This window comes from Olsenella porci, assembly GCF_009695875.1.
GTDB classification, from domain to species: Bacteria; Actinomycetota; Coriobacteriia; order Coriobacteriales; family Atopobiaceae; genus Olsenella_H; species Olsenella_H porci.
In genome coordinates this window covers 288357-403699 of the sequence record NZ_VUNC01000002.1, presented here as the reverse complement: position 1 = coordinate 403699, position 115343 = coordinate 288357, and the positions used below count along the sequence as shown (strand labels likewise).

The 115343-nt window shown below is 64.6% G+C and carries 88 protein-coding genes, 1 tRNA gene, 1 pseudogene and 2 CRISPR repeat arrays (2 of these 92 cut by a window edge); of the genes and pseudogenes, 75 read left to right on the top strand and 15 right to left on the bottom strand.

The features are described 5' to 3' along the window. The 8 genes from hypB to FYJ68_RS04355 all read left to right on the top strand — a co-directional run. Window positions 1-169 carry the 3' portion of a hydrogenase nickel incorporation protein HypB gene (gene hypB, locus FYJ68_RS04390; RefSeq protein WP_154434316.1) on the top strand. Its footprint begins 503 nt before the window's first position, so the window shows 169 of its 672 coding nt (coding positions 504-672); the start codon falls outside the window, past its left edge; the stop codon is at window positions 167-169. 3 nt (window positions 170-172) lie between these two features. Continuing rightward, window positions 173-3061, top strand: coding sequence for an FAD-dependent oxidoreductase (locus tag FYJ68_RS04385; RefSeq protein ID WP_154434315.1), 2889 nt, complete (start codon window positions 173-175; stop codon window positions 3059-3061). Beyond that, on the top strand, window positions 3054-3398 hold the full coding sequence (locus tag FYJ68_RS04380; protein ID WP_154434314.1) for a hydrogenase maturation nickel metallochaperone HypA/HybF: 345 nt from the start codon (window positions 3054-3056) through the stop codon (window positions 3396-3398). The genes FYJ68_RS04385 and FYJ68_RS04380 overlap by 8 nt, the downstream gene beginning before the upstream one ends. Window positions 3399-3990: 592 nt before the next feature. Then, window positions 3991-5280 (top strand): O-acetylhomoserine aminocarboxypropyltransferase/cysteine synthase family protein, encoded by a 1290-nt coding sequence (locus tag FYJ68_RS04375; RefSeq protein ID WP_154434313.1) that lies wholly within the window; start codon window positions 3991-3993, stop codon window positions 5278-5280. 204 nt (window positions 5281-5484) lie between these two features. Further along, window positions 5485-5952: a methionyl-tRNA formyltransferase gene (locus FYJ68_RS04370; RefSeq protein ID WP_268233755.1), complete on the top strand. Its 468-nt coding sequence runs from the start codon at window positions 5485-5487 to the stop codon at window positions 5950-5952. 321 nt (window positions 5953-6273) lie between these two features. After that, window positions 6274-9003 (top strand): ribonucleoside-diphosphate reductase subunit alpha, encoded by a 2730-nt coding sequence (locus FYJ68_RS04365; protein WP_154434312.1) that lies wholly within the window; start codon window positions 6274-6276, stop codon window positions 9001-9003. A gap of 103 nt (window positions 9004-9106) precedes the next feature. Beyond that, window positions 9107-10165 carry a ribonucleotide-diphosphate reductase subunit beta gene (locus FYJ68_RS04360; RefSeq protein WP_154434311.1) on the top strand — a complete coding sequence of 353 codons (1059 nt, stop codon included), beginning with the start codon at window positions 9107-9109 and terminating at the stop codon, window positions 10163-10165. A gap of 132 nt (window positions 10166-10297) precedes the next feature. Then, window positions 10298-10600 (top strand): DUF1805 domain-containing protein, encoded by a 303-nt coding sequence (locus FYJ68_RS04355; protein ID WP_229771997.1) that lies wholly within the window; start codon window positions 10298-10300, stop codon window positions 10598-10600. A gap of 508 nt (window positions 10601-11108) precedes the next feature. Here FYJ68_RS04355 and FYJ68_RS04350 read toward each other — a convergent pair. Both FYJ68_RS04350 and FYJ68_RS04345 read right to left on the bottom strand, forming a co-directional pair. Continuing rightward, a tRNA-Val gene (locus FYJ68_RS04350) sits at window positions 11109-11183 on the bottom strand. Between the two features lie 245 nt (window positions 11184-11428). Continuing rightward, window positions 11429-12133, bottom strand: coding sequence for an HAD family hydrolase (locus tag FYJ68_RS04345; protein WP_195837710.1), 705 nt, complete (start codon window positions 12131-12133; stop codon window positions 11429-11431). Window positions 12134-12365: 232 nt separating this feature from the next. Between FYJ68_RS04345 and FYJ68_RS04340 the strand changes: the two genes are divergently transcribed. The 23 genes from FYJ68_RS04340 to FYJ68_RS04230 all read left to right on the top strand — a co-directional run bounded on the left by FYJ68_RS04340 (window position 12366) and on the right by FYJ68_RS04230 (window position 39412). Further along, window positions 12366-14258 carry a peptidoglycan amidohydrolase family protein gene (locus FYJ68_RS04340; RefSeq protein ID WP_154434307.1) on the top strand — a complete coding sequence of 631 codons (1893 nt, stop codon included), beginning with the start codon at window positions 12366-12368 and terminating at the stop codon, window positions 14256-14258. Window positions 14259-14714: 456 nt separating this feature from the next. Then, window positions 14715-16499 carry a sensor histidine kinase gene (locus FYJ68_RS04335; RefSeq protein WP_154434305.1) on the top strand — a complete coding sequence of 595 codons (1785 nt, stop codon included), beginning with the start codon at window positions 14715-14717 and terminating at the stop codon, window positions 16497-16499. Next, the gene (locus FYJ68_RS04330) at window positions 16483-17298 is read left to right on the top strand and encodes a response regulator (RefSeq protein WP_154434303.1); all 816 of its coding nucleotides are present in this window, start codon (window positions 16483-16485) and stop codon (window positions 17296-17298) included. Before FYJ68_RS04335 ends, FYJ68_RS04330 begins: the two co-directional genes overlap by 17 nt. 421 nt (window positions 17299-17719) lie before the next feature. Further along, entirely contained in the window at window positions 17720-20584 is a 2865-nt protein-coding gene (locus FYJ68_RS10350; RefSeq protein WP_268233754.1) for a cation-translocating P-type ATPase, read from the top strand. A gap of 6 nt (window positions 20585-20590) precedes the next feature. Beyond that, window positions 20591-21244: a potassium channel family protein gene (locus FYJ68_RS04320; RefSeq protein WP_154434301.1), complete on the top strand. Its 654-nt coding sequence runs from the start codon at window positions 20591-20593 to the stop codon at window positions 21242-21244. 9 nt (window positions 21245-21253) lie between these two features. Next, window positions 21254-21913 carry a potassium channel family protein gene (locus FYJ68_RS04315; protein WP_154434299.1) on the top strand — a complete coding sequence of 220 codons (660 nt, stop codon included), beginning with the start codon at window positions 21254-21256 and terminating at the stop codon, window positions 21911-21913. 300 nt (window positions 21914-22213) lie between these two features. After that, entirely contained in the window at window positions 22214-22876 is a 663-nt protein-coding gene (locus tag FYJ68_RS04310) for a YveK family protein (RefSeq protein ID WP_154434297.1), read from the top strand. 3 nt (window positions 22877-22879) lie between these two features. Beyond that, complete coding sequence (locus tag FYJ68_RS10345) at window positions 22880-23887, top strand: CpsD/CapB family tyrosine-protein kinase (protein WP_154434295.1); 1008 nt, start codon at window positions 22880-22882, stop codon at window positions 23885-23887. A gap of 6 nt (window positions 23888-23893) precedes the next feature. Further along, window positions 23894-24535, top strand: coding sequence for a tyrosine-protein phosphatase (locus FYJ68_RS04300; RefSeq protein ID WP_154434293.1), 642 nt, complete (start codon window positions 23894-23896; stop codon window positions 24533-24535). 333 nt (window positions 24536-24868) lie between these two features. Next, window positions 24869-25570: a sugar transferase gene (locus FYJ68_RS04295; RefSeq protein ID WP_154434453.1), complete on the top strand. Its 702-nt coding sequence runs from the start codon at window positions 24869-24871 to the stop codon at window positions 25568-25570. Between the two features lie 36 nt (window positions 25571-25606). Next, a complete protein-coding gene (gene cps2T, locus FYJ68_RS04290; protein ID WP_154434291.1) occupies window positions 25607-26782 on the top strand; it encodes a beta 1-4 rhamnosyltransferase Cps2T in 1176 nt (391 codons plus the stop codon). A gap of 58 nt (window positions 26783-26840) precedes the next feature. After that, window positions 26841-27743, top strand: coding sequence for a glucose-1-phosphate thymidylyltransferase RfbA (rfbA, locus tag FYJ68_RS04285; protein WP_154434289.1), 903 nt, complete (start codon window positions 26841-26843; stop codon window positions 27741-27743). Window positions 27744-27748: 5 nt separating this feature from the next. Continuing rightward, the gene (rfbB, locus tag FYJ68_RS04280) at window positions 27749-28768 is read left to right on the top strand and encodes a dTDP-glucose 4,6-dehydratase (protein ID WP_154434287.1); all 1020 of its coding nucleotides are present in this window, start codon (window positions 27749-27751) and stop codon (window positions 28766-28768) included. A 9-nt stretch (window positions 28769-28777) separates the two neighbouring features. Continuing rightward, on the top strand, window positions 28778-30247 hold the full coding sequence (locus tag FYJ68_RS10465) for a sugar nucleotide-binding protein (protein ID WP_326832221.1): 1470 nt from the start codon (window positions 28778-28780) through the stop codon (window positions 30245-30247). Between the two features lie 6 nt (window positions 30248-30253). Beyond that, window positions 30254-31213, top strand: a complete 960-nt coding sequence (locus FYJ68_RS04270; RefSeq protein WP_154434285.1) for a capsular polysaccharide synthesis protein — start codon at window positions 30254-30256, stop codon at window positions 31211-31213. Beyond that, complete coding sequence (locus tag FYJ68_RS04265) at window positions 31210-32226, top strand: glycosyltransferase family 4 protein (protein ID WP_154434283.1); 1017 nt, start codon at window positions 31210-31212, stop codon at window positions 32224-32226. Before FYJ68_RS04270 ends, FYJ68_RS04265 begins: the two co-directional genes overlap by 4 nt. Then, window positions 32223-33116 (top strand): glycosyltransferase family 2 protein, encoded by an 894-nt coding sequence (locus tag FYJ68_RS04260; protein WP_154434281.1) that lies wholly within the window; start codon window positions 32223-32225, stop codon window positions 33114-33116. Before FYJ68_RS04265 ends, FYJ68_RS04260 begins: the two co-directional genes overlap by 4 nt. Continuing rightward, entirely contained in the window at window positions 33116-34027 is a 912-nt protein-coding gene (locus FYJ68_RS04255) for a glycosyltransferase family A protein (RefSeq protein WP_154434279.1), read from the top strand. The genes FYJ68_RS04260 and FYJ68_RS04255 overlap by 1 nt, the downstream gene beginning before the upstream one ends. A 39-nt stretch (window positions 34028-34066) precedes the next feature. Continuing rightward, the gene (locus tag FYJ68_RS04250; protein WP_154434277.1) at window positions 34067-35347 is read left to right on the top strand and encodes a hypothetical protein; all 1281 of its coding nucleotides are present in this window, start codon (window positions 34067-34069) and stop codon (window positions 35345-35347) included. Continuing rightward, a complete protein-coding gene (locus FYJ68_RS04245) occupies window positions 35340-36794 on the top strand; it encodes a lipopolysaccharide biosynthesis protein (protein ID WP_154434275.1) in 1455 nt (484 codons plus the stop codon). Before FYJ68_RS04250 ends, FYJ68_RS04245 begins: the two co-directional genes overlap by 8 nt. Before the next feature lie 8 nt (window positions 36795-36802). Beyond that, window positions 36803-37942 carry a glycosyltransferase family 4 protein gene (locus FYJ68_RS04240; RefSeq protein WP_154434273.1) on the top strand — a complete coding sequence of 380 codons (1140 nt, stop codon included), beginning with the start codon at window positions 36803-36805 and terminating at the stop codon, window positions 37940-37942. Window positions 37943-38170: 228 nt separating this feature from the next. Next, the gene (locus FYJ68_RS04235; protein ID WP_154434271.1) at window positions 38171-38452 is read left to right on the top strand and encodes an LbetaH domain-containing protein; all 282 of its coding nucleotides are present in this window, start codon (window positions 38171-38173) and stop codon (window positions 38450-38452) included. Between the two features lie 111 nt (window positions 38453-38563). Continuing rightward, on the top strand, window positions 38564-39412 hold the full coding sequence (locus tag FYJ68_RS04230) for a LicD family protein (protein WP_154434269.1): 849 nt from the start codon (window positions 38564-38566) through the stop codon (window positions 39410-39412). Here FYJ68_RS04230 and FYJ68_RS04225 read toward each other — a convergent pair. Further along, window positions 39409-40488: an acyltransferase family protein gene (locus tag FYJ68_RS04225; protein ID WP_154434267.1), complete on the bottom strand. Its 1080-nt coding sequence runs from the start codon at window positions 40486-40488 to the stop codon at window positions 39409-39411. The genes FYJ68_RS04230 and FYJ68_RS04225 overlap by 4 nt on opposite strands. Window positions 40489-41168: 680 nt before the next feature. Here FYJ68_RS04225 and FYJ68_RS04220 point away from each other — a divergent pair. The 3 genes from FYJ68_RS04220 to FYJ68_RS10115 all read left to right on the top strand — a co-directional run bounded on the left by FYJ68_RS04220 (window position 41169) and on the right by FYJ68_RS10115 (window position 44874). Further along, window positions 41169-42950 carry a phosphotransferase gene (locus FYJ68_RS04220; RefSeq protein WP_326832220.1) on the top strand — a complete coding sequence of 594 codons (1782 nt, stop codon included), beginning with the start codon at window positions 41169-41171 and terminating at the stop codon, window positions 42948-42950. Window positions 42951-43051: 101 nt separating this feature from the next. Beyond that, window positions 43052-44464, top strand: coding sequence for a DMT family transporter (locus FYJ68_RS04215; RefSeq protein WP_229771996.1), 1413 nt, complete (start codon window positions 43052-43054; stop codon window positions 44462-44464). Between the two features lie 206 nt (window positions 44465-44670). Beyond that, window positions 44671-44874, top strand: coding sequence for a hypothetical protein (locus FYJ68_RS10115; RefSeq protein WP_229772029.1), 204 nt, complete (start codon window positions 44671-44673; stop codon window positions 44872-44874). A 188-nt stretch (window positions 44875-45062) separates the two neighbouring features. Here the strand turns inward: FYJ68_RS10115 and FYJ68_RS10460 are convergent. From FYJ68_RS10460 to FYJ68_RS04200, 3 genes and pseudogenes are all read right to left on the bottom strand, one after another. After that, a pseudogene (locus tag FYJ68_RS10460) lies at window positions 45063-45302 on the bottom strand (transposase); the annotation flags it as partial. A 698-nt stretch (window positions 45303-46000) separates the two neighbouring features. After that, window positions 46001-46978 carry a DUF2806 domain-containing protein gene (locus FYJ68_RS04205; protein WP_154434263.1) on the bottom strand — a complete coding sequence of 326 codons (978 nt, stop codon included), beginning with the start codon at window positions 46976-46978 and terminating at the stop codon, window positions 46001-46003. A 668-nt stretch (window positions 46979-47646) separates the two neighbouring features. Next, window positions 47647-48573, bottom strand: coding sequence for a helix-turn-helix domain-containing protein (locus FYJ68_RS04200; protein ID WP_154434261.1), 927 nt, complete (start codon window positions 48571-48573; stop codon window positions 47647-47649). Between the two features lie 968 nt (window positions 48574-49541). On the opposite strand from FYJ68_RS04200, the gene FYJ68_RS04195 reads away from it, so the two are divergent. Next, a complete protein-coding gene (locus FYJ68_RS04195) occupies window positions 49542-50231 on the top strand; it encodes a DUF3800 domain-containing protein (RefSeq protein ID WP_154434259.1) in 690 nt (229 codons plus the stop codon). A 3-nt stretch (window positions 50232-50234) separates the two neighbouring features. Continuing rightward, window positions 50235-50738, top strand: coding sequence for a hypothetical protein (locus FYJ68_RS04190; RefSeq protein ID WP_154434257.1), 504 nt, complete (start codon window positions 50235-50237; stop codon window positions 50736-50738). A 1080-nt stretch (window positions 50739-51818) separates the two neighbouring features. Here the strand turns inward: FYJ68_RS04190 and FYJ68_RS04185 are convergent. Together FYJ68_RS04185 and FYJ68_RS04180 are read right to left on the bottom strand one after the other, a co-directional pair. Next, window positions 51819-52250: a PIN domain-containing protein gene (locus FYJ68_RS04185; protein WP_154434255.1), complete on the bottom strand. Its 432-nt coding sequence runs from the start codon at window positions 52248-52250 to the stop codon at window positions 51819-51821. Window positions 52251-52254: 4 nt separating this feature from the next. Continuing rightward, complete coding sequence (locus FYJ68_RS04180; RefSeq protein WP_154434253.1) at window positions 52255-52566, bottom strand: hypothetical protein; 312 nt, start codon at window positions 52564-52566, stop codon at window positions 52255-52257. 579 nt (window positions 52567-53145) lie between these two features. Between FYJ68_RS04180 and FYJ68_RS04175 the strand changes: the two genes are divergently transcribed. Next, window positions 53146-54462 (top strand): hypothetical protein, encoded by a 1317-nt coding sequence (locus FYJ68_RS04175; protein WP_154434251.1) that lies wholly within the window; start codon window positions 53146-53148, stop codon window positions 54460-54462. Between the two features lie 161 nt (window positions 54463-54623). Here FYJ68_RS04175 and FYJ68_RS04170 read toward each other — a convergent pair whose 3' ends face one another. From FYJ68_RS04170 to FYJ68_RS04160, 3 genes are all read right to left on the bottom strand, one after another. Next, window positions 54624-54818, bottom strand: a complete 195-nt coding sequence (locus FYJ68_RS04170; protein ID WP_154434249.1) for a PIN domain-containing protein — start codon at window positions 54816-54818, stop codon at window positions 54624-54626. Window positions 54819-54836: 18 nt separating this feature from the next. Continuing rightward, complete coding sequence (locus FYJ68_RS10105) at window positions 54837-54983, bottom strand: PIN domain-containing protein (RefSeq protein ID WP_154434247.1); 147 nt, start codon at window positions 54981-54983, stop codon at window positions 54837-54839. Between the two features lie 106 nt (window positions 54984-55089). Beyond that, window positions 55090-55422, bottom strand: coding sequence for a hypothetical protein (locus tag FYJ68_RS04160; RefSeq protein WP_229771995.1), 333 nt, complete (start codon window positions 55420-55422; stop codon window positions 55090-55092). 17 nt (window positions 55423-55439) lie between these two features. Between FYJ68_RS04160 and FYJ68_RS04155 the strand changes: the two genes are divergently transcribed. The 16 genes from FYJ68_RS04155 to FYJ68_RS04080 all read left to right on the top strand — a co-directional run bounded on the left by FYJ68_RS04155 (window position 55440) and on the right by FYJ68_RS04080 (window position 78103). Then, window positions 55440-55682 (top strand): FCD domain-containing protein, encoded by a 243-nt coding sequence (locus FYJ68_RS04155; protein ID WP_154434243.1) that lies wholly within the window; start codon window positions 55440-55442, stop codon window positions 55680-55682. A gap of 98 nt (window positions 55683-55780) precedes the next feature. Further along, window positions 55781-57010, top strand: a complete 1230-nt coding sequence (locus FYJ68_RS04150; protein ID WP_154434241.1) for a helix-turn-helix domain-containing protein — start codon at window positions 55781-55783, stop codon at window positions 57008-57010. Between the two features lie 403 nt (window positions 57011-57413). After that, window positions 57414-58430, top strand: a complete 1017-nt coding sequence (gene argF / locus FYJ68_RS04145; protein ID WP_154434239.1) for an ornithine carbamoyltransferase — start codon at window positions 57414-57416, stop codon at window positions 58428-58430. A gap of 21 nt (window positions 58431-58451) precedes the next feature. Further along, entirely contained in the window at window positions 58452-59987 is a 1536-nt protein-coding gene (locus FYJ68_RS04140) for a YfcC family protein (RefSeq protein WP_154434237.1), read from the top strand. Between the two features lie 112 nt (window positions 59988-60099). Continuing rightward, the gene (locus FYJ68_RS04135; RefSeq protein WP_154434235.1) at window positions 60100-60960 is read left to right on the top strand and encodes a dimethylarginine dimethylaminohydrolase family protein; all 861 of its coding nucleotides are present in this window, start codon (window positions 60100-60102) and stop codon (window positions 60958-60960) included. A 106-nt stretch (window positions 60961-61066) separates the two neighbouring features. Continuing rightward, window positions 61067-62077 carry an NAD(P)-dependent oxidoreductase gene (locus FYJ68_RS04130; protein ID WP_154434233.1) on the top strand — a complete coding sequence of 337 codons (1011 nt, stop codon included), beginning with the start codon at window positions 61067-61069 and terminating at the stop codon, window positions 62075-62077. Window positions 62078-62441: 364 nt separating this feature from the next. After that, entirely contained in the window at window positions 62442-65537 is a 3096-nt protein-coding gene (gene cas3, locus FYJ68_RS04125) for a CRISPR-associated helicase Cas3' (RefSeq protein WP_326832219.1), read from the top strand. A 157-nt stretch (window positions 65538-65694) separates the two neighbouring features. Next, on the top strand, window positions 65695-67455 hold the full coding sequence (gene casA, locus FYJ68_RS04120; protein ID WP_154434229.1) for a type I-E CRISPR-associated protein Cse1/CasA: 1761 nt from the start codon (window positions 65695-65697) through the stop codon (window positions 67453-67455). Beyond that, complete coding sequence (casB, locus tag FYJ68_RS04115; RefSeq protein ID WP_154434227.1) at window positions 67455-68102, top strand: type I-E CRISPR-associated protein Cse2/CasB; 648 nt, start codon at window positions 67455-67457, stop codon at window positions 68100-68102. The genes casA and casB overlap by 1 nt, the downstream gene beginning before the upstream one ends. 17 nt (window positions 68103-68119) lie before the next feature. Then, window positions 68120-69259: a type I-E CRISPR-associated protein Cas7/Cse4/CasC gene (cas7e, locus tag FYJ68_RS04110; protein WP_154434225.1), complete on the top strand. Its 1140-nt coding sequence runs from the start codon at window positions 68120-68122 to the stop codon at window positions 69257-69259. Next, a complete protein-coding gene (gene cas5e, locus FYJ68_RS04105) occupies window positions 69256-69987 on the top strand; it encodes a type I-E CRISPR-associated protein Cas5/CasD (protein WP_154434223.1) in 732 nt (243 codons plus the stop codon). The genes cas7e and cas5e overlap by 4 nt, the downstream gene beginning before the upstream one ends. A gap of 16 nt (window positions 69988-70003) precedes the next feature. Continuing rightward, window positions 70004-70693, top strand: coding sequence for a type I-E CRISPR-associated protein Cas6/Cse3/CasE (cas6e, locus tag FYJ68_RS04100; protein WP_326832218.1), 690 nt, complete (start codon window positions 70004-70006; stop codon window positions 70691-70693). Window positions 70694-70733: 40 nt separating this feature from the next. Next, on the top strand, window positions 70734-71705 hold the full coding sequence (gene cas1e, locus FYJ68_RS04095) for a type I-E CRISPR-associated endonuclease Cas1e (RefSeq protein WP_154434221.1): 972 nt from the start codon (window positions 70734-70736) through the stop codon (window positions 71703-71705). A gap of 24 nt (window positions 71706-71729) precedes the next feature. After that, window positions 71730-72089 (top strand): type I-E CRISPR-associated endoribonuclease Cas2e, encoded by a 360-nt coding sequence (gene cas2e, locus FYJ68_RS04090; RefSeq protein WP_154434219.1) that lies wholly within the window; start codon window positions 71730-71732, stop codon window positions 72087-72089. A 69-nt stretch (window positions 72090-72158) separates the two neighbouring features. Then, window positions 72159-74871: a CRISPR direct-repeat array (repeat unit 29 nt; unit sequence GTGCTCCCCGCATACGCGGGGATGATCCC). A gap of 93 nt (window positions 74872-74964) precedes the next feature. Then, a CRISPR array of direct repeats spans window positions 74965-76763; the repeat unit is 29 nt; unit sequence GTGCTCCCCGCATACGCGGGGATGATCCC. A 250-nt stretch (window positions 76764-77013) separates the two neighbouring features. Then, window positions 77014-77607, top strand: a complete 594-nt coding sequence (locus FYJ68_RS04085; protein WP_154434217.1) for a 3'-5' exonuclease — start codon at window positions 77014-77016, stop codon at window positions 77605-77607. Between the two features lie 145 nt (window positions 77608-77752). Continuing rightward, the gene (locus FYJ68_RS04080) at window positions 77753-78103 is read left to right on the top strand and encodes a DUF2200 domain-containing protein (RefSeq protein ID WP_154434215.1); all 351 of its coding nucleotides are present in this window, start codon (window positions 77753-77755) and stop codon (window positions 78101-78103) included. 409 nt (window positions 78104-78512) lie between these two features. On the opposite strand, the gene tatA is transcribed toward FYJ68_RS04080, so the two are convergent. Further along, window positions 78513-78734, bottom strand: a complete 222-nt coding sequence (gene tatA, locus FYJ68_RS04075; protein WP_154434213.1) for a twin-arginine translocase TatA/TatE family subunit — start codon at window positions 78732-78734, stop codon at window positions 78513-78515. A 346-nt stretch (window positions 78735-79080) separates the two neighbouring features. Here tatA and FYJ68_RS04070 point away from each other — a divergent pair, with 346 nt between their 5' ends. Beyond that, window positions 79081-80163 (top strand): nucleoid-associated protein, encoded by a 1083-nt coding sequence (locus FYJ68_RS04070; RefSeq protein ID WP_154434211.1) that lies wholly within the window; start codon window positions 79081-79083, stop codon window positions 80161-80163. Between the two features lie 129 nt (window positions 80164-80292). Here FYJ68_RS04070 and FYJ68_RS04065 read toward each other — a convergent pair whose 3' ends face one another. Then, window positions 80293-81186: an adenine nucleotide alpha-hydrolase family protein gene (locus tag FYJ68_RS04065; RefSeq protein WP_154434209.1), complete on the bottom strand. Its 894-nt coding sequence runs from the start codon at window positions 81184-81186 to the stop codon at window positions 80293-80295. A 249-nt stretch (window positions 81187-81435) separates the two neighbouring features. Between FYJ68_RS04065 and FYJ68_RS04060 the strand changes: the two genes are divergently transcribed. Next, window positions 81436-82644: a coiled-coil domain-containing protein gene (locus FYJ68_RS04060; RefSeq protein ID WP_326832217.1), complete on the top strand. Its 1209-nt coding sequence runs from the start codon at window positions 81436-81438 to the stop codon at window positions 82642-82644. A gap of 126 nt (window positions 82645-82770) precedes the next feature. Here the strand turns inward: FYJ68_RS04060 and FYJ68_RS04055 are convergent, their stop codons facing one another. Then, entirely contained in the window at window positions 82771-84285 is a 1515-nt protein-coding gene (locus tag FYJ68_RS04055) for a C69 family dipeptidase (protein ID WP_154434207.1), read from the bottom strand. Between the two features lie 202 nt (window positions 84286-84487). Here FYJ68_RS04055 and FYJ68_RS04050 point away from each other — a divergent pair, with 202 nt between their 5' ends. From FYJ68_RS04050 to FYJ68_RS04030, 6 genes are all read left to right on the top strand, one after another. Beyond that, entirely contained in the window at window positions 84488-85522 is a 1035-nt protein-coding gene (locus FYJ68_RS04050; protein WP_154434205.1) for a 3-deoxy-7-phosphoheptulonate synthase, read from the top strand. A 137-nt stretch (window positions 85523-85659) separates the two neighbouring features. Beyond that, complete coding sequence (locus tag FYJ68_RS04045; protein WP_154434203.1) at window positions 85660-86034, top strand: peptide chain release factor family protein; 375 nt, start codon at window positions 85660-85662, stop codon at window positions 86032-86034. A 70-nt stretch (window positions 86035-86104) separates the two neighbouring features. Next, the gene (locus FYJ68_RS04040; RefSeq protein ID WP_154434201.1) at window positions 86105-86686 is read left to right on the top strand and encodes a DJ-1 family glyoxalase III; all 582 of its coding nucleotides are present in this window, start codon (window positions 86105-86107) and stop codon (window positions 86684-86686) included. Between the two features lie 6 nt (window positions 86687-86692). Then, on the top strand, window positions 86693-88042 hold the full coding sequence (locus tag FYJ68_RS04035) for a Y-family DNA polymerase (protein WP_326832216.1): 1350 nt from the start codon (window positions 86693-86695) through the stop codon (window positions 88040-88042). After that, window positions 88032-88532, top strand: a complete 501-nt coding sequence (locus FYJ68_RS09980; RefSeq protein WP_195837709.1) for a hypothetical protein — start codon at window positions 88032-88034, stop codon at window positions 88530-88532. The genes FYJ68_RS04035 and FYJ68_RS09980 overlap by 11 nt, the downstream gene beginning before the upstream one ends. Before the next feature lie 37 nt (window positions 88533-88569). After that, complete coding sequence (locus tag FYJ68_RS04030) at window positions 88570-90111, top strand: Mbeg1-like protein (protein ID WP_195837708.1); 1542 nt, start codon at window positions 88570-88572, stop codon at window positions 90109-90111. A 115-nt stretch (window positions 90112-90226) separates the two neighbouring features. Here FYJ68_RS04030 and FYJ68_RS04025 read toward each other — a convergent pair whose 3' ends face one another. Next, the gene (locus FYJ68_RS04025) at window positions 90227-90583 is read right to left on the bottom strand and encodes a phage holin family protein (RefSeq protein WP_154434198.1); all 357 of its coding nucleotides are present in this window, start codon (window positions 90581-90583) and stop codon (window positions 90227-90229) included. 171 nt (window positions 90584-90754) lie between these two features. Here FYJ68_RS04025 and FYJ68_RS04020 point away from each other — a divergent pair, with 171 nt between their 5' ends. The 14 genes from FYJ68_RS04020 to FYJ68_RS03955 all read left to right on the top strand — a co-directional run. Next, window positions 90755-91075 carry a YerC/YecD family TrpR-related protein gene (locus FYJ68_RS04020; RefSeq protein ID WP_154434196.1) on the top strand — a complete coding sequence of 107 codons (321 nt, stop codon included), beginning with the start codon at window positions 90755-90757 and terminating at the stop codon, window positions 91073-91075. Between the two features lie 250 nt (window positions 91076-91325). Further along, window positions 91326-94586, top strand: a complete 3261-nt coding sequence (locus FYJ68_RS04015) for a PD-(D/E)XK nuclease family protein (RefSeq protein WP_154434194.1) — start codon at window positions 91326-91328, stop codon at window positions 94584-94586. Further along, entirely contained in the window at window positions 94583-98104 is a 3522-nt protein-coding gene (locus FYJ68_RS04010; protein WP_154434192.1) for a UvrD-helicase domain-containing protein, read from the top strand. Before FYJ68_RS04015 ends, FYJ68_RS04010 begins: the two co-directional genes overlap by 4 nt. 264 nt (window positions 98105-98368) lie before the next feature. After that, window positions 98369-102277 (top strand): DNA polymerase III subunit alpha, encoded by a 3909-nt coding sequence (gene dnaE / locus FYJ68_RS04005; RefSeq protein WP_154434190.1) that lies wholly within the window; start codon window positions 98369-98371, stop codon window positions 102275-102277. Between the two features lie 170 nt (window positions 102278-102447). Further along, window positions 102448-102828, top strand: coding sequence for a desulfoferrodoxin family protein (locus tag FYJ68_RS04000; protein WP_154434188.1), 381 nt, complete (start codon window positions 102448-102450; stop codon window positions 102826-102828). Window positions 102829-102972: 144 nt separating this feature from the next. Continuing rightward, window positions 102973-104889, top strand: a complete 1917-nt coding sequence (locus tag FYJ68_RS03995) for a hypothetical protein (protein ID WP_195837707.1) — start codon at window positions 102973-102975, stop codon at window positions 104887-104889. Between the two features lie 97 nt (window positions 104890-104986). Next, complete coding sequence (ruvC, locus tag FYJ68_RS03990; protein WP_326832215.1) at window positions 104987-105643, top strand: crossover junction endodeoxyribonuclease RuvC; 657 nt, start codon at window positions 104987-104989, stop codon at window positions 105641-105643. Then, on the top strand, window positions 105640-106281 hold the full coding sequence (gene ruvA, locus FYJ68_RS03985) for a Holliday junction branch migration protein RuvA (RefSeq protein WP_326832214.1): 642 nt from the start codon (window positions 105640-105642) through the stop codon (window positions 106279-106281). Before ruvC ends, ruvA begins: the two co-directional genes overlap by 4 nt. After that, entirely contained in the window at window positions 106281-107339 is a 1059-nt protein-coding gene (gene ruvB / locus FYJ68_RS03980; protein WP_154434182.1) for a Holliday junction branch migration DNA helicase RuvB, read from the top strand. Before ruvA ends, ruvB begins: the two co-directional genes overlap by 1 nt. Window positions 107340-107411: 72 nt before the next feature. Continuing rightward, window positions 107412-107816, top strand: a complete 405-nt coding sequence (locus FYJ68_RS03975; RefSeq protein WP_154434180.1) for a hypothetical protein — start codon at window positions 107412-107414, stop codon at window positions 107814-107816. A gap of 218 nt (window positions 107817-108034) precedes the next feature. Continuing rightward, entirely contained in the window at window positions 108035-109840 is a 1806-nt protein-coding gene (locus FYJ68_RS10330) for a GH25 family lysozyme (protein ID WP_154434178.1), read from the top strand. Between the two features lie 182 nt (window positions 109841-110022). Next, entirely contained in the window at window positions 110023-111513 is a 1491-nt protein-coding gene (locus tag FYJ68_RS03965) for an endolysin-like domain-containing protein (protein ID WP_154434177.1), read from the top strand. 173 nt (window positions 111514-111686) lie between these two features. After that, window positions 111687-113687: a glycosyltransferase gene (locus FYJ68_RS03960; protein WP_195837706.1), complete on the top strand. Its 2001-nt coding sequence runs from the start codon at window positions 111687-111689 to the stop codon at window positions 113685-113687. Window positions 113688-113705: 18 nt separating this feature from the next. Next, window positions 113706-115343, top strand: partial view of a glycosyltransferase family 2 protein gene (locus FYJ68_RS03955; protein ID WP_154434173.1) — the 5' portion only. 810 nt of this gene lie beyond the right edge of the window; the window shows 1638 of its 2448 coding nt (coding positions 1-1638); the start codon lies at window positions 113706-113708; the stop codon falls past the right edge of the window.

Sequence of the window (115343 nt, the reverse complement as noted above, 5' to 3'; positions counted from 1 at the left end):
CAAGATCGACGTCCTGCCGTACTTCGACTTTGACGAAGACAAGTTCGAGACGTACCTGCGCCGGCGCAACGCCTCCTGCGACGTGGTGAAGGTCTCCGCAAAGACGGGCGAGGGCATCGACGTGCTTGCCAACTGGGTGCGCCGCCGCGTCGAGGCTTGGAGGGGATAGAGCATGTCAGAGCAGTTTGGGGAGCCTCGCTCCATCTACCAGAACGAGGCCGAGCGCAACGCCGCCGTGGCAAAGCTCGCGCGCAAGATCACCGACGCGGTACCGCACAAGATCCGCGGCATCAGGACGGACGACCCGGAGTACTGGGGCCTCAAGGAGGTCCTCACCGACGAGATGGTGGACCTCGCCAACCGCATGAAGCTGCGCAAGTTCTACACCCTTGAGCAGATGATCTCCCTCGCGCCGCAGATCGAGCCCGCCCACCTGCAGGAGCTCCTTGACCAGATGAGCGTGATTGGCATCCTGGAGTACGACTACGGCGACAACTACGACCACGACGGCGAGCTCAAGGACCGACCGCGCACCAAGCGGTGGCGCCTGCCGTTCTTCGTCCCCGGCTCGGCGGAGCTGTTCAACTCCACCAAGGACCGAATCGACCGCAACCCCGCCGTGGCGTCGTTCTTCGAGCGCATGACCTTTGTCCCCCTCGCCGGCATCACGCAGATGGTCCCGCCCGGAGGCGACGGCATCGGCATGCACGTGATTCCCGTGGAGAAGGCCGTCGACTTCCAGAACGAGGCCGTTGACCTGGAGCGCATCTCGTACTGGCTCAAGAAGTACGAGGGTCACATCTCGGCTGGCATGTGCTCGTGCCGCTACTCTCGCACCAAGCTGGGCGAGGGCTGCGCGGACGACCCCGACGACTGGTGCATCCAGGTGGGTGACATGGCCGATTACACCGTTGAGACGCACCGTGCCCACTACATCACCTCGGAGGAGGCGCTCGACATCATCAAGCGCGCCGAGGACAACGGCTTTGTGCACCAGATCACCAACATAGACGGTCAGGACAAGATCTTCGACATCTGCAACTGTGACGTGAAGATCTGCAACGCACTCCGCACGAGCCTGCTGTTCAACACGCCCAACCTCTCGCGCAGCTCGTACACGGCCAAGGTCACGCCGGAGAAGTGCGTGGCCTGCGGGCTGTGCGTGGAGTCCTGCCCGGCCGGCGCGGTCAAGCTGGGGCAGAAGCTCTGCCGTGCCGACGGGTCGCAACCCAACTACCCGCGCGCGATTCTCCCCGACGCCATCCGCTGGGGCAAGTACGCGTGGGACGAGAACTACCGCGACACCGCCCGCATGCACAACACCTGGCCAACGGGCTCTGCCCCCTGCAAGGCGGCATGCCCCGCGCACGTGCCGGTGCAGGCGTACCTTAAGAAGGCGCGCGAGGGCGACTACCGGGGCGCCCTGGCGCTGATCAAGACCATGAACCCGTTCCCGGCGGTGTGCGGACGCGTGTGCAACAAGCGCTGCGAGGACGCCTGCACGCGCGGCACCGTGGACCAACCCGTGAGCATCGACGCCGTGAAGAAGTTCGTGGCCGACCTGGACCTGGCGTCTGGCTCGCACTACGTTCCCACGCCGGCCGTCCCGTCGGTTCATGGTAAGTTCGACGAGAAGATCGCGATCATCGGCGCCGGTCCCGCGGGCCTCTCGTGCGCCTACTACCTGGCGCTTCTGGGCTACGCCCCCACGGTGTTCGAGAAGCACGAGCAGCCTGGCGGCATGATGATGTACGGCATCCCCACCTACAAGCTCGAGAAGGACGTGCTGCAGGCCGAGATAGACGTGATCCGCGAGCTGGGCGTACAGATTCGGTGCGGCGTCGAGGTGGGGCGCGATGTGACGCTGGGCCAGCTGAGGGAACAGGGCTACCAGGCGTTCTACGTTGCCATCGGCTGCCAGGGCGGACGTCGCCCGGGCGTGCCGGGGGACGATGTGGAGGGCACCGACGTGGCGGTCCACTACCTGCAGGATTCCATGGAGAGGGGCAACCCCCCGATTGGCGGGAGCGTGGTCGTGGTGGGCGGCGGAAACGTCGCCGTTGACTGCGCGCGCAACGCGGCAAGGCGCGGTGCCAAGCAGGTGACGATGGTCTCGCTCGAGGGTCGCGACGAGATGCCCGCGACCAACGCCGAGGTTGCCGAGACGCTGGCAGACGGCGTCGCGGTCGAGAACGGCTGGGGTCCCAAGGAGGTCCTCACCACCCCCGACGGCCGGGTGCGCGGCATTGTCCTCAAGCGCTGCACGCAGGTCACCGACCCCAAGACCGGGCGCTTCTCTCCCCTGTACGACGAGGGCGAGACCCGCACGGTCGAGTGCGACCGCATCGTGTTCGCCATTGGCCAGGCGATCGAGTGGGGCGGCCTGCTGGACGGGCGCTCCGTCGAGTTCCATCACGGCACCTACCCCAAGGCCGACGCGCTCACGTACCAGACGGACGACCCGGAGGTCTTTGTGGGTGGCGACGTGCTCACGGGCCCGCGCTTTGTGATCGATGCCATCGCCGCCGGCCACTACGCGGCGGAGTCGCTGCACCGCTTTGTGCACGAGAACGCATCGATGACCATTGGTCGCGACCGGCACGACTACCGGGAGTTTGACAAGGACGACCTGACCATCGGCTCGTACGACACGGCCGGCCGCCAGGAGGAGGGGAGCGACCCGGAGGGCAGCGACCGCTTCCGCGACGTGCACCGCACCCTCACCGAGGACCAGGTGCGCGTGGAGACCTCCCGCTGCCTCAGCTGCGGCGCGTCAGTGGTGGACCCCAACAAGTGCATTGGCTGCGGCATCTGCACCACGCGCTGCAAGTTCGACGCCATCCACCTGTACCGCGACCACCCCGAGATGACCAACATGCGAGCCGCCGAGGACAAGGTGGGCGGTCTCGTCGCCTACCAGGCCAAGCGTGCGCTCAAGATCGTGGCGAACGCGGGCTCGCCGGAGGCCAAGGCAATGCGCGAGAAGCGCCGCGAGTACGAGCGCGATCACAAGGAGTTCAACCGCACGCATCCCAACATGGGGAACTCGGAAGATGCATGAGCTTGGCATCGTCGTGCGCGTGATTGACATGGTTGAGCAGGCCGCGCGAGAGAACGGAGTCAGCAAGGTCGTGGGGCTCGACCTGGAGGTCGGCGAGGTCAGCACCGTAGTCCCCGACTACTTTCGCGACTGCTTCGAGTGGGCGATCAAGCGCACGGACTACATGCGGGAGTGCGAGCTCAACCTGGTCGTGGTGCAGGGGACGTCGTACTGCCGCGACTGCAAGAGGACCTACCGCACCACCGAGTACGGCAAGTCGTGCCCGTACTGTGGAGGATACAACACGTACCTGGTGACCGGGCGGGACGTGACCGTGAGGGACATCCGCGTGGTTTAGGGGAGAGGGGCGCTGACTTCCGGGTCGCGCCCCTCTCCGCTGGCGCGTGCGGGAGACTTCGGACGATCATGCGAGTGGGGGCGAAATGACTCCGATGGCGCCGTCCTGCCCCTCTTAGGAATCCCCTTTCGCGGGCGGCGGCGCGTCAAGACCCGAATCATGGCGGCGAAGGCTCCGCGCGAGCACCCCGCGGTCGTATCGCCGCTATGGTTGCAGGTTTGATTTGCTATCGACGGGGGAGACGTGGGGTTGAGGGATGGGGAAGGGCCACCCCTGCTGAGAAATCTCGAGTTGTGGCAATCTGAAGGCCGATTCCGCCGAGGAAAGCGGAGCATTGGCGGCCCAGGGTCCGTCCCAGGGCCCCGTTCCGGTTCCACAACCCCGCCCAAGCCCGTCACTTAGCGTGCATTAGAACGCCCCGATTGCCACAACTCGCATTTCCTCAGCACCCCTGCCGTCGGGATGCCTACGGAACTCCCCGGTGCACCCCCGGCGCCCGATTGCGGGCCATTCCCTTCCCAGATACCGACGAAACCGATAGCTAGGTGCTACCGTTGGTGAGTCAGCCCCGATCAAAGGAGAAGGAGTCTCCATGGCACACGACGAGAATGGCATCGGCACCACCTGCGTGCAGGGCGGCTACGTCCCCGGCAACGGCGACCCGCGGCAGGTGCCCATCGTGCAATCCACCACGTTCAAGTACGACACCTCAAACGCGATGGGACGCCTCTTCGACCTGGAGGACACCGGCTACTTCTACACCCGTCTGCAGAATCCCACCAACGACGCCGTCGCGGCAAAGATCGCGCAGCTCGAGGGCGGCACTGCGGGCATGCTCACCAGCTCGGGACAGGCTGCCAACTTCTTCGCGTGCTTCAACATTGCCGAGGCGGGCAGTCACATCGTCGCAAGCTCTGCCATCTACGGTGGCACGTTCAACCTGCTCGCGCACACCATGGCCAAGATGGGGGTCCAGACCACCTTCGTTTCGCCGCTGTGCTCGGACGAGGAGCTCGAGGCGGCATTTCGCCCCAACACCAAGGCGGTCTTTGGCGAGACGATCGCCAACCCGGCGCTCGCGGTCCTCGACATCGAGCGCTTCGCGCGGGCGGCGCACGCGCATGGCGTCCCGCTGATTGTGGACAACACGTTCCCCACGCCCGTGAACTGCCGTCCCATCGAGTGGGGCGCAGACATCGTCACCCACTCCACCACCAAGTACATGGACGGCCACGCGGTGCACGTGGGCGGCGCGATCGTGGACTCGGGCAACTTCGACTGGATGGCGCACGCGGATAAGTTCCCCGGCCTCACGACGCCCGATGAGTCGTACCACGGCATCGTGTACGCACAGAAGTTTGGCAACGCCGGCGCGTTCATCACCAAGGCCACGAGCCAGCTCATGCGCGACTTTGGCTCCATCCAGAGCCCGCAGAACGCGTTCTACCTCAACATGGGGCTCGAGAGCCTGCACGTGCGCATGCCGCGCCACTGCTCCAACGGCCAGGCGGCGGCGGAGTTCCTGAGCGGGCACCCCAAGGTCGCGGGCGTGCGGTACCCCGGCCTCCCCGGGGACCCCTACCACGAGCTGGCGGAGAAGTACCTGCCCAACGGGAGCTGCGGCGTGGTGAGCTTTGACGTGGCGGGCGGACGTGCCGCGGCAGAGAGGTTCATGTCGGCGCTCAGGATCTGCAACATCGAGACGCACGTGGCAGACTCGCACACCTGCTGCCTGCATCCCGCAAGCTCCACGCACCGCCAGATGACCGACGACGAGCTCGTTGCGGCGGGCATCAGCCCCTCGATGGTCCGCCTGTCCTGCGGCCTGGAGGACGCGGACGACATCATCGCCGACCTCGACCAGGCGCTGGCGACGCTGTAGCCCCTTGGGTCGCGTGCGGCTTGCGCCGGCGTGGGGGAGAGGGGCGCCCGTCCGGCTCGTGACGCCTTCCCATTGGGTGGGGCGCACACGCCGCAGGAGTGGCGCCAGCGCGGGGCTCGGCGTCCCTCTCGTCCATGGCATCACGCCGCAACGGTAGAATTGCCCCGAGGAAACGACCCATACCAGAGAGGATGCGTGTCTCCCATGGCAGACGAACAGATGGCAGCGCAGGCGGCGGACACCGAGGCGGCTCCCGAGGCGGCTGCGGCCGGGGGAGTGTCGGAGGAGGCCCCCCAGGTGGACCCCAGCGCCCCCACGATCGAGCCCGTTGCCGATCAGATCGACTTCGACACGTTCTCGAAGTCGGACATGCGCGTGTGCAAGATCCTGGAGTGCTCCGCGGTCAAGAAGAGCAAGAAGCTGCTGCAGTTCACGCTGGACGACGGCTCGGGCACCAACCGGACCATCCTCTCGGGCATCCACATGTACTACGAGCCCGAGGAGCTGGTGGGCAAGACCGTGCTGGCGATCGTGAACATCCCGCCGCGCAAGATGATGGGCATCGACTCGTGCGGCATGCTGCTCTCGGCGGTGTACGAGGTCGCCGGTGAGGAGCGCCTGCACCTGGTGATGCTGGACGACGCCATTCCCGCGGGCGCCAAGCTGTACTAGTGGCGTGGGGTCGGGTGGCTGCGACGCAGGTGCCGGCCTCCCGACCCGTTCTTCCATGTGAACGAAGAAGGGGCCCGTCGGGGACGCTGACCCGGCGGGCTCCACATGTTGTGACTGCGTTCCGTCAGACGTGCGACAGGAACGGCACGCTCCTCTCCCCAAAATACACAATATGCTGTATGTGGCTCTTCAGTAGACACAACAAGTGGACACCAATGCTACTAATCTGATAGCATATCAACCCAAGCAGGACCTACGGTCCGCACCACGAAGCCATCCGCCGCGCGCACTAGCGGCGTCACCTACCAGAACGGGGACCACATGCAGGTAATCAAGCGAGACGGCCACGCCGAGGACTACGACGGCAACAAGATCGTCCGAGCCATGGGTCGGGCGCTCGATGAGGTCGGCGACCCCGCGGGTCAGGATGATGCAGCCCTTCGGGCGCTTCTCGCCCAGGTGGAGGACGCCCGCCGCCAGGTCGGGGCAACCGAGGTCGAGCAGATCCAGGACCTGGTTGAGCGCACGCTCATGCAGGCGGGCCACTTTGACGCGGCAAAGGCCTACATCCTGTATCGCCACCGTCGCGCCGAGCTGCGCCTGGCCCGCCGCTCCATCTGCGCCCTGGTTACCGGGGCGCCCCTGGGGGAGAGCCACATCCCCACGGGTGAAGCGCGCGCGTCCCTGGGGGAGGCGCCCGCGACCCCGTCGCCCGCGGCATCGATCTCTGGGCACACGGCCGAGAGTCCCCTCTCCTCCGGCGGAGACGGTGCCACCGCGCACGCCACGCCCCTCTCGCCCGAGCGCGCCACCGCGGCAACGGAGGGCCCGGAGGCCGCCCGCCGCCTGGACGAGGAGCTGCTGCGCATCACGCGCGACTTCTCACAGGAGACCTATCCGCTTGCCGCGCTCGCCGCAAAGTTCCAGGGGTTCGCGAAGCCCTCGATGCCGGCGGATGAGCGGGCGGACGCCCTGGTGCGCGCCGCCGTCGAGCTGACCACGCCCGAGGCGCCGGACTGGGAGCGCGTGGCTGGTCGCCTCCTCTCGCTCGTGGCGGGGCTCAGGCTCTCGCGCCAGGAGCGTGCCCGCGGCATCGGTGGCTTCTACGACAAGCTGCGCTACCTCACCGACCAGGGCCTGTACGGTGCCTACATTCTCGAGGGCTACACGCGGCAAGAGATCGACCAGGCAGCCGCATGGATTGACCCCCGCCGCGACGACCTCCTGGACTACCCGGGGCTCGACCTTCTCCTCAAGCGCTACGTGGTGTGCAGCCACGACCACATCCCCCTGGAGTCCCCGCAGGAGATGTTCATGGGCATCGCGCTGCACCTTGCCCTGAGGGAGAGGCGCGAGTCGCGCATGGGCTGGGTGCGGAGCTTCTATGACATGCTCAGCAGGCTCGAGGTCACCATGGCCACCCCCACGCTCTCCAACGCGCGCAAGCCGCACCACCAGCTCTCCAGCTGCTTCATCGACACCGTGCCCGACAGCCTCGAGGGCATCTATCGCAGCGTCGACAACTTTGCGATGGTGTCCAAGTTTGGCGGCGGCATGGGCATGTACCTGGGCAAGGTTCGCGCCAAGGGAGGGAGCATCCGCGGCTTTGAGGGGGCAGCGGGCGGCGTGGTCCGCTGGATCCGCGTGATAAACGACACCGCCGTCGCCGTGGACCAGCTGGGGGTCCGCGCGGGTGCAGTTGCCGTCTACCTCGACGCCTGGCATCGCGACCTGCCCGAGTTTCTGCAGCTCCGCACCAACAACGGGGACGACCGCATGAAGGCGCACGACGTCTTCCCGGCGGTGTGCTACCCGGACCTCTTCTGGCGCATGGCAGAGGAGGACCTAAACCAGCCGTGGCACCTCATGTGCCCGCACGACATCCTCACGGTGAGGGGCTACTCGCTGGAGGACTACTTTGGCGACGAGTGGGAGAGGCGCTACCGCGAGTGCGTCGCCGACCCCCGCATCCCCAAGCGCACCGTCACCGTAAAGGACGTTGTGCGCCTGGTGCTGCGCAGCGCGGTGGAGACGGGCACGCCCTTCGCGTTCATGCGGGACACCGTCAACCGCGCCAACCCCAACCCCCACGCCGGGGTGATCTACTGCTCAAACCTCTGCACCGAGATCGCCCAGAACACCAGTGAGGTCACGAGCGTCTCGCAGGAGGTCGTGACCAGGGACGGGGACACGGTGGTGGTCACCACCACGAGGCCGGGCGACTTCGTGGTGTGCAACCTCGCCAGCCTCTCGCTGGGACACCTGCCCGTGGAGGACGACGCGCGTCTCGCCCGCACCGTGAGGACGGCCGTGCGCGCGCTGGACAACGTGATCGACCTCAACTTCTACGCGCTGCCCTACGCCAAGGTCACCAACCGGCGCTACCGCTCCATCGGGCTGGGCGTCTCGGGGTACCACCACATGCTTGCCAAGCGCGGAATCAGGTGGGAGGGGGAGGAGCACCTGCGCTTTGCCGACGACGTGTTCGAGCGCATCAACCGCCACGCCATCGAGGCGTCGTGCGACCTCGCCCGCGAGCGCGGGGCATACGAGAGGTTCGAGGGCTCGGACTGGCAGACGGGCGCCTATTTCGAGAAGCGCGGGTACGTCTCGCCGGAGTGGCGGGAGCTGGCCGCCCGCGTGGCGAGCCAGGGCATGCGCAACGCGTACCTTCTCGCCATTGCCCCCACCAGCTCCACCTCGATTATCGCCGGCACCACGGCTGGCCTTGACCCGGTCATGCGCAGGTTCTTCCTGGAGGAGAAGAAGGGCTCCATGCTTCCGAGGGTGGCGCCGGAGCTCTCGCCCAAAACCTGGTGGTACTACAAGCCCGCCCACCTCGTCGACCAGACCTGGAGCATGAGGGCCGCGGGCGTGCGCCAGCGGCACATAGACCAGGCGCAGTCTGTGAACCTCTACATCACCAACGAGTACACCATGCGGCAGGTGCTCGACCTCTACCTCGAGGCGTGGCGCGACGGCGTCAAGACCGTCTACTACGTGCGCAGCAAGTCGCTTGAGGTGGAGGAGTGCGAGAGCTGCGCGAGCTAGCGCCAGCCGCCAACCGCGGTGGCGCATCGCCCGCCGTGGGGCAACCGTCTGCGGACGTGACCGCTCGGGCGGCTTCGTCCGCCAACCAATCGAAGGGAAGACCATGCAAGCACGGACCGAGGGGCGTCTCTCGCCCAAGGCGCTCTTTAACCCAGATGGCGAGACCGACGTTCGCCGGCGGCGCCTGATCGGGGGAGACACCACCAACCTCAACGACTTCAACAACCTCAAGTACGCCTGGGTATCGGACTGGTACCGCCAGGCCATGAACAACTTCTGGATCCCGGAGGAGATCAGTCTCTCGCAGGACGTGAAGGACTACCCGCGCCTGCTGCCTGCGGAGCGTACCGCCTACGACAAGATCCTCTCGTTCCTGGTGTTCCTGGACTCGCTCCAGACCGCGAACCTTCCCAACGTGGGGGAGTACATCACCGCCAACGAGGTCAACCTCTGCCTGCACATCCAGACCTTTCAGGAGTGCGTGCACTCGCAGAGCTACTCGTACATGCTCGACACCATCTGCAGCCCCGAACAGCGCAACGACATCCTGTACCAGTGGAGGACCGACGAGCGGCTGCTTGCCCGCAACACGTTCATCGGCAACCTCTACAACGAGTTCCAGGAGCGCCAGGACGCCCCCGCGCTCCTTCGCGTGATGATGGCCAACTTCATCCTGGAGGGGGTGTACTTCTACTCCGGCTTCATGTTCTTCTATAACCTGGCGCGCAACGGCAAGATGCCCGGCAGCGCGCAGGAGATCCGCTACATCAACCGGGACGAGAACACGCACCTGTGGCTGTTCCGCAACATGATCCTTGAGCTGCAGCGCGAGGAGCCCCAGCTGTTCTCCCCCCAGGCGGTGGACGAGCTGAGGGAGATGCTCCGGGAGGGGGTCCGGCAGGAGGTCGCGTGGGGCCGCTACGTCATTGGGGACGACATCCCCGGGCTCACGAGCCAGCAGGTGAGCGACTACATCCACTACCTGGGGAACCTTCGCTGGGCCTCGCTCGGCTTTGGGCAGCTGTACCCTGACCACGCGGAGGAGCCACCGGACATGGCCTGGGTGGCCCAGTACAGCGACGCCAACATGGTGAAGACCGACTTCTTCGAGGCGCGCTCAACGGCGTATGCCAAGTCGACCGCCCTCGTGGACGACCTGTAGGGGGAGAGGGGCGGTCCACCGCGCGACCTCTGCACCTCTCCCAACGAGGATTTGACACGCCCGCCGGCGATGGCAAGAATGGGCGGGAACCTCCCCTGTGAGGCAGACCTTTCTTCGACGATGGGAGCAGCGATGGTGGTTTCCGACACGCTCACGATAGGCTCGACCAAGGCGGAGGGGCTCATGGTGCCCCAGCTCGCGGGCGAGGGTCACGCATCCCTGATCGTGATTCGCTGCGCCAAGGGGTTCCTGATGTGCGGGTACCTCAGCTTGGAGAAGGCGGAGCAGCTGGGCGACGCCGCGGTGCGCGTTGCGGGCGGCAGCTTTGAGGAGGTCCTGGCCAACAAGGTCACGGGCGTCAGTCCCAAGGCGGCGGAGCTGGGCGTCACGCCCGACATGACCGGTGCCCAAGCGGCCGAGGTCCTCAACCGCTAGCGTTTGGGTCGGACGGCCGGGCGCCGCATGTCTGCGGCGCCCCTTGGTCGACTGGCCGAGTCACCCTCGGCCTGGACCCCTCTTCCGTTTGGTGGGGGAGTCCCGGCAGGGCGCGCCGGTCGAGGCGCTGGGAGGGCGCTGCCGCGTGAAAGCCCGGGGCTTGCGGCTGCGGAACCCCGCTCGTGCTGAGGAATTGCGACTTTTCTTGCCTGGTAAGAGGATGCCACCCCCTCCGCACCTGGTGACCCGCGTCTCAGCGACCTGTCGCCAGGTGGTCCTGTGCTCGCCCATCACCGCCAGCGTCGAGCGATCGACCAGGTAGAAGCCCACAAGGTTGGCGTGAAGCGGGCTCCGTGAAACGGCGGCTTCCCGGTGACGTACGGGAGAAGATCCGCCGACCGAAGTAATATCCAATCCGTAAGACCAGAACAATGTGGGCCAAAGGCGTGGACCAAACGTGGACCAAAAGAAAGCAGCTCAGAGACATGGTCTCTGAGCTGCGAGTTTATGGTGGGCGTTAGAAGATTTGAACTTCTGACCTCTTCCGTGTCAGGGAAGCGCTCTCCCCCTGAGCTAAACGCCCGAATGTGAAACGCGGTGCGTGGGGTCGCACAGCGCGGTAGCTACTATAAAGGAAGGAACCGCTCCGCGCAACTGGAAAATGGGGGATTTTTCTGGCGAGCATGATCAGTCCGTGCCAGTCCCCATGGAATCCCGGTTTCACGAGATGGCGCGCGGGGCGGTGCATCGACTGTCTGTCCCCGTTCGATGCCGGGGGCGGAGCCTCTCGGGGTGCCCGCCCCTGGCCCGCCCTGCGCCCGCGAACCCCTACGCCAGTACCAGCTCCAGCGACGAAACCACCTCGTCCGCCGCCCCAACGTCTTGCGGCGTCGAGTTCCCGGTGAACCCATACACGTAGCATCCCGCCGCAAGCCCTGAGGCCACACCGGACGGGGAGTCCTCCACCACCACGGTCCGCGCCGCCAGCCCGTCCGTGCCAACCCCCAGCTCGCGGGCACCAAGCTCGATGCCCCGCAGGTACGGCATGGGGTTGGGCTTGTGCGCGCTCACGTCGTCGCCCCCAACCACAAAGGCAAAGCTCCCCGCAAGGCCGATCCTCCGCAGCGCCGTCTCTACCAGGTCGTGCCGGGTCGTCGACACCACGCCGCACACAACGCCGTGCGTCGCAAGCCGACCCAGCAGCTCCCGCGCCCCGGTCATCGGCACCAGAGGCATCCGCTCGTAGATCACGTCGCTGGGCTCCCGACGCGCATAGAACTCGTCCGCCGACACATCCATCCCGTACCGCGCGAACAGAGCCGGGATCGACTCCTCGCCATCCGTCCCGCACAGCGAGCGCATCTCCTCCTCCGTGGGGTTGATGCCAAACGACGCGTACACCGGCCGATCCAGCCCAATCCCCAGGATCTCCGTGTCACACAGGGTCCCGTCAAAGTCGAACAGGGCGAGAAGCGCCTCCCCTCGCCAGCGACCCTTCCCGTTGGCCCCGACGTTCCCAGCATCCCGACCCATGCGCTCCCCCTCGCTCGAAAACCTCGTCGAGCGTAGCGTGGGCGTCCCTGCCGCGCAACGCCCGTCCGCGCTCATAGCCTCGCGAGCCCCTGGCCTCCGTTCGGTCACCCGACGACCCCCGCGGGACACCCTGTGAACAACTCGTGCCAAAACCTGGCATGTTACGGCTGTATTTGCGAGCCAACCCGTATCATTAGAGCGTTTCTTGGTTCGCATTCAGGAGGGTAGTCACATGTCGGGAAAGTTCGACCACAGGTGCGCCGCAATCAGCGCCGGACTCGCATTCTCACTGATGGCGGTTGCGACCCCGCAGCTAGCGCTCGCGGAGGACGCCCCCAAGGCAACGATCGCTGCCCCAGCGCAGGACGCGACGGCCGCCCAGGCTGCAGCCCCCGACCAGCCCGCGTCAGCGGCGGGGGAGAGGGACGCCGCCACCAACGCCAAAACCCCATCCGCTGGCTCCGACCAGTTCCCGGTCCCCGCCGTCGACGCCCCGGCGGCCCCCGCGGGTGATGTCAGCTCCACGAGTCCGGACGCGACGCCATCCGACCCGGACCCGGTGGCCCCCACGGATCTCGCCGCGAGCTCCACCGAGCCCGCCACCCCGTCGACCTCCGACCCGGCGACACCCACGGCCCCCAGCGCCGGCTCCAACTCAACGACGCCCGCCGCCCCGACCGACCCCTCGTCCACCGTCGCTCCCTCCGACCCAGCCGCGGACGCCACGAACCCCGCGCCCGCCGCGGACCCCGCTGCCACCGACGCGCCCGCCGCGGACCCCGCGCCCCGCGCTGCCGACCCCGATCCCGCCGCAGCCACCACCCCCGCCCCCGCGGTCCAGAACATGTATCGCCTCTACAACCCCAACACGGGCGAGCACTTCTACACCGCAAGCCTCGGCGAGGCCAAGCACATCGCCGAGGCCGGCTGGCGCTGGGAGGGCATCGGCTGGGTCGCGCCCGCAAGCTCCGGCACCCCCGTCTACCGGCTCTACAACCCCAACGCGGGGGACCACCACTACACCACCAGCGCCGCGGAGAAGGACTCGCTGGTCAAGGCTGGCTGGAGGTACGAGGGCATCGGCTGGTACTCGGACGCCAACGACGCCCTGCCCGTCTACCGCCAGTACAACCCCAACGCCAAGTCCGGCGCCCACAACTTCACCCAGAACGGCTACGAGGACCAGGCGCTCGCCCGCGCCGGCTGGAGGTCCGAGGGCATCGGCTGGTACGCCAGCACCCGCTCCGCCAACGCCATCCAGGGCTTCTGGCTGGTCTGCCGCTCGTGGGGCTCACTCAACCGCTACTGGGTGGGGTCCAACGCGACCATCGCCAAGTCCCGCATGGTCACGCCCGACGAGGGCGCCGGCTACTACGCCTACGCCACGCAAAGCGGGGCGGTCCTCGATGCCGTCACCAACCTGGGCGACGGCAGGATCGCCCTCGCCCGCTCCAACGGCGAGGTCGAGAGGCGCTCGGGCTGGATTGTCGACGACTACGGCTCTGGCCTGCAGCGCTACTACCTCTACCGCGACCCCGCCGGCTACTCCTACGCCAGGGAGGGCTACTCGGCTGATGGGTACGCGCACTACTCCTACCTGGGCGTGGGCTACGTCGCGCGCGACCGCCAGCTCCACTGCAACAACCGCTGGTACCAGGCCGACAACGACGGCAGGCTCACCGAGTACTCCAACGCCCGCACCCGCCGCGTGGACTCCTATGTCAACTGGGCGCTCGGCATCGCCGCCGACGGCAGGCACGGCTACGACCAGTACGACCGTTGGGGGCCCAACTACGACTGCTCGAGCCTGGTGATTTCGGCGCTGCGCGCCGCCGGCATCTCCACGGGGGGCGCCACCTACACGGGCAACATGGTGGGCAACCTGAGCGGCTTCAAGGTGGTCAAGGTCTCGCATGACCAGCTTGGCCTGCTCAGGGGCGACATCCTCCTCAACTCAACGCACCACACCGGCATCTACATCGGAGAGGGCATGATGGTCGCCGCCCGCGAGAGCGAGAACGGTGGCATCACTGGCAGGTCGGGGGACCAGACCGGGCACGAGATCGAGACCCAGGCCGTCTACGACTTCCCGTGGAACTACATCCTCCGCTACGTGGGGGAGTAGGGTCCCAAGCCCCGTGGGGCGCCGAGCTGCAGCTCCCCAGTGCACGCGAGTCGAATCAGGCTCCCAAGCGGTCGGGGTGCTGAGGAGTTGCGAGTCATGGCAATCTGAAAGCCAAATCCGCTGAGGAAAGGGGAGTATTGGCGGTCGGAGGCGCCCATTCCCTGCCAAAGGCCGCAATTTCCCGGCGGTTGGGCTTCTGGTGCGCCCCTCGGATTGCCACAACTCGACTTTCCTCAGCACCCAAGTCGCCGCACCCCGCATCCGGTCCTCGCCAGGCGCCCCCATGCCCGCGTCCTTGCCATGCCATCCCTCCCGCCCCCACCCACACAAGGCGGTCGGGAGTATCATGTGCCACTGAAAGCGCGGCCGCGATGTGGCATGACGCGAGGCACGGCATGACCGGCGGTCCTTCCTCCGCCGCGCCGCCCGCGCCAAGGTCTGCGATGGGGTGGGGGCATGGACGCCAACGTCAGTGGGGAACGCGGCAAACCGGGCGCACCTCCGTCGAGCGGGGGCGAGCGCCCCTCGCTCTCCACCCGCGCGTTCTCCATCCTCGCCGCCTGGCCCGAGGTCCCCACCGCGCACCGCACCGCGCTCGAGGCTGCGCTCACACTCGCCTCGCTCCTCGCCGCGACCCTCCTCGGCTTCTGGTTCGACTCCCTCGACATGGGCGAGGCTCCCATCGTTATCATCTACGTGCTCTCCGTCCAGGTGGTCGCCTTGGTCACCACGCGCCGCCTCCACTGCGTCATCGCGACCGCTGCCTCGGTCCTGCTCTTCAACTACCTCTTCATCGACCCCCGCCTCTCCCTCCACGCGTGGGGCCCGCAGTACCCCGGCGCGTTCGCGGTCATGGGCATCGTCGCCCTGTTCTCGAGCACCCTCGCCATGAGCCTGCGCCACCACGCGCACCTGGCCCAGGAGAACTCCCGCCTCATGGCGTTCCTTCTCCAGACCGACCACCTGCTCCAGGACTGCGCCTCCGCGGACCAGATCGTGGATGCCGCCGGCAGGCAGCTCGCGGCGCTGCTCCGCCGGGATGTCGTGTGGTACGAGGCGACCGACGGGGGCCTAACTCCGGTTCGCTTTTTCAGCCCGGCCGCGGGCGAGGGGACGGTGGGGGAGAAGCCCGGACCATCCGGCTGTGGCGGGGACCGCATGGGTTCGGGAGGTGCCCATCCCACCGCGGTCGCGCCACGGGCTCCGGTCCCTGCCCCAGCGCACCCGACCCAGGCGAGCCTCCCGCCGGACGTCCCCCTCGAGCTCCCCGTCGCCATGCGCGCGCTGGAGAACGGCGTCCCCGCCGGCAGGGGCACGGACGGCTTCTCGGCCGCCTCCGGCCTGTACGCCCCCGTCGGCGATCCCCACCACCCCGACGGCGTCATGGGGATCATCGTGGGGGACCACGACCTCACCCCCGGCCAGCGCGACGTCGCCATGGCGGTCCTAGGCGAGACGGGCCTCGCGCTCGGTCGCGAGCGGGCCACCCGCGAGCGTCAACGCGCCGAGCTGCGCGCCCGCAACGAGCAGCTGCGCGCGGACCTCCTGCGAGGCATCTCGCACGACATCCGCACCCCGCTCACCTCGATCAGCGGCAGCGCCGACGTACTCCTCTCGAGTGGCGACCGGCTCGCTCCCAGCGAGCGCGACCGCCTGCTGAGGGGGATTCGCGACGACGCCACGTGGCTGGTCGCGACCGTCCAGAACCTCCTCGCCATCACGCGGCTCCAGAGCGGCGGCATCCGCCCCAACCTCGACCTCGAGCTCATGGACGACGTCGTGGAGGAGGCCCTGCGTCACATCGACCCGCGTGTCGCCCGCCACCGGCTCACGGTGGAGCCGTCCCGCGGGGTGTGCCTCGTAAGGGTGGATGCCAGCCTCATGGTGCAGGTGGTGGTCAACCTGGTGAACAATGCCGTCAAGCACACGCCCGACGGCTCCTCGATTGTCATCTCCCTGCGCCGCGAGGGGGACTCCGTGGTCACGAACGTGTGCGACGACGGGCCCGGCATCCCCGCCGCCGACCGCGAGCGCGTGTTCGACTCGTTCTATACTGTCGGTCGCGAGCGCGCCGACGCCGGGAGGGGCTTCGGCCTCGGGCTCTCGCTCTGCAGGTCGATCGTGACGGCGCACGGGGGGACCATCGGCGTCGGGGCGCGCCAGCCGCACGGCAGCGCGTTCTGGTTCCGCCTCCCCGCGTGCGAGCTTCCGGGAGGTGACGGCGATGAGCCAAGGGGATAGCCTGGGGGAGAGGGGCGCCGCCGCGCCTGCCGCCCGTCCCGCCGGCACCGGCCGACCCGACGCCCCCGCTCCTGCCGCCGCGCCCACCCTGCTGGTCGTTGAGGACGACCCCGAGGTCCGCAACCTGGTGTCGACCGCGCTCGATGCCAACGGGTACCGGCACCTCTGCGCCTCCACCGGCCGCGAGGCCATCGCCAGCGCAGCAACCAACTCCCCGGACGTCGTGCTCCTGGACCTCGGCCTCCCCGACATGGACGGCGTCGAGGTCGTCCGCGCCATACGTGGCTGGTCCAAGACCCCCATCATCGTGGTGAGCGCCCGCTCCGAGGACTCGGACAAGATCGCGGCGCTGGACGCAGGCGCGGACGACTACGTCACCAAGCCCTTCTCGGTCGGCGAGCTCCTCGCGCGCGTCAGGGCGACGCTCCGCCACCTGAGCTACCTCGACGAAGCGGTCTCGTCCCCTCGCCAGGCGTCTGCGCAGTCGCGCTTCGAGGACGGCGACCTGCGCATCGACTACGATGCGGGCGTGGTCACGCTCTCTGGGAGCGAGGTCCACCTCACCCCCACGGAGTACCGCCTGCTGTGCCTGCTCTCCCACAACGTCGGCAAGGTGCTCACCCACCAGCTGATCCTCCGCGAGGTGTGGGGCGACCAGTCCGGCGCCGAGCTCGCGTCGCTCCGCGTGACCATGGGGTCGCTCCGCAAGAAGATCGAGGCTGATACCGCCCACCCCCGCTACATCCAGACCCACGTGGGCGTGGGCTACCGCATGCTCGAGGTGGGGGAGAGGGGCTGACCCCCGTCCCCCGCGCCCGTCCCGCCGGGTGCCAACGTGCCGGCCCTCAGGTGGGCGTGTCGCGCGGCTCGTGCCTGACCGCGTGTCCCTGCCCGGGGCCCTGCCGTGGCGGCGCGCAAGCTCCGGCCCAACGTCCTCCCCCTTGCCAGCCCCCATCGCGGTGGCGTCGGCGTGCCACGCGCGCTGGGCGAAGGACCGCACAAATGTCACCCAACGCCCTCACCTGTGGCTTTTATACCATCCTTATGCCGCGCTAATGACCCCCTTATGCTGGGCGTATGCCAAATCGCGCCACCTCCGTGCCATCGCGTTCTAACGGTTCGAAAGCGGATAGCCTTTCCTTCGAAAGGCGGCGGCTGCCGCCAGTGTGCACCGCTTAACCGCAACGGTGGGGCGGCGATAGACGAAAGGAGGGCCTTCGTTGGAAGCCTCAGAAGGGGCGACGTCCTCGCCAATCGAGGGGATAGCCCGGCTGACGCCCGATAAGGTCTTCTCGGCGATGGGGACGGCACGGGCGGGTCTCACCGCCGGCGAGGCGTCCGCGCGCCAGGGGCGCTATGGAAAGAACGTCATCCAGTCCGCGAAGAAGAAGTCGCAAGTGCTGGTGTTCCTGTCGAACTTCACGCACCTCATGGCGATCCTGCTGTGGGTCGCCGGCATCATCGCCTTCGCGGCGGGGATGCCCGAGCTGGGTGTGGCCGTGTGGCTCGTCAACGTCATCAACGGCTGCTTCAGCTACTGGCAGGAGCACCAGGCCGACAAGGCGACCGAGGCGCTTAAGAAGATGCTCCCCTCGTACGTCAGCGTCATCCGCGACGGGAGCGAGCAGAAGATCCTGGTCGAGGACCTGGTCCCCGGCGACGTGATGCTGCTCGAGGAGGGGGACAAGGTCTCGGCCGACGGCCGCGTGGTCCGCGCCAACGGCCTGCAGATTGACCAGTCCACGCTCACGGGCGAGTCCAACCCCGTGCGCAAGACCTCCGACGCCGTGCTGGAGGAGGGCCTGACCCACGCGGAGACGCCCAACCTGGTGTTCGAGGGCACCTCGGTGTCCGAGGGCAACGGCCGCGTGGTGGTCACCAACATCGGCATGTCCACCGAGTTCGGCAAGATCGCCAGCCTGACCCAGAACATGGAGGAGAAGGAGAGCCCGCTCCAGAGGCAGCTCGACCACCTCACCAAGCAGATCACGGTGTTCGCGCTGTGCATGGGCGTCGCGTTCTTCGCGCTGGACGTTGCCTTCGTGCACAACGGCCTGGCAGCGTCGTTCATCTTCGCCCTCGGCATGGTCGTCGCATTCATTCCCGAGGGGCTGCTGCCTACCGTCACGCTGTCGCTCGCCATGGCCGTGCAGCGCATGAGCAAGCGCAACGCACTGGTAAAGTCGCTCTCGTCGGTGGAGGCGCTGGGTTCCACGAGCGTCATCTGCACCGACAAGACGGGCACCCTCACGCAGAACGAGATGACCGTCAACCATCTGTGGACCCCCGCAAGGGAGTACGAGGTCACGGGGGTGGGCTACGCCCCCAGGGGAGAGATCCGCGCCGACGGGCGCAGCTACCAGGCTGCCGACGACGATGACCTCCGCATCCTCCTCACGGGCTCCGCCCTGTGCTCCAACGCGCGCCTGATCGCGCCGGAGAAGGAGGGCGGCCGCTACACCGTGCTGGGTGACCCCACCGAGGCCTGCCTGCTGGTCTCCGCCCAGAAGGGCGGCCTCGACCTGCAGGAGGAGCAGCGCCGCATCCCGCGCGTCCGCGAGCTGCCCTTCGAGAGCCGCCGCAAGCGCATGTCCACCATCCACCAGCTCGAGCGCCCGCTCGACGGCGCCACCCGGGTGGCCTTCGTGAAGGGTGCCCCCAACGAGGTCGTGCGCCTCTCCACCAAGGTGCGCGTGAACGGCGAGGTCGTCCCCATGAGCGACTCGCTCCGCAGCCGCATCATGAACGCCAACGACGGCTACGCCGAGGACGGCCTGCGCGTGCTCGCGCTCGCCTACCGCCCGATCCACCGCGACGAGGGCGGCGTGCCCGCCTCCGTGAGCGAGTACGACCCCCAGACGATCGAGCGAGACCTCACCTTCGTGGGGCTCGAGGTCATGCAGGATCCCCCGAGGCCCGAGGTCGCCGCTGCCGTGGAGGAGTGCCGCCGCGCCGGCATCCGCGTGGTCATGATCACGGGCGACTACGGCCTGACCGCCGTCTCCATCGCCCGCAAGATCGGCATCGTGAGGGGTAGCCACCCGCGCGTGTTCTCCGGGCCGGAGCTCGAGCGGACCTCCGACGAGGAGCTGCGCCGCGCGCTCAGGGGCGAGGTCGTGTTCGCTCGCATGGCGCCAGAGCAGAAGCTCCGCGTGGTCGAGAACCTCCAGGCGATGGGGGAGGTCGTCGCCGTAACGGGCGACGGCGTCAACGACTCTCCCGCGCTCAAGAAGGCCGACATCGGCGTCGCCATGGGCATCACGGGGACCGACGTGGCCAAGGAGGCCGCGGACATGATCCTCACCGACGACAACTTCGCCTCCATCGTGAGCGCGGTGGAGGAGGGGCGTGCGGTCTACGCCAACATCCGCAAGTTCATGCTCTACATCCTCAACTCCAACGTGCCCGAGGCCGTGCCCTCCGCGGTGTACCTGCTCTCCGGTGGCGCCGTGCCTCTGCCCCTCACCACCATGCAGATCCTGACCATCGACCTGGGCACCGACATGCTGCCCGCCCTCGGCCTGGGATCCGAGCCGCCCGAGGCGGACGTCATGAGCCGCCCGCCGCGCGACCCCAACGAGCACCTGCTCAACGCGCGGGTGATGCGCAAGGCCTTCCTGTGGTACGGCCTGCTCGGGGCGGTCTCGTCGCTCGGCGCGTTCTTCTTCGCGCAGGCTGCGGCGGGCTGGGTTCCCGGCGCCAGGATGTTCGGCGTGGGCGCCGACCTGGACCCCGTCTACGTGCGCTCCACCACCATGGCGCTCGCTGCCATCGTGTTCTCGCAGATCGGCGAGGTCATGAACTGCCGCACGGAGGTCTCGTCGGTGTTCTCCGTGGGCCTGCTCTCCAACAGGCAGGTTGACAAGGGGATACTGTTCGAGGTGGCGCTCATCGTGCTCATCACGCTGCTCCCGCCCCTCCAGGGCGTGTTCCACACCTGCCCGCTCACCGCACAGGACTACCTGTTCCTGGTGCTGCTCCCGCCCGCCGTCCTCCTTCTGGAGGAGGGGCGCAAGGCAATCGTGCGCAGGCACGGGCACTACGACCGCAATGGCGTCAGGGCTGACGCCGCAAGTGAAAGGTAGGACGCCATGAACGTTATCGTCGTCGGCCTCGGCCGCATGGGCACGGGCCTGGCGAGGAAGCTCGACCGCCAGGGCCACAACGTCTGCGCCGTGGACCAGGACCCCGAGCGCCTGGAGGAGCTGGGGGAGGGCTACACCGGCAGGAAGGTGGTCGGCGTCGGCTTCGACCGCGACGTGCTCGCCAAGGCGGGCATCGACCGGGCAAGCGCGGTCGTCTCGTGCACCACGTCAGACGAAGCCAACATCATCATCGCCCGCATCGCACGCGACGCGTACCGGGTGCCGCGCGTGATCGCGCGCATGTACGACGTCACCAAGGCCGAGACGTACCGACGCCTGGGCATCCAGACCATCTCGACCACCGACTGGGGCGTGCGCCGCGCCTGCGAACTGCTCACCTACAACCAGCAGGAGAGCGTGTTCCAGGTGGGCACGGGGGAGGTCCAGATCGTGCGGGCGGACGTGCCCGCGCTGCTCGAGGGCCATCCCGTAAGGGAGCTCACCGCCGTGGGCGAGGTCAAGGTCGTCGCGGTCTCGCACAACAGCGAGACGTTCATCCCCACCCAGGGCACGGTGCTCGGCCACGGCGACGTGGTCTACGCCGCGGTCGCGTCGAGCGCCGCGGGGAAGTTCGCCCGCATGCTCGGCAAGAGCGAGTAGGAGGCAGAGATGCAGATCATCATCGTGGGCGGCGGCAAGACCGGGTCGTACCTGGCCCCCATCCTCAAGGGCGACGGCTCGTCCGTCGTCGTGGTCGAGAACCGCCGCAGGGTCGCGGAGAAGTTCCAGGCAAACCTGCCCGACCAGCGCGTCATCGTGGGGAACGGCACCAGCCCCGAGGTGCTCGAGCGTGCCGGGGTCATGGGCGCGGACGTCGTGATCGCCGCCACCGGAAGCGACGAGGTCAACCTCGTGGTCTCGACCCTCGCCAAGGTCGAGTACCAGGTGCCGCGCGTCGTCGCACGCGTCAACAACCCCAGGAACTCGTGGATGTTCAACGAGTCCATGGGCGTGGACGTGGGAATCAACCAGGCGGACCTCATCGCGCGGTCGGTGCAGGAGGGTCTCGACATGGAGGACGTCTTCACCATCATGCGGCTGGGAAAGGACGACCACGCGCTGGTGCAGGTGGAGGTGCGTCCCGGCTCGGGTGCCGTGGGCCGTCGCGTGAGCGACCTCTCGCTTCCCGACCAGACGGTCATCATCGCCATCGACCGCGCGGGCGACATAATCGTCCCCAACGGCGACACCGGCCTCTGCGAGGGGGACAACGTGCTCGCCTTCACCAGCGAGGGCGCACGGCAGGAGCTGCGCCGCGCGCTGGCGTAGCGCCACTCCGCAGCAGGGCGCGGAAAGCGGCCCCGTCGTCATCCCGACGGCGGGGCCGTCCCATGTCTAAACCTCTGGCGCGTCGCGCGCCCGCATCCCATGCCCTTGGGACCGCTCCGCCCGATCCCAGCGTCCCGACCCGTCGTACCCCCTCGCGCAAAGCTGTGGCAATTGCACGTAGATGCCAACTTTGGGCTATATTGAGGTGCGATTGCGACGGCTCGCCCATGGCCCGCGCGCCGCAGCCCCAAAGGGGCAACAGTCAGGACAAGCACACAACATATAGGAAGGGCTCGCCCGATGACCCTAGCCGAACTGTTCAGCCTGCTGAGGAAGCACCTCCGCTTCGTGCTGCTCCTCCCCATCGTCATGGGAGTGGTCGTTGCAATCGCGGCGTTCCTCATGCCCAACGAGTACACGGCGTCCACCACCATGTACGTCCTGTCGCGCAACGACACAACGGAGGGCACCAGCTCGGGCTCCCAGTACAGCGACCTCTCCGCCGCCCAGATGATGACCCAGGACGTGGCGACCATCGCCGAGTCCGACCGAGTCAAGCAGGACGTGAGCAAGCAGCTTGGCATCAGCAGCCTATCCGGCTACGACGTCGATGTCACCAGCGCCACCACCACGCGCGTGCTCACGATTTCCGTCACCGGCAAGGACGCCAAGCGCGCGGCCGACATCGCGAACGCATACGCGAGCGACCTCCAGAGCGTCACCCAGTCCGTCATCGGCACCCAGTCGGTCAACGTGATCGACCAGGCGTCCACCCCCGAGATCCCGTCCGGCCCCAAGCGCCCCCTCTACATTGCGGTCGGCCTGCTCGCGGGCCTCTTCGCCGCCATCGCGATCGTGGTGGTCCAGGACATGATGGACACCCGCGTCAAGAGCTCCGAGGACGTGGAGCAGCTGCTCAACGTCCCCGTGGTCGGTCACTTCCCCAAGCTGGAGAGGATGTAGGCAATGGCAATCTTCAACAACAGGGGCAACGAGGCCGAGGACGCCCAGCGCTCGGTCGGCAACGCGGCAAAGACCCTCCTCGCCAACATCCGCTTCATGGGGGTCGACAACCCCATCCGAACCATCGCCATCACGTCGTCCGTGCCCAACGAGGGCAAGACCTTCGTCACGCGCAACCTGGCCATGGCAATCGCCACCTCCGGCAAGAGCGTGCTGCTCGTGGAGTGCGACCTCCGCCGCCGCTCCATGGCCAACTCTCTTGGCGTGCATGGCCGCAACGGCATCTACTCCGTCATCTCCGGCCAGGTGCCCCTTGCGGACGCCGTGGTAAAGACGCAGGTGCGCGGCTTCTTCTTCCTGGACGCCGAGCCCCACATCCCCAACCCGTCCGACGTCCTCGGCTCCCGTCACTTCGCCAACTTCGTGCGCGAGGCGAGCGAGGCGTACGACTACGTCCTGTTCGACACCCCTCCCGTTGGCACCTTCGTGGACGCCGCCGTGCTGGGCGCCCAGGTCGACGCCGTGTACATGGTGGTGCGCGAGCACTTCGTGCGCAAGGCGGAGGTCGCGGCGGCGGCGGAGCAGCTCCGCCACTCCAACTGCAACCTCGCCGGCGTAATCATGAACTGCTGCGAGACCAAGCACAACGACTACTACTACCGCTACTACAAGGACGAGGACAAGGCGGAGGGTCCCAAGCTGCAGGTTGCGGCTCCCGAGCAGCGCCCGGCTCGCCCCGAGCGTCCGGCACGCCGTCCCCAGCCCGCTGATGCTCCCAACCCGCCCGAGCGCCCCGCCCGTCCGAAGAAGCCGGCGCCCAAGGCCCAGAAGCCCGAGGACACCTCCGCGTTCCTCAACATGGCGCGCGCGTCCCGCGAGGCAGCGGGGCGTGTCGCCAAGGCCGTGCCCGCCCGTCCCGCCGTCGCGCAGGCCCAGCAGGGGAGGAGGGGCTCCAAGCAGGCAGCCCAGGGCGGCGTCTACATCCCCAAGTCCTACGACGACGAGGCGTAGCTCAGCATGAGGGACCTCCACTGCCACATCCTCCCCGGCGTCGACGACGGGGCGGCAGACCTGGACGAGTCGCTTCGCATGCTCCAGGCCGCAAAGGCAGCCGGCGTCACGTCCATGGTGTGCACCCCGCACTGCCGCAAGCCGTACTTCGACTTCAAGGCCATGTGGTACGCGTTCTACGAGTTCGAGGACGCGGCGGATGGCTTTCCCGTCAAGATGGGCTTTGAGGTCAACTACGAGAAGCTTATGGAGCTGGGCATGCAGTGGGCCCAGTCCCTGGCGTTCGACAACGAGCCGACCTTCCTCCTCGAGCTTTCGGTGGGCGCCAGCCCCAGCCGCTTCGGCGACTACGAGCGCACCATCTTCGAGCTCCAGGGCATGGGCTACCAGGTGATCATCGCCCACCCCGAGCGCTACATGGCCATCCAGAGGGACGTGTCGCTGGCGCAGGAGCTCGTGGACATGGGCTGCGAGCTCCAGGCGTCCGCCGACTTCATCGCCGGCGGCAGGCTGGGGGCCGAGAAGCGCCCTGCCATCAAGATGCTAAAAAGCGGTCTGTATAGCTATATCGCCAGCGATGCGCACTGCCCGGAGCATTACCGGCTTCTCGCGAAGGCCATACATAAATATGGCTCTTACCTGCGATAAGTTACCATTCGGCAAGTAAAAGCGTTTAATATACCGTCGTGTGGGAAACGGGAGAAGATGCGACTTTCGGTTGTTATACCCGGGGTCAAAAAGTAGACTTTTCAGGGTGCTGGGAAGAGCACAAACAAACAACTTGCATCTATAGGTTCGATCCCGTGGGATTGTGGGCCTGCATTGGTCCATGCTGCTGACATGGGAAGAGAGGCCTCCCCAAAATATGCCGGGGGGGGGTTCGTGGGAATGGTGACGCAGCAAGCAACAGCTACGGGTGACGCGGCGGAATCGGGGTTACAAAACAGCAAGTCCTGGGAGTCCGCATCCGCGCATGTGGTGATGCCCGAGTCGAGCTTTCATAACAACGGGGGCGAGACGGAGCATAGTGATGCGCCCGATCAGGCAACCTACGAGGCGGCTGAGCGGCTTGCCCACAGGTACGGGTTCCGCTTTGTCAAGCGTCTCTTCGATGTCGCGTTTAGCCTGCTCGTGCTGGCGCTCTTCTGGTGGCTCTACCTCATCGTTGCCATCGCCATTTTCGTGGATGACCACGGTCCTGTGTTCTTCAGGCAGGAGCGCGTCGGTAAGGATGGCAGGCACTTCTACATGTGGAAGTTCCGCTCCATGTACGTCGATGCCGAGGACCGCCTCGCTGAGCTCAAGGACCTCAACGAGAAGGATGGCCCCGTCTTCAAGATCAAGGACGATCCGCGCGTCACGAGGGTCGGTCACTTCATCCGCAAGACGAGCCTGGATGAGCTCCCTCAGTTCTTCAACGTCATCAAGGGGGACATGTCCATCGTCGGTCCTCGTCCGGCCATTCCAAGGGAGACGAAGCTCTACAACGAGCGTCAGAGGCAGCGACTCCTGGTGAAGCCGGGCATCACCTGCTACTGGCAGACGCGCCGCAACCGCGATGCAATCAGCTTCGACGAGTGGGTAGACCTGGATCTTCTGTACATCAAGCAGTGCAGCGCTAGGGCCGACTTCAAGCTCATCATCCAGACCATCGGTGTGGTGCTCACTGCCCAGGGGAATTAGTCTGGTTCATACGGTATTTAATGAGGGGATAGCCCTATGCAGCATGTTTTTATTATTGGTTCAAAGGGAATTCCTGCCTGTTACGGTGGGTATGAGACATTTTTGGAAAAGTTGACCGAGAATCAAAAGTCTCACGACATAAAATATCACATTGCATGCGCCGAAGACAAGGCTTCTGAAGTAGGGGAGTTTGAGTACAACGGAGCTCAGTGCTTCAAAGTGCTAAGAAAGCCTATTGGCTCTGCGCAAGCCATAACATATGATATCGATGCTTTCAAATATTGTCTGAAATATATTCAAGAGAACAATATTTCACATCCTATCGTATATGTGCTTGCCTGTCGTATTGGACCGTTCGTAGGCAGGTTTGCAAAGCGCTTGCATTCTCTCGGCGGAATATTGATGGTGAATCCGGACGGACATGAATGGATGCGTGCGAAATGGAGCCTTCCGGTACGACATTATTGGAAGGTTTCCGAGTGCGGGATGGTGAAGCATGCTGATTTGTTGGTATGCGACAGCAGAAACATTGAGCAGTACATACACGAAGAGTACGCAAGCCTTAAACCACAGACAACATTCATCGCCTATGGAGCCGACATTAAGCGTTCCACGCTTTCAGATCACGATCAGAAGTGGACGGAATGGCTGAAGGAGCATGGGCTCAGTCCTTTTAATTATTATCTGGTAGTTGGTCGTTTCGTACCTGAAAATAACTACGAAACAATGATACGCGAATTTATGCGGTCTAATACTAAACGTGAGTTTGCTCTGGTAACGAACGTTAACGAAGCCTTCTTGGAAGAACTGGAGGAGAAGACCCATTTCCAGGAGGATTCACGAATTAAGTTCGTAGGGGCGATTTATGATCAAGAGCTATTAAAGAAGGTACGTGAGAATGCCTTCGGATACTTCCATGGCCATGAAGTTGGAGGCACCAATCCGAGTCTTTTGGAAGCTCTTGCTTCCACGAGGCTAAACTTGCTTCTTGACGTGGGCTTTAATCGTGAGGTTGCCGAAAATTCGGCTCTTTACTGGACGAAGGAATCAGGAAGTCTGTCAAGCCTGATTACACACGCTGACAGGCTATCAAAGGATGATATTGAGAAGCTAGATGCCGCCTCTACCAGACGCATCGAGACAGAATACTCTTGGCCATATATCACTGATCTCTATGAGACTCTCTTCCTCACTATCAGTGGCGAGGAATGAACTTCTTCAATTGCAGAACTCCGAGGGTGTTGATCTCAGATAGGAGCTGTTCATTTTTATGAAGGGAATCATCCTCGCTGGCGGCAGCGGGACCCGCCTGTACCCGCTCACCACCGTGACGTCGAAGCAGCTGCTCCCCGTCTACGACAAGCCCATGGTCTACTACCCGCTCTCCACGCTCATGCTGGCGGGCATCAAGGACATCCTCATCATCAGCACCCCGCACGACCTCCCCAACTTCAGGAGGCTGCTGGGCGACGGCTCCGACTACGGCGTGAGCCTCTCCTACGCCGAGCAGCCCGAGCCCAACGGCCTGGCGCAGGCCTTCGTGATCGGGCGGGAGTTCGTGGCGGGCGGCCCCTGCGCCCTGGTGCTGGGCGACAACATCTTCTACGGCAACGGCCTGGGGCGCCACCTGAGGCGCGCCGCCGCCTCCGCCGAGGCGGGCCGCGCCACCGTCTTCGGCTACCGCGTGGACGACCCCGAGCGCTTCGGCGTGGTGGAGTTCGACGGCGACTACAACGCCGTCTCCATCGAGGAGAAGCCGGAGCACCCCAAGAGCAACTACGCCGTCACGGGCCTCTACTTCTACGACTCGCGCGTGAGCGAGCTCGCCGCCAGGGTCGAGCCCTCCGCGCGAGGCGAGTACGAGATCACCGACCTCAACCGCATGTACCTGGAGGACCGCACCCTCGACGTGGTGACGCTCGGGCGCGGCTACGCCTGGCTCGACACGGGCACCATGGAGTCGCTCTACGAGGCGGGCGAGTTCGTGCGCACCGTGGAGAGGGCCCAGGACCTGCCGGTCTCGGTCCCCGAGGAGATCGCCTACGAGAACGGCTGGGTCTCCCGCGAGCGCCTGCTCGCCTGCGCCGAGCGCTACGGCAAGAGCGACTACGGCAGGCACCTGCGCATGGTCGCCGAGGGCGGCATCGTGCCCAGCGGGAAGATGGGGGAGTAGTGGCAATGGATAACACCTTCGAGCCCAAGAACATCATCGTTACTGGAGGGTGCGGCTTCATCGGTAGCAACTTCGTGCGCTGGGTCGCCGAGAACCATCCAGAGACTCATATCACCGTTCTGGACAAGCTTACCTATGCAGGGAACCCAAAGAATATCGCCGGGCTCCCCGATGCTCAGGTTGAGCTCGTCGTTGGTGATATCTGTGACGGTGAGTTGCTTGACCGCATCGTTCCTGGGCATGATGCGATCGTCCACTATGCAGCAGAGTCTCATAACGACAACTCCATCCTCGACCCTGAGCCGTTCGTGCAGACGAACGTGATGGGGACGTATCGCCTCCTTCAGGCTGTCCGCAAATTCGACGTGCGCTACCACCACGTTTCTACAGACGAGGTCTATGGGGACCTCGCGCTCGGCGAGCCGAGGCGCTTCGAGCCGGGCGACCCCTACAGGTCCAGCTCGCCGTATTCCTCCACGAAGGCATCCTCCGACCTCCTGGTGCGTGCCTGGGAGAGGACCTATGGCCTCAGGGCCACGATCTCGAACTGCTCCAACAACTACGGCCCCTACCAGCATGTGGAGAAGTTCATACCGAGGCAGGTCACGAACATACTCTGCGGCATCCGCCCCAAGCTCTACGGCACGGGGGAGAACGTGCGCGACTGGATACACACCGAGGACCACTCCCGCGCCGTCTGGGACATCCTCACCAAGGGCACCATCGGCGAGACCTACCTCATAGGCGCCAACGGCGAGAGGTCCAACATCGACGTCCTGCGCGAGATCCTCTCCCTCATGGGGCAGCCCCAGGACGCCTTCGACTGGGTACGCGACAGGCCCGGCCATGACAGGCGGTATGCTATCGACCCGACGAAGCTGGAGGAGGAGCTCGGGTGGAGGCCGCTGCACAAGGACTTCTCGGAGGGCCTCGCGCAGACCATAGAGTGGTACCGCACGCACGAGTCCTGGTGGCGCCCTGCCAAGGAGGCCACCGAGGCCAAGTACGCGGCGCAGGGGCAGTAGGAGGTTAGCGTGTCCGACATCGAGTTCGAGAAGGACCTCAGGGTCGAGGAGACCGGCATCGAGGGGCTCAAGGTGGTGGAGCTCAGCGTCCACGGGGACTCCCGCGGATGGTTCAAGGAGAACTGGCAGCGGGCCAAGATGGTCTCGCTCGGCATCCCCGACCTGCGCGTGGTCCAGAACAACGTCTCCTTCAACGCGGAGAGGGGCGTCACGCGCGGCATCCACGCGGAGCCCTGGGACAAGTTCGTGTCGATTGCCACGGGCTCGGTCTTCGGGGCCTGGGTCGACCTCAGGCAGGGGAGCGAGACCTTCGGGAGGGTCTTCACGGCCACCCTCGACCCCTCCCGCGCCATCTATGTCCCCCGGGGCGTCGGCAACTCCTTCCAGGCGCTGGAGGACGGCACCGCCTACACCTACCTCGTGGACGCCCACTGGTCTGCGGAGCTCAAGCGCACCTACACCTTCGTGAGCCTGGCGGACCCGGAGCTCGGCATCCAGTGGCCGATCCCGCTCTCGGAGGCCACGCTCTCCGAGGCGGACCTGCACCATCCGATGCTTGCGGACGTTGTGCCCATGGCCCCGAGGAGGACGCTCGTCACGGGATGCAGGGGGCAGCTCGGGCGCGCCGTGAGGGCGCTCGCCGAGGAGCGTGGCATCGCGTCCTCCTTCGACTTCTGCGACATAGACACCTTCGACATGTCCGACCCCGGGGCCTACTCGCGCTACGACTGGGACCTCTACGGCACCGTGATCAACTGCGGGGCCTGGACGGCAGTGGACAAAGCCGAGACGCCGGAGGGCCGCATCTCCTGCTGGAAGGCCAACGCCCAGGGCCCGGCGCTGCTCGCACGCACGTGCGCGGAGCACGGCATCTGCCTCGTCCACGTCTCCTCGGACTACGTCTTCGACGGCACGAGGGAGGTGCACGACGAGGACGAGCCCCTCAGCCCCCTCTCCGTCTACGGGCAGTCCAAGGCGGCGGGCGACCTCGCCGTGGCGGGATGCCCGAGGCACTACGTCCTGCGCTCCAGCTGGGTCATAGGCGACGGGCGCAACTTCGTGAGGACCATGGTCGGGCTCTCGGACAGGGTCGCCGATCCGGGCGATGCCCTCGGCCATGTCACCGTGGTGGACGACCAGCTGGGGAGGCTCACCTTCACGGAGGACATGGCCCGCGCGATTCTCCACCTGCTGGACACGCATGCGGCATACGGCACCTACGACTGCACCGGCTCGGGCGCGGTCAGGAGCTGGGCCGACGTAGCACGTGCGGTCTTCGAGCAGAGGAACGGCAACGGCGCCGCCGTCCGCCCCGTCTCCACCGCGGAGTACTATGCATCTGCGAAGGGCCCCATAGCTCCCAGGCCGGTGCACTCCGCCCTCTCGCTCGCGAAGCTCGAGGCAACGGGCTTCCACATGCCCGACTGGGAGCAGAGCCTTACGAGCTATCTTTCCGAGTTGATGTCCGGGAGATGCTAGCGACTAATGAGCGACTTCAGAGCTATATGGGATAAGGTTGGCGGGGCCGACGTGGTGCACCAGGTGTTCAGTGAGCATATGGTGATCTCTACTGGGCTCGCGACCCTCGCTTGCGGGACATCCCGCAAGGGGCTCGAGATTGTGCGCGAGGTCATGAGCCTCAAGCTCTATCGGCGCATCCGGCAGAAAATGGCGAGTGACCTGCCTGAGCTCAGGGAGCGTGTGGAGCGAGAATACGCAGACTCAACCGTGTTGCACAACGATATCGTGTGGACGCTCTGGCTGCAGGGCGAGGACGAGGCGCCAGAGATTGTGCGGGTCTGTCTCGCCAGCATGCGGAAGCATCTGACAGGTAAGCGGATTGTAGTGCTGGACGAGGGAACCATGCTTGACGACGTGACCTTGCCCGAGCACGTGCTGCAGAAATATAAAGCCGGCACTATCACTCGTACACATTTCTCTGACCTGCTGCGTCTGGAGCTACTCACGACCAGAGGCGGCACGTGGGCAGATGCTACCGTGTGGCTTTCCGGTACGCCCGCTTCATACGTGACGGATTCTAACCTCTTCATGTTCCAGAGCATGAAGCCGGGGCTTGATGGTAAGAGCCTGTGTATGTCCTCCTGGCTCGTGACAGCACAGGCGCCGAGCAGGATTCTTCTTTTGGCGCGCAACCTTCTCTACCGCTACTGGGAGCGCTACGACGCCATGGACGACTACTTTCTGGTGCATTACATGCTGCAGATTGCCATAGACGAGTATCCCGAGGAGTGGAGGTGCGTCCCGCCTGCCCCCAACTCGACGCCGCACGCGCTGTTGCTAAGGTTGGGCGACCCCTTCGACCAGCATGTCTTCGATGCCGTGTGCTCGCAGACCGCCGTTCACAAGCTGACGTATAAGGGGCTTGATGGCATGTCCTGTGGGGGGACGTATCTGGGTCGGATTCTGGGTGGTGGCGAGCGATGAGAGTCCTCATACTCGGTGACGCGCAGGGCAACAGCGGACCCTCAAACGTGCATAAGGAGCTCCTGAAGCATTGGCCCAGGCAGGACGAGGTTGACTTCGTCCGCGCGCAGGACAGGGTGGGCTTCATCCGGGAGGGGCTGGCGAAGGGCCGGAAGGCCGACGTCGTTTTGTCGCCGCTACTGAACTTCGCGATGATCTGCACGCAGGACGCGCTGCGCCTCATGGGGAAGCCCGTCGTGTGCTTCAACCACGGGTACGTGGCCTTCGAGAACGAGATCAACGCGCTTGGCCACTCGCAGTGGTGGGTGAACAGATACAAGGCGGCGCTCCGTAGCGCCAACCTGGTGGTGGCGAATTCCGCCCTGCAGGAGCGGTTCGTGCTCAGCTACCAGCCCGAGCTCGAGGGCAGGATGGCCCACATCCTCCTCGGCATCGAGCGGTTCGAGCAGGAGGAGCCGTGCCCTGCGGATGGTACCCCCATCGTTTCCGTGAGCGGGGGCTCCAGGGCAATCAAAGGCAACGACGTCGTCGCCAGGGCCGTCGGCATCCTGCGTTCCCGCGGCACCGACTGCCGCCTCAGGGTTTATGGTTGCGTCGACGCGGATATGCCCTGGCTCTCAGAGCTGGAGAATGGCGATGCGTCGCGAGTGATGGGGCAGGTTGACCACGGCAGGTTTGTTGACGGCCTCAACCAGAGTAGCCTCTTCGTTATGGACTCGCGGCACGAGCCCTTCGGGCTAAGCGCTCTTGACGCCCTCAGGGCGGGCTGCTCGGTGCTCATCTCGAAGGACTGCGGAGTGCTCGAGGCGCTCAGCCCGAAGGGCTCCGACGTGATCAAGGACTGCGAGAACGCAGAGGAGGTCGCCGAAAAGATGGCCTACCTGCTGGAGCATTCCAACGCGAAACGACTCTACGAGTCCATCAACTTCGATGCGATGAGCTGGGACGTGCAGGTGGGTAAGCTGCGGGATATGTGCGTAGAAGTAGCCGCGCGGAAGGGCGGCGCGAGATGAGCCACAGCCTTGCGATCATTGTTCTAGTATACAATTCCGCCGATGACGCCCGCATTTGCGTCGACAGGCTGGTCTCGTTCGGCCGTGACTGGCATGTCGTGGTCGTGGACAACCAGTCTCCGGACGGGTCGTTCGGCATCCTCTCGGAGGCCTATGCTGGCATGCCTAACGTTGACGTGGTCCAGACAGGCGAGAACCGCGGTTACAGCGCCGGCAATAACTTCGGCATCCGCTACGCCATGCGGGAGTACGGCGTTGACACCGTCTCGATTATGAACCCAGACGTCCTCATGCCCGATGCGTTCGTACTGGACGGTCTCGTGGATCTCCTCTGGTCCCATGGCTGCTGCCTCGCCGTGGGCGGGCAACCCGTGAACCACCTTGAGGGCGACAATGCCTGGCCCTCCAGTTGGGCCCTGCCGACCGACCGGGAGGTCGTCCTCAACCATTGCCTGATCCACCATGTGGGCCGGCGTGATGATGCGGTCGAGGTTGCGCCGGAAATCTACCAGGTTGACTGCGTTGTCGGCTGCTACTTCGTGGCCAAGGCGGAGCCCTTCGCAGGGCTCGGTCTCCTGGACGAGAGCGTCTTCCTCTACAACGAGGAGAACATCCTGGGCATGAGGTGCCGCCGCGCGGGTTGGAAGCTGCTTGTTGACAAGAATCAAATCTACTACCACAACCACAGGAACGTGGCGAGAAAGAATACGCTGCGACAGAAGATAGCGACCTCCCGAGGAGGCTATCGCTCGCGGCGCTACTTCGCGAGCAGGTACTACTCTACGGCTCTGGGATTTCCTCTCTGGTGCATGGAGGTCATAAACGAGGCCGTGATTATTCTCGGCTGGCTGCGGCACGACGCGTTCCGGAAGGGTTCGGGTGACGAGTAATGATCACGGTGTTCACTCCTACGTACAACAGGGCTTACTCGCTCCCGCGTACCTTCGAGTCGCTGCAGAGGCAGACTTACCGAGACTTCGAGTGGGTTGTCGTGGACGACGGTTCGACCGATGGAACGCGGGCGCTCTGCGAGAGCTTCGCTCGGGCGTCGACTTTTCCCATGCGCTACTACTACCAGGAGAACTCCGGAAAGCATGTGGCAATAAACCTCGGCGCGAATGTTGCGGAGGGGGGGTGGTTCCTCATCCTGGATTCGGACGACTGGCTCCCGGAGAGAGGGCTCGAGGTGAGCGCTAGGTACATCACCCAGATAGAGGATGACGGGCGGTTCGCCGGCGTTGCTGGGCTTAAAGGTACCGACGAGAACACCTTGCTGTGGATTAGGGGCACCTCACCGGACGACCTTACTGCAAAGGGTCGCCGCACGTTGGAGCGGGAGTACGTCGATTCCACAAGCAAGGAGTATCGCTACAAGCTCAGGATTCCCGGCGACCGCGCGGAGGTCGTGAGGACGGCCCTCATGAGGTCGCACCCCTTCCCTGTCTTCGAGGGGAATCGGTTCATGAGCGAGGGGCTACTATGGCAGGCGCTCTCGGACGAGGGTTACCTCTTCCGGTGGTTCAACGAAATCACCTATTGCGGGGACTACCTCGATGACGGGCTCTCCAAGAACGCCGGTACAGCGTACGCCGACAGCCCGAGGGGGACTGCATACCTAAAAAACTCGATGCTCGGTTCGAAGATTCCCCTCGTGCGAAAGCCGCGCGAGGCCGTGAGCTACATCCGCTATGGCCGTGCCGCTGGCGAGAGTGTCAGGCACTTGTTCTACACATGCAAGAAGAAGTCGCTGTTCCTGCCTGCTCTACCGATAGCGCTGGCACGGCCGGTGAGAATGAAATAGGAGATTGTCTTGGCGACTAGTTTGGAAGCGAGGGGGACGATGGCGTCGAGGAAGAGTCTGCTGAGCCCCGACCCGGCAGTGAGGGCAGCCAATCTTCTCCTGCTCTGTGTCGTTCTTGCCGAAAACGTGTTCGGTCTCATCGACGCGAACGCCATCAACGTCGCGGGCGTGATTAACATCGACCTCGTTTGGCAGATTCTTCTCCTCGTCATGTCCGTCGTGCTCTACCACAGGAGCCGCCGCGTGTCTGGCACGAAGACGAGCGCCGTGCAAGGCGTCCTCTTCGCGGCGCTGATTGTGATGTGCATTTTTGCGGCTTGGCGCTGCAACGCGTTGACGGGGCAGCCGTTCGTTCGTGGCATCCTCCCGCAGCGCGGGTTCATGGTGTGCGTTCTCGCCGCGATACTTCTGCGGAGACCGTTCAAGGCAGGGCTCGTGGATGGCAAGAGACTCTTCCAGGGTCTCATTATTCTCGGATGCATAGCCTCCGCGCTCTACCTCCTTCAGGCTCTCGCGGGGTCCTCGGTCACTTTCGTCCATGCAGCATCGAACGAGAGGTACGGGGGCATTCGCCTCTACATCAAAGGCGGGCTCTCCACCGTGTCGGGAATAGTCGGCCTCTGGCTGTGCCTGAGGGATGGGGACTGGCGCTACATCATCCCAACTGTTCTTGCGCTCGCCGTCACGCTATTCGTGAGCAAGGGGCGACTCGAGCTTGTCACCTACCTAGTAACCCTGCTCGTCCTCTTCGTCTTTTCTAGGGGCTCGGCGAGCATCAAGGTCCTTGTGGTGTGCTTCGGCTTCCTTGTGCTCATCCTCTTCTCACAGACCGAGATGTTCGGCCGGTTAGCTGACAGCTTCGTCAACGGCCAGGTCGGTGGCAGCGAGGACACCTCCTCAATTCGCGACGCCGGCCGGAACTACTACGACTTCGTCCTGCAGTCTACCGGTTCAACCTTTGTCGGGGTCGGGTATCCCTCGACGCTCTATCTTCCCGCCATCTCCATGGCGGGCTTCGACTATGGGTACTATCTCGTCGACAACGGCGTTTCCGGTTTCCGCTACGTGTACGGTGACCTCGGTGTGACAATCGTCGTGGCCTGTCTCGCCTTCGCAGTCTGGTTCTCTTGGAAGAACCGGAACGGCCACATACGAGCTGTCATCCTTGCATTTCTGATGTTTCTTGCGCTGCCGGCGGTCAACCTGGCCTGGTGGTGGAACACGTCGGACTGGCAGGTCCTGACAGCCATATTTGTATCGCTCGCCTGGATTCGTTCCGGCACCTGGTGCTCGAGGCTTGGGGGTGTGGCTCGTGCCTAGGAAGTTCGACCTCAACGTCCCGTCGAGCTCCATCAAGACCGCATCCATAGCGCAGATGGGCTCCAAGATAATCAATGTCATCGTGCAACTTGTCATCACCATGGTACTGGCAAGGTTGCTCACCCCCGCCGAGTACGGGACTGTTGCCGTGCTCACGGCGTTCGCCGGAATCTTTTCGATATTGGCTGACGGAGGCATCGCCGCCGCCATCGTCCAATCCCAGGATCTCGACGAGGATGACTACAGGAGGCTCTTCTTCCTGAGCCTGCTCATAGGGATCGTCCTTACGCTCGGGTTCTGCGCCCTCTCGGTGGGGGTGGCCTGGTTCTACGGGGACGCCGTCTACGTCCCGCTCGGCTGTCTCATGAGTCTGGGCGTCCTCTTTAACTCGCTCAACATGGTGCCCAACGGTATGCTAATCAAGGAACGCAAGTACAACCTCATCGCCGTGAGGCTCGTCGTATGCACTACAGTGGTCGGTGCCGTCGCGATACTGCTCGCCTTCCTCGGCTTCGGCTGCTACGCCATCGTGATGAATACTGTTCTGACCTCCCTCTTCATCCTTCTTTGGAACCTCGCGGGAACCCGTCTCAAGATGAGCGCTGGTGACGTTCGTGGCGTGGTTCGCAAGGTGGGCAGCTTCTCTGCCTTCAACCTGGGCTCCAGCCTCATAGGCTGGTTCGCCAACAACGCGGACTCCCTCATCGTGGGCAAGCTCTTCGGCGCAGAGGAGCTCGGCTACTACAACAAGGCCTACAACCTCTATGCGTACCCCCTTAACATCCTCACCATCCCCATCACCAGCACGCTGCTTCCGTTTCTGGCGCCACTTCAGGGTGACAGGGACGCCCTGTACAGAAAATTCATGGGGATTTTTCGCCGAATCTCGTTCCTAAGTGCCCTCTGCACGGCATGGATGAGTGTGTGCGCGGCGGAGGTGATTGTTATCCTCTATGGCGAGATCTGGGTACCTGCCATACCCCTCCTCACGACCCTCTCATTTGCGGTCTACTCTCGGGGAATCAACGGCTCCTTCGGAGCATTACTCACGGCGAAGGGCAGGTCCGACCTTCTCATGCTGAGTACCGGAGTTAATACCGTTGTTACAGTCGGGATGATTGCCCTGGGTGGGGTCATGGGCTCCGTAGAGTCTCTCGCAACCTGCGTCTCCATCGCCTACAACCTCGAGATCATCGCGCCGGTCCTGCTCTGTTCCAAGAAGTGCCTCGACATGGGGTTCTGGAGGTTCTTCTCCAGGCTCGTTCCGGACATAGTCTCAGTGCTCGCAGTCATCGGGCTGTCCAGCCTCATACCCTGGGATATCCAGAACGTTTTTCTTTCCGCCATCGTGAAGACCCTCTTCGTCGGCTGTGCGATGGTGGGCATCCGAGTCCTACTGGGGGAGCTCTTCTGGCGCGAGGGCATATCGACGATACTTCCGAGATAGGAGGGGCGATGACTAGGATGATATACAGTACGCGATGGGCCAAGCCGAGGGAGAGCACCTGGAGTGGTACCACCTGGCACCTCAGGCAGGCCCTCGCGAAGCGGTTCGAGATCGAGGACTTCGAGATTCCCGAGCTTCATGGGCCTGCTCTTTTTGCGCACAGGGTTGCTACGCACATGGGGCATCGCGATCTCGACTTGGCGACGATAAGGAACGGCAACCGAGAATTCCGCAGGAGTGTGCGGACGCGACCTGGCGACGTCGTTCTCCAGTTCGACGAGTGTCCGATGCCCGAAGGCGGTCGGTGGGGGGCGCTTCACTATGTTTATCAGGACAACTGCGTCGAGTACCTCTACCGGGCTCTCGAGGAGGGTATTCAGGATGTCGAGTGGCTCGGCCTCCGAGGTACGAGGCTCGTTGACGTGCGCAGGCGCCTAGAGAGTCAGCGTGAGTTCTACGGGAGGTGCGCGGGCATACTCACAATGGGGCGGTGGCTCGCGGACTACCTAGTGGACGAGTGCGGGCTGCCGCGAGAGAAGGTGCACCACGTCGGTGGCGGCAGCAACCTGCCGCCGAATGCCAGAGAGGGGCGCCATGTCTTCGATCCCAATGTGCCGGTGTTCCTCTTCGTGGGCCGCGCATTCGAGAGGAAGGGTGGACCGGAGGTGCTCGACGCCTTTAGGCTCGTGCGAGGTGAGATACCTGATGCGAGGCTGCTCGTCGCTGGGCCCGCCTCCGACCCGCGCCGTCCGGGCGACGATGGTGTCGACTGGCTGGGGGATTGCCCCGGCGAGCGCGTGGCCGAGCTTCTGTCCGAGGCCGACGCCTTTGTCATGCCGTCCCACTTCGAGGCCTACGGAATCGTCTTCGCCGAGGCCCTGTCGCGCGGTGTCCCGTGCATCGGCAGGGACGTCTGTGAGATGCCCCACTTTATCCGCGACGGAGCCAACGGGGCTCTTGTTCAGACCGACGATTCCTGGGGGCTCTCCCGGGCTATGCTGCGCTGTGTTCTGGATAGTTCCATTCGAGTCGGCGCCGAGAGCGGCTCCGGCGCCGCGAGGCGCGAGTACAGCTGGGACGCCGTGGCAGACAGGATTGCTGAGATCGTCAGCAACGACCAGAGGCTTCTGGGTGTCATTGCGGAATAGGAAGCGAGCAAACGATGAAAGTCGGAATCCTTACCCTACAGAGCTTCAACTATGGCAACCGACTGCAGAACTATGCCCTGCAACAGGCTCTTTTGAACATGGGTCACGACGTGCAATCTATCCGCAGGGTTCCCAATGGATACAGGGAGTCGGCAAGGAATACGGTACGAGATATTGTTAAGCGAGATAGCTATGCCAAGTTTCGATTCTTCAACCATCACTACTCTAGTGAAGATTCATGACAACGTAAACGTCACGAGTGACGTTTACTTCAACACCCACTTCCTCATGCAGCGTATGTTCGGCGTGGTTCCCGATTACTACCAGATGCTCCCAGAATCCGTCAGAAAGTCGAGGGGATATCCCTATTACTCCGGGGAGATCGAGGTCTTCGACAACTGCTTCATCGGCGCCAAGACCATTGTCATATACGGCGTGAAGATTTGCCCCAACACCATCGCTGGCACGGGTAGCGTCGTTACGAAAGAAGGCCATGAGGGTGCGGCGTAGAAGGAAATCCCGCGAAGGTGATATCCACGGTCGAGAAGGTTACCAGGAAGAGAGCTGCCCTGGCAGGCCTCTGATGCCACAAATACTACTGTTCTTAGCTGAGGAAAGCCAATGAGTGATTTGATTTCAACCGAGCCGCTTAGTTTCAAGGAAGCCCAGCAAGCATCCTTTCAGACGCTCGTGCAGCTTAACGAGGTTTGCGCCAAGCACGATTGCACCTATTCTCTAGCTTACGGCACTCTTATCGGCGCCATACGCGAGCACGGTCTCATCCCCTGGGACGATGATATCGATATCATGATGCCGCGCGCCGACTATGATCGACTGCGAGAGGTTTTTCTCAAGTCCGGTAACAGGATTGGCAACCTATCCTGGGTAGACTTCTACACTACCAAAGGATATCCTCACGCCATTGCTCGTATCTCGGATAACAGATATCGCCTGGTCTTCGACAACGAGGCTGATTACGAGATCGGGGCCTTTGTCGACATCTATCCCTTCGACAACGTGGGTGACGACGATGGCGCAGCCGTGGCCCTCCTTGCCAAGACGAAGCGCCTGGCCCAGCTGTGCTTCCTCTCGGGTAGGAAGAAGTTTGGGAAGGACAACACGCGCTCTGCTGCCAAGATGGCCGTGAAGGCCCCCGCCTATGCCGTTGCCAAGGCGCTGGGGACCAAGTACTTCATCGAGCGGCTGAACAAGCTCTGCGGGAGTCTCGGCGAGCCGGGAGGGAGGTATGTCGCCTGCTCCCTTTGGCCGGCCGGAGACAGCATCCCGCTTGAGAACAAGGTGTTTCCTGCAACCCTATTCGACACCATCGATTGCGCCATTGAGGGCGAGACCTTCCCTATCCCACGCGACTATGACGACTTCCTTTCGAAGACCTATGGGGACTATATGCGTCGTCCCGACCCGAAGGACAGGACGACCAACCACATGTACTCGGTGTACCGGAGTTAGTGGGCTGCCTTCCCCAAACGCGCCTTTATGTGCCTGACCGCCCACTTGTACGTCTCGATGAAGACGATGAGCCCAGCCACCGTGAGGCATGAGGCGACCACGAAGCTCAGCCAGCCGGTTGTCCCCGCGCTGCCGAAGACGTACAGCAGATGCGCCCTCTCCACCACGCGGAAGGAGAGCATCTGCGCGAGATAGAGCTCCATGGAAATCGAGCTCAGGTAGCGCACGGGGCGGCTGGCAAGGAACTTGCTGTCGTTCCCTATGGCGTAGGAGAGCCAAAGTCCGAAAAGCACGAGGCTCTTGAGGTAGAAGAGCTCTCCCCGGCTTTGCCCGGGAATCGCGTACCAGAGGACCGTGGCTGCAAGGCAAAGCACGAGCGCCGGGATGCGACGGCCCTCGCAAACCCTCGCGATGTCGTCCCGGTAGAGGTAGACGATCCCTCCCAGGATGAACAGCGGCAACACGTACAGGAAGCTGTGCCGCGGCGTGAACGAATTCGTCACAAAATATGGCGAGAAGAAGTACTGGTCCATGCAGACGACGAGCCACAGCGAGAGTGCAAGTGATGTCCAGGCACGCTTCTTCGACTTCATGAGCACGGTGAAAGCCGGAAACAAAAGGTAGAACAGGAATACTACGCCCAGGAACCACGAGACGCCGATTACGGAGACAGCATTGTTGGGCAGGAGGCCATGCAGAAGCATCCCTTCCACGGATGCCTCGTAGATGGCGTCTGGCGTGCGCTCCATGAGGATGTCGATCACGAGGAGCAGACCGAAGAACGGCAGGATTTTGCCATAGCGCCGTTTGTAGAAGCATTCGAGGTCAATTTCGCGGTTCTGGAAGCGGCGTAGGTAGCCCGCGCACATGCCGAAGCCGCTGATCATGAAGAAGAGGTACACCAACCACGTGAGCGACGGAATGAAGGTATCCCAGGCGAAACTGCCTGCAAGGTCATAGGATGTATTGGCTTGGACATGCATCAGGATGATGCCAATACACGAGAGGGCACGCAGTCCATCTATTGAGCCATAGTGTTTAGCTCGGGAGGTACTCGCCTGGAGGTCTTTTGGCATGGTGATGATTGCTCCTTTAATCAAAGTAAATCATTGGATGGATTATTAGTTTACACAACCACCGACCGAGGGATTTGCCCTGCTGACCAACACTCTGTTGAGGGACGTGGGGCCAACTAATCGTTATGCGTGCGTGACATACTGCGTAGCGCCCGTACCAGAAGGCGCGGACACCCTCGTCTATCGTGTGCCTGTCTGAGAGACGTGTTTGACAGTCTCTCGATTGCTCAGAAGGACAGGGCATCATTTCCTCCGTGGTCGTGAGGGGCTTTCATAGATGTGCGGGGATAGCACCCCCCAAGACCTACTAATGACGTTGCACCGCTCGAACCGCTGGGGAGAGTCGGTAAGGAAGATACTGAGTATGCCGCAGGTAGAGAGGATGTGCGACTTCCTGCCTGAGATGCATACGCCTAGGAAGCGAGGAGTGGCTCGACCCCTATCTGCGCTTCGTAGTCGTGGCGCTCGAGAGAGATTTTTTAGCGCCCGCAACTCTGCCACGCCTGTTGTGGGTGTGACTACGGGTGATTTCGTCTCATGTCTCGCCAACGTAGGGGCCTAATGATTTCGGAGCGTTCGATTGTCATCATTTTATAGATAAAAACGAACGATTTCGGAAGAATGCGTTCGGTATTGATGTATGGTATGAAATAACCGAACGCAATAGGAAGGATTCAGCCGTGACACTCACGCAGAACCAGTTCGCAATAGTCAATGCGCTCTTCGAGGAGCCTGATCTCTCGCAGCGCCAGCTCGCTAATCGTACCGGTCTTGGGCTTGCCACGGTGAATGCCGCTGTGAAGGAGTGCCGTGAGACTGGGCTCGTGGAGGAGGGCCGGCTCACCGCCCACGGGATAGCGGCACTTAAGCCCTACGCGGTGGACAACGCTGTGATTATGGCCGCGGGACTCTCCTCGCGCTTTGCACCCATCTCCTACGAGCGGCCGAAGGGACTGCTTAAGGTGCGTGGCGAAGTGCTTATCGAGCGGCAGATTCGGCAGCTGCACGAGGCGGGCGTGGAGAACATTGTCGTGGTCGTTGGCTACATGAAGGAGTACTTCTACTACCTTGAAGATAAGTTTGATGTGAAAATCGTGATAAACCGACACTTCGCCGACCGCAACAACAACGAGTCCCTGTGGCTTGTGCGGGAGCTCTTGGGCAACACCTACATCTGCTCTAGCGATGACTACTTCGAGGAGAACCCCTTCGAGCGTCACGTGTGGGGTTCCTACTACGCCGCCGAGTGGAGCGAGGGACCGACTGAGGAGTGGTGCCTTACAACTGGGGCCCACGATCGTATCACTGGTGTCACGATTGGCGGCAAGCACGCGTGGTACATGATTGGCCACGCCTACTTCGACCGGGCGTTTTCTAGACGCTTCGCCGAGATTCTGGACGAGGAGCATGGGAAGTCTGAGACTGCCGACAAGCTCTGGGAGCAGCTCTACGTTGATCACATTGGCGAGCTGTCCATGCAAATCCGTCGTTATAATTCGACAACTATCTGGGAGTTCGACTCGCTCAACGAACTGCGAAGCTTCGACCCGCTCTTCCTGGAGAACCTGGACTCGGAGATCTTCGATAACATCGTGGCCGTGCTGGGCTGCGAGAAGAGCGAGGTCCATGACGTGTATCCGCTCAAACAGGGACTCACGAATCTCTCATGCCACTTTGCGACCGATGACGGCGAGTGGGTCTACCGTCACCCCGGTGTGGGGACCGAGCTCTTAGTGGACCGCACAGCCGAGAAGGCGGCACTCGAGACGGCACGGACGTTGGGCATTGACAGAACCTTCGTCTTCGAGAACCCACGCAGGGGATGGAAAATCTCGCGTTTCGTCGTGGGGGCGAAGAACCTGGACGCTCATGACGAGGGGCAGCTAAAAACGGCGATGGAGTTCGCGAGGCGCTTGCACGAAAGCGGGGCCTCCGTGGATCGGCACTTCTCCTTCTACGAGGAGGGGCTGGCCTATGAGCGTGACACGTTGGAGCGCGGGCCCATCGCCGACCCAAGCTGGGCCGGTATGCGCTCCGAGGCTGACGAGCTGAACGCGCTGCTCGTTGCTGACTGCGGGGAGCCGGTGCTGTGTCACAACGACTTTTTCGGCCTCAACTTCCTGGTCTCTCCCGACGGGACGATTGACCTCATCGACTGGGAGTACGCCGGGATGAGCGACTACGCCAACGACTTCGGGACGTTCTGTGTGTGTGAGCAGCTCACTGAGGAGGAGATGCACCGTGCGCTGACGTACTACTTTGGTCGTGAGCCCACGGCACGTGAGTGGGCGCACAACCTGGGGCAGGTCGGCATGGCCGGCTGGTGCTGGTACGCCTGGGCCCTGCTCAAGGCGGCCGAGGGAGAGGATGTGGGCGAGTGGAGCCACATCTACTGGCGCGCAGGACGGACGTATCTCAGGAAGGCGTTGGAACTCTACCGAGCGCTTCCCGAGCGCGAGTAGGGTTTGTTGGCGTGGCTGGATAGCTAGCCCGTTACTGAACTTGTCAATCAATCCTTGATTTTTTCGCCCCCGCCCTTGAGCGGGGAGGGAGGAGCTGTTCCATGTGTGTGAGTGCGGTGGAACTGAGAGCCGAACAGAGGCGGGGGTTCTTCCGTCGGGGAGTGACCTTCGCCGTAATGTCAGGCGTGTCCTACGGACTCTACACGGGCTTCCTCACTCTAGCTGAGACGCAGGGGCCGTGGGGTGTCTGGTTCGGTAACGGAGAGCTCTCCGCCTTCACGACGACCTTTGCGCTAGCAGCCCTGGCTGCGGGGCTAAATGACCTTTGGAGTGGAATCTGGTCTGTCGTCTCCTGTGCTGTGCACGGACAACTGCGAGATTTAGGCAATACCGTGAGGACACGTCCTGGGCGCATGATGATGCTCTGCGCCGTTGTGGGCGGACCCTTCGCCACAGTGTGCTACGTGGTGGGGCTCAACTCCGCAACCGCTGCGGGCGCGCCGGGGATCATTGTGCCCATAGCTGCGCTCAACTGCGCCATCGGCGCCGTGCTGGGGCGGGTGCTATACAAGCAGGAGCTTGCTCCGCATACAGTGGCCGGCATCGTGGCGTGCCTGGCGGCGGGGGCGCTGATTGGCGGGGCTTCCTTCGCCTCCATCGGGCCAGGGGCGCTCGTGGGGTGCATCTTCGCGTTCTTCGCCGCCTTCGGGTGGGGCTTCGAGGGCTGCGTGGCCGGGTTCGGGACTGTGCTCATCGACTACCGAATAGGCATTGCCATACGCCAAGTCACAGCAGGGGTGCTCGAGCTAGCGGTGGTGTTCCCAGTGCTGGCCGCCATAGGAGACGGTTGGAGCAGCGTGCCAGCGCTGTTGGGTGCTGCAGTGGACGACCCGTCAGTGCTCATTTTTGCCGTTTCCGGCCTCTTCGCGATGCCGGCCTACTCTTTCTGGTATAAGGGCAACTCCATGTGCGGCACGGCGCTCGGCATGGCCTGCAATGGCATGTACGCCTTCTGGGGCCCATTTTTCATCTGGGTGATTTTGGGCGTGTTGAACATTGGAGGCATGAGCAAGAGCTACCCCCCGCTTAGCGCCACGCAGTGGGCGGGCGCTGTCATCATGGTTCTCGGCATCTTTGTCATAGCCGTGAGCCCTGCGCGCTGGTTCGGGCGCGGACGTGAGGATGCAGACGATGTCGTTGAAGGCGGGAGACCCGAGGACGCCGGGATGGGTTCCGGTGCGGTGGATGGGTTGCTGCCACTGTACTACTCGATTCTGCGGCACTTCGAGGACGGAGCGGCCGATGACGTATCCGGAGTGTTGCGCGCGCTGGAACCGGCTTACGGGGGTTCGCGACAGCTCACCGAACCAGGCGTCTCCGAGGCGCTAGCTACGGCAAAGGAGAACGGGCTTCTGGACGAGGTCGGGTGCGACCAGGATGATGGTGGGAATCTGCGCGTGTGGTACCGCATGAATGACTTCGGGCGGGACATGGTTGCGCGCTACATCGGGTAGGCGTGATCTTTCTCGACTGGCTTGGGGATGCGTCCAATTTGGTGCGCGGATAATATTGGGACCATCTTGCATGAGGGTATGTCGTCGAGGCGTACCCGTCCCACCTCGTCAGCGCCGTCGGCTCGGCGAGCAGGTCTGCCGGGCTCTCCGTCCTCCGGGCGTCGAGCGACCACTTGTACCAGGCGAGGTAGTTGGCGAGCCTGCGGGTGGATACGCCGCGGAACCTCGCCAGCCAGTGCCTGGGGGCGGAGCACGCGGCGTTGACCCTGTTGAGGGCCGCCCTGTCCGAGGACGGGTACCGCTCGTTGGCCGCGCCCGTCCCGAGGGCCGCCGCCGGCAGGCACTGGTCGAGGTCGCTCACGAGCACGCAGCCCCTCCGGACCCCGCAGGACACGAGGAAGGCATGGTAGCCGGCCGCCGTGCCCCTCCTGCGCCCCGCCACCGCGACCCTGGTGCCGCCGCGCTCGTCGACCGCCACCGCGACGCAGACCTTGTCGCCGCCGAGCCCGCGCGCCGTCCCGTCGCGCCCGCGCCTGCGCGGCGGGCGCGGCATCTCGAAGCCCGCCGCCGAGCGGGAGTGGTTGCCCGAGAGGGAGTCGGGGACGGCAGTGACGAGCGTCACGCCGTCGACCCTGCGGGCCCTCACGCCCCTCGGGAACGCCAACCAGGAGTCGTGCGACTCGGCGTCCGCCACCGACGGGCCCAGCACGCGCCTCCAGCCGTGCTCGTCGCAGCCGATCGCGGTGACGACGGGGGAACTGGGGGGGCCAAGAGGTACCTCGACGTCAGCCTCCTCGAGGGATGGGACGTGAGGGGGTCGGCAGAGGGCTAGGAGCACAAGTTCAGGAATTATATCATCCCCAGCTCCCGTGGGGCTTTTTGCGAAAAGCTATTGACGGAACCTCCGACGGGACGAGCTACCGCATGGACCAGGCGCTCATGCTCTCTGGTAACGGAAGCTCGGGGTGCGGGCATGCCCCGAGCGAAGTGTGGGAAATCGACAGAGCGAACTGTCGACTATTACTTGATTGAATACACTGGCCGACAGGGGAGGCCCACGGACGAGGCGCTGAGGGGGGGCGGTCGGGGACCTCAAGGCCGGCACCTGGGTCGCGACCGACGCGCACCGCGGCTACGAGCGCGTGCTTCCCGCCCTCGGCATCACCGAGCACGCGACCACGGGTAGCCGCCTGCAGCGGGACGGGGAGCTCGGCATGGCGGACGCCCTGCACTAGAGGCTCCGGGCCTTCCTCGCCGACTTCTACGGCGTCTCGACAAGGTGGCTGGACCACTACCTGTCCTGGTTCGTGTGGCTCGGGCAGGCCAGGCGCTCCGATGCGGATGCGCTCCAGTCGCTCTCGGGCCAGGCCGCCGCGGGCCCCTACGAGAACACGTGGTGCCAGATGATCGAGCGTCCCCGGCCCTTCTGGGACTACAGGGGGGGGCGTAAGGGGGCTTCGTCAACAGTAGTCTAACAGAGAGTTAGACGAAGAGACCCAGTATGGACACATTATATCTTCGCCAGTGGGTAACGCTCTAGCTCGAAGTCAAAGGAGACAGAGGGGCGGAATAATAGAGCATGTCATTCTGTTTGGCGACCTCTTCAATTAAAGATGGAATCTTCGGAGAGTTTCCCAAATCACAAACTAGAGAGAGCTCTCTTCCAATGGGGGTGAACTTTGCATATCCAAAATGAAAGGTCTTCGGAGAATCTGACTGGCTCTTAAGATGAAACAGCTTTGTTGCTGAGACAACAACAAAGTCTCCACGCTCAGCAATAGTAAAAGAGATGCATCTCTCTGTCTCCACCAATCCAAGTGAAGTGATCAAGCTTAACTGATCAACGCTAAAACTACCGTGGTTATAGCTCCAACCTCCGGGGTCGATATCCGTAATAACTGGGATAGGATTATTCCTGTCGCCTTGAGATACCGCGCATGAGCAAAAAGCCTGAAATGCCTCTGCGTCCTCTCTAGACATCTCTTTTAGCGTCCCCATCGTACGTTTTGAAAAGGTACCTGGCTTATTTAGCTCACTGTTCAGAAGCTTACTCCAGAGCTCCCTGACCTCATCTCCATAGGCTTGTTTTGATCCTTGAATAAACTCATCACGAAACTGATCACTTAAAGCGTCAGGATTAGCATCAGAATCCATCAAGGCCACTGCATCAGAGAGGACCTCCGCTACATTATCCGCCTCCGAAGGAGTGGAATGGTAGCCGCTTGCAAGCAAAAAAGCCTGTCTATCGGTTAAGGAAGGTATTGTCCGCTTATATTGTTCATAGACCTGACAAACTGACATTGCCCTAGCCTGACGAGCCTTAGCGAGATTCTCTTCGTACTTGGCGGGATTCAGTGCCCTTTTGGTTATTGCGATGAAGTTTCCTGGAAAAGCATCCCTGACGCTTAGATCATTCTTCGCCCATTGCTTTGTAGAGTTTGATCCAAAAGAGATGTTATTAATCACTTTAACGCCGTTAACTTCGGCAGATGCCTTTGGAGAAAAATTGTCCATTCTAACCTCCCGCACAGCAAATAATTGTTACGCAACTAGAACAATCAAAGTAGAAGTAGATGAGAGAGTTTGAGTTCGACAAATCGGATCTCTCTCAAATTCCGCATCAATAATCTAATACCCTCATCCTAACCTACGCTACCATCGCAAGGTTCGGAAACCTCCCTGATGCAAGCAATTACCCCGCACGCCGGCGTGGCGTCTGCTACCGCGCGGGACATGGGCAACTTAGCTGGCGCCGTAGACGGGGCGGTCGACTTAAAGTAAAGTGGTAGAGAGTTTGAGACAGGTGAGCCTCGCTTCTTTCGAACCCCTGCCTGCAATCATCCGTGCATCCTAATCCACGCGGCTTCCGCTATTCCGCCGAAGTACCGCGAAGAGGGCGTCTCGTATCCCAGCGGCTGATGGGGCCATGAGGAGTTTAGTCGTCCAAAACCTCCGGATTATTACCTTGGGAGGCTTTTCATACTTCGCATCCCCCGGTACTCGCTCCCAGGCGTCTTGAGCCATCTCTCCATCAGCGAGCTGTCACTTCGCCTGGTCCTGTCGTCCTTGCGCCGAGTTACATGTTCGTTCTCCAGCTGAGACTTCCCAAACCCACTCTTTCTAGTCTCGCTCTGGAAAGGACGCGGACATGCAGGCGATGCCTCACCCGCGACCCCACCCAGTTATTGTGATCCCCTCCTTTTATGGTTATCCTGATGCTTGTCATCAGGAGACACAGCCGAGGGCGTGGCTTCAGAGGTTTGAGCCAACATTGACTCTACGGCTTTCCTCCCTTGTTCGACGGTCTCCTCGTCTATGTCGGAGAGTTTGGTGTCCCCGTAGTGAAGTATCAAATGGCGGACGGTCTCCTCGAACGTGTTGTGACGCGGGTGGAGCCTGTCGTACGCGGCCATGATTTTTTCGATTTCAGCCTCGTCCTGCTTCCGATACTCTTCCTCAAGCTCCTCGCGTATCGCCCGTAAAGAGTTCTCAATCAGCTCATCAAAGCGTGGATCATCGCAAAACACCGTCTTCCCGTCTGTGTCGATAATCGAAGCGGCGTTTAGCGTCAGCTCCTCTTCTCTTGGAGCACAATTTGCCTCGACTTTTTCGGCGCGCTTTTTTGCAGCCCGCTCAAAGAGGTATCGCTCGAAAGCGATCCTTTTCTCCTTGTCAGATCCAAAGATGACGCTGTCTCCGAGCGTCGAACCCGCGTCAAGGCTCTCCACGAAGGCTTGCTCGTAATAGCTCAGGTATGCATCGTACCTAGCTTCCTCTTTCGCCCTTGCTTCCTTCTTCTTAACGTTCTCTCGACCCTTGATTGCCGCGGCGATTACTTCGAGTAGACCTTGACTATCGGGCGAGAGCGAATCGAAGTTCTTCTGGAAATCGCCGCGCATATCGTTGACGTCTATGTGCTCGCGACCAACTACGGCGTCGATGGAGCAGTGGAGCCCGTCGGCAATCTTCCACGCGCGATCGATGGGGATCTTGAGCGGGTCCTGCTCGTAGCGCGTGTATGTGGGCGCCGGGATGCCGACCGCTTCGGCGAAGTCCTTCGCGGTTCTGAATCCGGCCTCCTTGCGGAGGTCCTGCAGTGTGCTCGACACGGGCCGTCTCCTCTCTATTTATATTCGGTCTAAGGAGAAATGAGAGGTATTCCCGTTGCATACCGCCCTCTCTTCTTTTGCTAAGAATCACATTAAAGCAATAATCAACAAATTGCAACTAAACAAATATCGCTATGCGATTATTAGTTCATATATGATTCGTGATGTGATACTGTAGCTTGCAAAGATGAGCATGATGAGAGTTGCTTACAAGGACGCAGACAATCCGCAAAAAGGAGGTGGAGATGGTCACGAGGTTCGAGGAGCTGCCGCTAATGACGCGGAAACAGCTTGCAAGCGCGACCGTCGAGCTCGTGAACTCGATTCGCCGTAGCATTTCGACGGGATGCATGCCGGTAGACAAAGTCGGCGGACGCATGGACATCTTGCGTGACCATGTGTTCCCCAACATCTGCAAGGGGTGATGGGAGATGGAACAGTGTGGGGTGCGGCAGAGGAGCGAGCCTAGGAGGCCGGAGTCGGTAGAAGCGACTGTAGCCACCCCCTGTCGAGAACCAGATTTCTTGGGACAGGAACCCTTCCCGCACGATAGCAGGTTCGCCTGACGACTGCGAGGGCACAGTCGGCACGATTGGGTTCGGTCCCGCCGAGGCAGTGGTCAGATGGATACTCTAGCGATGGTACTGGGATTAAACGTTTTGGGCGGGTCCACGAGCCCGTCTCACTCTGGGTCTGGCGAAGCTGTCATTCTCGAAGTGACGTGCAAGAGGTCGCCACTCTGTTCCGCGCCGACCTTGGTCGGTGCGCTTGACCGACTTGTGACATGCCTGATGTCGCCCCATCGCGTCCTTCAGTCGCGAGGGCTTGGGTACCCTTACGACGGAAGTTACGTGATGTCACATGCTCGCTTCATGGCTCGCCTTATGCGTCAACGTTTCCTTGTGCGTTGAGTACTTGGTATGCTTATCATCTATGAAAGTAACCATCAGGATGGGGGCTGATACGGTATGCCTCGGGACGTCAACATTTATTGCGACGAGAGTCGTTATTCGAACCCATGCGATCCCTTTCTCGTCATTGGTGCCATGAAGTGTCAGCGCGAAAAGAAGCGCGAGATTGTCCGACAACTCGATGCGCTCAAGCATGAGCATGGGATTGGGGGAGAGTTCGGTTGGAAGTCCGTCTCGAAGAACAAGGGGGACTTCTACCGGGCTGCCATCGACTGGTTTTTGGGGTGCGATGACCTCCTCTTCCGTTGCGTCGTAGCCAGGAAAGATAACCTCTGGTCACGCGACGACGAAGATGGCTTCTACGTCGTGTACCACCAGCTTCTCTATCACTGGCTTGAGGCACCAAATGCCTATCACATCTACCTTGACGAGAAGCGAAACTCAAAACAGTGGCAGGTGGACGTGCTCAAGCGAAAGACTGAGGACTACATGCCAGGAGGTTGCACGGTTGCCTGCGTCGAAGAAGTCAGCTCACGGGAGTGCACGCTCGTACAGGAGGCGGACTTTCTCATCGGCTGCGTGGGTTACGCGTGGAACTGCCATACCGACCGTGCCTGCTATCCCCATGGCAGCGAGTTCAAGCGGGAGCTTTGCTATCGTCTCGCTCGAGGACTGGGGCGACCTTCCTTATGCTTTTCCACCTGGGCAAGCGAGCGCAAGTTTAACGTCTTCCACTTTGGGGAGTAACCGATGGCGTACACGATAGGAGGAGACGGGCTACTAGACTTCTCGGGTTGCGGGAGCGAAGAGGAGATGAAGCGGCAAGCTTGGGACTACTATTACGAGCACCTCAACCAGCGGCGGATTGTTGCGTGGGACAACAAGCTCGTGCGTGGCTTCAACAAGTGGGCGTTTGACCATGTGGTAACCTCAAGCACCAACAAGTGGGACGTGACCAGGGGTCATGATGGGGGCTTCAGCGAGCGACGGGCGAGTTGCCTGCCGCTTATTCCGCGCGTTGTGCAGGGAGACCTTCAGTCCCGTTCCTACCGTGTGCTGAGACGGCGGGGAAAGCGCGACGTAATCCGCCGTGTGCTGTCCGTCATCGAGATCGAGCACGAGTACTTTATTGTCGTGCTTGAGGAGGATGGTGACAGGTACCGCTTCCGCACCGCATTTCCCTCGAACAAGGAATACTTCCAAAAGTGTGTACGCAACGATGGAACCTACTGTGGCATTTGTGGGAGAAAATGAGAAAGCCCCGGATTCCGGGCTCCGAGGCAGGCCGTGTCATAAACCTTCGGTAAATGACTATAGATATATTACCCCGCGGCCTCCCAGCATTTCAATGGTTGGAAATTCGGGCGTCGAACCTCTACTTCTCTACCGCTACTGCTAGTTTTGAGTTTGGTTCGGGTGGCGGGCTAGTTAGGATGTGATTGAAGCCAGCGTTATTCCTACGTGTCGGCTCTCTGGTACTATTTTACCGACTAGAGAATCGGGATTAATGAAGAAGAATTTTTCTTACCATCGAGATACATTATTGAATCAGAAGGGTGTTGATTCTCATGTTTGGACATGTTAGGAAAACTCGAAGCGATTGCACCGTTGGAACATATGAAAAGAAGCACGGCTTGCCGACTGGAATTATCAAAAATTTAAATGGTCGGAAGGCCCGGAAGGACAAGACCCTAAAAACGTTACGCAAAGAGACTGGAAAGGAATTCCGATAGTAATCACGTTCGGACGGGTGTCGAAGGGGCGTAACACCAATTCTCCCGTTGTAGTTCTGCTCCGAGCTACGTATCGTTCCTGTTGAAATCCCACGTGGATGGCTGCTGCTGCGATGTCAATGGAAAGCGCTATACGTTCGTGTTTGTGAGGGTCTGGCCCGTGGATGACGGAATGTCTTTACGTTCTTGGTGGACTGTTCGATTAGGCCATGCAGCACTCCTCGGACCACCCGCTGTTCTCATCTGCAAACAAAACCCCTGACGGGTAGTTCCCCCGCATCGGTGGGGGCTACGAGTCAGGGGCCGTTAATGAGTCGAGGATGGACGAGCGTTATCCTCTGAGCTCATTGTGCCGACAAGAGGGCTGGCGTTGCGCTCGCGGGTATTTAGAGTGAGTCCGAAGCAACCCGAAGCAACCATCCAGGGAATCCCGCTGATGTTCGCTCCACAGTGATTTGCGACACTAGAAAGTAACCCTAATATGTAGGGGGCGCAAATTGGAGCCACGAAATGTGAGAATAGCGAAAGCCAGCAGTTAGCGCATGGTAGGACCATCAAGATGTCTTGTCCCGCTAGTTGAAATTCCTGTAGTGATTGAAGTTCATGCAGTGTGGGTTAATCCGGGCTGCCCGTAGTAGAGCTTGGCATCTGTCGTGAGAAGTGCAGTATTGTCGTCCACCAGCGATAGTAGCGAACAGTCCGCAACCCCAAGGTATTCGTACTGGGCGAGGTCCGCTGCTTTCCGGCTGGGGACGTACTCCTCCACGCGAACCACCTCGTCTGACTGCAGGAACGCCTTGAGCCATGCCTTCTCGCGTCCATCGTCAGCATCGTGGAAGAGGTCGGAACACTCTGTTACCACGTTGGGAGTGACGACGGCTTGCCTGAAGCGTCCTACCAAATCGGTGACTAAGTCAAAGTCTTTGGGCATGTATTCGCGCACCCTGCGTCTTGAGCCCAAGGAGCTGCAGTCTACGGCGCCGTATGCCAGGACCACCAGCATGTTCGCGTCGAGGAGGATGCGCGTGGGCATTCTCCTACCTGCTCGCGCCATAGTCGAGGACCTTGCCCGTTGCGTCATCGATGGTCACGGTCTTGAAGGTGCGGTTGTCCTTCATCGAGCCAGCGAGGCCCGCAAGAGGGGAGGACGTCGCCTGGTCCCAGGGGCGGGCAAACCCGACGTCGATGCTCCAACGCTTGTTCTGCTCGTCGAAGCGGGTGCCTTCCACGGCGAATCGGATGTCACGCAGAATCTGCTCTTCTGGCGTGTCCTCGCGCTCGCTCCCAGTGAGGCCCTCGAGCTCTGCCACGTAGTGCGCGGCAGTTCTCACGGCTTCTCTCACATCCATGGTTCCGACCTCCTTAGATTTCGAAAGCTATGGCGTCGTTTAGTATACGGCCCCACGCTAGCCCTCTCCCTCCTTTCAGGATAAGGAAGAGAGGGGTGACTTTTCCCTGACTGTCGGTTCCCGTGCGTGAATCTTGCACTGGACTTGGCCTGATTGCGTTGTCAGTCAATTCTGGCGTCGCGAGCGATGCGCGTCTTGGGGCCGCGCTGCCTGATGAGGGTCGGTGGCGAGCGCTATCCTCGGGATTCGTTCTACCGACAGGAGGGTTGGCGTTGTGCTCACGGGCATGAGAGGGCGCCTATTGAGCGCGTCGCTCAGTCTAGGGAGTGTTACCGGCTAGAAAAAGGGTGGACGCTCCCATCGGGATCTCACCTGTCTAGGCTCCCCTGCGGTCACGTTCGCGTCCTTTCGGCCGTGGTGCCCCGAATGCCGGCGGGAGATGCGTGGAGAGGGTCGGGGGCACTTCTCTCCCTCGTGTAACCGCTCGCACGAGAGGCGTCGAATCAGTCCGTAGCCGTGCGTCGCAACCAGAGCGGGTGGGATAATGGCCCCACTGACGTCTGACCCGAGGGGTGTGCCATGTCGATCGCGAGCTGGTGGAGAAGCAGGAGCCATGACGACGGGCGCCACGACGATGGGGAGGGGAGCGAGCCCGCTTCTCCCGTCGATGGGCGAGACGATGGGACGGACCTCGCGGCCGCGAGCGATCCGGGCGAGGTTGTGGTGTCGTGGGCGGGTCCCGACGAGCTCGCGCGCATCGAGGGCGGACACTGCCGCTCCGTCACCATCCCCACCCCGGGGGTTGCCGCCGCGGCCCTCGATGGCCTCGTGCCTCTCGCCGCCAACGTGGGACAGGCCGTCCAGGAGCATGGCATGGCCGTGGTCAAGTTTCCGGAGGGGGTCGGTTGGGCTGACCTCTGCGTGCGCGGGGGCGACGGCTGGAACCTGCTCTCGAGCTTTGGAGAGGACGGCAGGTTCAACGCGATGGCAGGAATCAAGCAGGCGGGGCTCACCCCGGTGGGGGCGGCGAACCTCGTTTTGCAGGCGGGCGCCGTCGCCGTGGGCATGGCGTACATGAACCAGATCAGCGGGCAGCTCACGGCCCTGCAGGAGGGCGTGGGGGAGGTCCTGAGGGAGATGGGGCTCGAGCGCGACGCGGCGCTCAAGACGGCGTTCGACGACCTGCGCATGCTCGGCGAGAGGCAGCGGGAGTTTCTCGCCACGCCCGAGAGGCGCTCGCGTGCCCTCCTGATGGCCGACCGTGCCCGTCACGACGCGAACGAGGCCTGGAACTATCATCTCTCTGCCATCCGCGGCCTGGGCGAGGAGCTTGCCGGTGACAGGAGGGTGACGGACGAGGGAGCGATTCGCGGGAGGATCGACGAGCTCGCGTCCCTGGAGGCCCGCGCCGCCTGCGCGTACGGGCTCATGGGGATGGCGGAGCGCGTCTCGATGGGAATAGAGTCCGACTACTCGGGGGAGAGGATCGAGGGCGCCCGCAGGATGGCGAGGCGCCTCGACGACGAGTACGAAGCGGTGATAGGGCCCGTTGAGGAGGAGCTTCTTGGGTGCATCTCCGGGATCGGCGGGTGGCCGCTGATTCCCGCGGAGGTGGAGGACGACGGGTACGAGGCCCGCAACCCCGTGGACGGGGCGCTCCACGAGGTTGGCAGGCAGGCGGGGAGGCTGAGCCCGCGGCGCATGGCGAGGGCGGCCGAGGATGACCTTGCGGGCAGGAAGGCGGCAGCCCGTGAACGGCTACTCCGCGCGAACGAGGTCGCGCGTGCCGCGGACGCCTACGAGGGCCAGCTCGATGACCTCGACTTTGCCTTCAATCAGGCCGACACGCTTCTCGTGGGTGACGGGCAGGTCAGGGCGATTTCCACGCGGGAGTAGGGTGGGGGAGGGGGTGGCCCGGAGCTCGGCCTTGGGCGGTGGCGTCGCTGGGCAGGAGCGAAGCGTCGTCTGTATTCGACCCTGAATGGGTTAGCGACATGAGCTTGAGGGAGCCGAGAGTTATTCTCGCTCGTGCGGAGCAATGAAGATGTCTTGTCCCGCTAGTTGAAATTCCTGTAGTGATTGAAGTTCATGCAGTGTGGGTTAATCCGGGCTGCCTCGTAGTAGAGCTTGGCGTCTGTCGTGAGAAGTGCAGTATTGTCGTCCACCAGCGATAGTAGCGAACAGTCCGCAACCCCAAGGTATTCGTACTGGGCGAGGTCCGCTGCTTTCCGGCTGGGGACGTACTCCTCCACGCGAACCACCTCGTCTGACTACGGGAACGCCTTGAGCCATGCCTTCTCGCGTCCATCGTCCGCATCGTGGAAGAGGTCGGAACACTCTGTTACCACGTTGGGAGTGACGATGGCTTGCTTGAAGCGTCCAACCAAATCGGTGACTAAGTCAAAGTCTTTGGGCATGTATTCGCGCACCCTGCGTCTTGAGCCCAAGGAGCTGCGGTCTACGGCGCCGTATGTCAGGATCACCAGTATGTCCGCACCGTGGAGAACGCGCGTGGGCATTCTCCTACCTGCTCGCGCCATAGTCGAGGACCTTGCCCGTTGCGTCATCGATGGTCACGGTCTTGAAGGCGCGGTTGTCCTTCATCGAGCCAGCGAGGCCAGCAAGAGGGGAGGACGTCGCCTGGTCCCAGGGACGGGCAAACCCGACGTCGATGCTCCAACGCTTGTTCTGCTCGTCGTAGCGGGTGCCTTCCACGGCGAATCGGATGTCACGCAGAATCTGCTCGTCGGGAGCGTCCTCACGCTCGCCCCCAGTGGGGCCCTCGAGCTCTGCCACGTAGTGCGCGGCAGCTTTCACGGCTTCTCTCACATCCATGGTTCCGACCTTCGCGCGCACGTGCGGGGTCGGGGCTCTTGTTTGTTGGCAGGTGCGGAAACGAGCGGCTGCACCAGCTCTTTTCCCAGCTCAACCGTCACTTCATACGACACGACTACGCGCAGGTGAGCAGGGAAGAGGCGCAAAAGCTCGTCGGCAAGGCCAATGACGAACACAGGAAGATCGTGGAGCTCTTTGAAGAGGGGAGCGCGGATGAGTTGAGCGACTTCATCCGTGACGTTCACTGGAACCCAAGCAACGCGAAGTTCACTACCTGGTAGGACCGTCTGCCGAGAAGGCGGCAAAGCCGACGGGGCGCGATGCGACCCAGGCGCGTAGACTATCTCCTCGTGTACGCACTTGATGCGAGGAGGCCCACATGGTGACGATTGCGGACGTGCTGGCGCTTCCCGCCTTCAAGGACGTGCGCATCGTCGCGCCGTGCGAGGGGGCGGGTCGCCGCTCGGTCCGCAACGTGGGGATACTCGACTGCCCGCCAGACCTCAATGGCTACTCAAACTACTTCCCCGGCGAGCTCATCCTCACCAACCTGGGCTTCGCAAGCGGGAACGAGCGTCTCTCGGAGAGGTCGCTCATTACGCTGATAGACCGCCACGTTGCGGGCGTCGCCATCAAGACCGTGTACGACCCGATCATCACTGACGCCGTCCGCGAGGAGAGCTCCCGCGAGGGGGTCCCCGTGTTCGCCTACGATGGCGCCTATCACGAGGAGGTCGCCTACCAGGCACTCGACCTCATCCGCCGTGACAGCGAGGTTCTCGACAAGACCCAGCAGATACGGGGGTTCCTCCATCCGAGAAGCGACGAGGAGACCTGCTCGCAGGTGCTCTCGGTCTTTGGCGCGGTGGGTCCCCGCGTCTGGTTTGTTGTCGCGGAGCCGCGCGGGGGAGACTCGCTCTCGCTCCTGGCGACCATCTCGTCCCTCCAACGGTCCCTCGACGGGGTCGTGGCGTCGCTCCCCCAAGTCACGAGCGCCAACGTGGTGAGATGCGAGAGGAGACTCGTCTGCGCCGTGTCCGTGTCGCAGGCTGGCGTGCCCGGCATCGACCCCGTCGAGGCGGAGTCGGAGCGTGCGGCGCTTGCGGCGGTGCGGGACGTGTTCGTCTCGGGTGGCCAGGCGTACTGCGGGGCGGGGGAGTGCCTAGACGCCGCCCGGGGAGACCTCTGCCTCCGCGAGGCCATGGACGCATGCGAGGTCGCCGCGGGAAAGCGGGAGAGGTGGCTTGGCTGGGAGGACCTGGGCGAGGCGGCGCTGTCCGCCGCAGCCCGCGATGACGCGCTCCTCTCGCGTGCCGCCGCCATGATGTGGGCGCGAGTCGAGGCCTACGACGAGAGGAACGGGACGGAGCTCGTGGAGACCGTCAGGTCCTTCGTGGGGTGCGGGGGAGAGGTCAGCGCTACGGCTCAGGCAATGTTCCAGCACCCCAACACCATCCGCTACCGCCTGAGGAAGATCAAATCCCTGGTAGGCGATGAGGAACTGACGGACAGGCGCCTCCTCGTCATCGCGAGCTTGATGTCCCTTGGCGTCCAGGGGCACGATGGGCAGGCGGCGGGCATCGGCTTGCTGGGCGAGTCCGAGCGCTAGGTCAGCCCAGTCGGACTGGCATCTCCCCCCTGGCGGGTTGGCGTGACAGTTGCCGCCGCCGTCCCTGCGATGGGGCTGGCGCTGGGTGAGGGGCTCCCATCGCCATGGGCGTTGGTCGCACTGTTGGACTACGCCCCTCTCCGCTTAAAAGCGCACCGCTTTCCTGTCAAGTATCCTCTCCGTGACTGGCGTGGCTGCGAGTTGGTTTTCACTTTTTGACAAACGCCCCTCCCTCGGCTTGGCAGTCCAGCCATGTGAATCCTCCCGTCGCCCCCGTAGACTTCGAATCGTCAGGGATGGGGCGGCGCGCACCTCTCCCAAACCTGTCCGTCTGGAGGGGTCACCAGGGCTGGTGACGTCCGTCGGGACAAGCCTTGCAAGTACAGATTGAGAGGGGCTTTTGATGACGGATTCGGTATTTCAGGGGAGGCACCTGCTCTCCACCAGGGACTTCTCAAAGGACGAGCTCATGTGGCTCATCGGCTTTGCGGAGCACCTCAAGGACCTGAAGAGGCGTAACGTTCCCCACCACTACCTCGAGGGCAAGAACATCGCCCTCCTCTTTGAGAAGACGTCCACGCGAACGCGCGCCGCCTTCACCACGGCAGCAATCGACCTTGGTGCCCACCCCGAGTACCTGGGGAAGAACGACATCCAGCTGGGCAACAAGGAGACGGTCCTGGACACCGCGAAGGTGCTGGGCAGCATGTTCGACGGCATCGAGTTCCGTGGCTTTAAGCAGGAGCACGTCGAGCTCCTCGCCACCTACTCCGGCGTGCCCGTATGGAACGGCCTGACCGACCGGGAGCATCCCACCCAGATGCTCGCCGACTTCATGACCATCAAGGAGAACTTTGGGACGCTGGACGGCATCACGCTCGCCTATTGCGGACAGGGGAGAAACAACGTCCAGAACTCGCTGATGATCACTTCGGCAATTCTTGGCGTCAACTACGTCAATGCCACGCCCAAGGAGCTGGAGCCCGACCCGCAGATCGTCTCCCTCGCCCAGGGCCTTGCGGCGGAGAGTGGCGCGACGATCCGGGTTACCAACGACCCCATCGACGCGGTCCGCGACGCAGACGCCGTGTACACCAACGTCTGGGCTGCGATGGGCGAGGAGTCCAAGTTCGCCGAGCGCGTGCGCCAGATGAGCCCGTATCAGGTCAACGCCGAGCTCGTGAGCAACATCAAGAACAAGGACTGGATCTTCCTGCACTGCCTGCCTGCGTTCCACAACGCCGAGACAGACTACGCCGCCAAGATCAAGGAGGAGTTTGGCATCGAGGCCATGGAAGTCACGGACGACGTGTTCTTCTCCTCCCACGCGCGCCAGTTCCAGCAGGCGGAGAACCGCATGCACACCATCAAGGCGGTCATGGCGGCGACGTTGGGCGACCTCTACGTTCCGTACGTCTAGCCTCATCGGAAGGAGGTTCACATGGCTTCTGAGGCAACCAAGGATGCGGGCTCCGTCTCAAAGTCGGGACAGAGGCGAAAGAGCCCCAACACCTATGTGATTCTCTTCGTGGTGATCTGCGCCATCGCGGTTCTCACCTGGTTCGTTCCCGGTGGCGCCTACGACCTGGACGACGCCGGCCAGGCGATTGCGGGAACCTACCATGTGGTAGAGGCGAACCCCCAGGGCATCTGGGACGTCTTTCTGGCGCCGATCATCGGCATGGTGGGGTCAGAGACCACGAGCGCGGCAATCTCCATCTCGCTCACGATCATGTTCTTTGGCAGCTTCCTCGAGATGATGGACAACACGGGGGCGATCAGCGTCGCCCTCAAGGGGATAACCGCCAAGAACGCCTCCAACGCCCATCTCCTCATCACCATCCTGGTTGCGGTCATGGCGTTCTTTGGGACGGTCGAAGGTGCCTACGAGGAGGGCATCGTCTACTTCATGATGTTCGTCCCCGCCATCCTCTCGCTGGGGCTCGACACGGTGGTCGCCATCATGATCGTGGTCATCGGCACGCAGGTCGGCTGCCTGGCATCCACGGTGAACCCCTTCTCCGTGGGCGTGGCCTCGGGCATTGCGGGAATCTCCAGCGGAGATGGGCTTTTGCTCAGGGCGCTGCTGCTCGTCACCCTGGTTGCGCTGGCAAGCCTCATCATCTGCCGCTATGCGGATAGGGTACAGCGCAACCCCGAGCTCTCCGTCCAGTACTTCCGGAGGGACGAGGACATCCGCGAGTTCGGCGGGGATGCCCAGGGCGCGGGGGAGCTTGACCACTGCCAGAAGGTCTCGCTCGGCCTGTTCATCGCGGTGTTCGCCATCATGGTTCTTGCGTTCATCCCCTGGACCTCGATCAGCGAGAGCTGGACGTTCTTCTCTGACTTCCTCGGATTCCTCGCGGGCGTTCCCGTCCTCGGGATGGTGCTGGGGCAGGACATCACGCCGTTTGGCAGCTGGTACTTCAACGAGCTCAGCATGCTCGTCCTCGTCGCCACCATCGCCATCGGCTTCGTGATGGGATATGACATCGACCGAATCGTCGACATCGTCATGAAGGGTGCGGCAGGCCTTGTTCCCACCGCGTTCGTGGTCCCCATGGCGCGCGGCATCCAGGTGGTCATGGATGCGGGTGGCATCACGCCAACGATCCTCCACCTGGGGGAGACGACCCTCGCCGCCCTGCCGCCCGTGGTCTTCGTGATCGTCTCCCTCGCCTTCTACTTCGTGCTCGCCTGCTTTATCCCCAGCTCTACGGGCATGGCCGCGGCGACGATGGCGATCATGGCGTCGCTCGCAAGGTTCGCTGGCGTCAACCCCAGCCTCATGGTGACCATCATGTGCATGGCGCTCGGCATGGCGAAGATGGTGACCCCGGCCTCCGTCGTCGTGATGACCTGCACGTCCGCCGCCCACATGAGCTATGCGGACTGGGTCAGGAGGATCCTCCCCATCCTCGGGATCTTCTTCGTGACCTGCTGCGTCTTCCTGGTCGTCGGGGTCTTCGTGGGGTAACCAGCGGGATTAGTAAAGAACTCATACGCAAGTCAACTAGCAAAAATCCACCCAATCGCATGGGGACGGCCCCGTGCGGCAAGAGAACACCAACCGAAGGGATGTGCCACCTATGTCTACCGATGAGAAGGTCTACGTCAGCAACGCGACGAACGTCCTCAAGAAGGTCATGGTCTGCTCGCCCAAGTACTACACCTTCAACGGCATCAACGTGATCACCTCGGAGTGGATGCGCAAGGGCGACACCGAGAAGAACGACGTCATGGTCCGCGAGTGGGAGGCGCTCGTCCAGGCGTACCGCGACAACGGGATCGAGGTCGTTGAGGTCGAGGCAAAGCCCGAGTTCCAGGTCATGACCTTTGCCCGCGACTATGGCGCGATGGTCCGCGAGGGTGCCATCATGGGCCACTTCCGCCATCCCGTCCGCCAGGTGGAGGCCGTGGCGTACGAGCAGAAGCTCAAGGAGATGGGCGTCCCCATCATCGCGCGTTGCAACGCCGGCTGTTTTGAGGGCGGCGACTTCTGGATGGTCGACGAGCACACGCTCGCGTTTGGCATGGTCGACCGCACGGACGAGGCGGGCGTCGCAAACCTCAGGGACCAGCTCCAGAAGTACGGCTACACCGTCGTGGGCGTCCCCTGCCCGCCCTACAACCTGCACCTGGACATGGTCTTCAACATCGTCGCCCCGCAGGTCGCGCTCGCCTGTCTGGACGAGCTCCCGTACAACTTCATCCAGATGCTCAAGCGCCGCAACTTCGAGATCATCCCCGTCGCCTCCGAGGACATGTACAAGCACGGCTGCAACGTGGAGTGCATCGGTGACGGCAAGGTAGTCGCCATCGAGAAGAACAAGCACATCAACGACAAGATGCGTGCCCTGGGTCTCGAGGTCATCGACGTGCCCTTTGACCAGATCCTGCACGCCGGCGGTGGCCCGCACTGCCTGACGCAGCCCATCGAGCGCCCGTAAGAAGGCGCGACGCGGGAACTGCAACGAAACGCGAAAGTGGCTATCTGGGGCGACGGCACTCTGCTGGGCCGCCGCCCCTCTTCTGCAAGAGGGGAGCAATAGCACCATGAAGGTACTCATCTGCGACTATCCGGAGAGCATGATGCCCGACCACTCCCTCGAGGTCGAGACACTGAGGATGGGTTTGGGAGATGACCTTAAGGTTGTCGTCCACCCATATGATGACAGCGAGAGGGGGGAGTTCCTGGAGCTTCTCTCCGATGCCGATGCCCTTCTTACGGCGTTTGTCCCGATGGACGAGGAGGCGTTTGCGCACGCGCCAAACCTCAAGGTCGTCGCGATCAACGCGACTGGCTACGACAACGTTGACCTGGAGGCGGCGACCCGACACGGGGTGGGGGTGTGCCCGGTGGGGGAGTACTGCACCTGGGACGTCTCGGAGAGCGCCATCGCCTACATGTTCGCACTCAACAAGCACCTCAGGTTCTACACGAGGCAGATCGAGGACGAGCACGTGTGGGACTTTGCCGCTGCCCCTGAGTATCCCAGGATGCAGGACCAGACGCTGGGAATCGTCGGCTTTGGCAAGATCGGGAAGTGCACCGCGAGGAAGGCGTCCGGCCTGGTGAAGAGGGTCATCGCATACGACCCCTACGTCGCGGACGAGGAGTTCGAGCGCCTGGGCGTGGAGCGCGTGACCGACCGGGACGAGCTGTTCGCGAGTGCCGACATCATCGTGAGCCACATGTGCCTGACGGACAGCAACCGGTTCTTCTTCAACGCCGAAGCGTTCTCGAAGATGCGGAGGTCACCCATCCTCATCAACCTCGGAAGGGGGCTTGCGGTGGACGAGGGAGCACTCGTCAAGGCACTCGACGACGGCACCATCCGGGCATTTGGCGCCGACGTCCTCTACGACGAGACGCCGGACCTGGCGAATCACCCGCTGGTTGGGAGGGACAACGTCATCATCACCCCTCACTCGGCGTTTTACTCCACCGCGTCGATGCGCGACGTGCAGGTGATTCCGTGCCAGAACATCGTCCACTTTATCAATGGCGAGAGGGACCAGCTGTTCAAGCTTGTAAACGACGTTCCCGTCGGCATGGGGGCGTGAGAGCTGGCGTAGTTTGCGACTCGACAACCAATCGCACGAGAGGTGCCCGGGGGCAAGGGGTTCGACCTTGCCTCCGGGCTTGCTCTTGTGTGGGAAGGGTTTGGTCAACGTTAGCCCTTCGGGTGTCTTTCCGCTGGCGAACGGTCACCCTTCACCTCCCTTGCAATGCCATCTCTTTCTGGAAGCTCGAGCGGGCAGCTTCCAGCTGATGACATCTAGGTACTTGAGACACAAAACAACACCAATGGGAGAATGGTTTCTGCCGGGCGTCGAGCAGGGACCATTTTTGTCCGGGGTATGAGCGACCCTGAACGGGAGTATTAAGCGCTTCGTCGCAGTCTCTCGTCCCAAAGGGGTGGGCAAGGTGTCGCCAGTAGAGAAAGTCAAGGGCCTCTCAAAACAGGCCCGATCGATTTGGGGGAAGTCTGACTACGGGATTGGTGAGAGGTGGCTTCCGCTCTACGTCCACATGGCCGACTCTGCCTCTGTCATCTCGCACCTCTGGGACGAGTGGCTTTCCGAGTGCCTGAGGAAGGCAATTTCTCGGCCCCTGGATGGGGACCAGGGTCTTGCGAGACGCGTCTGCATCTTCCTTGGAAGCGCCCATGATATCGGCAAGGCGACCCCCATCTTCCAGGCGAAGGGCATTCGTCCTCACTTCGGCGCCAGCGGCGGGGGTCTTGTCTGGATGGTGGAGCACGCAGGTCTGCCCGTGCGGCATGATCTTGGGAGCAGAAGCAAGCCGACGCACCCCGTCGCGGGGGAGTACCTCCTCACCAAGGCACTCCAAGACTATGGATGGGAGAGGAGCGTTGCTCTCTCCTATGCCGATGTCGTTGGTGCCCACCACGGGAACTTCCAGGGTATCGTCGGCTTTGACATGGACCCCAGCAATATGGTTGCAATCGGTAGCGCGGACGATTGCGTGGACGACTGGCCCAAGGTTCAAGAGGAGCTGATTCGTTTCTGTCTCGCAATCTCGGGGCTAACCGACTCGGATCTGCAGAAGCTATCCTCCGTCCCGCTTCCTGCGGCGACGGCGTGCCTGGTTACGGGCCTCGTCACCATGTGCGACTGGATTGCGAGCGACGAGGACTTCTATCCCCTCGTCCAGCTCATGGATGCGGGGGAGAGGCGCATCGACTTTGATGACCGCGAGTCCACCGGCTGGCATCGCGTCTCCCTCACCCCCGCCTGGAGGGAGCCGATGCCGAAGGTGAAGCCATTCGACGAGTTCTTCTCCAAGCGCTTCTCGCTTCCGGCCGGCGCATCTCCCCGTCCAATTCAGAGTGCTGCAATGCATATCGCGTTGGAGACGAAGGAGCCCGGCCTGATTATCATCGAAGCTCCGATGGGAGAGGGGAAGACGGAGGGTGCCCTTGCTGCCGCGGAGGTCCTTGCCGTCCGTACCGGCGCAGCGGGCGTCTGCATTGCGCTTCCCACCATGGCGACGACGGATGCGATGTTCGCGAGGGTCGAGTACTGGCTCGAGCGTCTTCCGCAAGACCCAGGGATCCCCGAGAAGAGCATCTACCTCGCTCACGGAAAGGCTCAGCTCAACGAGAAGTTCCAAGGCATCGTCCATGCGAGCGGGGAGGATGGCTTCAATTCCGTGGCGTCTGCCGAGCGGTTGGGGAAGGCCACTGGCCTCTCCATGCAAGAGCACGTCGTCGCGTCAGACTGGATGTTCGGCCGCAAGAAAGGTATGCTCTCGAACTTCGTGGTCTGCACCGTTGACCAGGTCCTGATGGCGGCGCTTGACATGAGACACCTGCCACTCAGGCAGCTTTCCGTCGCGGGCAAGGTCGTGATCATCGACGAGTGCCATGCCTACGACCTCTACATGCGTCAGTACCTCTTCAGGGTCCTCCAGTGGCTCGGCTACTGGCATACGCCCGTCATTCTCCTCTCCGCGACGCTCCCGAGTGACCTTCGCAGGCAGATGACCGACTGGTACCTGTGCGGTTGGAAGGCGTCGGAGAGCCTTACAAACCCAAACGCTTCCGATTCGTCGAAAAGAAGGTTCGTCCCGGCGTACCTGTCTGGGTCTAGGAAGAAGTCCACTGGCGCTCCGCCTCCGACGCAGCAAGGTGTTGCGTCGCTCATTCCCGAGGCGAGATTGGATGCCTATCCCCTGATCACCTATACCGATGGCACAGCGTCGAAGACGCTTGAGACCGAGGCGTCCGGTCGTTGCGTGGACGTTGCGCTCTCGCTCATCGACGACGAACTGGACACGCTGGCGTCGCTTCTCTCCGAGAGGCTCTCCGGAGGCGGTTGCGCTGGGGTCATCTGCGATACGGTCTCGAGGGCGCAGGAGGTTGCGAAGGCGCTTTCAAACTCGTTCGGGAGGGACGTCGTCTCGCTCGACCACTCCAGGTTCATGGACCTGGACAGGATGGAGAACGAAAAGGAGCTGAGGTCTCGGCTTGGGCGAGATGCGACTCGGGAGAACGGCAGACGACCCGTGCTGTCCATCGTCGTCGGCACGCAGGTGCTCGAACAGTCGCTCGACATCGATTTCGACGTGCTGGTGACCGATGTCGCCCCCATTGACCTGCTGTTGCAGAGGTTGGGAAGGATGCACAGGCACCAAAGGGGGGAGGGGGAGTCGAGCCGTCCCGAGAAGCTCCGCTCGGCAGAGTGCTTCATTCGTGGCATCGAGGAGTGGGAGGATGGCGTCCCCAGCGTCTCCAAGAGCATCACGTTTGTATACCAGAAAGCTTCGACTCTGGAATCGCTCGCAGTTCTCGGACTCGTCGATGCCGGTTCGAGGATGGAAGTCTCCCTTCCCAACGATATCCCCCGCCTCGTGAGGACCGCCTACTCTCGCAATATCTCGGCATATATCCCCGAGCGTTGGCGTGAGGAGTACCAGAAGGGCTGTGCGGCGAGGGAGTCCAAGGAGGTGGAAAAGACGAATAGGGCGAAGACATACCTCCTCTCTGACGTTAAGGAGCTCGTTCGCGATCAGTCTCGTCTGTCATCCCTTGCTTCCCACAACCAGGTGAGAGGGGACGAGGATCGTGGCCAGCGTGCCGTTCGAGACACGCAGGAGTCTATCGAGGTCCTTCTCGTGAGGGAGTGCGACGGAGGGGGAATCTCGCTCCTGCCCTGGGTGTCGTATTCGGGGGTAGAAGCTGGGGAGGAGATCCCAACGTACGAGGAGCCTCGCCCGGCATTGGCGCGACTCATTGCCCAGTGCGCCGTCAGGCTTCCCCTCTCGGTATGTCCTGTCTCCCTCGAGGACAAGTGCATCGGGGAACTCGAGGAGAAGTGCGGGAGATACGTTTACGCCTGGCAGGACTCCCCGTGGCTTGCTGGGAGGCTCCTTCTTCCCATGAGGGAGATGGATGATGGGTCGTTCGAGGCGACCGTTCTTGGAAATGAGCTTCGATACACCCGTCGCGATGGGCTATCGACCGTTCGTAGAATACCAACCCTTTCACAACCTAATTGAAATAGAATCAAACCAAGAGAAAGGAGGTTGGTATTCCCCCGTTCCTGGTTCTGAGGAATTGATTCCGGGGGGTGACCCATAGGTGGTCAACGGGTTCGTGTGTTCCCCGCATTTGCGGGGGTTGGTTACGTCGAACGTTAATCGGGAGGGAGGAAGAATGGACGAGACGGACGCGAGGGTGGCGTTCAGCATCGCAACTGACCCATGGATACCAGTCATCTACCTAGATGGGAGCAGGGGCGAGCTCTCGATGGTCGATGTTTTCGACAGGGCTGCCAGCATTCGAAGAATCCAGGGTGATGTCCCGATGCAGGAGCTCCCCATAGTGCGGCTGCTGCTGGCGATTCTGTATCGAGCGAACTCGCCTTCGGCCGCGGATGGGGGCGTGCTGGGCAAGAAGGATGTTCTCGATCTCTGGCACAGTCTCTGGATTGCGGGCAAGTTCGACATGGATGACATCAGGAGGTACCTGGATTACTTCAGTGATCGCTTCTACCTGGACGATCCCTCGCACCCCTTCTACCAGGTTCCTGATCTTGAGTATGTGGGGAAGGAACCGGACGGTGTTGACGAGCTGGTGGCGGACGTCCCGAAGCCGGAGAAGTTCCTTTTCTCGATGAGGGCGAGAGGGACGATTTCTAGCCTCTCGCTTGCAGAGGGAGTCCGCTGGCTCATTTTCCAGCAGAGTTACGCTCCTGCTGGAATCAAGACACCGGTGGTGGGTAACAGCCACGTCAAGAGCGGGAAGGTGTATGCGCCCAAGGGTTCGGTCGGAACGGGGCTGTTGGGTGCCGAGGGAGGGGTTTTCCTGGAAGGGGAGAACCTCTTCCAGACCCTGATGCTCAACTGGGTACTCTTCGACGAGAAGCGGAAGAACGGTCACCTCATCTGTGGGAATGCCGCAGGCATTCCCTCGTGGGAGGCGGACGAGACTACGCCGGACCTCGTTCCCGCGACAACTGGCAATCCCAATGACCCCGTGAGTGCGTATACGTGGCAGAGCAGAAGGATGAGGCTCGTCTTTGACGAGACCGGGCAGCGCGTGGTTGGGGTGGTCAGCTGCTACGGGGACATCCCCTCAATCGTCAATGGCGCCGATGCCGAACCGATGACCGCCTGGAGGAAGAGCGAGGCCCAGCAGAAGAAGCTTGGCCTTCCCTCCGCCCCTCTAATGCCGAGGGCTCACGATTCCGAGCGTGCAATTTGGCGTGGCCTCTCCGCAGTCGTTTCCAAGGAGGAGGGGAGCGAGGATTGTCGCCCGGGCGTGGTGCGTTGGGCGGAGCTTCTTCAGGAGGAGGAAATCCTGCCGAGGGAGACCCTCCCCTACGTTGCCATCCACGCCCAGGGGATGAGCTACGGAACGCAGTCGAGCGTGTTCGAGGACGGGGTCGATGACATCCTGGACGTCAGCAGTGCCCTCCTGTGCCATGATTCGCGAGCGTGCTCGGGTTCCTTGAAGGTGATAGCGCAGGCCGACGAGGCAGTGGAGCTGCTCGTCAGGTTCGTTCGAAACGTTCAGAGGGCCTCGGGAGACAAGAGCGCGAAGGACAGGGCTAGGGTCAAGTCGTCCTACGTTCGGGCGCAGGCCTTCGGTGAGATCGACCACCTCTGCAGGGACAGGATTGCGCACTTCCCGGGCGACGGCGACACCGTCATCGACGAGTACTGCATCGAATGGCGTGCGGAGATCCGAAGTACGCTGCTCGCGCTCGAGGGTGAATACCTCCGCGAATGCGCGCCGTCCCTCTTCGCCGAGCGCTACGAGAAGCCCGAGGACAAGAAGTCGGACAGGGGGATGACCGTGGGCAAGGCAGACGCGATCTTCAGGGCGTCCCTTAACAAGGCCCTGAGCCCCCTGTACAAGGAGAAGGACTCCTCCAAGACGGTTGGGTCAGCGACTTTGAGTGAGGGGATGTGATGGGGATGCAAAGCATCAGCGTTGCCTCCAGAGAGGTTGGCCGGTGCGTCAACGCTAAGGTCGGGAGGCTCCAGAGCGCCTATCTCCAGGGGTTGGCACCCGCGAGGGCAACGATGGCCCGCCTGAGGAAGTTGGACGCCCCCGGCGGGGGATCTTGGATGGTCGTCGGTGAGGAGGTGTTCTCCGACCTCCCCGACCTTGGGATGGGGAGGTCGGTGGAGGACAAGGCCCTTCTCAGCATTAGGGCCTCCCTCAAGCTCTATTCGATTCACCAGCAGTCCAAGGACCATCCGATGGCGGTCTTCCCTAAAACGGGAGGGGAGCACTCGGGGCGCTTTGGCAGGGCATGCCGCCTCATCACGCTTGGCAATCAAAATGAGGATGGGGCTCCGGGGGTCAGGAGGCGCCTGGCGAGCGTCGAAGCCGCGTCGGGGGACTTCCGTGGCGTGGAGACCTGCGTGCGTGCGCTCGTGAGGCAGATGAGGGCGAAGGACGTCCAGCTCGACTACGGTGCGCTCGCCCGGGACCTGTTCCTCCTGCAGTTCGAGTCTGCTCGCGAGGGGGTCTTCCTCAACTGGGCGAGGGACTACTACGCACCCGTCAAGTCAGCGACCTCGGAGGATGGGGCCGCAAGCGTCCGCCAGTAACGAGAGTGGAGGTAATCATGTATCTTGACATCAACGTTTTGCAGGTTGTCCCGCCCAGCAACATCAACAGGGACGATACTGGATCTCCGAAGACGGCGGTCTATGGCGGGTACCAGCGCGCTCGGGTGTCGAGCCAGGCGTGGAAGCACGCGATGAGGGAGAACTTCTCCCACTTCGTGGATGCGGAGAACCTCGGGTACAGGACTAAGCACGCGGTGGGTCTGATTGGGGAGAGCATCAAGGCACAGCGCCCCGACCTCTCCGACTCTGCCGAGAGGCTGGCGATGGGCGTCCTTTCCACCACGGGCGTGAAGGTGGGGGAGTCGAAGCGCGCAGGTTCCGACAAGGGCTCGCAAGTCTCGCAGTACCTCATCTTCATCGGGAGGCGAGAGATAGACAAGCTCGCTCGCATCGCTATCGACGCCCATGAAGCTGGGGAAGACCTCTCGAAGCCGTCGAAGGACCTCAAGAAGAAGGTCTCCTCCGCCTTCCACGGGCAGCAGGCCCTCGACATCGCCCTCTTCGGTCGCATGCTCGCCGACGCCCCCGACCTCAACACGGACGCATCCGCCCAGGTGGCTCATGCAATCTCGGTGAACAAGGTGTCGCAGGAGTACGACTACTTCACGGCGGTGGACGACTGCGTCTCGTCTGACAATGCCGGAGCCGCGATGCTGGACACGCTGGGTTACAACTCGTCCACGCTGTATCGCTACGCGACGGTCAACGTGGCGTCACTGCGCGAGCAGCTTGGCGACGATGCTGCCACGGCGGAGGGTGCACGTGCGTTCGTCCGTGCGTTCGTGGAGTCCATGCCCACGGGGAAGCAGAACACCTTCGCGAACAGGACGCTTCCGTCCGCAGTGCTCGTCGCTCTGAGGGAGGAGCAGCCCATCAATGGCGTCGGTGCCTTCGAGAGCCCCGTCGCTCCGAAGGAGGGGGAGTCCATCTCGTCCCAGGCGGAGGGTCTGCTTGCTAAGCAGCTCAACAGGATGGCGGACATGTACGGGCAGCGTCCCGCAAAGGCATGGTGGTGCGCCGTCGATGGCGGTGACGAGGCGCTCGAGGAGTTTGGGCAGCAGGTTGACTGTCCCCAGCTCTACGATGCGGTCAAGGAAGCGGTTCTCGGTCTCCTCTCCGAGGGTGAGGAGGCATGAGCGTCCTGCTCCTGAGGTTCTCGGGTCCGCTCCAGTCGTGGGGCGACTCCTCCCGCTTCGTTCGCAGGGACACCCGCCAGGAGCCAACCAAGAGCGGAGTGGTTGGCATGCTCGCATCGGCACTCGGCCGCTCCCGCGAGGACGACTTGAGCGACCTGGTAGCCCTCGAGTTCGGTGTCCGCGTCGACCAGTCCGGGAGCGTCTTGTGCGACTTCCAGACGGAGCGTCCCTCAGACGGCGGAAAGGCGATGCCCCTCTCGTACCGCTATTACCTCTCCGATGCAAAGTTCCTTGTGGCCCTCGGTGGTGACGAGGCCCTGCTGGAGGAGTTGGAGCGAGCTATCAGTGCCCCGGTGTGGCCCCTGTTCCTGGGGAGGCGCTCGTGCCCTCCCGACGAGCCGGTCTGCCTCGGGCTGTCAGAGGACTACTCGGGCGTGCGAGACGCGCTCCGCCGCCACCCCTGGATTGCGGCGGACTGGTATCGGGAGCGCTCGGGACGCGTCGAGCTGGAGGCCCTCTGCGATGCGGGGGAGGGGGAGGCTGGGTTCGAGCAGCCGGATCTCCCCGTCAGCTTTGGGTACGCGTGCCGCAGGTATGCGAGCAGGCGCATCGTTAGGTTCAGGGTGCCCATCGACTCGCTGCCGGGTGCGGAACCTGCGATAGCCGCCTCCCCGCAGGCAAGCGGAGCCATCCTTCCCGGCGGGCACGATCCCATGGGATTCTTCTAACGGAGAGGAGGACGGAGTGTATATCTCTCGACTTCCACTTAACGTGGAGAGGCGTGGCGCGCTCAGGCTCGTGAGCTCCCCATACCGCATGCACGCAGCCGTCGAGGCGTCGTTTCCTCCTTGTGCCACAAGGGAGTGCGAGGAGGGGCGGATCCTCTGGCGCATCGACCAGTCCCCGAGGAGCGAGGAGGGCGTATGGCTGTACGTCGTGAGCCCGGAGAGACCGGACTTCTCCCACATCGTCGAGCAGTGCGGATGGCCGACAAACCCTGGCTGGGAGACGAAGGACTACGGTCCTCTCCTCGATCGGGTTGGTGACGGGCAGGTCTGGCGGTTCCGCCTCAAGGCGAACCCCGCCCGAAAGGTGAAGGCTGACCTTGGCAGGAGGTCAAAGAACCCAAAGGTAATCGGAAAGGTGCAGGGTCACGTCACCGTCGAGCAACAGCTCAAGTGGCTAGAGGACAGGTCGGGAAGCCACGGCTTCTCCCTGGTCGTGGACAAGGATGGATTCGTCCAAGTCAGCGTCTCGCAACGGCGCACGGAGCGCTCGAGGCGAGAGGGAAGTGACGTAACGATCTGCACGGCGGTCTACGACGGGGTTCTGCGGGTTGAGGACGCCGACGCCTTCAGGCATGCCCTGGGGTTCGGAATCGGGAGGGCGAAGGGGTTCGGCTGCGGCCTCCTGACCATCATGCCCACCCGCTAGGGCAGAACAACAGAAGTCTCTTCAAAGGAGAGGGGCAACCATGTCCGATTCAAATGGGTCTGCTAGGGGCGCATCGAGTCGGAGGGGAGCCCCTCCCCCTGACATTTCGGAGCTGGTGCGGGTGGAGGACAGGATATCGTTCCTGTACTTTGAGCATTGCAAGGTCAACCGCTCCGACAACGCAATCACGGTCACGGACGAGGAGGGAACAATTTACGTCCCGTCCGCAAGGCTGAGCGTGCTCATGCTCGGACCTGGGGCGACGGTCACCCATGATGCCATGACCGTAATAGGCGAGAGCGGTGCCTCCGTGATCTGGGTGGGGGAGAGGGGCGTGCGCATGTACGCGTTCGGCAGTCCGCTCACCCACTCAAGCGCGCTGCTGCAGCGACAGGCCAAGCTTGTCTCCAACACCAGGTCGAGGCTCGCCGTGGCGCGCAGGATGTATGCGATGAGGTTCCCCGGCGAGGACGTGAGCGGCCTCACCATGCAGCAACTGCGTGGCCGCGAGGGGGCTCGCATCCGCAAGGTTTACAAGGAGTGCTCGGAGAAGACGGGCGTCTTCTGGGACAAGAGGACGTACAACCCGGACGACTTTGACGAGGGGACCGAGATCAACCAGGCTCTTTCTGCGGCGCATGCCTGTATGTACGGCCTCGCGCATGCGGCAATTGTTGCGATGGGATGCTCCCCGGGTCTCGGGTTCGTGCACACGGGCCACGAGCGCTCCTTTGTGTATGACGTTGCCGACCTGTACAAGGCTGAGATCTCCATCCCGGTGGCATTCGAGACCGTGGCGGAGTTCCCCGTGGACGTTGGTGCGGAGACCAGGAGAAAGATGAGGGACGCGGTCTACAGCCTCGAGATCATGCCGAGGATGGTAGGTGACATCAAGTCGCTTCTCCTTGAGACGGAGGATGCAGAGTGCGTGGATCCATCCATCGATCACGTCGGGCTCTGGGACGAGAAGGTTGGAGAGGTTCCGGCAGGTAAGTCATATAGAGAGGGCTGAGGGGAAGAGGGGAGGTGACCGGCAATGGTGGTCATCGTGCTCACCGCCTGCCCTACTGGGCTGCGCGGCGACCTGACGCGCTGGCTGATGGAGATATCCCCCGGGGTGTTCGTAGGTGACGTCTCGGCTAGGGTGAGGGAGGCCCTCTGGGACCGCGTGCTCGCGCTCATCAAGACCGGGCGGGCGACGATGGCGTACTCGTATCCAAACGAGCAGCACCTTGCCTTCAAGGTGTGGCAACCGGACTGGGAGCCGATCGACTGCGAGGGGATAGAGCTTGTGAGACGCCCGAGGGGTACCGAGGATGCGACGATATTCGGCTCTCCTCCCAAGGGGTGGAGCCGCGCATCGAAGTATCGGCAGGCAAGAAAGTTCGGAAACTAGTTTTGAGGCGAACCTTGAAAACCGAATGACTTTCGTTGAAATGGGATATGATTCTGCTGGTCGTTAAGTGTGCTCCCCGCATACGCGGGGATGATCCCCATACCAGCCGCCTCGCGCGCGAGTATATATGGTGCTCCCCGCATACGCGGGGATGATCCTCCCGCCCGAAAAGCGCGTGAGGTGGGCCACCAGTGCTCCCCGCATACGCGGGGATGATCCCGGACGGAACTCGTAGTAGCCCTCCTCGACCTCGTGCTCCCCGCATACGCGGGGATGATCCCGTTGTGCATGGCCCTCGCGTGGGTGCTCTCGAGTGCTCCCCGCATACGCGGGGATGATCCCAGCCGCAACGGCGGCACATGTGAGGTATGGGAGTGCTCCCCGCATACGCGGGGATGATCCCCCATACGGCAACCTGCGACGCCATGCTGCTGAGTGCTCCCCGCATACGCGGGGATGATCCCTCCTCGCCCTGGATCTCGAGGTTGACGTAGAGGTGCTCCCCGCATACGCGGGGATGATCCCTGTCGTGCTGCTCACAGGTGCTGCAATGCGTGGTGCTCCCCGCATACGCGGGGATGATCCCCGCCAGACGGGCAAGTGCCTCGACCTCAAGGGGTGCTCCCCGCATACGCGGGGATGATCCCTCCGACCATTGCCAATGGCGTAACCACGTGGGGTGCTCCCCGCATACGCGGGGATGATCCCTGCGCAAGGTTAGTTGCTGCCGTCTCCGCGTCGTGCTCCCCGCATACGCGGGGATGATCCCGCAGAGCGGAATCGTGATTCTCACGAAGCCCGGTGCTCCCCGCATACGCGGGGATGATCCCGCACTCTCATCGGCGGCGCGCGGGCTGGCACGGTGCTCCCCGCATACGCGGGGATGATCCCGGATGGTGCCGCAGGTTCGTGGACGAGGTTCAGTGCTCCCCGCATACGCGGGGATGATCCCTACATATCCCAGCACCTGGGAGTCTCGCGGCAGTGCTCCCCGCATACGCGGGGATGATCCCCGTTTCAACGCGCCTTAACGCATGTCAGGTAAGTGCTCCCCGCATACGCGGGGATGATCCCAGGCGCGATTCGCGGAACGCGGGGCGAGACAGGTGCTCCCCGCATACGCGGGGATGATCCCGTCCGCCGTCCCTCCATGCGCAAGTCCCCAGTGTGCTCCCCGCATACGCGGGGATGATCCTGGGCCATTCGCGGATTCGGCAAATTCCACGTCGTGCTCCCCGCATACGCGGGGATGATCCCGAGTTCGTGAGCGTTGCCGAGAACCTCGTCAAGTGCTCCCCGCATACGCGGGGATGATCCCAGGGTGTCGTCGCGCTCGCCCTCCACGATCTCGTGCTCCCCGCATACGCGGGGATGATCCCGTTCCCCCGCTCACGTCCGCATACTTGCCAGTGTGCTCCCCGCATACGCGGGGATGATCCCGAGCGAGAGGACCGGCAGGCACTTTTGGCTCCGTGCTCCCCGCATACGCGGGGATGATCCCGGCGCACGGCCTGCCGCCCACCGTGGCCTGCCGTGCTCCCCGCATACGCGGGGATGATCCCTGGTCTTTTGCAGCGACTGATTCTTGTAATCGGTGCTCCCCGCATACGCGGGGATGATCCCGGCAGCGCGAACGCCTCCAAGGGCAACGTCAGGTGCTCCCCGCATACGCGGGGATGATCCCGTCCAGCATCTCGACGCGATGAAAGTCGCAACGTGCTCCCCGCATACGCGGGGATGATCCCTCCGCCGAGGTGGTAATCGGCGGGGAGATATAGTGCTCCCCGCATACGCGGGGATGATCCCAACGTCCCTTCCTTGAAAATGCCGCTTGCCCAGTGCTCCCCGCATACGCGGGGATGATCCCGCCCTCTCGCCGGAGACCACGGTCTTTGAGCCGTGCTCCCCGCATACGCGGGGATGATCCTCGACGATGAGGATACCTGGGGTGAAGGGACAAGTGCTCCCCGCATACGCGGGGATGATCCCGGTCGCACCTCCACCGTCCACATCAACACCGTGTGCTCCCCGCATACGCGGGGATGATCCTAGCCGGAGACACGGCGGAGGAGGCGTCATCGAGTGCTCCCCGCATACGCGGGGATGATCCCAGCCCCTCCGAAGAGGGGCTATAAAGGTTTCGGTGCTCCCCGCATACGCGGGGATGATCCTAAGCTGCGGGCGCGAGTCCTCGGCCGTGGTGAGTGCTCCCCGCATACGCGGGGATGATCCCGGGTAGTCAACCGCGTGCTCCCACGTGGTCTTGTGCTCCCCGCATACGCGGGGATGATCCCTCCCGAGCTTCCTCCGGGCTCGGAACCTTGAGGTGCTCCCCGCATACGCGGGGATGATCCCAGTGTGCCGACGCGCTAGGGTATGACCTCACGGTGCTCCCCGCATACGCGGGGATGATCCCTGACCGTGTGACCTGCGAAATCTCTGGCTCCCGTGCTCCCCGCATACGCGGGGATGATCCACGACTGCAGCTTGTCGTTGCTCCACCCAAGCTGTGCTCCCCGCATACGCGGGGATGATCCCGTGCAGCAGTGGACGGACAACGGCAGTCGCGCGTGCTCCCCGCATACGCGGGGATGATCCCTTCGGGGATGACATACCCACGGGACGGCTCGAGTGCTCCCCGCATACGCGGGGATGATCCTCGACGCGCTGGCGTGGCCCAGTATCGCCGAGAGTGCTCCCCGCATACGCGGGGATGATCCCGCACTGGCCGAGTACATCTCCGAGCATAGCGGGTGCTCCCCGCATACGCGGGGATGATCCCTGCGCGAGGTTTGTCGCAGCCGTCTCGGCGTCGTGCTCCCCGCATACGCGGGGGATGATCCCTCCCTCGACGTGCGTGGCTATGACGTGACCGCGTGCTCCCCGCATACGCGGGGATGATCCCCCGTCGCGGTCCGGCATCTCCCACATGTGGGAGTGCTCCCCGCATACGCGGGGATGATCCCCACCTAGACACGATTCGGAACTGGGCGCGTCGGTGCTCCCCGCATACGCGGGGATGATCCCGGAGCCGTGTAAAGCTCGCGCCCGATGCCAAGGTGCTCCCCGCATACGCGGGGATGATCCCCACGGCTCGCGCTCGTCGTACCAGCGAATCGAGTGCTCCCCGCATACGCGGGGATGATCCCGGGCTAGAGATATCGTCGTTGAGCAGGTAGTGGTGCTCCCCGCATACGCGGGGATGATCCCATTCCGCAGTACGAGCCGACTGGCGAGTGCCCGTGCTCCCCGCATACGCGGGGACGATCCCGTCTTGCCATCTGCGCTCTTGCCGACCGTGATGTGCTCCCCGCATACGCGGGGATGATCCCCGCCTGCAGTAACCGCACGTCACGTCGGTGGTGTGCTCCCCGCATACGCGGGGATGATCCCGACGCGGGATTCACCGAGTTCCTCAACTCCGGGTGCTCCCCGCATACGCGGGGATGATCCCTCCGCCTCGGGCTCCTTGGAGAAGAGCACGTGGTGCTCCCCGCATACGCGGGGATGATCCCTACCTCATCTCCGATTCTTACGTCGTGGACATGTGCTCCCCGCATACGCGGGGATGATCCCTTTACCTTGTACAGGAACTCGCCCTTGTACTTGTGCTCCCCGCATACGCGGGGATGATCCCGTAACCTGGGAGGACGCCGCCACCGAGGCCCGGTGCTCCCCGCATACGCGGGGATGATCCCGCGTGCCTTTACGAGTGGAGCGACGCACTGGAGTGCTCCCCGCATACGCGGGGATGATCCCGACACCACCGGATACCCCAAGAAGACCGCCGTGTGCTCCCCGCATACGCGGGGATGATCCCGACTGGGCGTACTCCGTGACCTCGCCGGCCCCGTGCTCCCCGCATACGCGGGGATGATCCCCGGCCTGGACGACAGCGCCATCTCAAGTTCCGGTGCTCCCCGCATACGCGGGGATGATCCCCGCAACCTCATGATTCGGGCTTTTCAAAAAAGTGCTCCCCGCATACGCGGGGATGATCCCCAGTAGCAGGCCAGCCCCGCGCCGAGGGTAGAGTGCTCCCCGCATACGCGGGGATGATCCCCCAGTCTTGCCGTAGCCGCGCCCGACGTACAGGTGCTCCCCGCATACGCGGGGATGATCCCTACAGCCACACCATGTTTTCATGACGTTCTATGTGCTCCCCGCATACGCGGGGATGATCCGAGGCCGAGGCCTGTCGCAAGAGGGACGAGGCAGTGCTCCCCGCATACGCGGGGATGATCCCCTCGTGGAGCTGAAGAACGACAAGATTACCAAGGTGCTCCCCGCATACGCGGGGATGATCCCTGCCGATGGGCTTATCCCGCACTCGTTCGCCAGTGCTCCCCGCATACGCGGGGATGATCCCTCGGCGGTTTCGTGGGTCAAGGACAAGCTCAAGTGCTCCCCGCATACGCGGGGATGATCCCATCGCTCGTGGAGCGCCGTGCTTCTCGATGAGGTGCTCCCCGCATACGCGGGGATGATCCCAGACAATCTGCCGTGGCAGGAGTGGGCCGCCCGTGCTCCCCGCATACGCGGGGATGATCCCGACACATACCTCGCGGACAGCGAGTTCGACAGGTGCTCCCCGCATACGCGGGGATGATCCTGAGCCGTGGTCTGCGGCGAGCCATCACCTCGTGTGCCCCCCGCATACGCGGGGATGATCTTGGATGAAGCCACAAGGGCGGCAATCCCAGTGGGTACAACCGGAACTTGCCGGGACGTCGGTTTTGTCGAGGTTCGGGAAGGGGTCTGCCGCGCATAGGGATGACTGGAGGCTGGCGGTGTTACCCGTGGCGGATACGCAAGGATTTGTCGCGTATGGGTATCCCCCTGGCTTTCCACTGAGCTTGGAGATTAGGCAGCCCGACTTGGGAGGGGGCAATGCCAACGGATGGGCGAGAGGAGCAAGTAAAAGATGGACATCGACGCTGTCTGCCGGTCGCTGACGGGTGTGGGGCTTGTCGACGCGGTGATTCTCGACACCGAGACCACGGGACTCCATCCCGAGTGGGATGACGAACTCTTGTCGCTCGCAATCGTGGACTCCGACGGGCGGAGGCTGTTCAACAGCCTCGTTCGACCGAGGCACCATGAGGCGTGGCCGCAGGCACAAAGGGTGAATGGCATCTCACCCGCCATGGTCTGGGACGCTCCTACCGCGGATGAGCTGAGCGACGTCGTATCATCTTTTGTGTCAGATGGGCATTTGGTCGTCGGATTCAACCTCATATTTGACCTAAAGTTTCTACTGTGCGAGGAGATCATCTCCCAGCCACCGCAAATTACCTTCGACGTAATGAGGGAGTATGCGAGGGTTCATCCGCGTCGGTCTGGCCGTGGCTCCCGCGGATGGGTGAGGCTGGAGGACGTTGCCCATCATTACGGCATTGCGTTCTCCCCGCACAATGCCCTGGAGGATGCGCGTGCGACGGCCGGATGCTTCCGCGCGCTCCTAGGAGACGAGAGTTATGTGCGCGCCGTCCAGGCGCAACGGGGGCGGGAGAGATGATCCCAGCACGTGCTCGGTAGCCGCTGCTACTGCTCGCAACGTTAACGGGGTCTCATCGGGCAAACGGGATGGGTCCGCTGTAACGTGACCAGGCTCCTCTCGCCTAGAATTGCAGCGATGCCATCCACGACCTTGGGGGGGAGAGATGGACAACCAGAAGGTCTTTGCCATGAAGCTCTCGCGTGTGTATCCGCTGCTGGTGCAGAAGGCGGAGCGCAAGGGCCGCACAAGGGACGAGGTGAATCAGGTCATCTGCTGGCTCTGCGGCTACGACGAGGCGGGGATTCGCGCACAACTGGAGCGCGACGTTGATTGCAAGACGTTCTTCGACGAGGCCCCTCGCATGAATCCGCTCGCCTCGCGGGTGACCGGCAAAGTCTGCGGCGTGCGGGTGGAGGACATAGAGGACCCCACCATGCGCGCGATCCGACAGCTGGACAAGCTTGTCGACGAGCTCGCAAAGGGCCGTCCCATGGAGCGGATTCTTCGCAGGTAGGATGGCGACGCCCCTGGCGGGCAAGTGTCGTGGCGGTTCAGTGGGGAGAGCCCAAAGTGCTGGTAGACTTGCCGACGGGGGAGAGGGACGCGGGCCACGACCGCTCGCATAACAATCGCAAGGGGTGCGGCGCGCCGTCGCGGACGGGTTGCGTCGCTCCCCCTGCGAGAGTCGCCGAGCCATGAGACGGATGCGTGCCCAGTGCCACACGCGAGCGGCTGACATCCGGCCTAATCGGGGTCTCGCGCACCACGCGGCAGGCGAGAGGGGCGGCGGGACGTCGGCGGGCGGGCCCGCCGCGCCTCCCCGATAAGAAGTGTGGGAGAGAGGGGAGAAGCTCCGCCCCGCAGCCGCACCCGGTGGGACGAGTTGAAGCCGGGTGCGTGCCGCCCCTCTCGCCTGCCGGTTGCTACTGGGCGTCGGAATCCGAGCTGGCCTCGCTGACCTTGGGATCCTGCGCGGGTGCCGCCCGGGCGGCCTTGGGGGTGTCGTCCTCCTCCATGCCCTCGCGGACGTTCTTGACCGTCTCGCCCAGGGTCTTGCCAAGCTTCGGGAGGTTCTTGGGCCCAAACAGGACCAGAACCACCAGAAGGATGACCATCAGCTCGGGCATTCCCATTCCAGCAATCATGTGATGCCTCCTCGCATTCGCGGCAAAGCCTGGGCGGGGCATCCGCCTGCGTCTGCCCGGGCTCGTTCATCGAGGATCCTAAGACGTGGTCTGCTATTTGTTAAATACATAATGCGGCGGGCATCCATACATGGCTTGTATGTTGCCTGGCTGCTGGGGGAAAGAAGAGCGCGGCCCGCGCTTTGGCGGCCCCATCCCATGGCGGGCGGAGTGCCGTTGCCGTGTGCCCTCTCGCGACCGGCACCGCCGGACTGCCGGCGGGAGGGGCCAGAACCCGGGCGCCCGTCCCCTCTCTCCTGAGCTATCCTAGGTTGCCGTTAGCCATGACCTCGGACGGAGTTTCCGCATGCTCAGGATCAGCCACTCAATCCTTCACGCCTTCGACTTCCAGAGCGGCAGCTCGTACCTCTCGCAACACGAGCTGGACCTGGAGGAGCGCCAGGTGAGGTCGTACGTCGCCCGCCGCATGCGCAACATCAGCTCCAGCCCCGAGAGCAAGCACGGCGAGTTCAGCGAGCAGAGCGCCTTCGCCGACGCCGTGCGCCAGTACGCCGTGGGCCAGCTGGGGTTTGTGGAGATCAGCCAGCAGGTGGGCGAGTACCTGTGGGAGGAGCTCCGGCGCTGCGACGACCTGGAGGAGTGCGACCTCCTGATGGCCGACTTCACGGACACGCGCGAGATGAAGGTGGACTCCAAGGAGGTCCAGGAGGACCCCGACGCCGCGGCTGCGGCAGCCTTTGATGGCAGCTCGGCTGACCGCTACCTGGCGGCCGTGCTCCTGCCGCGCAAGCAGGCCTTTGTCCACGACCTGGGCAGCGACGCGGGCGGAGCCCCGGAGAACGAGATCCTGCGCCAGGACAGCACCCTGCCCAACCCCACGCAGAAGGTCGACTCGTACGTGCTGGTGAACCTGGGGACCATGGAGATAGACTTCTTGGACAAGCCCCGCGTGGTGGGGACCGAGGAGCGCCTGGTGATCCCCGACGGCCTGCTGCAGTGCACGGCGCAGGCGTCCAGCCGCGAGGTGGTGGAGTCGGTCGAGCGCATCGTGGAGGACGTGGCGGAGCAGTACGGCGTCAACCCGGTGGAGGCCGTGGCGCAGGCCAAGGCGTACGTGGCGAGCAACGCGGACAGGGACGAGTCGTTCTCGCCCGAGGACGTGGGTCAGGCCGTGTTCGAGGACCGGCCCGACTTGCAGGAGCGCTACCAGGAAGCCACGCGCGAGGAGAGCCTGCCCGAGGAGGTCCCCATCCGTCGCGGCGTGGCAAACCGCATGGCGCGCAACCACAAGATCAAGACCGACACCGGCATCGAGATCACCTTCCCCAGCGAGTACGCGGCCGACTCCAACTACATCGAGTTCACGGCCGACGACCAGGGAAACGTCTCGATCATCATCAAGAACGTGGGAAAGATCGAGAACAAGTAGGCGGCTCGGGGCAGTCAGCGCCGGGTGGGGGAGAGGCGCGTGTCCCGTGCGCCGCGACCCATCCCGCCGGCGTCGCGCGCTCCGTCATCACGGGGGCGCGTCCGTCTCGCCCGATGCCGCCTCCCGGCGCTACGCCTGGGGCGCCTCGGTCCCGCCGTCGCCGCCCTGCGTGTCGCCTGCCGGGCCCTCGCCGAGCTCCAGCCACACGCGGCCAAAGCCCAGGCCCAGCAGCCCGTGGACAAGCTCGCAACGCAGGCTCCCCTCGGTGTGGATGCGGGCTGCGGCCTCCGTGCCCGCCTCCGAGCGGGCCGCCCGCACGAGCGCGACCTCCCCGTCCCCGCGCACCAGGTCAACGCGGACGCCCACAAGCCCCAGGGACGCCACCAGCGCGCGGGCGAACTCCACGCGAGCCAGCCGGTCGGGCGTGATGCCCACGCCCCGTTCCACCTGGGCTGCCAGGCAGATGGGCTGCGAGGGCGGCTCAGGGTCCTCTCCCATGCGCAGGGCCAGCTCCCGGACCTCCCGTGCGCCCAGCCCCACGTGCATGAGCGGGCTCTTCACATTGAGGTCGGTCGCCGCCCGGAGCAGGGTGGGCCTCGCAGCGACCTCGTCGGCGTCGGACGGCTCCGCCACGTAGCCCAGGCCGCGTGCCCGCGCGATGATCTGCAGCTCGGAGAACAGGGCATGGCGGCACAGGTCGCACCGGTTCCGGCGGTTGTCCGCAAGGCCCGGCACCTGAAGGTTGTCGAAGTCTGGCAGCAGAAGCTCGATTCCCTGCGAGTCGCACCACGCGCGGGCGGACTCCTGGGCCTCCGCGGCGATGGTCCCGCCGCAGGGCGATACCGCTATCATGCGGTCGCCCAGCACGTCGTGGCAGGTGCGGGCAAGCACGCGCGAGCCCACGCCGCCCATGAACACCATCGCGACGCTCCCCAGCGAGCGGACGTACGAGCGGAGCATGCGTTCCCGGCGCCCCAGGCTCTCTGCCCCGTCGGGCTTCCCGTCATGCGATTCCCACATCATGCGGCCACCCCTTCCCAGGTACGGCCCTGCATTAGGGAACAGTGTATCCGTGGGCGAGGGAGAAGTGATTCAAAATGGCTGGCATTTTAGGTTTCCCACGGGCCGTGCGCTGCGGTCCCGGGCGCTTAGCGTGGTGTGGAACTTGGGGAGACGGGGTGGCGCCGCCGACGCTGCAGGTAGTATGCTGGTGCATGCTCTACCACGGGCACAGATGTCACGCACGCAACTCAACCGAACAAGGGGACCTCTGTGGAATTCGATAGCATGACGCGTCGCCAGGCAATCAGGTTCCTGCTGGGCGCCACCGCCACGGCGGGGATGCTCGGGACCTTCCCCGGGCAGGCGCTCGCAGTCTCGCAGAGCGACGTGGACAAGACCAACTCGGACCTCTCCAGCGCGCAGGCGCAGCTGGACAAGGTCCAGAAGCAGCTCGACTCCATCGGGGACGAGTACCAGGCGCTCTCAGAGAAGCAGTCCGATACGCTCGACCAGATCGAGTCGGTCAACGACCAGATCGACCAGACGCAGGAGAGCATCGACGCCAAGCAGAAGGAGCTGGACGAGAAGAAGGAGCGCCTTAGCAAGCGCGTGTCCTCCGCCTACAAGTCGGGCGGGGTCGACATCCTCTCGGTCCTCCTCAACTCCAGCTCCCTGCAGGAGCTCGACTCAAACATCTACTACCTGGACAAGGTCAGCGAGGCCGACAGCCAGATGATCGCGGACGTCAAGTCCGCCAAGGCGGAGCTCGACCAGCAGAAGGCCGACCTCCAGAGTCAGAAGTCGGAGCTGGAGTCGCTCAACGAGACCCAGAAGGCTCAGCTCAAGCAGATGCAGGAGAAGCAGCAGGAGGTCCAGGACGTCATCGACGGCCTCAGCTCGCAGGTGAAGCAGCTCATGGACAAGCGCGATTCCGAGCTCGCCGCCATGGCCGAGGAGAAGGCCAAGCAGGAGGCGGCCGCAAAGGCCGCCGCGGCGGCTGCCGCCAAGTCCAAGAGCAGCTCGTCCTCCGGCTCATCACGCTCGTCAAGCGGCTCCGCAGCCAGCGGCGTGTCCGGCAGCACCAGCGACGGCACCACCACGGGCTCGCAGGCAAAGGTCATCGCCGCATGCAAGTCCACGCCCTCGCCGGGCGCGGGGCTCTGTGCCATGTGGGTGTCGCAGGTGTTCAACAACGCCGGCTACGGCTACGCCAGTGGCAACGCGTGCGACATGTACAACGCCTGGTGCACCAGCTCCAACCTGTCAAACCTCAAGCCGGGCATGATCGTGGCGGTGTCCTCCCATCCGCACACCTCTGCGGGCAGGATCTACGGGCACATCGGCATCTACGTGGGCGGCGGCAACCTGATGGACAACATCGGCTACATCCGCACCATCAACATCAACTCCTGGATCAGCTACTACGGCGCCACGGTCACCCCGCGCTGGGGCTGGCTCATGGGCATCAAGCTGTCGTAGCGTCCCTTTCACGCGGTTGCCCATCGGTTTCGCAGCGGGCATCCCCGTAATGGGCGTCTCCGCAGCGGCGGTGGGGTGCGTAGGCCTTTCCCGGCATCCCACCGCCTCGCGTGACTGCTCCCTGCCCTAGCCGTCGCTGCGGGCGAACGCGTTGCGCATGCCCTCGCTCGCGGTGTACAGCACCTCCGAGAGCACCTTGTCCGTCTCGTCGCGGAGCATCGCGGCGATGGCGTCGTTCTCCTTGGTCAGGGCATCCGTGGCGTCGACATACGAGAGGTCCCTTGCCACCATGTCGTCATCCGTCGCGTTGACCGCCGCGTGACCCTTGGACCCTACGGCCTCCTGGTAGCGCTCGATGTGCACCGCGCAGGAGTTGAAGTGCGGGTCGGCGAGCGCCGCGATGATGCGGTTTGCCCAGTAGAAGCTCTCGGTCGTTACCTTGGCGGTGGTGTTGGAGAGGTACTCGGGCGTCCTGTCCACGTTCGCGTACAGCGGCACGAGCGCGTTGAAGGCGTTGCTGCCGTACGCCATCCACTGGAGGGCGCGGCACGACTCGGGCAGGTAAGGCCTGATCTGGAGCACGGCGAGCTGACCGTTGCGGTTGATGCCGATGGGGCGGTAGCGGCCGCGGGTCGCCTCGGTTCCCTCGGAGCCATAGGGGTCGTAAGGCGTGCCCTGGTAGTGCAGGCTCAGCACGTACTTCACGTCCTCGATGGTCACCTTGCGCTCGGGGACGCGGCTCCAGGGGATGTCGTCGTCCTCGGGGCGGAAGTCGGCGTCCTGCCCGTCCCAGAAGTTGACGCGCGGGTTGAGGAAGCGCTGCATGCTCCAGGCGCGCGGGGTGTTGTACACGTGGTCGGCGTCGGAGTGCGAGCCAAACGCGTCGCGGGGGTTGAACACGCCCTCATCGCCACCGAGCGTGAGGTCCAGGTGATGGCGCTCCATGAACTCGGCGAGGTCGGGGGAGCACATGTGCTCCACCTGGTCGCCCAGGGCGTCCCTCAGGTCAAACTCGTCGATGCCAAGCTGGTTGGGCATGGTCACGTACGAGTCGTCGGGAACGCGCTTGGCGATCCAGTGGTGCCCTCCCACGGTCTCGAGCCACCAGATCTCGTCCGCATCGCTGAACGCGATGCCGTTCATCTCGTAGGTTCCGTACCGCTCGAGGTAGGAGCCGAGGAGACGCGCGCCCTCGCGGGCCGAGGTGACATAGGGGAGGGTGATGGTGACCATGTCCTCCTCGCCGATGCCGCCCACGACCTCGGGCACGTAGCCCTCCTCGCCCTCGGTGCCCTTGGCGGGGACGTACTCCACGAGCGGGTCGGCGCCCAGCACGCGCTCGTTTGTGGTGAGGGTCTCGGTCGCGGTCATCGCGACGTTCCTCTCGTTGACACCCGCCGCGGCCCAGACGCCCTGCGAGTCGTCCGCGTCGGGGACCGAGGTGTAGCGCATGGGGTTGTCCGGCAGCTCGATGCTCACGTGGCTGATCTTCGCCTGGTAGTGGCGCGGCTGCTCGCTGGGGTGGACCACCTGCATGCGCTTGGGGTTGTACACGCCGCTGGGAGAGTCCTCGTTGCGCGCGATGATGGTCGAGCCGTCGTAGCTCGCCGCCTTGCCTACCAGTATCGTGGTGCAGGCCATCGTTCCTCCTTGGTGCTCGTTACTTCTCATAACGCATCACATAATAGCGATGGCGAAGGTGTGACGGCGCCCGCCGTGCGACCGCTCCATCCAGCCACGTTGCAAAGTCGTAACCTATCTGGCCGCTTGGCTTGGGCCTTGGCATGCCATAATGCACACCACGCTTCATGCGAGGAAAACCACCATGCCAACGGAGGCATTCATGCCAGAAGCAATGCACTTCAAGCGTCGCCTGCCCATCCCCCAGGAGATCCGCGAGGCGATGCCCCTTCCCGCCGACCTCGCCGCAAGGAAGCCGGCGTTCGACGAGGCGGTCGCGTCCATCATCCGCGGCGAGAGCGACCGCCGCCTGCTCGTGATTGGCCCCTGCTCCGCCGACCGTGAGGACTCCGTGCTCGATTACGTGAGCCGCCTCGCCCGCGTGCAGGACGAGGTGCGTGACAAGCTCGTGATCGTGCCCCGCGTCTACACCAACAAGCCGCGCACGCGCGGCACAGGCTACAAGGGGCTGCTCCACAACCCCGACCCCGAGGGCGCGCCCGACCTGCTCGAGGGCGTCAAGGCCATCCGCAGGATGCACCTGCGCGTGGTTGAGGAGTCCGGCATGTTCACCGCGGACGAGATGCTGTACCCGTCCAACCACCGCTACCTCATCGACCTTCTGAGCTACGTGGCCGTGGGCGCGCGCTCCGTGGAGAACCAGGAGCACCGCCTGGTCGCCAGCGGCGTGCCCATCCCCGTGGGCATGAAGAACCCCACGGGCGGCTCCACCGACGTGATGCTCAACTCCATCTATGCGGCGCAGGCCCCGCAGTCGTTCATCTACCGCAACTGGGAGGTCGAGACCTCGGGCAACCCGCTTGCCCACGCCGTCCTTCGCGGCTACATCGGGCCCGACGGCATGAACTACCCCAACTACCACTACGAGTACCTGGAGCGCCTCGCAGCCCGCTACGTGACCAAGAAGTACGAGAACCCCGCCGTGATCATCGACTGCAACCACGACAACTCGGGCAAGAGGCCCCTGGAGCAGATCCGCATCGTGGACGAGGTGCTTGACTCCGTGCATCGGTCGCCCATGATCGCCGGCCTGTTCCGCGGCTTCATGATCGAGTCGTACATCGAGGACGGCCGCCAGGAGGTGGGCGGTGGCGTGTATGGCAAGTCCATCACCGACCCCTGCCTGGGATGGGAGAAGACCGAGCGCCTGATCCACTCCATCGCGGAGCGGCTGTAGCGGACACCGTTCCGGCACCATCGGCAAACCCCTCCTTCGCAATCGCGTCTCGGCAGCCCGGGGCGCGATTTCCGTTTGAGCCTGTCTTGCGTGTTTGTTATAGTAGAACAAACGTTCTTATTTTGGAAGAGGTGGGCATGGCACAGGGGCTGTCGCACGCGGACTACGCCCGGTATGGGCGCCAGTCCCTCGACCAGATCGCGAGGGACTGCGACGTGGAGGCGTTCCACGCCACCGGCCCGGGAGGGCAGGGCGTCAACACCGCGGACTCCGCCGTGCGCATGCGCCATCGCCCCACGGGCATCGTCGTGGTCAGCAGGGAGTCCCGCAGTCAGTATCGTAACCGGCAGCTCTGCCTGCAGAAGATACGGGACGAGCTCCGCAGGCGCGGGATCCCGCCCAAGGTTCGCCGTGCCACAAAACCCACGCGTGCCTCCGCGAGGCGTAGGCTGGAGGGCAAGCGGCGCCGCGGCCAGGTCAAGCGTCTGCGGCGCCCGCCCGAGGACGAGTAGGGTCAGCGGCTTCGTTTGCCCCCACCTCGTCAATCGGGCTCGTATCCATCTCGGTCATCGGAGGTAGCTCATGTTCCGCAAGTCAACCGACAAGCGCGTTGCGGCGTTCTTCGCAGACGGCCTGGAGGAGTGCGAGGGGCTGGTGGTCTGCGACCTCCTCTTCCGCTCCGGCATCCCGTGCGACAAGGTCTCCATCACGTCTAACCGCTCGGTGACGTCCAGCCACCAGGTCACCATCGCCTGCGACCGCTCCATTGGCGACGCAGACTTCTCGTTCGAGGACTACGACGTGCTCTTCCTCCCCGGCGGCATGCCCGGCACCAAGAACCTTCGTGCGTGCGAGAGGCTCTGTGACGCCGTCGTGGCGCACGCCCGCGCCGGCAGGGACGTCGCCGCCATCTGCGCCGCCCCCTCGATCCTTGCGGAGCTCGGCCTCCTCGAGGGCAGACGGGCCACGAGCAACCCCGGCTTCCAGGACGTCCTCGCCGAGCATGGCGCCACGGTCCTGCAGGACCCGGTCGTGGAGGACGGCAACCTGGTGACCAGCAAGGGCCTGGGCACCGCCATCGAGCTCGGCATCGCGCTCACCAGGAGGGTGCTGGGTGACGAGGCGGTGGAGGCCCTCAAGGGCAAGATCGTCTACAACGGGTAGGCCGCCGTGCCCCGCCAGTACCTGGTGATCGACCTCAAGAGCTTCTATGCCTCGGTCGAGTGCGTGGAGAGGGGGCTCGACCCCCTCGTGGCCCCCCTCGTGGTGGCTGACCTCTCCCGAAGCGACAAGACCATATGCCTCGCCGTGTCCCCCGCCCTCAAGGCGAGGGGCGTCCGCAACCGGTGCCGGATCTTCGAGATGCCGGAGGGGATCCCCTACGTCGTCGCCCCGCCCCGGATGGCGCTCTACATGCGGCGCTCGTGTGACATCTACTCCGTCTACCTCCGCTACCTCTCGGCGCAGGACATACACGTGTACTCGGTGGACGAGGCGTTCCTGGACGTCACGGGGTACCTAGACCTGTACGGATGCACGGCGAGGGAGCTGGGCGAGCGCATACGCAGCGAGGTGGTCAAGGAGACGGGCATCCCCGCCACGTGCGGGCTGGGGACCAACCTCTACCTCGCCAAGGTGGCGCTGGACATCACGGCCAAGCACAGCCCCGACTTCTTTGGCGAGCTCGACGAGCAGTCGTATCGGGACACGCTGTGGTCTCACACTCCCATCACGGACTTCTGGCGGGTGGGCCCGGGCACGCAGCGGAGGCTCGCCCAGATGGGCATCCACACCATGGGGCAGCTGGCGCTCCATCCGCGGGAGCCCATCTACGACGCGTTTGGCATCGACGCCGAGATACTCATCGACCACGCGTGGGGGAGGGAGCCCGTCACCATGGCGGACATCAAGGCGTACCGCTCCCAGAGCCACTCCCTCGCCAACGGGCAGGTGCTCTCGCACGACGTCGACTACGGGGGAGGCCTCCTCATCGCCAAGGAGATGGCGGACCAGCTGGTGATGGACCTCGTCGCCCAGGGGAAGGTCGCGCGTTCGCTCCACCTCGACCTGGGGTATCGGGCGACGCGTGAGGAGCGCGCGCTCATCGCGGACCAGGCCCGTCGTCAGGTGGACGGCAGGGCGGGCGAGCACGGGGCGAGGGTGCGCGTGGGCGAGCTGTTCGAGCGGGGGACGGCGGCGCTGCCCGCGCACTCGAGCTCGCTCGACGAGGTGTGGGGCTGCCTCGAGCGGCTGTACCGCTCCATCGCCAACCCCCGCCGCCCCCTGCACCGCATCTACATCACGCTGGGGGAGGTCCGCGACGCGGATGGGGGCGGCATCCAGATGAGCCTCTTCCAGGACGTCCCCCGTACGGAGCGCGAGCTCCGGCGCACGCAGGCGGTCAACGCGGTGCGCGACAAGTTTGGGAGCAACGCGCTGCTCAGGGCCCACGACCTTCTCCCCCAGGCGACGGCCCGCGAGCGAAACGGCCAGATTGGGGGGCACCGCAGTGGCATGTGACGAGGGGGCGCAGACGGAGGAGGATCGGCAGTTCTACCTGAGGCACCCCCGCATGCCCATGAGCGAGCGCGCCAAGATCTTCGTCCCGTTCGACGCACTACGAGGCTTCAGGGAGATGCTCGAGGAGCGCGAGCGCGAGGCGGAGGGGTCGCCCGCGGGCCTCGGCGAGGGAGTGGCAGGCGTGTCCAAGGGCTCGGGAGGGCTCCGTTCGCACGGTTGGGATGGCGACTCGGAGGGGGTGCCCGACGATGCCGAGGCATGGTCGCCCGAGGCGTTTGACGCCGATGCGGCGGACGCCTGGGATGGCTGGGACCCAGGAGACTGGGCCGGCGACGACGGGATGGGTGTCGATGCCTGGGAGCCGGGTGGCGCGGGCGTGGATGCCGATGGCTGGGAGGCCGACGGCGTGGGACCTGATGACTGTTACGGAGGCGACTTGGGAGCGGACGACGGTGGCTGCAAGTTCTCGGGGAGGTCCCGGCGGGTATAAGCAATCGCATGCGTGGGACGAGGGGAGAGGTGCGTTGATGGCAAACATGACCGACTACCTGCGGTGGCGCGGGGACCTCGCGATGGACGAGTTCCCACTGAACGACGCGGACGCGCTCGTGCTGTCGTGCCTAAGCTACATCGACCTCGCCGGCTTCGTTCCCGTCGAGCGTACCGAGGGTGCCCCGTTCGCGAGCCTGCGAGAGGCGGTGGCGGGCGGTCCGACGGTGACGGTCCGCGACGCCGTGGATGGGCTCCTCTCCCATGTGGGCGGAGACATCAGCGGCAGGCTCAGGACCCTCGCCTCGCTCGATGCGGACTGGCTTAGGGCCCTGGGAGACTCCCGTCGCTTTGGCGGGCTCCTACTGCACGACTACCAAGACGTCCTGGACGAGTCCCGGGCGCTGCAGTTTGCCGCCCTGCAGGTCGACCTGCCAGATGGTGACAGCTTCGTCTCGTTCAGGGGGACCGACCTCACGATCGTTGGCTGGCGTGAGGACTTCATGCTCAGCTTCACCCAGACGGAGTCCCAGACGCTGGCGAGGGAGTACATGGAGCGTGCGGTGCGCAGGGCCTCCCGGCGCGGGCGCCGGGTGCTCGTGGGCGGCCACTCCAAGGGAGGCAACCTCGCGGCGTTTGGCGCGGCGAGCTGCCCGGAGCCCCTGCGCGACCGCATTGGGACGGTGTGGAGCTTCGACGGCCCGGGGATGGCGCACGAGGTCATGCCTCGCAGCGCCTGCGAGTTGCTGGGGGAGAGGTACCGGCGATTTGTGCCTGCCTACAGCGTCATCGGCATGCTCTTCGACCATCCCGAGGAGCCGCGCACCTACGTGAGGAGCACGGCGGACCGGATAAACCAGCACGACCCCATGAGCTGGGAGCTCACGCCCCGCGGGCTCGTGGACGCCGGGGAGCTGCAGGGCGATGCCCGAATCATCGACGACGCGATCGAGCGCTGGTACAGCGACGTGCCGCTTGCAGAGCGCGCCGCGTTCGTGAACGAGCTCTTCGACGTCCTGGGTGCGGGTGGCGCGACGAGCTTCGACGGAATGTACGACCCCGCGAGCGTGCAGAAGGTGCTCTCCGCCGCCGCCAACGCCAGCGATGCGAGCAAGGACATCGTGGCGAAGCTTGTGAGCTCGACCGTCTCGACCACCGTGGACGCGTATCGGAGTGCCGCCAGCGAGGCGATCGACAGTGCCCGGTCGGCGGCGGCCAGCGCGTTGGCGTCGGCGGGGGAGAGCGTGGCGGAGCAGACCGCCGACCTGCTGAAGACGGTGGCGGGACGCGTGTCGAGGCATGCCGGCGAGCGCGGCTCTCGAGGGGAGGCGGACCAGGCCGACGAAGCCGACAGCTCCGAGAGAGCTCTACAAGGGGGACGCGACGGGGCCTTGGCCACGAGGGCGCATGGCGTCCTAGCGCGACGCGCGGGCTCGGGCAGGATCGTGAGGGTCGAACAGCCCGAGAGCGAGGGCGGGGACGACGCGCCCCGCAATGCGACAGGGGGCCGGGAGGGCGAGGACTCGATCGTGTTGGAGCGGGTGCTCCCGGACGGGAGCGTCCGTAGGCCGTTCGAGTAGGAGTTCGGGCCCCTCTCGCACGCGGGCGAAACCGCGGCCAACGGGGTAACGCCAGGCTTGGACGCTCAGGCCCCTCTCGCACGGGGTGAAATGCCGCGGGACCGCTGGGGACCACCTAGTCCGTAAGCCCTCCCAGAAGTGAGGACACGATGCTGATGATGATCGCACCCCAGAACGCGGCACCAAACCCGGAGAGGACGATGCCGGCATTGAAGATGTTGAGCGCCAGATAGCTGGCGAGCTCGAGCATGAGCGCGTTGAGCACGAGCGAGAACAGCCCCAGGGAGAGGATCGTGACTGGGAGGGAGAGGACGCGCATGATCGGCTTGACGGTGGAGTTGACGAGCGCGAGGGCGAGCGCTGCCATGATGGGACCGATGTACTCGCCGCCCACGACCTGGATGCCGGGAACGAAAGCGATGGCGAACATGATCGCGATGGTTGTGATGAGCCAGCGTCCTATGAAGCGCATGATCCCTCCCGTCGCCCGCGGGTGAGCGGGCCTCGTGTGATGGGACGATTCTACCCGTGGATGTTGGAGGGCATGCCAGTCTGTGGACGGGCCGTGGAACTTTATCGCACTAGTGCGCTAAAGTAGTCTTGTGGGAGCAGACGTGAACCCGTGGCATCCAGGGAGGGGCGCATGCCAGGCCAGTCCGACCGACAGAGGGAACGGCTCGAGGTGGAGGAGGATCGCCTCTTCCAGGCGCTGTGCACGCTTCGCACCCCCGAGGAGGCGCGTGCGTTCATGCTCGACGTGTGCAGCACGCGTGAGATCGAGGATCTGTCCCAGCGTCTGCAGGTTGCCACGCTGCTTCGTGGCGGCAGCTCGTACGTTGCGGTCTCGGAATCAACGGGCGCCTCGTCCACCACGGTGAGCCGTGTCTCCAAGTGCCTCAATGGGCCCGCTGGCGGCTACCGGCTGGTGCTCTCGCGCCTGGATGGACCGCAGGTGGAGGACTGATCGGGGGCGGGGTTGCCGCTGCCTTGGGATTGTGCGTTGGGGGAGACGGGCGCTCCGATCTCCCCGCGACCGACCATGCCGCCACATGGTCCCGCTCCCGCCCAGGTTGCCGCGCTCTTCTCGCCTGCCTCAGGGCAACCCCGTCGCGTCCGTGATGCCCCCTTTGTGTCCGGGGCTCGCGCTACCATGTCGTGCGTAGGTTCAAGCGTCCCCGCATGCCACGCGGGAACCGCCGATTCCGGGGAGGATCATGTCGCTCAGCATAGCCTGGACGAGGGAAGAGACAGTCGGGTGCCTTCGCACGCGGGAGGCGCTCAAGGATGGCCTGAGCCACGGTGGCCGTGCGGTGTTGCTGGTTCCCGACTTCCGCCGGCAGGTTGATGCGAGTCGCTCGCTCGCAGATGGCGGGTTTTCCCTCCTGGGCGTGACGGTCTCCACCCCGTCCGCGTGGGTGGGGGAGCGCTGGGAGGTCTGGGGCGACGGCACGAGGGTGATCGACCGCACCACGCGCGTCGCCGCGATGCAGCGCACCCTTGCGCGTGTGGACCCGGATCGCCCGGGTGGCATCGGCGACAACCCGGGTACGGTGGACGCTCTCTGCTCGCTTGCGTCGCTCGCGCTCCCGTGGCTTCCCCTGGGGGACGGGGATCCCGCCCGCTCCGAGGCGGGTCTCACGGATGCCGAGTGCGCCGCCCTCTCCCTCGTGGGGGACTACGCTCGCGCGATTCACGCCATGGGATTCGTGGAGGGCTCCGAGGCGATGGCTCGCGTGGCGGGCGCGATGGGGGAGCAGGGCGTGACGGTTCCGCCCGTGGTGTTCGACGGGTTCAGGGAGTTCCCGAGGAGCCTGCGCGAGCTTGCGCTGGGACTTGCCGCCACGTGCGACGTCACGGTTGCCGCGCACCTCCCGAACGAGTTTGCCGCAGAGGGGCTCCGGCGCGACCTGGACATGCTGCTTTCGGCGTTGGGGGACCGCGGTCTTGCCAACCGAGTGCTCAAGGTCGAAGGGGACGGGCGGTATCAAGCCGTCGAGAGGCCCCGCGAGCTGGGCGAGGTCCTCTCGTCGCTCTATGGCGCCCGCGAGCAGGGGGTGCCGGCCTCCGGTGCCGTCTCGCTCCTGCTGCCCGCCGGGCCCCTTGCCGAGGCGGAGTCCGTCGCCCGCAGCGTCCGCTCGCTTGCGGACGAGGGCTGCCGCAGCGTGGTCGTCGCCGCGGCGGACGAGGGGCGTGCCTGGAGGGAGCTCGCACCCAAGCTGGTCGCCCGCGGGGTGAGCGTTCGCGCTCAGCTCTCCGCCAGCGTCCCGTCCACCGAGGCAGGAAGGGCCTTCCTGGAGTTTGCCGAGTCGGTCGCCGCGCTCTCTGGCCTTGCGGAGGGGTGGCCGTCTGCGGAGGACGTGGACGAGGGCACGCTCGTGCACCTGGGCGACATGTCGTGGTGGCCGCCGCGTGCGCTGAGCGACTTCCTGCGCAGCGAGGTCTCCCACGTCCCCACGGCGCGAGCCCTCTCGCTCGATAGGGCCTGGAGGAGTGACCGCCTGCTCACCCCGGACGACGTGCTCGACACGCTCCTCAACCCTCGCCGTACGAGTCCCGAGGTCGCCGGTGCCACGCGCGAGCTGCTCCGCGGCAGGCTGGGGTCCGCGGCGGCGAGGCTCCTCTCGCCCTATGCCTCGGGCCAGGCGGCGGGCGAGCTGGCGGACTACGTCACCGACGACGCGGGCGAGACGCGCGAGGAGTACGTTGCCGGGGAGGACGCCCTGACGGATTCGCTCGCCATGGGGTCGCTTGCGGCCGTGATCGAGGTAGCGGGCGCCCTGAAGTCCCTGGGAGTCACGGCGGACCCCGCGGCGGAGGGGCACGTTCCCCTCTCGCGGCTGGTCTCGCTCGCACGCGACGCCCTGGGCGAGGCGAGCGTGGTTGCCCGCCCGCGCGTCGATGCCCATGGCGCGACGGCGGAAGCGACCATCCTCCCGTACCACCTTGCGGCCTCCCTGGCGCCCGGCAGCGTGGACGCGGTGGTGCTCTGCTCCCAGACCTCCGTGGAGTCCCCGGTGGGCAACGGGGACGACGTGGTCACCGCCATCCTCGACAGGCTGGGCGTGGAGCCGAAGGCCGACCCCATGCTCTCGGCGCGCGCGGACTTCGCCGCCCTGGTGGCGCTCCCGTCCCGTGCCCTGGTTGCGGAGCGCTGCTCGTTCGACCCCTTGGGGAGGGAATGCTACCCCTCGGTCATGCTTACCGAGCTCCTCGCCTGCTACGGCGTGGACTCCGGCGGCGACCCGCGCGAGGTGGGGCTTGCCGTGGCGGAGCTGGGCGAGACTGACGCAGAGGCCAACGCCGCGCCCTCGGGCGAGCCCTCCGCACGTCTGGGAGGGGAGACGCCCGCGCCGTCCGGCACGATAGGGTCGTCCAACAGGGCGCTCGTGGTGGTCCCTCCAGAGGGGAGGGCCGAGCTGCTGGATGGCAAGCCGCTGCTCTCCGCCTCGCAGATAGAGTCGTACCTGGAGTGCCCCTACAAGTGGTTCAGCCTCAGGCGCCTGAGGCTGCAGGACTCCGACGCGGGCTTCTCTCCCATGGAGACGGGGACGTTCGCGCACCGGGTCATGGAGGTGACCCACCGGGAGCTTCTGCGCCAGGCGGTCGAGGCCTCCGTCGTGCTGAGGGAGGGCTTTGACCCCGAGGAGACGCCCGCGGTGGCCATCCCCGGCTCGCGCCTCTCGGAGGGGGACGGCAAGACGCGCGAGCTTGCGCGCCGGATTCTGTCGCAGACCTTTGACGAGGAGCTGCGCCACCAGTCGATACGCGAGGGCAAGCGCTCGCGCTACCAGGCCTTCGTCCCTCACACCGCGAAGGACCGCGACCTGCTGCGTACGCTGAGGGACGACCTGCTCTCGGAGCTGGACTTTGAGTCGGGGCTGTTCCTGGGGTACGAGCCGCGCTACTTCGAGTGGAACTTTGGCGGGAGGGACGACCTGGTGGAGTACGCGGGCGCCTACCTCACGGGAACCATCGACAGGGTGGACGTGGACCGGCACGGCCAGGCAGTGGTGATCGACTACAAGCACAAGTCCCCCACGGGCTTCACCCGGGAGTACGACGTGTCGCAGCCGGACGGGTCGTCCCTCTCCCTGCCGCGGCGCGTGCAGTCGCTGATCTATGGGCAGGTGGTGCGCCGCCGGCATCCCGACCTCCGGGTCACCGCGGCAGTGTACCTGGGCACCAGGGGGGACCACGCCATCGCAGGCGCGGTGAGCGCGAATGCCCTCCAGAACGTGCTGGGCGACCACGTCCCGCACAGGGAGGAGGCGTGCAACGCCCTCACGGTGGACGACTCCGCCTCGTACGGGGTGGAGGGCGAGAGGGGCATGGACGCCTTCCTCGACGCCACCGAGGAGGCCATCCGCGAGAAGGTGGGCGAGCTTCTAGACGGCAACATCGAGGCGCGCCCCAAGGATGCCGAGGCGTGCTCGTACTGCCCGGTCATGAACTGCGACAGGAGGATCTCTCGATGAGCGGCATAGACCTCTCCACCCTCAACGACAGGCAGCTGGGCATCGTGAGGACGCTGGACCGCCCCGTGTTCGTGGAGGCTGGCGCGGGCTCGGGCAAGACCTTCACCCTCACGCGCCGCATCGCCTGGGCGCTCTCGCCGGGCTCGGGGGAGGGGGAAGCCGCCTTTTTGGACGACCTCTCGCAGGTGCTCGTGATCACCTTCACCAACGCCGCCGCGCGCGAGATCAAGGAGCGCGTACGCTCGACCCTGCGTGCTGCGGGCATGGGCGAGGCGGCGCTGCAGGTTGACTCCGCCTGGATCAGCACCATCCACGGCATGTGCTCGCGCATCCTGCGGAGGCATGCGCTCGATCTTGGGTTGGACCCGCGCTTCCGCGTTGCGTCGGGCAACGAGGCCAAGGCGCTCATGGACCAGGCGCTGGAGGAGGTGGTGGGCACCGCCGCCCGGCAGGGGGGAGACCCGCTCCTCTCGGCGGCGCTCGGCGAGTACGGCCTGGGTGGAACGGCGGCGGGAACCCCCAACGGGGTCGTGGGCATCGTCTCTTCGCTCATGGACGCCGCGCACTCGGCCCCCCGCGGGTTCGACTCGCTCGAGCTTGTGGGCAAGAGTGACCTCGACGGATGCATGGAGCGCCTTCAGGGGGCGGTGAGCGCACTCGGTGCGCAGCATGGCGTGACGGCAAAGGCGCTGGAGAAGATCGTGCCCTCGACCCGCGCGCTTGAGGCATACGTGGCGCTGGCGCCCGGCGAGCGGGGGCCCGAGGCGGCTCTCGAGGCGCTGGGGTGCGTGAGCCTTCCCCGCAGCAGCAAGGCGATAGCGGAGCTGCTCCCCGACGCCAAGGAGGCGCTCACCCTCGCCAAGGCGGAGGCGGCGCTCGCCAGCGTGCGGCCCCTCGCGGGGAGGCTCGTCTCCCTTGCCCGCCAGGTGGACGATCGCTTCATGGAGCTCAAGCGCTCCCAGTCGCTGCTGGACAACGACGACCTGGTCGCCCTCGCGCTCGCCGCGGTGCGGGACGACCCGGCGGTCGCCGTCGACTACGCGGGGCGCTTCCGCCTGGTGATGGTTGACGAGTTCCAGGACACCGACTCAAGGCAGCTGGAGCTCATCCGCCTGCTCTCGGGCGAGGGCGAGAGGCACCTGGCGACGGTGGGGGACGCGCAACAGTCCATCTACGGCTTCCGCGGCGCCGACGTGGGGGTGTTCCGCGCCCGCGGCGAGGGCGTGCCGGAGCGGGACCGCATCAGGTTGGACGTCAACTACCGCAGCCACGCGGACGTGCTGTCGTTCGTGGACGCAACCTGTGGCGGTCCCGCGGGGGTCGTGCGTGGCTTCATGCACCTGGATGCCAACCCCGGGCGCAGGGATTCCTATCGCGCCTGCGACCTCCCGCGCATCGACGTGGAGCTGGTGGAGGGCGCCTACGGGGCGTCCCGCGCGAACGGCGCGGTCATGGCGGCGGCAATAGCGGACCGGCTGCGCGAGTACGCGGACCACGGGGAGCGGCCGGGCGACATGGCGCTGCTTCTGGGCACCACGACCAACGCGGCCCTCTACATCGACGCGCTCAGGGCTCGCGGCATCGACTGCGTGGTCACGGGCGGCTCCACGTTCACGGCCACGCGCGAGGCGGGCGCCATGGCGGCGCTGCTGCACACCCTCGCCAACCCGCACGACACGCAGTCGGGGCTGTTCCCGCTGCTCACCTCCCCCATGTTCGAGCTGGACGCCAACGACTTCGTGCAGCTGGGCACCCGCAGGCAGAGGGCGCTCGACGCCCCCACCAAGAGGACGATTGACCGCGGGCTCGAGACCATGGAATTCTTTGGGCTTGAGTCTCCCTCTGCCCGCCTGCGCCTGGCGCGCGACGTGCTCATGCACGCGCGGCTGGCGATGCGGCGCATGCCCGTCGCGGACGTGTGCATGCAGGTGGTGCGCGAGTCAGGATGGCTCGCCCGCCTGGAGCGTCGGGGCGAGGACGGGCGCGCCGAGGAGGCCAACGTACTCGCGGCGGTGCGCTACGTGCGCGACCTCACGTCAGAGCTGGGCCTTGGCCCGGCGCGCGCGGCGACCGAGTTTGACGTGTGGCTCCAGACCGCGAAGGTGCCGCCGGCGACCCTTCTGGGCGGCGAGTTGCGCAGCGTGCGGATCATGACGATACATGCCTCGAAGGGGCTCGAGTTCCCCGTCGTCGCCGTGGCGGAGTGCTGGTCGCGGATGCCGGACCGGGGGCCGGTCGTCTCGTCCCGCCTCCCGGGTGGCGGGGTTGGCGTGTGCCTCAAGCCCAAGGGCTCGGTTTCCGTGGGCGACATCCCGGTGGAGGAGAGGCCAGAGTCGCTCTCCGAGTGGCTCGGCTGGCTCTCGGACCAGTCGGAGGACGCGGCGGCGGGGGAGAAGGCCCGTCTCCTCTACGTCGCGCTCACGCGCGCCCGCGAGGCGCTCGTGCTGGGATTGGGGGTCACGGTCTCCAAGGGCTCCGTGGGGCCCGAACTCGCGATGGGCGTGCTGGACGCGCTCGATTTGGGACCGGGCGGGCTCCCGTCCCCCGGTGTGCACGCCCTGGACTACGGCGGCTCCGAGCCCGCGCGCCTGCGCTGCGCCGCGACCAAGTTGGAGGGTAGGGGCCCCGAACGCGTCGTGAGCGCGGACTCCGCTGGCACGCTGGTGGACGGGCCGCTCCCTGCCGAGCCGGACGACCTGTTCCGGTCGCTTGCCCGAGAGGGGGAGGTCGTCCCCTCCGATGGCGGGGAGGGTGCGGGCGAGGCCTTCGGGCTCTACCGGGTCGAGTCGGATCCCACTGCGGGGAGGGTGCAGACGTGGTCTGCCCGCGAGGGGGTCTTTAGCTACTCGTCCGCCCACGCGCAGATGGCGGGCGCGATGGATTCGGTGGACACCCCCGTCGCAACCAACCCTCCCGTCGCCCCGACGGCGGGGCCCTCCGAGCGCGCCTCGCTCCAGGCGGAGTCGGAGGGCGCCCCGCTCACTGGGGACGGAGACCGCGCGACCAACCTGGGCTCCGCGTTCCACGAGCTTGCGCAGACGCTTGTTGAGTCCGGGGCGGAGAGGCCCGACGCCCAGCGGGTCGAGCGCGCCAAGTCCTACTGGGGCCTCTCCCCTCGGGCGTCCGCTCGGCTGGACGCGGCGCTGGGGAGGTGGTGCGGGTCCGACCTGAGGGCGGAGGTCCTCTCCCATGGTCTGGTGAGGGCGGAGGTGCCGTTCTTCCTCCCGGTCGACTCGAGCTACGGCGACCACGTCGAGGGGGCCATCGACCTCTTGGCGACGGACGAGGGGTCGTCCCGCGCGCTGCTCGTGGACTACAAGACGGGCGACAGGGGCCTCTCGCCGGAGCAGGTGTCGGCGCGCCACCTGATGCAGGCGAACTTCTATGCCTACGTGCTGATGGCGTCGGGGTTTGACGAGGTGGACTGCCGGTTTGCCTGCGTGGAGGTCGATGACGGGAACGGCGGTCCCCTGGTGGCGCGCTACGTGTTCGACCGGGACAACCCGCCCCGGATCTAGCGCACGGCCGCCCCCGGCGGGTCGGGTTGCGGGCACGCCCCCGCGCCCGTCTCGCCCGCTCCGGCAACCGTGGAGCCAGTGCGGAGCTTTCGTGACGCGAGCTGCCTTGTCACAGTTGGGCGTCCCGAGGCCCGCCGTGCGGAGGGCGGGAGGCAACCCGCTTCGACTACCATGTTCAACGTTGCGCGCCCGCCCCTCCCTTGGGACGCGCCACCCCGCCCGCGGGCGGGACCGGCGGGAGGGTCCATCCGGAGGTCTTACCACATGGCGTTCGTTCACCTGCACAACCACTCCGACTTCAGCATCCTCGACGGGGCCACGCGCATTCCCGACATGGTGGAGCGCGCCGTTGAGTTTGGCATGCCCGCGGTGGCCCTGACCGACCACGGCTACATGTTTGGCATCCCCAACCTGGACCTGGAGTGCCGCAAGTACAACGACGCCGCCCCGCGCATGAAGCAGTGGCGCCACGACCTGGAGTGCTTCAAGAAGGGATGGGACCTGGAGGAGCCCGAGGCTGACGGAGAGGGTGCGGACTACCAGGACTGCGTGCACGCCCAGTGGGAGTCCGACGTCGCCGTCTGGGAAGGCTCTGGACACGACCTGGACTCGGTCAAGGGCAACCGGCCTAACCTCAAGGTCAAGCCCATCTTTGGCTGCGAGTGCTACTTCATCACGGACGACTGCATAGAGCGCGGCACCAAGCAGCGCCGCTACCACCTGATCCTGCTCGCAAAGAACGAGACGGGCTACGTCAACCTTATCAAGTGCATGTCGAAGGCCGCCGGCCACGAGATGATGTACTACAAGCCGCGCACCACGCTCGCCATGCTCGAAGAGTACCACGAGGGCCTGATCTGCCAGAGCGCCTGCGTGCAGGGCATCATTCAGCAGCGCATCCTCGACGGCGACGTCGACGGCGCGCGCGAGTGGGCCGCCACCTTCAAGCGCATCTTCGGCGACGACTTCTACATGGAGATCCAGGACCACGGCCTCACCTTCCGCAACGGCTGGGACGACCGCAAGCTGGACGAGTACCTGGTGAAGATCGCCCGCGAGCAGGACATCAAGGTCATCGCGACCAACGACTTCCACTACCTCAGGCGCGAGGACGCCCCCACGCAGGACATCCTCTCGTGCATTGGCAAGGCGACCACGCTCGACGACCAGACCCGCATGCGCATGGAGGGCACCGAGTTCTACATGAAGAGCGAGGAGGAGATGCGGAGTCTCTTCTCCTGGATCCCGGAGGCCTGCGACAACACCCTTGAGGTCGCGTCAAAGTGCAACTACGAGATCGACTGGACGCACATGTACCTGCCCGAGTACCCTGGCCTGCGTCCGGGCGAGACGGCCGAGGAGCGCTTTCGCGAGGAGTGCGAGAAGGGCCTGGCCAAGCGCTACGGCGACGACTGGAAGAACGTCACCATCAACGGCATCAACGTCGAGGACCGCTACGAGCACGAGGCCGGCATCATCATTGGCAAGGGCTTTGCGAACTACTTCCTGATCGTCCAGGATTACGTGCAGTGGGCCAAGGACAACGGCATCGGAGTGGGGCCGGGCCGTGGCTCCGCCGCAGGCGCAATTGTCGCCTACGCCATGAACATCACGTCGTTCGACCCGCTGGAGAACGGCCTCATGTTCGAGCGATTCCTCTCTCCCCAGCGCACCGAGATGCCCGATATCGACATGGACTTCGACGACGAGCACCTGCAGGACGTTCTCCAGCACGTGCGCGACGTGTACGGCGAGGACCACGTGTGCAAGGTCATCACGTACTCCACGATCAAGGCAAAGCAGGCCATCAACGACGCGGCGCGCGTGCTGGGCTTCCCCGTGTACGTGGGACAGAGGCTGTCGAAGATGCTCTCCAACGACCCCAAGCTCACGCTGCCCAACGCGCTGCACAAGAACGAGAAGAAGCCCGACCAGTACTCGCCGGACTTTGAGGAGGCCTACAACAAGGACCAGGACGCGCACCGCATCATTGACGCCGCCCTCTCCATCGAGGGCCTCACGCGCGGCGAGGGCGTCCACGCCTGCGCCACGCTGATCGCGCCCACGCCCGTCACTGACCACGTGCCCACCAAGCTCGATACCAAGGGCAACGTCACCATCACGCAGTACGAGGGCCACTCGGTCGCGGACATGGGCCTGCTCAAGATGGACTTCCTGGGCCTGCGCACCCTCACGGTCATCAACAAGGCGCTCGCGAACATCCGCCAGAGCTACCCCAACGCCGCAGACATCGACCGCATGCCCGAGGGCGTGAGGAAGTGCCTGAAGGAGGGCGCCACCTGCGTCGACATCGACGTGGACAAGATCGACTTCTCCGACCCCAAGATCTTCGAGCTCTTGGGCAGCGGCCACACGGCGGGCGTGTTCCAGGTGGAGTCCGACGGCATGACCGCCACCATCAAGAACATGCAGCCCACCGAGTACAAGCAGATCGTGGCTCTTATCGCCCTGTACCGCCCCGGCCCCCTGGGCGCCGGCATGGTGGACAGCTACATCAAGCGCATGCACGGCGAGGAGCAGATCAGCTACTACGACGACCGTCTGCGCCCCATCCTGGAGGAGACCTACGGCACCATGGTCTACCAGGAGCAGGTCATGCAGATCTCGGTCAAGATGAGCGGATTCACTGCCGGCGAGTCTGACAGCCGCATGCGCAAGCCCGTGGCCAAGAAGAAGATCAAGATGCTCACCAGCCAGATTTTCCACTGGGAGGGCAACGGCGCGGACGAGACGATCTACGACCACTGGATGAACGGCGCCGTCGCCAACGGCTACAAGAAGGAGATCGCCCAGGAGATCTGGGACAACGTCCTGGAGTTTGCCTCCTACGCGTTCAACAAGTCGCACTCCGCCGGCTACGCGATCCTGGTCATGCAGACGGCATGGCTCAAGGCCTACTTCCCCAAGGAGTACATGGCCTCGGTCCTCACGTCCTACATGGGCAAGACCGACAAGATCGTTCATTACGTGACCAGCTGCCGCCGCGAGGGCATCCCCATCCTGCCGCCCGACATCAACGAGAGCGGCCGCGACTTCACCGCCACCGCCGATGGCGTGCGCTTTGGCTTCGCGGGCATCCGCGGCGTGGGCGAGGGCGTCGCCGAGGAGATCATGGCCGAGCGCGAGAGGGGCGGGGCGTTCAAGAACCTCCACGACTTCGTTGACCGCGTGGACGGCAGCCAGGCAAACCGCCGCGTGGTCGAGGCCCTGATAAAGGCGGGCGCCTTCGACTCCACCGGCTACCCCCGCAAGCAGCTCATGGAGTTCGTGGACAAGAACGACCCCGCCAACATCATCGACTCCGCCGCCAAGCGGCAGCGCGACCGCGCCGCGGGGCAGAGCTCGCTCTTCGACATGTTTGGCGACGTGGCCGGCTCCGGCTTCGAGGACCAGGTGCCGCCCGCCAACCCCGCCGACGAGTGGGACCGCCACACCAAGCTGGCACAGGAGCACGAGGTCCTGGGCATCTACGTCTCGGACCACCCGCTGCGCCCGTACGAGTACGCCCTCAACAAGGCGCGCGACTTCACTCTCGCCCAGATCGAGGAGAAGCGCGAGGTCCCCAACCCGGTGACGGGCGGCACCATGACCCAGTACACCGTGCCCGAGGGCAAGCCCATCCGCCTTGCGGGAATGATCCCCTCGGGCGGGGTCTCGAAGCGCGTGACCAAGAACGGCGACCAGATGGCCATCGTCACCCTGGAGGACATGGAGGGCGAGGTCACGGTCGTGGTGTTCCCCAAGACGTACAAGGAGTGCGCGCAGGTGCTTGAGGGCGAGGTGGACCCCGAGACCGGCGAGCGCGTGGGCGACGTCTTCATCAAGGTCACGGGCAAGCTGGAGCGCGGCGACCGCGGCAACCAGGTCATCGCCTCGTCGGTGATGCCCATCGAGCTCAACGAGAAGACCAATCGCCCCAAGGTGTTCGAGGTCTGCGTGTCGAGCCGCATGCTGAGCATGGACCGCATGCAGCAGCTCAACTCGATCTTCTCGCGCTACAACGGCTTTGACCGGGTCGAGATCCTGGTTGAGGGCGCCATGGGGGACACCATGCGCATGGAGCTCCCCACCAAGGTGGACGCGCACAACATGGTCCTTCTGGCAGAGGTCAAGGACCTCGTGGGCAAGGATGGCCACGTGGCGCTCGCCTAGCCCGCCTGGGGCGTCCGGCTGATGGGCGAGAGGTACGTCCCTCTCGCCCGCTTTTGTTCCCACGGTCATTTGCTACCAATCAGCAGTCACATGAATGAAACGCCGCGGCGCGGGAGACAATGTAGGTGAGCGGCGCACGGGCGCCGCCACCCACTAGGAAAGGAAACCACATGGCTGAGCTCACGTTCTATCGTTGCAACAAGTGCGGCAACCTCGTCATGGTCCTGGACGAGGGCAGCTGCGTCCCCCAGTGCTGCGGAGAGCCCATGCAGAAGCTCGTCGCCGGTGCCACCGACGCCGCGACCGAGAAGCACGTTCCCGCGGTCTCCGAGACCGAGGACGGCAAGCTCCTGGTCACCGTCGGGTCCGTCGAGCACCCCATGACGCCCGAGCACTACATTGAGTGGATCGCCTACGCGGACGAGAAGAAGACCATCGTCAAGCATCTCAAGCCGGGCGACAAGCCGCAGGCGAAGTTCTGCCACAAGGGCGAGGGCGCCACGGTATACGCGTACTGCAACCTCCACGGCCTCTGGAAGACCGAGCTCTAGGGCTAGGACACGTTCCCGCCCCAACGGGGGCGGATGCTGCGCGGCGGCTCTGACGGGTCGCCGCGCTTCGTTTGGGGTAGTCTCATGCCAGTCGGCGGCGTTGCCGTTGGCGCACGGACGCGGAGGTGCGACATGAGGGTTTGCATGGCACAGATGGCAACGCGCGCGGGCGACCTCGACCGCACCGTGGCGAGGATGGTCTCGCTCAGCGAGCGCGCCAGCCTGCAGGGGGCCGACCTCGTGGTGTTTCCCATGGCGGCGCTCACCGGACCCGAGGGCCTGGCGGTCACCGGGGAGCGCGAGGGGTTCGTCTCCGACGTCATGGCCGCGGTCGAGCGCCTCGCCCGCCAGGTGGCGTGCGCCTGCATCGTCCCCGTGGTGTTCGACCTCGACGGCGAGCAGGTGGCGGAGGCGGTCCTGATGGACGGCGGGCACGTGGTCCCGCTCAAGCTCGCTGCCTACGCCTCGTCCGTCCTGCAGGCGCAGGGGGCAGGCCCCGAGGCCCAGGACGCCCCAGCGCCCGACCTTCCCGAGTTCACGCTCGGTGACCTCCGGCTGGGCGTTGCCTTCACCTACGAGGACCTGGACGACTACGTCGACTTCGACTTTGACCTCGACGCCGTCATCTACATCGCCGGCTACGGCTACGCCATCGACGACCCGAGCTCGCTCTTGGGGGCGGACCTCCAGGAGGGGAGGTACGTCCAGGACGCAGAGGCCATGGGCGCCTGGGTCGTTGGCGTGGGCTCCCTTGGGTGCTATGGGGCTCAGCTCTACACCGGCTCGAGCTTCGCCATCACCCCGGCGGGCGAGCTGGCAGCCTCCGCGCCCGCCTTCGAGGAGTCGCTGACCTGCGTGGACGTTGACCCGCATCTGTCGGGTCCTCTCGACTCGCCGGTCACGCCCGAGGTTTACGACGAGCCCACCTTCCTGTGGGAGGCGCTCGCGATGGGGGTGCACGACCGCATCGCCGCCATGGGGCGTCGCCGCGCCGTGGTGGTTCTGGACGGCTCGCTGTCGTCCCAGGTCCTTGCTGTGCTCGCAACCGACGCGCTGGGCCCCACCAACGTGCGCCTGCTGGTCTCGCCCGTCGACGAGGGGGAGAGGCCCGCATGCCTCGCCCTCGCGTCCAACCTTCGTGCCGAGTCGCGCGACCTCAGGGGCGCGGCGGGGGAGCAGGGCCCGGGGCTTGCCCTGGGCGTCGCTCAGGCGCACGCCCTGGCGTGGGCGGACGAGGACGACGGCGTGGTCCTCTCGCCCCTCACCAAGACCGCACTGGCCCTGCTCGACCGCCAGCCCGCGCAGGGGGCGTCCCCGATCCTCCCGCTGGGAGACGTCTACCTGACGGACGTGGTGGGGCTCGCCCATGCGCGCAACGTGATCAGTCCCGTCATGCCTCACCTGGCGCTTGCGCCCTGGGAGGTTCCCTCCGTCCCCGGCGTGGAGAGAGACCAGCGCTCCGACGAGGAGTGGACCCACGCCGTCGACACCATCATCCTCGACCACGTTGAGTGGGGGCACCCGCTGTCCGAGCTCCCCGGGGCGACGGGGGAGGACGCAGGGCTGTGCGCCGCAGTGGTCCGCGCGCTCGACAACGGTGGGTCGTGGCGTCTCGCATGCGGCCCATGCCTCATCGCCAGCACCTGCACCCTGTGGGACGCCCGCAGGCCGCTCGGCCTGGCCTGGCACGACGTGATGGACCGGCCGTCCCCCACGGCGGCGGGCGATGGCCTGGAGGAGCTTGGTAGGCAGGTCGAGAAGGGCGGCGACGTTGACTGGACGCGCCTCATGTCACTGTTCGCGACGCCTGCCGACGCTGGCGGGGAGGACCTGCCGGACGACGTCGCCCCGGATGTGCCAGGTGACGAGGAGCCGAGCGAGGCGGACAAGATGAGCAGGCTCCGCGACACACTCGGCTGGCTGCACGACTTCTCCCAGGGAGGGGCCTTCCAGCAGCGGGGGTTCGGCGACCGCGAGGACGACGGGCGGAAGGGCCCGGACGGGTCCCCCGCAAGTGACGAGGGGCGCCGCCCCTGGCAGAATCCCTTCTCCGAGAACTAGGGGCATGCGCCCCGGCGGAACCCCTCCCTTGGCTGCCTCCGCGTGCGAGTCGACGGGTTCTGCTATGATAGAACAGACGTTCTAGACGGTACCTCGCATGGGGGAGCGGATGGTCATCATGGGCATTGACCCCGGCCTTGCCAATACGGGCTGGGGGATCGTAGAGACGCGGGGCACGGCGTGCCGGGCGCGGGCGTACGGCTGCGTGTCGACCAAGTCGGACGAGCCGCTCGACCGGCGGCTGGGGAGGATCTTCGACGAGGTGTCGAAGGCGATAGAGACCTTCCAGCCCTCCCAGCTCGCCATCGAGAAGATCTTCTTTGGGGAGAACCAGCGCTCCGCCATCGCCACCGCCCATGCCCGAGGCGCGGCGATCGTCGCCTGCGCCCGGGCGGGCATGGAGGTGGGTGAGTACACCCCCATGCAGATCAAGCAGGCCGTGGTGGGCACGGGCTCGGCGGACAAGCGGCAGGTCATCTACATGGTCAGGAACATCCTGAGGCTGGACCACGACCCGCGGCCCGACCACTGCGCGGATGCGCTTGCGGCTGCGATCTGTCACGCCAACCTCTCGCACACCATGAGCGTCACTCGCGATGCGGCGGCGGTGCAGGTGTTGGAGCAGGAGCGGGCGCAGCGCGAGCAGGAGCGCGCCATGGCGCGCGAGGTCACCGCGGCGGCGACGGCGGCGAGGGTCAACGGCGGAAGCCCCGTGATGGGCCGCTCCCGGCAGAGTAGGAGGAACAGCAAGTGATCGTGCAGCTCACCGGCTCCATCGTGGAGGTGACGGCAAGCCACGTGGTGCTCGACGTGGCGGGCGTTGGATACGAGCTCGGTATCTCGGCCAACACCGCCGCGGCGCTGCCCCCGGCGGGGGAGGCAGGCGTGACGGTGCTCACTCGGCTCGTCCTCAGGGACGACGCCGTGGAGCTGTACGGCTTCTACAGTCGGGAGGAGCGTGCCGTGTTCGATCGTCTGGTAGCGGTCAGCGGGGTTGGCCCCAAGCTCGCGCTCTCGGTCCTCTCCACCTTCACGCCCTCGCAGCTTGCCACCGTCGTTACCGCGCAGGACGTCACGCGCATGAGCCAGGTCCCCGGCGTGGGGAAGAAGAAGGCGCAGCGCCTGCTCGTTGAGCTGGAGGGCGTGTTCCAGCGTGACGCGGAGCTGCGCGGTCTCGTGGGGCTCTCGTCTCCCGGCGAGGTGGCTGCGGGAGCCGTCGCGGCGGTACCCTCGGGCCAGTCGGTGCAGTCCGAGGCCACGGACGCCCTGCTCTCCATGGGCTTCACCCCGCAGGAGGCGGAGCTCGCGCTAGAGGGGCTGGAGGACGCCGGGGTCACCACCATCGAGTCCGCCGTCTCGTACGCACTCAGGCGCCTTGGGGGCGGTAGGTGATGTGGGAGGCAGAGGACGAGGACCTCTTCGCGGACGATGCGAGGGGGCACGATTCCAGCCGGCGTGCGGTTAGCACCGAGCTCACGCAGGACGACCTGGACGTGGAGCACAGCCTCAGGCCCACAACGCTGAGCGAGTACTGCGGGCAGGAGCGTGTGCGGCAGAACCTGAGCGTGCTCATCGCCGCCGCCAAGGACAGGGGAGAGACGCTCGACCACGTCCTTTTCTCCGGCCCTCCGGGTCTGGGCAAGACGACCCTGGCCAACGTGGTCGCCAACGAGATGGGCGCTCGCCTCAAGACCACGAGCGGCCCTGCCATCGCGCGCACCGGCGACCTCGCCGCCATCCTCACCAACCTGGAGGAGGGCGACGTCCTCTTCGTGGACGAGATACACCGCCTCAACCACCAGGTGGAGGAGGTCCTCTACCCTGCGATGGAGGACTTCTTTCTGGACATCGTGATAGGCAAGGGGCCGGCGGCGCGCAGCATCCGCCTGGACGTCCCGCACTTCACGCTCATCGGGGCCACCACGCGCACGGGGCTCCTCACCGGCCCGCTGCGTGACCGCTTTGGCATCAGCTACCGGCTGGACTACTACAGCGTACCGGAGCTCACCCGTATCGTCCTGAGGTCTGCCGGCATCCTGGGCGTGCGCATTGACGAGCAGGGTGCGGAGGAGATCGCCAGTCGCAGCCGCGGGACCCCCAGGCTCGCCAACCGCCTGCTCAAGCGCGTGCGCGACTACGCGCAGGTGCGGGCGGACGGCTGCATCACCTGGGAGGTCGCCGCAGAGGCTCTTAGGTTCTTCGAGATAGACGAGATGGGCCTGGACTGGATGGACAAGAAGATCCTCGACGCCCTCACGCGGACCTTCCGTGGGCGTCCCGTCGGGCTCACGACCATCGCGAGCGCCGTGGGGGAGGACCCGTCCACCCTCGAGGACGTGTACGAGCCCTACCTCCTCCAGCGCGGCCTCATCATCCGCACCCCCCAGGGGAGGCAGGCAACCACCCTCGCGTTCGAGCACCTCGGCGTTGTCCCGCCGCCCAGCTCCTAGCCGGGGCCGTCCCGCCCCGCAACGGCTAGACTGTCTCATGGCAAGGCCCGCACACTCTCTTGGGAGGAACGCATGCTCCAGCACGACTACCTGCTCGAGGTCATCAACCAGTTTGTTGACTCAGTGACTCCCGCCCTGCGAGGCGCACTCCTCAGGGGCGACCAGGAGGCGGCAGTGCAGGCAGAGGAGGCGGTCGCGGGCGTGCTTGACTTGGATCCCCAGGTAGCGCTCCGCCTGAGCCCCGACTCCCTCGTCACGATGATGGTGCTCTCCGGAATCGGCGACAGCCTGGCGGGATACGTCGCCTACGTCCTGCGGAGGTTGGCTGACGCCTATCAGGCTATGGGCGAGGAGGACCTCGCCGGGGTGCGCATGGCCCAGGCAGAGGCCGTGGAGGGCTCGTTCAACGTTGAGCCCGGGACGGTCCCCCAGGAGCTCGCGTCGCTCGACGGGGAGCTCGCGGCCCCGCGGGAGTAGCGCACGGGCCCCACGGACGCGGCACCTCTCCCCATCAACGGCGTGACCCTGTGACGCCAAATCGATTGTCTTTCGTAAAGGGTTGTCGCGATGCGGTCCTCGTTTTGTGGAGGGCCCATGGCGTGGCATATTCTGTGACGGACGGTTCCGGCGGCGAACGGGCCCTGTGCCAGCTCTCGCCGGGAAGAAGCGATTTCTCTCCTTCGGGGTGGTTATTGATGAGGGCTCCCGAGAACTTCCCTTGGTCGAGCATGGGCTCCATAGCCGCAGGAGCGGTGCTCGCTGCTGCCTTCGCCTATGCGCCCGTGACGGCGAACGCCGAGGAGGCGGCCTCCAAGGCGCTTGCCAGCCAGGGCCAGGCGGCGCAGGTGGTGGCGACCGAGTCCGCGACACTGGCTGACTCCTCGGGCCAGGCATCCGCGTCTGCCAGCGCCGCCCCGAATGCCGTCGAGACGACCTCCGAGCAGGCAGCGAGCACGACCTCCTCCGATGAGTCGACGGCAGATTCCGCTGCTGGTGCGGCCGGGGCGGACGCCTTCTCCACCGAGTCCTCGACGGGCGCGGCGGATGCCGGCGAGTCAACGTCGGCCGCAGATGCCACCAACTCTGGCGGGGAGGATGCGACCTCCGCCTCCAACGGGACGACTGACGCGACCCAGCCCTCCGACGGGTCCGATGCGTCGGCGACCATGGGCGATTTGGATGGCGAGTCCGACACTAACGGAACGGGCAGCACGCAAGGTGACGGAGGCGTGACCGACGCGGGTGGCAGTTCCTCTCCCTCGGCGACGGACGGCACTGCCTCGGACACCCCTGCCGGCAACGCTGGAGCCGCATCCGATGAGACGGCCACCGACTCCGCCGATGCCGCGAGCGGCCCCGCTGCCACGACGGCGCCTGGTGCCCGCGCTGCCGCGGACGACACCTCCAACCTGCAGAACATGTACCGGTTCTACAACCCCAACACAGGGGAGCACTTCTACACCGCCAACACCTACGAGGGCCAGGTGCTCGTGACGGCGGGCTGGCAGTACGAGGGCGTGGGCTGGGTCGCGCCCAAGTCCGGGACCGCCGTCTATCGCCTGTACAACCCCAACGCGGGTGACCACCACTACACCACCAATGCCGCCGAGCGCGACATGCTGGTGAAGGCGGGGTGGAGGTACGAGGGCATCGGGTGGTACTCGGAGAGCGCGAGCGGCACGGCGGTGTACCGGGAGTACAACCCCAACGCGAAGTCCGGTGCCCACAACTTCACGACAAGCTCCGCCGAGAATGCCAACCTCGTGAAGGCCGGCTGGCGTGCCGAGGGGATTGCCTGGTACGCCTCCGGGCACGCCTCGCTCGCGTACAACAAGTCCCTCTTTCAGGTGATCCTCAACGGCATCGACATCTCGAGCTACCAGGGCGACATGGACGTCTCCAAGGTGACTGCCGACTTTGTGATCGTGAAGGCGACCCAGGGCACTCACTACAAAAACCCCAAACTCTACACGCAGGCGCAGGCGACGCTCTCCTCGGGCAAGAAGCTCGGCGTGTACCACTTCATCGACGTGAGTAGCGGCGATGGGTCGATGGTCCAGCAGGCGCAGTACTTCGTGAACGCCGTCAAGTCGTACATCGGCAAGGCGGTCCTGGTGCTGGACTGGGAGGACACCCCGGATTCCAAGGCGCTCCGAAAGGGACCCAGCTACGCAAAGCAGTTCCTGGACGAGGTCTACCGCCTCACCGGGGTGCGCGCCCTGATCTACATGAGCCAGGGGGTCACGAGCACCTACAACTGGAGCGCCGTCGCCTCCTCCGGATACAAGCTGTGGGTTGCCTCGTATCCCAACAAGTACATGAACGGGACGGGGTACGTCTCAAACCCCACGCCCATCTCCACCAACTACGGGGCGTGGTCGAGCCCCACGATCTGGCAGTACTCTGACTCCATCAAGGTTGGAGGCTACTCAGATGGCGTCGACGTTGACGCGTTCTATGGCACCACGGCCTACTGGGACTCCCTGGCGAGGAAGAGCTAGCGCTGGGGCAGCCCGTCTCTGCCCACAGTTGTCCTAGAGTGCGATTGCGGGACCAAAGGGAGCGTCGGCGTGCCTTGCGTGTGTCGATTGGCGCGGGGACCTGACGGCATGGGCCATCCTGCTGCTACCATGGGAGATTGACTTTTCCCAAGTGCCCGTATCTCTCACATTGGGGTGATTCGATGACTTCAGGGCAGGCGAGAAGGCATGGCGGCGCCATCGCCGCCGGAGCGATCCTGGCGGCACTCACGCTCGGGGCGCCCTCGCTCGCACTGGCAGAGGAGTCCGCGACGGCTCCCGACGCAAACGTTCAGGCCCAGCAGGACACGCAGGTGGGGCTCGTTGCAACGACGACGGACCCCTCCACCAAGGTGGTCACGACCACGAGTTCCCAGGCGGATGGCTCCTCCTCCGGCTTGGACGCGACGGTGACCCAGACCGCCTCCGATGGCACGTCCTCTGATGCGGCGGATGCCAACGCAACGACGGGGGAGAGTGGCCAGGGCTCGGGCTCCGCGACCGATTCCGCCGGCACCGAGTCCGCCCCGTCGGGCGAGACGGACGCCACCGGGGCCTCGGGCGAGACGACCGGTGCCACGGGCGCCTCCGACGCGAAGGCCTCCGGGGACGCGCGGACGGACGCGGCCATCACGGAGGGCGACGGCACGCAGCAGGTCTCCCAGGCAACCAAGGACGCATCCGCGCAGGTCACCGCCAACGAGCCGGCCGCCCGCCCCGCCGCGACCACGGCAGCCGCTCGCGCCGCCGCAGCGACCGGCGTTAACATGTACCGCTTCTACAACCCCAACACCGGCGAGCACTTCTACACCTCAAACGTGACCGAGGGCGTGAAGATCGCCAACGCCGGATGGAGCTACGAGGGCATTGGCTGGGTGGCCCCCACGAGCGGTGTCGCCGTGTACCGCCTGTACAACCCCAACGCGGGCGACCACCACTACACCACCAACGCCGCCGAGAAGAACATGCTCGTCTCGCTTGGCTGGCGCTACGAGGGCATAGGCTGGTACGGCGCAAGCGGGAGCAACGTGGGCTTCGCCCTCCTCAGGCAGTACAACCCCAACGCAAAGGGCGCGGGCGCGCACAACTTCACCACCAGCAAGGCGGAGAGCAACAGCCTCGTCTCCCAGGGCTGGCGCTACGAGGGGACGGCCTGGTACGCCTCGACCCTCTCTGCCAAGTCCATCGACACGAGCGTGTTCATCCCCTCCAGGGCGAGGATCGAGAAGTACGTGTCCTGGGCCGTCGACGTCGCGGAGGACAGCTCCCACGGCTACAGCCAGTCAAACCGCTGGGGACCGGACTACGACTGCTCGTCGCTGGTCATCTCGGCGCTCAAGCAGGCGGGCATCAACACCGGGTCCGCCACCTACACCGGCAACCTGCGCGAGAACCTCGTGAAGTATGGCAAGTTCACCGCCCTGGCGGTGGGCGATGCCATCAGCACCACCGGGTACTCCGAGCTGGTCCGCGGTGACATCATCCTCAACACCTGGAACCACGTGGCCATCTACCTGGGCAACGGCCTCATGGTCGCGGCGCACCTGAGCGAGACGGGCGGCGTCACGGGGAAGGTCGGCGACCAGACCGGCAGGGAGATCAGCGTGAGCTCCTACTCCAACTACCCCTGGGACTGGGTGCTGCGCCTGCTGTAGGGGTACCCGACCAACTTGCGAACGGATACGGGGTCGCTTCGGCGGCCCCTTCTTGCTGCGCCCGACCCCCCATACGTGGGTTCTCCCTGATGCGTGCGCATGGGGGCGGGGGCCGCTGGGGCGCCGCGCTACAATCGACCGTGCGAACGAACCCAGAGGACAGCGAGGTCTCAATGCCAACCAACGATGCGAAACCCCTGACCGGCACCTCCGCCGTGTGGCCCGTGCACTTCTCGCAGGAGAGCGTCAGCGTGATGTCGCGCGAGCCGGGAGAGCTCCTTCGCGTGGTGTGCTGGACGTGGCTCCGCGACGGCGAGGAGACGGACGGGGAGGTTCGCGCGACGGCGACCCTCGATGACGGCACGACGGTGGGGGGCACCCTCCTGGGCGACGTGACGGTGGACGACGAGGACATCCCCGGCGCCCGGCGTCGCTACGTGGGCCTGTCGTTCCGCATCCCGTTTGGCGCGCCCGGCGCGGACGTCTCGGTCAGGATCGGTGGTAAGACCCCCCGCGAGGGCGTCAAGACCTTCTCCGAGGAGGACCTGAGGGGGCTAGAGGGCGTCTGGGGCTCGCACGCCACGCCGGCGGAACTGAGCGACCGCTACGAGGAGATGTTCCAATTCACCAAGGCGTCGGCCCAGGACCTCGCCGCCCAGCGCGCCTCGCAGGACGCGTTTGGGCTGCGTCCGACCTTCTCCATCGTCGTACCCCTGTATCACACGCCCGTCGGCTTCTTCCGCGAGATGGCGGAGTCTGCCCTTGGCCAGAGCTACGGGAGGTTCCAGCTGGTGCTGGTCAACTCCACGCCCGAGGACCGCGAGCTGGCGGACGAGGTGTGGGCGCTTGCCAACCGCGATCGCAGGGTGCGCGTGGTCGAGCTGGAGCGCAACTACGGCATCACGGAGAACACCAACTACGGCATCGATGCCTCCACCGGCGACTTCGTGTGCTTCTTCGACCACGACGACGTGCTGGAGCCCGACCTCCTGTACCGCTACGTGGAGGGCATCAACCGGTACCCGCAGACGGACCTGCTGTACTGCGACGAGGACAAGCTGGATGACGGGCACTACACCTTCCCCTTCCTCAAGCCCGACTGGAGCCCCGTCTACCTCGAGACCAACAACTACGTGTGCCACATGCTCACCATCCGCAGGAGCCTGCTTGCGGAGCTCCCACGTCCCACGAGTGAGTTCGACGGGGCGCAGGACCACCGCATGACCCTGCTGGCGGGGGAGCGCGCCCGCAACGTATACCACGCGCGCCAGGTGCTGTACCACTGGCGCGTGAACGCCGGCTCCACGGCCGGCCAGGCGCTGGCAAAGCCCGAGGCGCTCGACGCCGGCCGTCGTGCCATCGACGAGCACTACCAGCGGCTCGGCCTGCCCCTGCACGCGCACGAGGTGCCGGGCGCGCCGCACTACTACGAGCCCCTGCTCGACGAGGGCGAGCATCCGTCCGTCTCCGTCGTCGCCTGGGGCACGAACGCGTCCGAGACGGCCGAGGGCATCCGGGCGCTCGGTGGCTGGGACGGGCTCGAGGTCATCGCCGCGGAGGGCGGTCCCGCCGAGGCCAACGCGGCGGCGGAGAGGGCAACGGGCGAGTGGTTGGCGCTCGTCCAGTCCCCGTGCCGGGTGACCACCCGCGAATGGGCGCGCCTGATGCTCTCGGTCCTGGCGCACCCCGGGGTGGGACTCGCCGGCGCGAGGGTCAACCTCCCCGACGGGACCAAGGCCGGCGGTGCCGTCGCCTTCACAAACGCCGCCCCGCTGCGCCTGGACCTGGGCCTCACGAGCGACAACCCGCAGATCCGCTGCTACGAGGCCGTCCCGCACGAGGCGTGCGGCGTGACCGGGACCCTGCTGATGCTCCGCCGCGACCTCTTCCTGGGGGTCGGCGGGCTCGACGGCGAGCTCACGGACTGGCGCTGGGGCGTCGCGCTCAGCTGCAAGGTGGGGGAGAGGGGTCTCACCACCGTCGAGGTCCCTCGCGTTGCGGTCGAGCGTCCCATGGTCGCCGCGGAGCTCGGTGCCCCGGAGGCGGGTGCCGACCTGCGCGAACGCATGGCGTCCACGCGCCTCCGCGGGCTCTGGCCCCAGACCAACTACGCGCCGAGCGGGTTCTACTCCCCGCTCTTCTCGCTGGACGGCTACTACGACATCAAGTTCTAGACGGAGGAGCTTCTCCCCATGGCAGACAACCTGAGGATTTCGTACGACAAGGTCACGAGGGGTCGGGGCAAGGTCTTCCTGCGCATCACGGTGGACGGGGCCCCGGAGGGCTCCCGCCTCGTCGCCTCCGCGCAGATGGCGACCGGTGGGCAGCCCGTCCCTGCCACGGTCATGGACCTGGGAGGGAGCAGGTGGGTCCTCTCCGTCGCGGTGATCAACCTGGTTCAGGTCGCCCTGGTCAGGCTGCTGGACGCGGACGGGACGGAGCTGTGCCGCAGGCGCATCCACATCCGCCCCCAGGCCGCGCGCCTGATGTCGCAGATGCACACGGCGCTGCGCGACGGCCAGGCGGAGTCGATCCGCAACCTCGACAGCCGTGGCGGCAACGCCGGCCCCAAGCTCCTGGTGCACAACCTCATCGCCCTCGAGGAGGGCGAGGACCTGCGCGCCACGATGGTCTCCAACGTGGTGGGCGAGGAGGCGGCCCACCTGCCCATCAAGGTCACCGTCCTCTCGCAGGACGGCGAGCTGCTGGCAGACGACCACTTTGCGATGGGCGACTCCTGCAGCGCCAGCGAGGGCAACCCGCAGCTGTTCACGCGCATGTACACCTTTGGCGTCATCCTCCCCAAGCAGGCTCGTGGCATCGTGCTGTGGGTCTCCGCCGAGGGGGAGGGCCAGGAGGACTCCTTCGTGACGCTGGAGGGCTTCTACGCCGACTGGCTCCGCGGGAGCTGGCGCCAGAGCGTCCTGCCCGCGGACCAGGAACCGCGCTACGAGCAGTGGGCGCGCGAGCACTCGGCAAGCGCGGAGGAGCTCGCCCTCATGGCCCATGCGTCCGAGCTCCTGCCCGAGCGCCCGACCTTCTCGCTCGTGGTCCCCCTCTTCAAGACCCCGCTCGACTTCTTTGACGAGATGGCGGACTCGGTCCTCTCGCAGGCCTACCCGTACTTCCAGCTGGTGCTGGTGAACGCGAGCCCCGAAGACCGCGCGCTCGCCGACGAGGTCGCCACCTACGCCGCGCGAGACAGCCGCATCACCGTGGTGAACCTCGACGGCAACCACGGCATCACCGAGAACACCAATCGCGGCATCGAGGCGTCCACCGGCGACTTCGTGTGCTTCTTCGACCACGACGACACAATCGAGCCCGACCTGCTGTACTGGTACGCCAAGGCGGTGAGCGACCGTCCCGACACCGACCTGATCTACTGCGACGAGGACCACCTGCTGGACGGGCACCGCGTGGGACCGTTCTTCAAGCCGGACTGGGACCCCGAGCGCCTGTGCGCGGAGAACTACGTCACGCACCTGCTCTGCGTGCGCCGCAGCGTGGTGGAGGAGCTTCCGGAGCTTCCGGGCAGCGAGTTCGACGGGTCGCAGGACCACAACATGACCTTCTTGGTGGGGGAGAGGGCGCGCAACGTCTATCACGTGCGCAGGATCCTCTACCACTGGCGCATGCACGCTAACTCCACCGCGGGTGGCCAGGGCGTGGCGCAGAAGTCGTATGCGCTCGAGGCGGAGCGCCGGGCGGTGCAGGGGCACCTCGACCGTTGCGGCATCGACGCCGAGGCGGTCATGGGCGGCCGCTTCCCCACCCGCTGCGACGTGCGCTACCGGTTCCAGACGCACCCGCTCGTCTCCATCGTGATC

Excerpts from the sequence above, each read along its gene's own strand:
- FYJ68_RS04385 (WP_154434315.1), top strand. The coding sequence starts at position 173 with ATGTCAGAGCAGTTTGGGGAGCCTCGCTCCATCTACCAGAACGAGGCC.
- FYJ68_RS04380 (WP_154434314.1), top strand. The coding sequence starts at position 3,054 with ATGCATGAGCTTGGCATCGTCGTGCGCGTGATTGACATGGTTGAGCAG.
- FYJ68_RS04375 (WP_154434313.1), top strand. The coding sequence starts at position 3,991 with ATGGCACACGACGAGAATGGCATCGGCACCACCTGCGTGCAGGGCGGC.
- FYJ68_RS04370 (WP_268233755.1), top strand. The coding sequence starts at position 5,485 with ATGGCAGACGAACAGATGGCAGCGCAGGCGGCGGACACCGAGGCGGCT.
- FYJ68_RS04365 (WP_154434312.1), top strand. The coding sequence starts at position 6,274 with ATGCAGGTAATCAAGCGAGACGGCCACGCCGAGGACTACGACGGCAAC.
- FYJ68_RS04360 (WP_154434311.1), top strand. The coding sequence starts at position 9,107 with ATGCAAGCACGGACCGAGGGGCGTCTCTCGCCCAAGGCGCTCTTTAAC.
- FYJ68_RS04355 (WP_229771997.1), top strand. The coding sequence starts at position 10,298 with ATGGTGGTTTCCGACACGCTCACGATAGGCTCGACCAAGGCGGAGGGG.
- FYJ68_RS04345 (WP_195837710.1), bottom strand. The coding sequence starts at position 12,133 with ATGGGTCGGGATGCTGGGAACGTCGGGGCCAACGGGAAGGGTCGCTGG.
- FYJ68_RS04340 (WP_154434307.1), top strand. The coding sequence starts at position 12,366 with ATGTCGGGAAAGTTCGACCACAGGTGCGCCGCAATCAGCGCCGGACTC.
- FYJ68_RS04335 (WP_154434305.1), top strand. The coding sequence starts at position 14,715 with ATGGACGCCAACGTCAGTGGGGAACGCGGCAAACCGGGCGCACCTCCG.
- FYJ68_RS04330 (WP_154434303.1), top strand. The coding sequence starts at position 16,483 with ATGAGCCAAGGGGATAGCCTGGGGGAGAGGGGCGCCGCCGCGCCTGCC.
- FYJ68_RS04320 (WP_154434301.1), top strand. The coding sequence starts at position 20,591 with ATGAACGTTATCGTCGTCGGCCTCGGCCGCATGGGCACGGGCCTGGCG.
- FYJ68_RS04315 (WP_154434299.1), top strand. The coding sequence starts at position 21,254 with ATGCAGATCATCATCGTGGGCGGCGGCAAGACCGGGTCGTACCTGGCC.
- FYJ68_RS04310 (WP_154434297.1), top strand. The coding sequence starts at position 22,214 with ATGACCCTAGCCGAACTGTTCAGCCTGCTGAGGAAGCACCTCCGCTTC.
- FYJ68_RS10345 (WP_154434295.1), top strand. The coding sequence starts at position 22,880 with ATGGCAATCTTCAACAACAGGGGCAACGAGGCCGAGGACGCCCAGCGC.
- FYJ68_RS04300 (WP_154434293.1), top strand. The coding sequence starts at position 23,894 with ATGAGGGACCTCCACTGCCACATCCTCCCCGGCGTCGACGACGGGGCG.
- FYJ68_RS04295 (WP_154434453.1), top strand. The coding sequence starts at position 24,869 with ATGCCCGAGTCGAGCTTTCATAACAACGGGGGCGAGACGGAGCATAGT.
- cps2T (WP_154434291.1), top strand. The coding sequence starts at position 25,607 with ATGCAGCATGTTTTTATTATTGGTTCAAAGGGAATTCCTGCCTGTTAC.
- rfbA (WP_154434289.1), top strand. The coding sequence starts at position 26,841 with ATGAAGGGAATCATCCTCGCTGGCGGCAGCGGGACCCGCCTGTACCCG.
- rfbB (WP_154434287.1), top strand. The coding sequence starts at position 27,749 with ATGGATAACACCTTCGAGCCCAAGAACATCATCGTTACTGGAGGGTGC.
- FYJ68_RS04270 (WP_154434285.1), top strand. The coding sequence starts at position 30,254 with ATGAGCGACTTCAGAGCTATATGGGATAAGGTTGGCGGGGCCGACGTG.
- FYJ68_RS04265 (WP_154434283.1), top strand. The coding sequence starts at position 31,210 with ATGAGAGTCCTCATACTCGGTGACGCGCAGGGCAACAGCGGACCCTCA.
- FYJ68_RS04260 (WP_154434281.1), top strand. The coding sequence starts at position 32,223 with ATGAGCCACAGCCTTGCGATCATTGTTCTAGTATACAATTCCGCCGAT.
- FYJ68_RS04255 (WP_154434279.1), top strand. The coding sequence starts at position 33,116 with ATGATCACGGTGTTCACTCCTACGTACAACAGGGCTTACTCGCTCCCG.
- FYJ68_RS04250 (WP_154434277.1), top strand. The coding sequence starts at position 34,067 with ATGGCGTCGAGGAAGAGTCTGCTGAGCCCCGACCCGGCAGTGAGGGCA.
- FYJ68_RS04240 (WP_154434273.1), top strand. The coding sequence starts at position 36,803 with ATGACTAGGATGATATACAGTACGCGATGGGCCAAGCCGAGGGAGAGC.
- FYJ68_RS04230 (WP_154434269.1), top strand. The coding sequence starts at position 38,564 with ATGAGTGATTTGATTTCAACCGAGCCGCTTAGTTTCAAGGAAGCCCAG.
- FYJ68_RS04225 (WP_154434267.1), bottom strand. The coding sequence starts at position 40,488 with ATGCCAAAAGACCTCCAGGCGAGTACCTCCCGAGCTAAACACTATGGC.
- FYJ68_RS04215 (WP_229771996.1), top strand. The coding sequence starts at position 43,052 with ATGTGTGTGAGTGCGGTGGAACTGAGAGCCGAACAGAGGCGGGGGTTC.
- FYJ68_RS04205 (WP_154434263.1), bottom strand. The coding sequence starts at position 46,978 with ATGGACAATTTTTCTCCAAAGGCATCTGCCGAAGTTAACGGCGTTAAA.
- FYJ68_RS04195 (WP_154434259.1), top strand. The coding sequence starts at position 49,542 with ATGCCTCGGGACGTCAACATTTATTGCGACGAGAGTCGTTATTCGAAC.
- FYJ68_RS04190 (WP_154434257.1), top strand. The coding sequence starts at position 50,235 with ATGGCGTACACGATAGGAGGAGACGGGCTACTAGACTTCTCGGGTTGC.
- FYJ68_RS04185 (WP_154434255.1), bottom strand. The coding sequence starts at position 52,250 with ATGCCCACGCGCATCCTCCTCGACGCGAACATGCTGGTGGTCCTGGCA.
- FYJ68_RS04180 (WP_154434253.1), bottom strand. The coding sequence starts at position 52,566 with ATGGATGTGAGAGAAGCCGTGAGAACTGCCGCGCACTACGTGGCAGAG.
- FYJ68_RS04175 (WP_154434251.1), top strand. The coding sequence starts at position 53,146 with ATGTCGATCGCGAGCTGGTGGAGAAGCAGGAGCCATGACGACGGGCGC.
- FYJ68_RS10105 (WP_154434247.1), bottom strand. The coding sequence starts at position 54,983 with ATGCCCAAAGACTTTGACTTAGTCACCGATTTGGTTGGACGCTTCAAG.
- FYJ68_RS04150 (WP_154434241.1), top strand. The coding sequence starts at position 55,781 with ATGGTGACGATTGCGGACGTGCTGGCGCTTCCCGCCTTCAAGGACGTG.
- argF (WP_154434239.1), top strand. The coding sequence starts at position 57,414 with ATGACGGATTCGGTATTTCAGGGGAGGCACCTGCTCTCCACCAGGGAC.
- FYJ68_RS04140 (WP_154434237.1), top strand. The coding sequence starts at position 58,452 with ATGGCTTCTGAGGCAACCAAGGATGCGGGCTCCGTCTCAAAGTCGGGA.
- FYJ68_RS04135 (WP_154434235.1), top strand. The coding sequence starts at position 60,100 with ATGTCTACCGATGAGAAGGTCTACGTCAGCAACGCGACGAACGTCCTC.
- FYJ68_RS04130 (WP_154434233.1), top strand. The coding sequence starts at position 61,067 with ATGAAGGTACTCATCTGCGACTATCCGGAGAGCATGATGCCCGACCAC.
- casA (WP_154434229.1), top strand. The coding sequence starts at position 65,695 with ATGGACGAGACGGACGCGAGGGTGGCGTTCAGCATCGCAACTGACCCA.
- casB (WP_154434227.1), top strand. The coding sequence starts at position 67,455 with ATGGGGATGCAAAGCATCAGCGTTGCCTCCAGAGAGGTTGGCCGGTGC.
- cas7e (WP_154434225.1), top strand. The coding sequence starts at position 68,120 with ATGTATCTTGACATCAACGTTTTGCAGGTTGTCCCGCCCAGCAACATC.
- cas5e (WP_154434223.1), top strand. The coding sequence starts at position 69,256 with ATGAGCGTCCTGCTCCTGAGGTTCTCGGGTCCGCTCCAGTCGTGGGGC.
- cas1e (WP_154434221.1), top strand. The coding sequence starts at position 70,734 with ATGTCCGATTCAAATGGGTCTGCTAGGGGCGCATCGAGTCGGAGGGGA.
- cas2e (WP_154434219.1), top strand. The coding sequence starts at position 71,730 with ATGGTGGTCATCGTGCTCACCGCCTGCCCTACTGGGCTGCGCGGCGAC.
- FYJ68_RS04085 (WP_154434217.1), top strand. The coding sequence starts at position 77,014 with ATGGACATCGACGCTGTCTGCCGGTCGCTGACGGGTGTGGGGCTTGTC.
- FYJ68_RS04080 (WP_154434215.1), top strand. The coding sequence starts at position 77,753 with ATGGACAACCAGAAGGTCTTTGCCATGAAGCTCTCGCGTGTGTATCCG.
- tatA (WP_154434213.1), bottom strand. The coding sequence starts at position 78,734 with ATGATTGCTGGAATGGGAATGCCCGAGCTGATGGTCATCCTTCTGGTG.
- FYJ68_RS04070 (WP_154434211.1), top strand. The coding sequence starts at position 79,081 with ATGCTCAGGATCAGCCACTCAATCCTTCACGCCTTCGACTTCCAGAGC.
- FYJ68_RS04065 (WP_154434209.1), bottom strand. The coding sequence starts at position 81,186 with ATGATGTGGGAATCGCATGACGGGAAGCCCGACGGGGCAGAGAGCCTG.
- FYJ68_RS04055 (WP_154434207.1), bottom strand. The coding sequence starts at position 84,285 with ATGGCCTGCACCACGATACTGGTAGGCAAGGCGGCGAGCTACGACGGC.
- FYJ68_RS04050 (WP_154434205.1), top strand. The coding sequence starts at position 84,488 with ATGCCAGAAGCAATGCACTTCAAGCGTCGCCTGCCCATCCCCCAGGAG.
- FYJ68_RS04045 (WP_154434203.1), top strand. The coding sequence starts at position 85,660 with ATGGCACAGGGGCTGTCGCACGCGGACTACGCCCGGTATGGGCGCCAG.
- FYJ68_RS04040 (WP_154434201.1), top strand. The coding sequence starts at position 86,105 with ATGTTCCGCAAGTCAACCGACAAGCGCGTTGCGGCGTTCTTCGCAGAC.
- FYJ68_RS04030 (WP_195837708.1), top strand. The coding sequence starts at position 88,570 with ATGGCAAACATGACCGACTACCTGCGGTGGCGCGGGGACCTCGCGATG.
- FYJ68_RS04025 (WP_154434198.1), bottom strand. The coding sequence starts at position 90,583 with ATGCGCTTCATAGGACGCTGGCTCATCACAACCATCGCGATCATGTTC.
- FYJ68_RS04020 (WP_154434196.1), top strand. The coding sequence starts at position 90,755 with ATGCCAGGCCAGTCCGACCGACAGAGGGAACGGCTCGAGGTGGAGGAG.
- FYJ68_RS04015 (WP_154434194.1), top strand. The coding sequence starts at position 91,326 with ATGTCGCTCAGCATAGCCTGGACGAGGGAAGAGACAGTCGGGTGCCTT.
- FYJ68_RS04010 (WP_154434192.1), top strand. The coding sequence starts at position 94,583 with ATGAGCGGCATAGACCTCTCCACCCTCAACGACAGGCAGCTGGGCATC.
- dnaE (WP_154434190.1), top strand. The coding sequence starts at position 98,369 with ATGGCGTTCGTTCACCTGCACAACCACTCCGACTTCAGCATCCTCGAC.
- FYJ68_RS04000 (WP_154434188.1), top strand. The coding sequence starts at position 102,448 with ATGGCTGAGCTCACGTTCTATCGTTGCAACAAGTGCGGCAACCTCGTC.
- FYJ68_RS03995 (WP_195837707.1), top strand. The coding sequence starts at position 102,973 with ATGGCACAGATGGCAACGCGCGCGGGCGACCTCGACCGCACCGTGGCG.
- ruvC (WP_326832215.1), top strand. The coding sequence starts at position 104,987 with ATGGGGGAGCGGATGGTCATCATGGGCATTGACCCCGGCCTTGCCAAT.
- ruvB (WP_154434182.1), top strand. The coding sequence starts at position 106,281 with ATGTGGGAGGCAGAGGACGAGGACCTCTTCGCGGACGATGCGAGGGGG.
- FYJ68_RS03975 (WP_154434180.1), top strand. The coding sequence starts at position 107,412 with ATGCTCCAGCACGACTACCTGCTCGAGGTCATCAACCAGTTTGTTGAC.
- FYJ68_RS10330 (WP_154434178.1), top strand. The coding sequence starts at position 108,035 with ATGAGGGCTCCCGAGAACTTCCCTTGGTCGAGCATGGGCTCCATAGCC.
- FYJ68_RS03965 (WP_154434177.1), top strand. The coding sequence starts at position 110,023 with ATGACTTCAGGGCAGGCGAGAAGGCATGGCGGCGCCATCGCCGCCGGA.
- FYJ68_RS03960 (WP_195837706.1), top strand. The coding sequence starts at position 111,687 with ATGCCAACCAACGATGCGAAACCCCTGACCGGCACCTCCGCCGTGTGG.